Annotated in this window: 105 protein-coding genes and 1 other RNA gene (2 of these 106 only partly in view); 43 read left to right on the plus strand and 63 right to left on the minus strand. The window is 67.6% G+C overall.

Translation table 11 applies throughout. From position 1 onward, the window contains the following. A protein-coding gene (gene recG / locus OP498_RS03495) for an ATP-dependent DNA helicase RecG (protein ID WP_280552561.1) crosses the window boundary here: on the plus strand, window positions 1–1,792 show its 3' portion. It extends 290 nt beyond the left edge of the window; only the last 1,792 of its 2,082 coding nucleotides appear in the window; its start codon lies beyond the left edge, outside the window; its stop codon occupies window positions 1,790–1,792. A 123-nt stretch (window positions 1,793–1,915) separates the two neighbouring features. On the opposite strand, the gene OP498_RS03500 is transcribed toward recG, so the two are convergent. From OP498_RS03500 to OP498_RS03510, 3 genes are all read right to left on the minus strand, one after another. After that, entirely contained in the window at window positions 1,916–2,272 is a 357-nt protein-coding gene (locus tag OP498_RS03500) for a hypothetical protein (protein WP_280552562.1), read from the minus strand. Window positions 2,273–2,332: 60 nt separating this feature from the next. Further along, window positions 2,333–2,608, minus strand: a complete 276-nt coding sequence (locus OP498_RS03505; protein WP_280547271.1) for an HU family DNA-binding protein — start codon at window positions 2,606–2,608, stop codon at window positions 2,333–2,335. A 239-nt stretch (window positions 2,609–2,847) separates the two neighbouring features. Further along, a complete protein-coding gene (locus OP498_RS03510) occupies window positions 2,848–4,008 on the minus strand; it encodes an FAD-dependent oxidoreductase (RefSeq protein WP_280552563.1) in 1,161 nt (386 codons plus the stop codon). Window positions 4,009–4,345: 337 nt separating this feature from the next. Here OP498_RS03510 and OP498_RS03515 point away from each other — a divergent pair, with 337 nt between their 5' ends. The 4 genes from OP498_RS03515 to phoR all read left to right on the plus strand — a co-directional run bounded on the left by OP498_RS03515 (window position 4,346) and on the right by phoR (window position 7,845). After that, window positions 4,346–4,822, plus strand: a complete 477-nt coding sequence (locus OP498_RS03515; RefSeq protein WP_280552723.1) for a chorismate lyase — start codon at window positions 4,346–4,348, stop codon at window positions 4,820–4,822. Between the two features lie 34 nt (window positions 4,823–4,856). Continuing rightward, complete coding sequence (ubiA, locus tag OP498_RS03520; RefSeq protein WP_280547269.1) at window positions 4,857–5,753, plus strand: 4-hydroxybenzoate octaprenyltransferase; 897 nt, start codon at window positions 4,857–4,859, stop codon at window positions 5,751–5,753. Window positions 5,754–5,840: 87 nt separating this feature from the next. Further along, entirely contained in the window at window positions 5,841–6,530 is a 690-nt protein-coding gene (gene phoB / locus OP498_RS03525) for a phosphate regulon transcriptional regulator PhoB (protein ID WP_280547268.1), read from the plus strand. 1 nt (window position 6,531) lies between these two features. Then, the gene (gene phoR, locus OP498_RS03530; RefSeq protein ID WP_280547267.1) at window positions 6,532–7,845 is read left to right on the plus strand and encodes a phosphate regulon sensor histidine kinase PhoR; all 1,314 of its coding nucleotides are present in this window, start codon (window positions 6,532–6,534) and stop codon (window positions 7,843–7,845) included. Here the strand turns inward: phoR and cysZ are convergent. From cysZ to OP498_RS03560, 6 genes are all read right to left on the minus strand, one after another. After that, the gene (cysZ, locus tag OP498_RS03535) at window positions 7,833–8,585 is read right to left on the minus strand and encodes a sulfate transporter CysZ (protein ID WP_280552564.1); all 753 of its coding nucleotides are present in this window, start codon (window positions 8,583–8,585) and stop codon (window positions 7,833–7,835) included. The genes phoR and cysZ overlap by 13 nt on opposite strands. Before the next feature lie 198 nt (window positions 8,586–8,783). Next, on the minus strand, window positions 8,784–9,512 hold the full coding sequence (gene phoU / locus OP498_RS03540; protein WP_280547265.1) for a phosphate signaling complex protein PhoU: 729 nt from the start codon (window positions 9,510–9,512) through the stop codon (window positions 8,784–8,786). Between the two features lie 24 nt (window positions 9,513–9,536). Continuing rightward, complete coding sequence (gene pstB, locus OP498_RS03545) at window positions 9,537–10,355, minus strand: phosphate ABC transporter ATP-binding protein PstB (RefSeq protein ID WP_280552565.1); 819 nt, start codon at window positions 10,353–10,355, stop codon at window positions 9,537–9,539. 32 nt (window positions 10,356–10,387) lie between these two features. Then, entirely contained in the window at window positions 10,388–11,935 is a 1,548-nt protein-coding gene (gene pstA / locus OP498_RS03550) for a phosphate ABC transporter permease PstA (protein WP_280552567.1), read from the minus strand. Further along, a complete protein-coding gene (locus OP498_RS03555; RefSeq protein ID WP_280547260.1) occupies window positions 11,932–13,155 on the minus strand; it encodes an ABC transporter permease subunit in 1,224 nt (407 codons plus the stop codon). Before OP498_RS03555 ends, pstA begins: the two co-directional genes overlap by 4 nt. A gap of 70 nt (window positions 13,156–13,225) precedes the next feature. Beyond that, window positions 13,226–14,176 carry a phosphate ABC transporter substrate-binding protein gene (locus OP498_RS03560; RefSeq protein ID WP_280547259.1) on the minus strand — a complete coding sequence of 317 codons (951 nt, stop codon included), beginning with the start codon at window positions 14,174–14,176 and terminating at the stop codon, window positions 13,226–13,228. A gap of 147 nt (window positions 14,177–14,323) precedes the next feature. On the opposite strand from OP498_RS03560, the gene OP498_RS03565 reads away from it, so the two are divergent. Further along, entirely contained in the window at window positions 14,324–14,731 is a 408-nt protein-coding gene (locus OP498_RS03565) for an acyl-CoA thioesterase (RefSeq protein WP_280547258.1), read from the plus strand. An 85-nt stretch (window positions 14,732–14,816) separates the two neighbouring features. On the opposite strand, the gene OP498_RS03570 is transcribed toward OP498_RS03565, so the two are convergent. From OP498_RS03570 to hexR, 3 genes are all read right to left on the minus strand, one after another. After that, the gene (locus OP498_RS03570; protein WP_280552569.1) at window positions 14,817–15,917 is read right to left on the minus strand and encodes a TRAP transporter substrate-binding protein; all 1,101 of its coding nucleotides are present in this window, start codon (window positions 15,915–15,917) and stop codon (window positions 14,817–14,819) included. 128 nt (window positions 15,918–16,045) lie between these two features. Beyond that, a complete protein-coding gene (gene uvrD, locus OP498_RS03575; protein WP_280552571.1) occupies window positions 16,046–18,250 on the minus strand; it encodes a DNA helicase II in 2,205 nt (734 codons plus the stop codon). Between the two features lie 285 nt (window positions 18,251–18,535). Continuing rightward, the gene (hexR, locus tag OP498_RS03580) at window positions 18,536–19,399 is read right to left on the minus strand and encodes a transcriptional regulator HexR (RefSeq protein WP_280552574.1); all 864 of its coding nucleotides are present in this window, start codon (window positions 19,397–19,399) and stop codon (window positions 18,536–18,538) included. A gap of 253 nt (window positions 19,400–19,652) precedes the next feature. Between hexR and OP498_RS03585 the strand changes: the two genes are divergently transcribed. Next, the gene (locus tag OP498_RS03585; protein WP_280547252.1) at window positions 19,653–19,883 is read left to right on the plus strand and encodes a hypothetical protein; all 231 of its coding nucleotides are present in this window, start codon (window positions 19,653–19,655) and stop codon (window positions 19,881–19,883) included. Window positions 19,884–19,961: 78 nt separating this feature from the next. On the opposite strand, the gene OP498_RS03590 is transcribed toward OP498_RS03585, so the two are convergent. From OP498_RS03590 to argC, 25 genes are all read right to left on the minus strand, one after another. Next, window positions 19,962–21,302, minus strand: a complete 1,341-nt coding sequence (locus tag OP498_RS03590) for a sodium-dependent transporter (protein WP_280552576.1) — start codon at window positions 21,300–21,302, stop codon at window positions 19,962–19,964. A 358-nt stretch (window positions 21,303–21,660) separates the two neighbouring features. Next, window positions 21,661–21,894, minus strand: a complete 234-nt coding sequence (locus tag OP498_RS03595) for a hypothetical protein (RefSeq protein WP_280547250.1) — start codon at window positions 21,892–21,894, stop codon at window positions 21,661–21,663. Window positions 21,895–22,133: 239 nt separating this feature from the next. Next, window positions 22,134–23,969, minus strand: coding sequence for a glutamine--fructose-6-phosphate transaminase (isomerizing) (gene glmS / locus OP498_RS03600; RefSeq protein WP_280552578.1), 1,836 nt, complete (start codon window positions 23,967–23,969; stop codon window positions 22,134–22,136). An 11-nt stretch (window positions 23,970–23,980) separates the two neighbouring features. Next, the gene (gene glmU, locus OP498_RS03605; RefSeq protein ID WP_280552582.1) at window positions 23,981–25,348 is read right to left on the minus strand and encodes a bifunctional UDP-N-acetylglucosamine diphosphorylase/glucosamine-1-phosphate N-acetyltransferase GlmU; all 1,368 of its coding nucleotides are present in this window, start codon (window positions 25,346–25,348) and stop codon (window positions 23,981–23,983) included. A gap of 33 nt (window positions 25,349–25,381) precedes the next feature. Further along, window positions 25,382–26,494 carry an FAD:protein FMN transferase gene (locus OP498_RS03610; protein WP_280552584.1) on the minus strand — a complete coding sequence of 371 codons (1,113 nt, stop codon included), beginning with the start codon at window positions 26,492–26,494 and terminating at the stop codon, window positions 25,382–25,384. Window position 26,495: 1 nt separating this feature from the next. Further along, on the minus strand, window positions 26,496–27,299 hold the full coding sequence (locus OP498_RS03615) for an undecaprenyl-diphosphate phosphatase (RefSeq protein WP_280552586.1): 804 nt from the start codon (window positions 27,297–27,299) through the stop codon (window positions 26,496–26,498). A gap of 87 nt (window positions 27,300–27,386) precedes the next feature. Continuing rightward, the gene (gene mgtE, locus OP498_RS03620) at window positions 27,387–28,763 is read right to left on the minus strand and encodes a magnesium transporter (protein WP_280552588.1); all 1,377 of its coding nucleotides are present in this window, start codon (window positions 28,761–28,763) and stop codon (window positions 27,387–27,389) included. A gap of 127 nt (window positions 28,764–28,890) precedes the next feature. Continuing rightward, on the minus strand, window positions 28,891–29,319 hold the full coding sequence (locus OP498_RS03625; protein ID WP_280547240.1) for a F0F1 ATP synthase subunit epsilon: 429 nt from the start codon (window positions 29,317–29,319) through the stop codon (window positions 28,891–28,893). 24 nt (window positions 29,320–29,343) lie between these two features. Beyond that, window positions 29,344–30,720, minus strand: coding sequence for a F0F1 ATP synthase subunit beta (gene atpD, locus OP498_RS03630; RefSeq protein ID WP_280547238.1), 1,377 nt, complete (start codon window positions 30,718–30,720; stop codon window positions 29,344–29,346). Window positions 30,721–30,785: 65 nt separating this feature from the next. Beyond that, complete coding sequence (gene atpG / locus OP498_RS03635) at window positions 30,786–31,667, minus strand: F0F1 ATP synthase subunit gamma (protein ID WP_280547237.1); 882 nt, start codon at window positions 31,665–31,667, stop codon at window positions 30,786–30,788. Window positions 31,668–31,738: 71 nt separating this feature from the next. Then, window positions 31,739–33,283 (minus strand): F0F1 ATP synthase subunit alpha, encoded by a 1,545-nt coding sequence (gene atpA, locus OP498_RS03640; protein ID WP_280547236.1) that lies wholly within the window; start codon window positions 33,281–33,283, stop codon window positions 31,739–31,741. 16 nt (window positions 33,284–33,299) lie between these two features. After that, window positions 33,300–33,839 carry a F0F1 ATP synthase subunit delta gene (locus OP498_RS03645; RefSeq protein ID WP_280547234.1) on the minus strand — a complete coding sequence of 180 codons (540 nt, stop codon included), beginning with the start codon at window positions 33,837–33,839 and terminating at the stop codon, window positions 33,300–33,302. A gap of 11 nt (window positions 33,840–33,850) precedes the next feature. Next, complete coding sequence (locus tag OP498_RS03650; protein WP_280547233.1) at window positions 33,851–34,321, minus strand: F0F1 ATP synthase subunit B; 471 nt, start codon at window positions 34,319–34,321, stop codon at window positions 33,851–33,853. A gap of 64 nt (window positions 34,322–34,385) precedes the next feature. Further along, entirely contained in the window at window positions 34,386–34,634 is a 249-nt protein-coding gene (atpE, locus tag OP498_RS03655; RefSeq protein WP_071943354.1) for a F0F1 ATP synthase subunit C, read from the minus strand. A 62-nt stretch (window positions 34,635–34,696) separates the two neighbouring features. Next, window positions 34,697–35,560, minus strand: a complete 864-nt coding sequence (gene atpB / locus OP498_RS03660; protein WP_280547232.1) for a F0F1 ATP synthase subunit A — start codon at window positions 35,558–35,560, stop codon at window positions 34,697–34,699. A 14-nt stretch (window positions 35,561–35,574) separates the two neighbouring features. Next, a complete protein-coding gene (locus OP498_RS03665) occupies window positions 35,575–35,961 on the minus strand; it encodes an ATP synthase subunit I (RefSeq protein ID WP_280552590.1) in 387 nt (128 codons plus the stop codon). Between the two features lie 226 nt (window positions 35,962–36,187). After that, window positions 36,188–37,102 (minus strand): ParB/RepB/Spo0J family partition protein, encoded by a 915-nt coding sequence (locus OP498_RS03670; protein ID WP_280547229.1) that lies wholly within the window; start codon window positions 37,100–37,102, stop codon window positions 36,188–36,190. A gap of 41 nt (window positions 37,103–37,143) precedes the next feature. Further along, window positions 37,144–37,914: a ParA family protein gene (locus OP498_RS03675; protein ID WP_280547227.1), complete on the minus strand. Its 771-nt coding sequence runs from the start codon at window positions 37,912–37,914 to the stop codon at window positions 37,144–37,146. Window positions 37,915–37,951: 37 nt separating this feature from the next. Then, on the minus strand, window positions 37,952–38,608 hold the full coding sequence (gene rsmG / locus OP498_RS03680) for a 16S rRNA (guanine(527)-N(7))-methyltransferase RsmG (protein ID WP_280552592.1): 657 nt from the start codon (window positions 38,606–38,608) through the stop codon (window positions 37,952–37,954). After that, entirely contained in the window at window positions 38,605–40,509 is a 1,905-nt protein-coding gene (gene mnmG / locus OP498_RS03685) for a tRNA uridine-5-carboxymethylaminomethyl(34) synthesis enzyme MnmG (protein WP_280552594.1), read from the minus strand. The genes rsmG and mnmG overlap by 4 nt, the downstream gene beginning before the upstream one ends. Window positions 40,510–41,041: 532 nt before the next feature. Next, window positions 41,042–41,815 carry an amino acid ABC transporter ATP-binding protein gene (locus OP498_RS03690; RefSeq protein WP_280547223.1) on the minus strand — a complete coding sequence of 258 codons (774 nt, stop codon included), beginning with the start codon at window positions 41,813–41,815 and terminating at the stop codon, window positions 41,042–41,044. Between the two features lie 12 nt (window positions 41,816–41,827). After that, on the minus strand, window positions 41,828–42,499 hold the full coding sequence (locus OP498_RS03695) for an amino acid ABC transporter permease (RefSeq protein WP_280547222.1): 672 nt from the start codon (window positions 42,497–42,499) through the stop codon (window positions 41,828–41,830). Between the two features lie 118 nt (window positions 42,500–42,617). Then, entirely contained in the window at window positions 42,618–43,385 is a 768-nt protein-coding gene (locus OP498_RS03700) for a transporter substrate-binding domain-containing protein (RefSeq protein ID WP_280547221.1), read from the minus strand. A gap of 114 nt (window positions 43,386–43,499) precedes the next feature. Then, on the minus strand, window positions 43,500–43,853 hold the full coding sequence (erpA, locus tag OP498_RS03705; protein ID WP_280547220.1) for an iron-sulfur cluster insertion protein ErpA: 354 nt from the start codon (window positions 43,851–43,853) through the stop codon (window positions 43,500–43,502). A gap of 130 nt (window positions 43,854–43,983) precedes the next feature. Beyond that, window positions 43,984–45,018, minus strand: a complete 1,035-nt coding sequence (gene argC / locus OP498_RS03710) for an N-acetyl-gamma-glutamyl-phosphate reductase (RefSeq protein WP_280552596.1) — start codon at window positions 45,016–45,018, stop codon at window positions 43,984–43,986. A gap of 128 nt (window positions 45,019–45,146) precedes the next feature. Between argC and OP498_RS03715 the strand changes: the two genes are divergently transcribed. From OP498_RS03715 to OP498_RS03735, 5 genes are all read left to right on the plus strand, one after another. Next, window positions 45,147–46,919 carry a chloride channel protein gene (locus OP498_RS03715; protein ID WP_280552598.1) on the plus strand — a complete coding sequence of 591 codons (1,773 nt, stop codon included), beginning with the start codon at window positions 45,147–45,149 and terminating at the stop codon, window positions 46,917–46,919. Window positions 46,920–46,928: 9 nt separating this feature from the next. Next, on the plus strand, window positions 46,929–47,360 hold the full coding sequence (gene hemJ, locus OP498_RS03720; protein ID WP_280547216.1) for a protoporphyrinogen oxidase HemJ: 432 nt from the start codon (window positions 46,929–46,931) through the stop codon (window positions 47,358–47,360). Then, on the plus strand, window positions 47,360–48,220 hold the full coding sequence (locus OP498_RS03725) for a hydroxymethylpyrimidine/phosphomethylpyrimidine kinase (protein ID WP_280547215.1): 861 nt from the start codon (window positions 47,360–47,362) through the stop codon (window positions 48,218–48,220). Before hemJ ends, OP498_RS03725 begins: the two co-directional genes overlap by 1 nt. A gap of 176 nt (window positions 48,221–48,396) precedes the next feature. Next, window positions 48,397–49,686: a glutamate-1-semialdehyde 2,1-aminomutase gene (gene hemL, locus OP498_RS03730; RefSeq protein WP_280547214.1), complete on the plus strand. Its 1,290-nt coding sequence runs from the start codon at window positions 48,397–48,399 to the stop codon at window positions 49,684–49,686. Between the two features lie 30 nt (window positions 49,687–49,716). Continuing rightward, entirely contained in the window at window positions 49,717–50,964 is a 1,248-nt protein-coding gene (locus OP498_RS03735) for a bifunctional aminoglycoside phosphotransferase/ATP-binding protein (protein ID WP_280547212.1), read from the plus strand. 15 nt (window positions 50,965–50,979) lie between these two features. On the opposite strand, the gene OP498_RS03740 is transcribed toward OP498_RS03735, so the two are convergent. Then, window positions 50,980–51,681, minus strand: coding sequence for a LuxR C-terminal-related transcriptional regulator (locus tag OP498_RS03740; RefSeq protein WP_280547211.1), 702 nt, complete (start codon window positions 51,679–51,681; stop codon window positions 50,980–50,982). Between the two features lie 407 nt (window positions 51,682–52,088). Between OP498_RS03740 and rdgB the strand changes: the two genes are divergently transcribed. The 4 genes from rdgB to rlmJ all read left to right on the plus strand — a co-directional run bounded on the left by rdgB (window position 52,089) and on the right by rlmJ (window position 55,550). Then, window positions 52,089–52,700 carry an RdgB/HAM1 family non-canonical purine NTP pyrophosphatase gene (gene rdgB / locus OP498_RS03745; protein ID WP_280547210.1) on the plus strand — a complete coding sequence of 204 codons (612 nt, stop codon included), beginning with the start codon at window positions 52,089–52,091 and terminating at the stop codon, window positions 52,698–52,700. Then, a complete protein-coding gene (gene hemW / locus OP498_RS03750; protein WP_280552600.1) occupies window positions 52,697–53,884 on the plus strand; it encodes a radical SAM family heme chaperone HemW in 1,188 nt (395 codons plus the stop codon). The genes rdgB and hemW overlap by 4 nt, the downstream gene beginning before the upstream one ends. 45 nt (window positions 53,885–53,929) lie before the next feature. Then, entirely contained in the window at window positions 53,930–54,613 is a 684-nt protein-coding gene (locus OP498_RS03755; RefSeq protein ID WP_280547207.1) for an OmpA family protein, read from the plus strand. 88 nt (window positions 54,614–54,701) lie between these two features. After that, window positions 54,702–55,550, plus strand: coding sequence for a 23S rRNA (adenine(2030)-N(6))-methyltransferase RlmJ (gene rlmJ, locus OP498_RS03760; protein ID WP_280547206.1), 849 nt, complete (start codon window positions 54,702–54,704; stop codon window positions 55,548–55,550). Window positions 55,551–55,730: 180 nt separating this feature from the next. Here rlmJ and mnmE read toward each other — a convergent pair whose 3' ends face one another. The 4 genes from mnmE to rpmH form a co-directional block, all read right to left on the minus strand. Beyond that, window positions 55,731–57,101: a tRNA uridine-5-carboxymethylaminomethyl(34) synthesis GTPase MnmE gene (gene mnmE / locus OP498_RS03765; protein ID WP_280547205.1), complete on the minus strand. Its 1,371-nt coding sequence runs from the start codon at window positions 57,099–57,101 to the stop codon at window positions 55,731–55,733. Window positions 57,102–57,203: 102 nt separating this feature from the next. Beyond that, window positions 57,204–58,901 carry a membrane protein insertase YidC gene (yidC, locus tag OP498_RS03770; RefSeq protein WP_280547204.1) on the minus strand — a complete coding sequence of 566 codons (1,698 nt, stop codon included), beginning with the start codon at window positions 58,899–58,901 and terminating at the stop codon, window positions 57,204–57,206. Between the two features lie 204 nt (window positions 58,902–59,105). Continuing rightward, the gene (gene rnpA, locus OP498_RS03775; RefSeq protein ID WP_280547203.1) at window positions 59,106–59,522 is read right to left on the minus strand and encodes a ribonuclease P protein component; all 417 of its coding nucleotides are present in this window, start codon (window positions 59,520–59,522) and stop codon (window positions 59,106–59,108) included. A 13-nt stretch (window positions 59,523–59,535) separates the two neighbouring features. Next, window positions 59,536–59,670: a 50S ribosomal protein L34 gene (gene rpmH / locus OP498_RS03780; protein WP_010626003.1), complete on the minus strand. Its 135-nt coding sequence runs from the start codon at window positions 59,668–59,670 to the stop codon at window positions 59,536–59,538. 543 nt (window positions 59,671–60,213) lie between these two features. Between rpmH and dnaA the strand changes: the two genes are divergently transcribed. Genes dnaA through gyrB form a run of 4 tightly spaced genes read left to right on the plus strand, consistent with a single transcriptional unit; the run spans window position 60,214 to window position 66,447 of the window. Continuing rightward, on the plus strand, window positions 60,214–61,677 hold the full coding sequence (gene dnaA, locus OP498_RS03785) for a chromosomal replication initiator protein DnaA (protein WP_280547201.1): 1,464 nt from the start codon (window positions 60,214–60,216) through the stop codon (window positions 61,675–61,677). Window positions 61,678–61,737: 60 nt separating this feature from the next. Then, window positions 61,738–62,841 carry a DNA polymerase III subunit beta gene (dnaN, locus tag OP498_RS03790; protein WP_280547200.1) on the plus strand — a complete coding sequence of 368 codons (1,104 nt, stop codon included), beginning with the start codon at window positions 61,738–61,740 and terminating at the stop codon, window positions 62,839–62,841. Between the two features lie 58 nt (window positions 62,842–62,899). Beyond that, window positions 62,900–64,015 carry a DNA replication/repair protein RecF gene (gene recF, locus OP498_RS03795; RefSeq protein WP_280552602.1) on the plus strand — a complete coding sequence of 372 codons (1,116 nt, stop codon included), beginning with the start codon at window positions 62,900–62,902 and terminating at the stop codon, window positions 64,013–64,015. A gap of 11 nt (window positions 64,016–64,026) precedes the next feature. Next, window positions 64,027–66,447: a DNA topoisomerase (ATP-hydrolyzing) subunit B gene (gene gyrB, locus OP498_RS03800; protein ID WP_280547198.1), complete on the plus strand. Its 2,421-nt coding sequence runs from the start codon at window positions 64,027–64,029 to the stop codon at window positions 66,445–66,447. 90 nt (window positions 66,448–66,537) lie between these two features. Here gyrB and gmhB read toward each other — a convergent pair whose 3' ends face one another. From gmhB to glyQ, 3 genes are all read right to left on the minus strand, one after another. Next, window positions 66,538–67,134, minus strand: coding sequence for a D-glycero-beta-D-manno-heptose 1,7-bisphosphate 7-phosphatase (gene gmhB / locus OP498_RS03805; protein ID WP_280552604.1), 597 nt, complete (start codon window positions 67,132–67,134; stop codon window positions 66,538–66,540). A gap of 252 nt (window positions 67,135–67,386) precedes the next feature. After that, window positions 67,387–69,453, minus strand: a complete 2,067-nt coding sequence (gene glyS, locus OP498_RS03810) for a glycine--tRNA ligase subunit beta (RefSeq protein ID WP_280547196.1) — start codon at window positions 69,451–69,453, stop codon at window positions 67,387–67,389. Beyond that, a complete protein-coding gene (gene glyQ / locus OP498_RS03815; RefSeq protein ID WP_280552606.1) occupies window positions 69,453–70,412 on the minus strand; it encodes a glycine--tRNA ligase subunit alpha in 960 nt (319 codons plus the stop codon). Before glyQ ends, glyS begins: the two co-directional genes overlap by 1 nt. Before the next feature lie 94 nt (window positions 70,413–70,506). Here glyQ and rfaD point away from each other — a divergent pair, with 94 nt between their 5' ends. Both rfaD and waaF read left to right on the plus strand, forming a co-directional pair. After that, on the plus strand, window positions 70,507–71,463 hold the full coding sequence (rfaD, locus tag OP498_RS03820) for an ADP-glyceromanno-heptose 6-epimerase (RefSeq protein WP_280547194.1): 957 nt from the start codon (window positions 70,507–70,509) through the stop codon (window positions 71,461–71,463). After that, window positions 71,456–72,490, plus strand: coding sequence for a lipopolysaccharide heptosyltransferase II (waaF, locus tag OP498_RS03825; RefSeq protein ID WP_280552608.1), 1,035 nt, complete (start codon window positions 71,456–71,458; stop codon window positions 72,488–72,490). The genes rfaD and waaF overlap by 8 nt, the downstream gene beginning before the upstream one ends. Here the strand turns inward: waaF and OP498_RS03830 are convergent. The 3 genes from OP498_RS03830 to OP498_RS03840 form a co-directional block, all read right to left on the minus strand. Beyond that, entirely contained in the window at window positions 72,487–74,163 is a 1,677-nt protein-coding gene (locus OP498_RS03830) for a sulfatase-like hydrolase/transferase (RefSeq protein WP_280552610.1), read from the minus strand. The genes waaF and OP498_RS03830 overlap by 4 nt on opposite strands. 66 nt (window positions 74,164–74,229) lie before the next feature. Further along, complete coding sequence (locus OP498_RS03835) at window positions 74,230–74,994, minus strand: glycosyltransferase family 2 protein (protein WP_280547190.1); 765 nt, start codon at window positions 74,992–74,994, stop codon at window positions 74,230–74,232. After that, on the minus strand, window positions 74,991–76,091 hold the full coding sequence (locus OP498_RS03840; RefSeq protein ID WP_280547189.1) for a glycosyltransferase family 9 protein: 1,101 nt from the start codon (window positions 76,089–76,091) through the stop codon (window positions 74,991–74,993). The genes OP498_RS03835 and OP498_RS03840 overlap by 4 nt, the downstream gene beginning before the upstream one ends. 44 nt (window positions 76,092–76,135) lie before the next feature. On the opposite strand from OP498_RS03840, the gene OP498_RS03845 reads away from it, so the two are divergent. Further along, the gene (locus tag OP498_RS03845) at window positions 76,136–77,275 is read left to right on the plus strand and encodes a glycosyltransferase family 4 protein (protein ID WP_280547188.1); all 1,140 of its coding nucleotides are present in this window, start codon (window positions 76,136–76,138) and stop codon (window positions 77,273–77,275) included. Here the strand turns inward: OP498_RS03845 and OP498_RS03850 are convergent. Next, window positions 77,245–77,991, minus strand: coding sequence for a 3-deoxy-D-manno-octulosonic acid kinase (locus tag OP498_RS03850; protein ID WP_280547187.1), 747 nt, complete (start codon window positions 77,989–77,991; stop codon window positions 77,245–77,247). The genes OP498_RS03845 and OP498_RS03850 overlap by 31 nt on opposite strands. Between OP498_RS03850 and OP498_RS03855 the strand changes: the two genes are divergently transcribed. Genes OP498_RS03855 through waaA form a run of 3 tightly spaced genes read left to right on the plus strand, consistent with a single transcriptional unit; the run spans window position 77,990 to window position 81,808 of the window. Continuing rightward, window positions 77,990–79,087: a glycosyltransferase family 9 protein gene (locus tag OP498_RS03855; RefSeq protein WP_280547186.1), complete on the plus strand. Its 1,098-nt coding sequence runs from the start codon at window positions 77,990–77,992 to the stop codon at window positions 79,085–79,087. The genes OP498_RS03850 and OP498_RS03855 overlap by 2 nt on opposite strands. Then, a complete protein-coding gene (gene hldE, locus OP498_RS03860) occupies window positions 79,077–80,507 on the plus strand; it encodes a bifunctional D-glycero-beta-D-manno-heptose-7-phosphate kinase/D-glycero-beta-D-manno-heptose 1-phosphate adenylyltransferase HldE (RefSeq protein WP_280547185.1) in 1,431 nt (476 codons plus the stop codon). Before OP498_RS03855 ends, hldE begins: the two co-directional genes overlap by 11 nt. Further along, entirely contained in the window at window positions 80,507–81,808 is a 1,302-nt protein-coding gene (waaA, locus tag OP498_RS03865) for a lipid IV(A) 3-deoxy-D-manno-octulosonic acid transferase (protein WP_280552612.1), read from the plus strand. The genes hldE and waaA overlap by 1 nt, the downstream gene beginning before the upstream one ends. A gap of 21 nt (window positions 81,809–81,829) precedes the next feature. On the opposite strand, the gene rpiA is transcribed toward waaA, so the two are convergent. After that, window positions 81,830–82,504, minus strand: a complete 675-nt coding sequence (gene rpiA, locus OP498_RS03870) for a ribose-5-phosphate isomerase RpiA (protein WP_280552614.1) — start codon at window positions 82,502–82,504, stop codon at window positions 81,830–81,832. A 153-nt stretch (window positions 82,505–82,657) separates the two neighbouring features. Here rpiA and ilvA point away from each other — a divergent pair, with 153 nt between their 5' ends. Next, window positions 82,658–84,172 (plus strand): threonine ammonia-lyase, biosynthetic, encoded by a 1,515-nt coding sequence (gene ilvA / locus OP498_RS03875; RefSeq protein ID WP_280552617.1) that lies wholly within the window; start codon window positions 82,658–82,660, stop codon window positions 84,170–84,172. Between the two features lie 403 nt (window positions 84,173–84,575). On the opposite strand, the gene OP498_RS03880 is transcribed toward ilvA, so the two are convergent. From OP498_RS03880 to OP498_RS03890, 3 genes are all read right to left on the minus strand, one after another. Further along, a complete protein-coding gene (locus OP498_RS03880; RefSeq protein WP_280552619.1) occupies window positions 84,576–85,208 on the minus strand; it encodes a 5-formyltetrahydrofolate cyclo-ligase in 633 nt (210 codons plus the stop codon). A gap of 9 nt (window positions 85,209–85,217) precedes the next feature. Further along, a non-coding RNA gene (gene ssrS / locus OP498_RS03885) (6S RNA) lies at window positions 85,218–85,402 on the minus strand. 51 nt (window positions 85,403–85,453) lie between these two features. Then, window positions 85,454–85,753 (minus strand): cell division protein ZapA, encoded by a 300-nt coding sequence (locus OP498_RS03890; RefSeq protein WP_280547178.1) that lies wholly within the window; start codon window positions 85,751–85,753, stop codon window positions 85,454–85,456. Window positions 85,754–85,915: 162 nt separating this feature from the next. Between OP498_RS03890 and OP498_RS03895 the strand changes: the two genes are divergently transcribed. The 4 genes from OP498_RS03895 (at window position 85,916) to OP498_RS03910 (ending at window position 90,545) form a co-directional block, all read left to right on the plus strand. Then, window positions 85,916–86,494 carry a YecA family protein gene (locus OP498_RS03895; protein WP_280547177.1) on the plus strand — a complete coding sequence of 193 codons (579 nt, stop codon included), beginning with the start codon at window positions 85,916–85,918 and terminating at the stop codon, window positions 86,492–86,494. 36 nt (window positions 86,495–86,530) lie between these two features. Continuing rightward, a complete protein-coding gene (gene pepP / locus OP498_RS03900; protein ID WP_280552623.1) occupies window positions 86,531–87,868 on the plus strand; it encodes a Xaa-Pro aminopeptidase in 1,338 nt (445 codons plus the stop codon). A gap of 65 nt (window positions 87,869–87,933) precedes the next feature. Beyond that, window positions 87,934–89,145 carry a 2-octaprenyl-6-methoxyphenyl hydroxylase gene (gene ubiH / locus OP498_RS03905; protein ID WP_280552625.1) on the plus strand — a complete coding sequence of 404 codons (1,212 nt, stop codon included), beginning with the start codon at window positions 87,934–87,936 and terminating at the stop codon, window positions 89,143–89,145. Between the two features lie 128 nt (window positions 89,146–89,273). Then, a complete protein-coding gene (locus tag OP498_RS03910; protein WP_280552627.1) occupies window positions 89,274–90,545 on the plus strand; it encodes a UbiH/UbiF/VisC/COQ6 family ubiquinone biosynthesis hydroxylase in 1,272 nt (423 codons plus the stop codon). Here the strand turns inward: OP498_RS03910 and OP498_RS03915 are convergent. From OP498_RS03915 to gpmI, 3 genes are all read right to left on the minus strand, one after another. After that, the gene (locus tag OP498_RS03915) at window positions 90,523–91,827 is read right to left on the minus strand and encodes a S41 family peptidase (protein WP_280547172.1); all 1,305 of its coding nucleotides are present in this window, start codon (window positions 91,825–91,827) and stop codon (window positions 90,523–90,525) included. The two genes, OP498_RS03910 and OP498_RS03915, sit on opposite strands and share 23 nt — an antisense overlap. 71 nt (window positions 91,828–91,898) lie before the next feature. Then, window positions 91,899–93,074: a peptidoglycan DD-metalloendopeptidase family protein gene (locus tag OP498_RS03920; protein ID WP_280552629.1), complete on the minus strand. Its 1,176-nt coding sequence runs from the start codon at window positions 93,072–93,074 to the stop codon at window positions 91,899–91,901. A 20-nt stretch (window positions 93,075–93,094) separates the two neighbouring features. Then, window positions 93,095–94,669 (minus strand): 2,3-bisphosphoglycerate-independent phosphoglycerate mutase, encoded by a 1,575-nt coding sequence (gpmI, locus tag OP498_RS03925; RefSeq protein ID WP_280552631.1) that lies wholly within the window; start codon window positions 94,667–94,669, stop codon window positions 93,095–93,097. Window positions 94,670–94,889: 220 nt separating this feature from the next. Here gpmI and OP498_RS03930 point away from each other — a divergent pair, with 220 nt between their 5' ends. The 8 genes from OP498_RS03930 (at window position 94,890) to ruvX (ending at window position 100,615) form a co-directional block, all read left to right on the plus strand. After that, window positions 94,890–95,312, plus strand: coding sequence for a rhodanese-like domain-containing protein (locus tag OP498_RS03930; protein WP_280547169.1), 423 nt, complete (start codon window positions 94,890–94,892; stop codon window positions 95,310–95,312). A 31-nt stretch (window positions 95,313–95,343) separates the two neighbouring features. Next, window positions 95,344–95,868 carry a protein-export chaperone SecB gene (gene secB, locus OP498_RS03935; RefSeq protein WP_280547168.1) on the plus strand — a complete coding sequence of 175 codons (525 nt, stop codon included), beginning with the start codon at window positions 95,344–95,346 and terminating at the stop codon, window positions 95,866–95,868. Window positions 95,869–95,881: 13 nt separating this feature from the next. Further along, complete coding sequence (locus OP498_RS03940; RefSeq protein ID WP_280547167.1) at window positions 95,882–96,628, plus strand: 16S rRNA (uracil(1498)-N(3))-methyltransferase; 747 nt, start codon at window positions 95,882–95,884, stop codon at window positions 96,626–96,628. Window positions 96,629–96,680: 52 nt separating this feature from the next. Then, window positions 96,681–97,400 (plus strand): S1-like domain-containing RNA-binding protein, encoded by a 720-nt coding sequence (locus OP498_RS03945; RefSeq protein WP_280552633.1) that lies wholly within the window; start codon window positions 96,681–96,683, stop codon window positions 97,398–97,400. Between the two features lie 235 nt (window positions 97,401–97,635). After that, window positions 97,636–98,601, plus strand: a complete 966-nt coding sequence (gene gshB, locus OP498_RS03950; RefSeq protein ID WP_280552635.1) for a glutathione synthase — start codon at window positions 97,636–97,638, stop codon at window positions 98,599–98,601. A 19-nt stretch (window positions 98,602–98,620) separates the two neighbouring features. After that, a complete protein-coding gene (locus tag OP498_RS03955; protein ID WP_280547163.1) occupies window positions 98,621–99,547 on the plus strand; it encodes a TonB family protein in 927 nt (308 codons plus the stop codon). A gap of 17 nt (window positions 99,548–99,564) precedes the next feature. Further along, window positions 99,565–100,137 (plus strand): YqgE/AlgH family protein, encoded by a 573-nt coding sequence (locus OP498_RS03960; protein ID WP_280552637.1) that lies wholly within the window; start codon window positions 99,565–99,567, stop codon window positions 100,135–100,137. 34 nt (window positions 100,138–100,171) lie between these two features. Then, complete coding sequence (ruvX, locus tag OP498_RS03965) at window positions 100,172–100,615, plus strand: Holliday junction resolvase RuvX (RefSeq protein ID WP_280552640.1); 444 nt, start codon at window positions 100,172–100,174, stop codon at window positions 100,613–100,615. A gap of 10 nt (window positions 100,616–100,625) precedes the next feature. Here ruvX and OP498_RS03970 read toward each other — a convergent pair whose 3' ends face one another. The 7 genes from OP498_RS03970 to serA form a co-directional block, all read right to left on the minus strand. Further along, window positions 100,626–101,273 (minus strand): hypothetical protein, encoded by a 648-nt coding sequence (locus tag OP498_RS03970; protein WP_280552642.1) that lies wholly within the window; start codon window positions 101,271–101,273, stop codon window positions 100,626–100,628. A 91-nt stretch (window positions 101,274–101,364) separates the two neighbouring features. Further along, window positions 101,365–102,393, minus strand: a complete 1,029-nt coding sequence (gene pyrB / locus OP498_RS03975; RefSeq protein ID WP_280552644.1) for an aspartate carbamoyltransferase — start codon at window positions 102,391–102,393, stop codon at window positions 101,365–101,367. 129 nt (window positions 102,394–102,522) lie between these two features. After that, window positions 102,523–103,347, minus strand: a complete 825-nt coding sequence (locus OP498_RS03980; protein WP_280547158.1) for an IclR family transcriptional regulator C-terminal domain-containing protein — start codon at window positions 103,345–103,347, stop codon at window positions 102,523–102,525. A gap of 126 nt (window positions 103,348–103,473) precedes the next feature. Further along, window positions 103,474–104,259, minus strand: coding sequence for an enoyl-CoA hydratase (locus OP498_RS03985; RefSeq protein ID WP_280552647.1), 786 nt, complete (start codon window positions 104,257–104,259; stop codon window positions 103,474–103,476). Window positions 104,260–104,333: 74 nt separating this feature from the next. Further along, the gene (locus OP498_RS03990; RefSeq protein ID WP_280552650.1) at window positions 104,334–105,677 is read right to left on the minus strand and encodes a nucleobase:cation symporter-2 family protein; all 1,344 of its coding nucleotides are present in this window, start codon (window positions 105,675–105,677) and stop codon (window positions 104,334–104,336) included. A gap of 59 nt (window positions 105,678–105,736) precedes the next feature. After that, window positions 105,737–107,092 carry an 8-oxoguanine deaminase gene (locus OP498_RS03995; RefSeq protein WP_280552653.1) on the minus strand — a complete coding sequence of 452 codons (1,356 nt, stop codon included), beginning with the start codon at window positions 107,090–107,092 and terminating at the stop codon, window positions 105,737–105,739. A 317-nt stretch (window positions 107,093–107,409) separates the two neighbouring features. Then, complete coding sequence (serA, locus tag OP498_RS04000) at window positions 107,410–108,660, minus strand: phosphoglycerate dehydrogenase (protein ID WP_280547154.1); 1,251 nt, start codon at window positions 108,658–108,660, stop codon at window positions 107,410–107,412. A gap of 271 nt (window positions 108,661–108,931) precedes the next feature. Here serA and OP498_RS04005 point away from each other — a divergent pair, with 271 nt between their 5' ends. The 4 genes in view from OP498_RS04005 to djlA are tightly spaced (at most 28 nt apart) and all read left to right on the plus strand, a layout consistent with a single transcriptional unit that may run on beyond the window. Beyond that, window positions 108,932–109,216 carry an exodeoxyribonuclease VII small subunit gene (locus tag OP498_RS04005; RefSeq protein WP_280547153.1) on the plus strand — a complete coding sequence of 95 codons (285 nt, stop codon included), beginning with the start codon at window positions 108,932–108,934 and terminating at the stop codon, window positions 109,214–109,216. Then, window positions 109,203–110,090: a farnesyl diphosphate synthase gene (locus OP498_RS04010; protein WP_280547152.1), complete on the plus strand. Its 888-nt coding sequence runs from the start codon at window positions 109,203–109,205 to the stop codon at window positions 110,088–110,090. Before OP498_RS04005 ends, OP498_RS04010 begins: the two co-directional genes overlap by 14 nt. A 15-nt stretch (window positions 110,091–110,105) precedes the next feature. Beyond that, entirely contained in the window at window positions 110,106–112,016 is a 1,911-nt protein-coding gene (gene dxs / locus OP498_RS04015) for a 1-deoxy-D-xylulose-5-phosphate synthase (protein WP_280547150.1), read from the plus strand. Window positions 112,017–112,044: 28 nt separating this feature from the next. After that, on the plus strand, window positions 112,045–112,160 hold the start of the coding sequence (gene djlA, locus OP498_RS04020; protein WP_280547149.1) for a co-chaperone DjlA. Its footprint extends 643 nt past the window's final position; the window shows 116 of its 759 coding nt (coding positions 1–116); its start codon is at window positions 112,045–112,047; its stop codon lies beyond the right edge, outside the window.

Genomic DNA, 112,160 nt, shown 5'->3' on the forward strand with positions numbered 1-112,160 from the left:
CCCGGCACAGCAGCAACAGTTCCAGCCCGGGGTGCGCGTGCGCGCCTTCGGCGAGGCCCGCGCCGGCGCCACCGGCCTGGAGCTCTATCACCCGGAGTACCGCCTGCTGGCCGGCGGCGAAGCGCCGGTAGAGGACCACCTGACGCCCATCTACCCGGCGACCGAGGGCCTCCATCAGACCCGCCTGCGGGCGCTGATCGACCAGGCCCTGGCCCGCCTGGATGCCGCCCCGGAGGCCCTCCCCGATGGCATTCCCGCGCCCCTGCGCCAGCGCTTCGGCCTGCCCGAGCTTCACCACTGCCTGGACACCCTGCACCGCCCGCCGCCGGAGGCCGACGCCGAGCAGCTGGCGGCCGGCCGGCACCCGGCGCGTCGCCGCCTGGCCCTGGAGGAGCTGCTCGCCCACCGCCTCAGCCTGCAGGAGGTGCGCCAGCGCATCCAGGAGGACGGCGCCCCGGCGCTGCCCGGCGGGCGCAGCCTGCAGGCGCGCTTCCTGACCCAGCTGCCCTTCTCGCTGACCGGCGCCCAGCGCCGGGTGCTCGACGAGATCGCCGCCGACCTGGTACGCCAGGTGCCGATGCTGCGCCTGGTGCAAGGCGACGTGGGCTCGGGCAAGACGGTGGTCGCCGCCATGGCGGCGCTCTCGGCCATCGCCGCCGACTGCCAGGCGGCGATGATGGCCCCCACCGAGATACTGGCCGAGCAGCACTACCGCACCTTCAGCGCCTGGTTCGAGCCGCTGGGCATCGAGGTGGCCTGGCTGTCCGGCAAGCTCAAGGGCAAGGCGCGCCTGGACACCAAGGCGGCCATCCGGGACGGCCGGGCGCGCATGGTGGTGGGCACCCACGCGCTCTTCCAGGGCGACGTGCACTTCCAGCGCCTGGGGCTAGCGATCATCGACGAGCAGCACCGCTTCGGCGTGCACCAGCGCCTAGCGCTGCGCGAGAAGGGCGAGGCCGGCGGCCTGACGCCCCACCAGCTGGTGATGACCGCCACGCCGATCCCGCGCACCCTGGCGATGAGCGCCTACGCCGACCTGGACGTCTCGGTGATCGACGAGCTGCCCCCCGGTCGGACCCCGGTGAAGACGGTGGTGATGCCCGACGAGCGCCGCCCCGAGGTGATGGCGCGCATCCGCCATGCCTGCGCCGAGGGCCGCCAGGCCTACTGGGTCTGCACGCTGATCGAGGAGTCCGAAGTACTGGAGTGCCAGGCCGCCGAGGCGACCCGCGATGAGCTCGTCGAGAGCCTGCCGGAGCTGGCCATCGGCCTGGTCCACGGCCGCATGAAGGCCACCGAGAAGGCCACGATGATGGCGGCCTTCAAGGCCGGCGAGCTGGACCTGCTGGTCGCCACCACGGTGATCGAGGTGGGGGTCGACGTGCCCAATGCCAGCCTGATGATCATCGAGAACCCGGAGCGCCTGGGCCTCTCCCAGCTCCACCAGCTGCGCGGTCGGGTGGGACGCGGCGCCACCGAAAGCTTCTGCGTGCTGCTCTATCACCCGCCGCTGTCGGCGCACTCCCGGGAGCGCCTGGCGGTGATGCGCGAGACCACCGACGGCTTTCGCATCGCCGAGAAGGACCTCGAGATCCGTGGCCCCGGCGAGGTGCTGGGCACCCGCCAGACGGGACTCGCGCAGATGAGAGTCGCCGACCTGGAGCGCGACGCCGACCTGCTGGACCGCGTGGCTCCCCTGGCCGAGGCGCTGCTCGCCGAGCATCCCCAGACCAGCCGCCCGCTGATCCGGCGCTGGCTGGGAGAGGAAGCGGGGCGCTACGGGCAGGTGTGAAAGCTGGAAGCTGGAAGCTGGAAGCTGGAAGCTGGAAGGCAGCAGATTGCCTCCGCCATCTGAGTCAAGGCTCTTTCTTCCAGCTTCCAGCCGCGAAGCGGCGCTCTTCAAGCTTCAAGCTTTTTACAGGTGTTTGAGGAGCCGCTGCAGCTTCTGCAGGTCGCCGGAGTCGCCGACCAGGCGCACGCTGCCGGCCATCATGCCGTCGAGAAAGGCCTGCTGGGTGGGTTTCTTGAGGACCTTGATGGCCGTGGCCTCGTCCGCGAAGCGCAGTTCCAGGTCGAGATCCACCGGCAGGCCACGGCCCGCATGGATACCGCTGGGCGACATGCGGTAGTGGCGGGCGATGGAGAGATCCTCGGTGGCGATGCCCCAGTCGAGGCCACGCATCTCGCCGAGCAGTTCGCGGAACCGAGCCTTGCGGCGCAGGGCACGCTTGAGCATCAGCCCGAGCAGCCACAGCATCAATCGCAGCTTCATATTGGTTCCGCCCCCGGGAAGAGAGTGTGAGGCGACCCGCACGGGACGGGCCGCAATGCCTTACTTCGCCACGGCGTCCTTGAGGCCCTTGCCCGGCTTGAAGGCGACGGTCTTGCTGGCCGGAATGGTCAGCGGCTGGCCGGTCTGGGGGTTCTTGCCGGTGCGCGCGGCGCGCTCGCGCACGCTGAAGGTACCGAAGCCGATCAGGGAGACATCCTGGCCCTGAGACACACTTCCTGTGATCTCATCGAGAATGACGTTGAGCACCTGGCTCGCCTTGTCCTTGGAAAGATCGGCACGCTCGGCAATCGCCGCGGCGAGTTCTGGCTTGCGCATACAGCCCTCCTGGTATTGGCATCATGATGCCGGCGATCACCACCGGCGGTGTTGTTACGGCACATGAGTCGTTATGGCACATGACCTGTCGGTCCATCACGCGCATGCCGGCTCACTCGATCCCGGGGCCTCGTGGCGCAGACGGGGAGATCTCGGGAAGCGACATGCGGATGATGCCGGTCCTCAACGCCGCTGCCTTGCCGGCTCGCTGTCCGCGGCAGGCCCCGTCGTTGACGCAACTAGCCTAGCAACGGCGGCGCGGCTCGCGCCAGTTCGACTTTCCGACGGACGCAGCGTCCTGTCAACGCAAATCCGATCAAACGTCCGTCCTCCGCCTCGGCCAGGGCGGTCAGGTCACCGCCTTCGCCTTCGAGGCGCCAGCGGAACGGGGGATGGGCCGGCGGAAGGGCCACCACCGGCAGCAGGGGCGTCTTGACCAGCACCGGCCAGGGGCCATAGGTCACCGCGGTGGGGGTGCCGGTCAGGGTCCGGGCCAGGGCCTTGGCACTGGCCAGCAGCGGCTGCACGTACATGGCATTGACGCCGTCGACGCAGGCCGCATCGCCCAGGGCATGGATGCCCGGCGCCGAGGTGGCCAGATGCCGGTCGGTGTGGATGCCCGCCTCGCTGACCGTGATCCCGGCCGACTCGGCCAGGGCGGTACGCGGCCGCAGCCCCGTGGCCACCAGCACCAGGTCGGCCGACAGCGAGTCGCCATCGTCCAGTTCCAGGCCGACACAGGCGACGTCGGCCCCCAGGGCCACCAGCTGCCGTCCGCTGTGCAGCACCATGCCGGCCTCGCGGAAGGCCTCGCCCAGGGCGCGGCCCAGGGGCTCCGGCACCAGGCGCGGCAGGGGGGCCGGCTCCGGGGCGACCAGTTCGACGGCGTGGCCGCCGGCGGCGAGGTCATTGGCGAACTCGCAGCCCACCAGGCCAACGCCGATGATCGCCACACGTGCCGGCCTGCCCAGCGCCTCCAGGGTCGTGTGGAAGGCGCGGTAGTCGTCCAGGTCATTGACGCTGAAGACCCGGTCGGCCACAGCGTCGGGCACCCTGAAGGGGTGCACCGGCGCGGCGCCGGTGGCCAGCACCAGCTCGCTCCAGGGCAGGGTCTCGCTGCCGATGGTCAGGATGCGTTCCACCGGGTCGATGGCCTCCACCCGGGTGTGGGTGCGCACCACGGCGCCGAGCTCGTCGGCGACCTCCAGGGCCGAGCGGGCCGCCAGGCGCTGCGGCGGCAGGCGCTTGGCGAAGCCGGTGGAGAGCAGCGGCTTGGAATAGTCATCGCCGCTGTCGGCGGTGATCAGCGTCATCGGTCGCGCCGGGTCCTGCGCGCGCAGCTGACGCAGCAGGCCCAGGCCCGCCATGCCGGAACCGATGATGGTCAGGGGTGCAGCCATGGCAATCCTTCCTGCAGGGGCCGTGGAGATGGAGGATTATCGCAGTTACCCTCAGCGAGGGGCGCTGGGGACAAGCCGAAGAGGAGGTCCTACGCCAGGGATGGCGTCGGTAGCGCCCAGGGAAGGGTTCACAGCGCCTCCTCGCAGGCTTGTCGCCAGATCAGCCTCGAGCAATAGCAGCTACCTGCGATAGCCCTGCCGTCGCGGCCGGCCACCATAAGTGTTCAAATTCGCCATGGTACACTAGCCGCCCCCTGAATCGACGCGGAGAGAGACGGTGAGCAACGGCCCGGGAAGCGATCCCCGCTGGCGCCCCCTGGCGGCGGCGCGCCCTGCCATGAGTGCTGCCTGGTGGCAGTGGGTCGCCTCCCGCGACTCGCTCACCGCCCGGCTGGTCAGCGCCGGCGGCCAGCGGCCCTTCCGGGTCCGGCTGCTGGACCAGCGCCTCGGACGGCCGCGGCGCGACGAGGCGCTGGTCCTGGGCCTGCCCCCGGCCCGCCATGCCTGGCTGCGCGAGGTGGCACTGTGCCTCGACGAGCGCCCCTGGGTGGTGGCCCGTTCGGTGGTGCCGCTCTCCGGGCTGCACGGCCAGCGGCTCGATCGCCTCGGCGAGCGCTCGCTCGGCAGCTGGCTGTTCCGCCAGCCGGACCTGGCGCGCGGTCCCCTCGAGGTCAGCGCCGACCCGGCCCCCTTCCACGCCGCCTCGGGCCCCTGGGCGCGCCGCTCGCTGTTCCGCCACCGGCGCTTCGCCGTGCTGGTCCAGGAATTCTTCCTCGAGCGCATGGCGGATGACCTCGGGCTGCCTTCGCGCTAGGCTCTGGGCCAACCGCCGACTTCACGAGGTAGAGATGGATCGATCCCTGATGCACCCCAGGGGCCTGGCCCGGGTGCCCGACTTCCTGCACCTGACACGCCTCGACCGCCCCATCGGCACCTGGCTGCTGATGTGGCCCACCCTGTGGGCCCTGTGGGTCGCCGCCGAGGGCCTCCCCGGCCGCAAGGTGCTGCTGATCTTCGTGGCCGGGGTCTACCTGATGCGCGCCGCCGGCTGCGTGGTCAACGACTACGCCGACCGCCACTTCGATGGCCACGTCAAGCGCACCCGGAACCGCCCCCTGGCCACCGGGCGGATCAGCGAGGGCGAGGCCCAGGCGCTGTTCCTGATGCTGGTGATGGCCGCCTTCGTGCTGGTCTGGTTCACCAACCTCTTCACGGTGATGCTTTCGGTGGTGGGGGTGGTCCTGGCCTTCATCTACCCCTTCATGAAGCGCTACACCCACCTGCCCCAGGCCTTCCTCGGCGCGGCTTTCTCCTGGGCGATCCCCATGGCCTTCGGTGCCGTGCTGGGCACGTTGCCGCCGGTCGCCTGGCTGCTGTTCGCCGCCAACGTGGCCTGGACCGTGGCCTACGACACCGAGTACGCCATGGTCGACCGCGACGACGACCTGAAGATCGGCATCAAGTCCACCGCCGTGCTGTTCGGCCGCGCCGACCGGCTGATGATCGGCCTGCTGCAGGGCCTGACTCTGGGGCTGCTGGCCTGGGCCGGATGGCTGCTGGCGCTAGGGGGCTTCTTCTGGCTGGGGCTGGCCGCCATGGCGGCGACCTTCGTGCACCAGCAGTTCCTGATCCGCGAGCGGGACCGGGACCGTTGCTTCCAGGCCTTTCTCAACAACCACTGGTCGGGCCTGCTGGTCTTCGCCGGCCTCGCGCTCTCCCTGTGGCCGACGCTGAACGGCGGCTGAGCGAGCGACAGGCCGGACCTGTCACGCTATTGTCATCATGACGTGCTGTCATCGTCATCGATCTGTCATTGACCACGAGGCTCCGGGATGACCGCCAAGACCGTACTGATCGTCGATGATGAGGCGCCGATCCGCGAGATGATCGCGGTGGCGCTGGAGATGGCCGACTATCGCGTCCTCGAGGCGGATAATGCCCAGGAGGCCCACGCCATGGTGGTCGACCACCAGCCCGACCTGGTGCTGCTCGACTGGATGATGCCCGGGACCAGCGGCATCGAGCTGGCCCGTCGCCTGAAGCGCGAGGAGGCCACCGCCGAGCTGCCGATCATCATGCTCACCGCCAAGGGCGAGGAGGACAACAAGATCCAGGGACTCGAGGCCGGGGCCGACGACTACATCACCAAGCCCTTCTCGCCGCGGGAGCTGGTGGCGCGCCTCAAGGCGGTGCTGCGCCGCACCACGCCGCGGGGCATCGAGGATCCGGTGGAGATCGCCGGGCTGCTGCTCGACCCGGTCAGCCACCGGGTCAGCGTCGATGGCCACTCGCTGGAGATGGGGCCCACCGAATACCGCCTGCTGCAGTTCTTCATGACCCACCAGGAACGCGCCTACACCCGCGGTCAGCTGCTCGACCAGGTGTGGGGCGGCAATGTCTATGTCGAGGAGCGTACCGTGGACGTGCATATCCGCCGCCTGCGCAAGGCGCTGGGCGAACCCCATCACCAGCTGATCCAGACCGTGCGTGGCACCGGCTACCGGTTCTCCGCCAAGGGCTGACATGGGGCGGCTCTGGCGACGTGAGTTCTGGCGCCTGGCGACCCTGGTCGCCGCCGGGGCCCTGGTCGGCTGGCCCTTCTCCATCCCTACGGCCGGCATCGCCGCCGGCCTGCTACTCTGCCTGACTTTCCACCTGCGCCAGCTGCACGCCCTCTACCAGTGGCTCACCCTGCGCCCCCAGGAGGAGCCCCCCGCCAGCAGCGGCCTGTGGGGCGAGCTGTTCGACCGCCTCTACCGCTACCAGAAGAGCCAGCGCCTCACCCAGCAGCGGTTGCGGGCCACCTTGCAGCGCATCCAGGAGTCCTCCGAGGCGATGCGCGACAGCGTGGTGATGCTCGACCGCCACGGCGACCTGGAGTGGTGGAACAGCGCCGCCGAACGCATGCTGGGCCTCAAGCCCCAGCTCGACCGCGGCCAGCACATCACCAACCTGCTGCGTGACCCGCGCTTCGTCGACTACTTCCATGGCCGCGACTATCGCGAGCCGCTGACCCTGCCCTCGCCCATCGACGAGACGCTGATCCTGCAGTTCCAGATCACCCTCTACGGCGACGACGAGCGCCTGGTGATGGCCCGGGACATCACCCGACTGCATCGCCTGGAGCAGATGCGCCGGGACTTCGTGGCCAACGTTTCCCACGAGCTGAGGACCCCGCTGACCGTGCTCGCCGGCTACCTGGAGACCTATGGCGACATGGCCGGCCAGCTGCCGCCGCGACTGGGCCGCGGCCTGTCGCAGATGAAGGCCCAGACCGACCGCATGCAGAACCTGGTCAACGACCTGCTGCTGCTGTCACGGCTGGAGATCGACCAGGGCGGGCGCGATGACACCCCGCTGGCGATGGGCGAGCTGCTTGCGGCCGTGCAGAGCGACGCCGCGGCGCTCTCCGATGCTCGCCAGACCATCGGGGTGGAGGTCGAGGAGTCTCGTGCGCTGCTCGGCAACGAGCAGGAGATCCGCAGTGCGCTCTCCAACCTGGCCTTCAATGCCGTGCGCTATGCCGGGGAGGGGCGCCATATCGTGCTGCGCTGGCGCTCCCATGGCGAGGGCGCCTGCCTGGAGGTGGAGGACGACGGCGAGGGCATCGACCCGGTGCACCTGCCGCGCCTCACCGAGCGCTTCTACCGGGTCGACAAGGGGCGCAGCACCGCCACCGGCGGCACCGGCCTGGGGCTGGCCATCGTCAAGCACGTGCTGCTGCGCCACGACGCCCGGCTGGAGATCGACTCCCGCCCCGGGCGCGGCGCCACCTTCCGCTGCGTGTTCCCCGCCGAGCGCCTGCGCGACACGACCGAGAACGCTCAGCGCGCCTGAGGCGGACCGCCCTGCGCCGTGTCGGCCTCGAGGCCGCGGTAATGGCGCTCCCACATCAGCACCGCGGCGGCCACGGCGCCGGGTAGCAGCAAGAGGTTGGCCAGCGGAATCCAGGTGATCAGGGTCACCCAGCCGCCGTAGGTGAGGGTGGGCCACCAGCGGGCCTTCAGCCGGCGACGCATGTCGCGGAAGCCGACCTTGTTGTTGTCCATGGGGTAGTCGAGGTAGGTGATCGCCATCATCCAGGCCGAGAAGGCCGCCCACAGCAGCGGTGAGACCAGATTGATCACCGGGATCCAGCTGAGCACGAAGAGCAGGGCCATGCGCGGCAGGATGTAGCCCAGCTTGACGAGCTCGCGTCCCAAGGCGTCCACGGCGGTTTTCGCCAGCCCGCGGTCGTCCAGCGGCGGCCGCCCGGTCGCCTCCGCCTCCACCCGGGCGGCCAGGAAGCCGTAGAAGGGCGCGGCGATCAGGTGGGTCACCAGGGTGAAGGTGAAGAACACGATCAGCACCAGGCTGACCACGAAGAGCGGCCAGATCAACCAGGAGAGCCAGTCCAGCCAGCCGGGAACCATGGCCATCCAGCCGTCCAGCCAGCCGCCGAAGTGGCCCAGCACGTACCAGAGCATGCCAGCGTAGACCAGCAGGTTGACGACTATCGGCAGGAACACATAGCGCCGCAGGCCGCGGGAGTAGACCAGGCGGGTCCCGCGGGTCAGCGCCGTCAAGGCATCGAGCATCTCAACGTCTCTTGCTATCGCAGTAACAGGCATCGTTCGGGGCTGATCCGACGACAGCTCTGCGAGGAGGCGCTGTAAACCCTTCCATGGGCGCTACCGACGCCATCCCTGGCGTAGGACCTCCTCTTCGAGCTGTCCCCGGCGCCCCTTACCTAGGGGCGGCGGCCTGGGTCATTGAGGGTCAATCGCGGATTGCGGTCAACCCTTGCCCTCGAGCATATCCTTGTCGAGATCCTCGGGGTCGGTGTGGCGGATATCGAGCCCCTTCACCAGGTAGACCACGTATTCGGCCAGGTTGTTGGCGTGGTCGCCGATGCGCTCCAGGGCGCGCAGGATCCACATCACACTGAGAACCGATGAGATCGAACGGGCATCCTCCATCATGAAGGTCATCAACGAGCGCATGGCACTCTTGTACTCGTTGTCCACCTCCTCGTCCTCGTGGACCAGCTTGAGCGCCAGCTCGGTGTCGAGGCGGGCGAAGGAGGTCAGGGCATCGCGCACCATACGCCGCACGTGCTCGCTGATCATGCGCACCTCGACGAAGCCACGGTTGCCGTTGTCGGCGTCGATCAGATCGATGGCGTTGCGGGCGATCTTGCTCGCCTCGTCGCCGATGCGTTCCAGGTCGGACGCGGCGCGAATCACCGCCAGCACCAGGCGCAGGTCGGAGGCGGTCGGCTGGCGCCGCGCCAGCACCTGGGTGCACTCCTCGTCGATCTTGATCTGCATGTCGTTGACCGCGCGGTCGTTGGCGACCACCCGCTGGCCGAGTTCGGAGTCGCTCTCGAGCAAGGCGGCCACGGCGTCCTGGACCTGCTTCTCGACCAGGCCGCCCATGGCCATCAGGTGAGTCTTGAGTTCCTCGAGCTCCTGGTTGAACTGCCGGGAGATATGCTGGCTGTGGATGTCGCTGGTAATGTCCATGGGACCTCTCCTTGGGGCCGGCCGTCAGGCCATGCGCCCGGTGATGTAGTTCTCGGTACGCCGCAGGCGCGGGTTGGTGAACAGGGTGTCGGTGGGGCCATATTCCACCAGTTCGCCGTCCTGCAGGAAGGCGGTGTAGTCGGAGACCCGCGCCGCCTGCTGCATGTTGTGGGTGACCAGCACCAGAGTCAGGTGCGACTTCAGGTTGCGGATCAGCTCCTCGATCTTCAGCGTGGAGATGGGATCGAGCGCCGAGGCCGGCTCGTCGAGCAGCAGCACCTCGGGGCCCACCGCCAGGGTACGGGCGATCACCAGGCGCTGCTGCTGGCCCCCGGAGAGCGACCAGGCCGAGGCACGCAGGCGGTCCTTCACCTCGTCCCACAGCGCCGCCGAGCGCAGCGCCCACTCGATGATGTCGTCGCGCTTGCGCTTGCTCAGCCCCCCCTGCAGACGCAGGCCGAAGGCCACGTTGTCGTGGATCGACATGGGGAAGGGATTGGGCGCCTGGAACACCATCCCCACCCGCCGACGCAGCTCGGCCACACTCACCTCTGGCGCGTGGATGTCCTGCCCCTCCAGACGGATCTCGCCCTTGCGCACCACCTCGTCATTGAGGTCGTGAAGCCGGTTGAACACCCGCAGCAGGGTCGACTTGCCGCAGCCGGAGGGACCGATAAAGGCCGTCACCCGATGGCGTGGTATGCGCAGCGTCAGGTTGCGCAGCGCCGGCGTGTCCCCGTAGGCAAGACTCAGCCCCCGGATGGCCAGGCTGCTGGCCGCGGGGGAGAAGTCGATGACCGCCGCCGGGTGGGGCGACGGGCGCAGGTCCTGGACGAATGGCATCGAGGCTCCCGGGTGGCGCGACGGTACTGGGCTCATCGACGGCTGAGCGCCCCGTGACGCGTATTGAGATGATGACGCAGAAATATTGCAGTCAGATTAAGCACCAGGATCACCAGCACCAGCAGCAGCGCCGTGGCATAGACCAGCGGCATCGCCGCCTGGACATCGCCGCCGTGGAAGGCCGCATCGAAGATATGGTAACCAAGGTGCATGAACTTCCTGTCAAGATGCAGGAAGGGAAAGTCGCCGTCCACCGGGACCTGGGGCGCCAGCTTGGCCACGCCCACCAGCATCAGCGGCGCCACCTCGCCGGCGGCGCGCGCCACGGCCAGGATCACCCCGGTGAGCATGGCCGGCGTGGCCATGGGCAGCACCACCCGGGTGAGCATCTCCAGCCGGGTGGCCCCCAGCGCCAGGGCGCCCTCACGCTGCTGGTCGGGGACCCGCGCCAGCCCCTCCTCGGTGGCCACGATCACCACCGGCAGGGTCAGCAGGGCCAGGGTCAGCGAGGCCCACAGCAGCCCGCCGGTGCCGAAGGTCGGCGAGGGCAGGGCCGCGTCGAAGAACCATTCGTCCAGGGTGCCGCCGATGCCGTAGACGAACACCCCGAGGCCGAAGACGCCATAGACGATGGACGGCACCCCGGCGAGGTTGCGCACGGCGATCCGCACCAGCCGCGTCAGCCGGCCCTGGTGGGCCACCTCGTTGAGGTAGATGGCGGCCAGCACCCCGAAGGGCGTCACCAGGATCGACATCAGCATCACCATCAGCACGGTGCCGAAGATCGCCGGCCAGACGCCGCCGGCGGTATTGGCCGCCCGCGGGCCCTCCGAGAGGAAGCGCCAGACGCCCTCGCCCCAGGCGGCCAGCTTGTCGAGCGGCGACATGGCGTTGGGCCGCCGCCCCCCCAGTACCTGCGCCAGCGGCACCGCCAGTCGCCCGCCGTCGGCGGTCTCCAGGGTCAGCTGGCCGCCCTCCATGGCCGCCTGCAGTTCGCGCAGCCGGGTATTGGCCATGGCCAGCTCGCGGTCCACGTCGGCCCCGGCCTCAAGGGCGCGGACCCGCGGCAGGATGACCTCGTCGCGCAGGGTGTCTCGGGCCTGGCGCAGCGCGGCCAGCTCGGCCAGACGGGTCTCGAGGGCCGCCCAGGCGGCCTCGCCCTCGACCCGCTGCCCCGTCGCGCTTTCCAGCGTCGCCAGCCGGCCGATCGCTTCCCCCCAGCGGCGACGCTCCAGCACCACCAGGTCGGGCGGATGGCTGACCGCGGCGATGGCCGACACCGCCACCCAGTCCCAGCGGGTGCCATCCAGGTCGCGGTTGCCGGTCCGGTAGAGCCGTTCACGCCCCGTCCCCTCCGGCAGCGGGACCTCGCGGACCCGCTCGCCGGCAAGCTGTCGGCCATCCTCGAGCACCACCAGGGCGATGGGGGCGGGCCAGAAGTGGCCGAAGCCGCGAATCGCCAGCAGCGAAAGCAACGCCAGCAACGCCAGCAGTGAGAGCGCCACGCTGCCCGCCGCCAGCCAGGCGCCAAGGCCCTCGCCGCGGGGCACTCGTGCCCGTGCGCTGTGAGCCGGCCTCATGCCCCGTTCCCCAGCCGCCGGTAGCGCCGGCGCAGGCGGGTCCGCACTAGCTCGGCCAGGGTATTGACCAGGAAGGTGAAGACGAACAGCAGCAGGGCGGCCAGCAGCAGCAGTCGATAGTGCAGGCCGCCGGGTCCCGCCTCCGGCAACTCGATGGCGATGGTGGCCGCCAGGGAACGCAGCCCGTCCAGGGGGTTCCAGGTCATCAGGGCCGCATTGCCACTGGCCATCAGCACGATCATGGTCTCGCCTACGGCCCGCCCGGCGCCGATCATCACCGCCGAGAAGATCCCGGGGGACGCCGCCGGCAGCACCACCCGCCACAGGGTCTGCCAGCGGGTCGCCCCCAGTGCCTGAGCGCCCTCGGCGAGGCTGCGCGGCACCCCCGAGAGGGCGTCCTCGGCCAGCGCATAGATGCTGGGCATCACCGCAAACCCCATGGCCATGCCGACGATCATGGCATTGCGCACGGCGACGTCGAGCCCCAGGCGCACGTCCAGCCAGTGGCGCAGGTCACCGCCGAACGCCCAGGCCTCGAGCCACGGCGAGAGCGCGTGGGCGGCGGCCAGGACCAGCAGCAGCCAAGGCAGCAGCCACAGACCCGCCCAGCCCAGCGGCATCGCCTGCTGCAGGCGCGGGGGCAGGCGCGACCAGAGGCCGCCGGCGAGCAGCAGCCCGGGCACCAGCAGCACCAGCATGGCCAGGACGTCCGCCAGGTGGCGCTCCACCCAGGGGGCGAGCACCAGACCGGCGACGAAGCCGATCACCACCCCGGGCAACGCCTCCATCAGCTCCAACGTCGGCTTCAGGCGGCTGCGCAGGCGCGGCGCCATGAAGAGTGCCGAATGGGCGGCTGCGCCCAGGGCCAGGGGCACGGCGATCAGCAGGGCCCAGGCCGCCGCCTCCAGGGTGCCCCAGGCCAGCGGCACCAGGCTGACCCGGGCCGCCTCGTCTGCCGCCAGGGTGGCGGTGGGGTCCCAGCGATAGCCGGCCGGGACATCCGCCCCCTCCTGGGGCAACCAGAGGGCCTGCTGGCTGACCGTCTGCGTCCCGCCGGTGGGCCAGAACAGCGGCACCACCTCGATCGCCAGGAAGACGCCGATGGCCAGCAGCGCGGCAAGCACGCCGATGCCGCCCGCGGTGACCAGCACGGTGGCCAGACGATCGCGCCCCTGACGCAGGCGGCGTCGAACGGGAGACGGGGGAAAGGAGTCGGACATGACCGGGCCTGCGCGAAACGGGGGTACTAACGGAATCGTACGACAGTGTGATGACAGCGAGATGACAGCATCAGCGGCCGGTCTCGTCCAGCGCCAGCCCGCGTCGCTGGCGCAGCCGCCTCGCCTCGGGCAGGGCCACGAAACCCAGCTCCTCGACGATCGCCTGCCCGGCCGGCGACAGCACCAGGTCGAGGAAGGCGCGCTCGGCGGCCGGCAGGGACTCGCCAGGGGGCAGGTTGAGGTAGAGGTAGAGGTCGCGGGACAGCGCATAGTCGCCGCGCCGCACCGCCTCGGGGTCGGGGAAGTGGCGCGTCCCCGAGGCATCGCGGCGCGCCAGGGCCTTCACGCCCGGCGTGAGGTGGTTGAGCCCGGCGTAGCCGATGGCCCGCGGGTCTTCTGCCACCGCCGCCACCACCGCGGCCGACCCCGGGTACTCGTTGATCTCGGGACGGAAGTGACCGTCGCACAGCGCGATCCGCCGGAACAGCCCCTGGGTGCCGGACGCCGCATTGCGGCCATGCAGGCGGATGCGCCCCTCGGGCCTGTCGAGCCCCAGCTGTCGCCAGCGCTGGATCCCCTCGCGCGCCCCGCAGCGCCGGGAGTCGGAAAAGATGGCATCCAGCTCGCGACGCCCCAGGCTCTCGAGGGGGTTGTGGCGATGGACCACGACCACCAGGGCGTCCCGGGCCACCGCCAGTTCCCGCGGTGGATAGCCGTGGCGTTCGATGAAGGCCCGCCGCTCGGCCTCGTTCATGGGGCGCGACATGGGCCCCAGCCGGGTGGTACCGGCCACCAGGGCCGGCGGCGCGCTGGCCGACCCGCTGGCCTGCAGCTGCAGGCGGATGCCGGGATGCTGGCGGGTCAGCGCCTCGCCCCAGCGCAGCATCAGTCCCGCCATGGTATCGGAGCCTACGGCGCCCAGGGTCCCGGCGATTTCCTCGGCCCTGGCCGGTGCCTGGGGCAGGCAGAGCACGACCAGCAGCAGCCAGGGGACCAGCCAGCGAGAGAGGACGGCAGACATGACGGCTCCTCGATGAGGGGAGATGAAGGAGGTTCTCGACCGGCGACGGGACATCGTGTCGCAGCGGTGGTGGAGACATGGCCTCGACGTATACCATGGAGCACCGATAAACACCCCACAACAACAACCCGAGTTGCTCAGCCTTCCATGACAGACATCGACGATATCCCCGCTCCCCAGGGTCAATTGACCCTCAAGCTGCTGGCCAGTCGCCAGGATACCAACCTGCACGGCGACATCCCCGGCGGCTGGCTGGTCGCCCGCATGGACGAGGCCGCCGAGGTGGCCGCCGGCCGCGAGGCGCTGGGCCGCACGGCCAACGTCGCCATCGAGGCCATGGATTTCCTCTGCCCGGTGCGGGTGGGCTCGATGGTCAACATCTTCACTCGGGTCAGCGAGATCGGTCGCAGCTCGATCAAGATCGACGTGGAAGTGTGGATCCGTGCCCCCCATGAACGCGATCCCGACGAGTTGCACAAGGTCACCGAGGCCCGCTTCGTGATGGTCGCCCTGGACGACAACGGGCGGATCCGTGCCGTCCGCCAGGGCGACTGATGCCGCCGTCGAGCGGCATCTCCCTCCGGAGCGAGAATGGGCGCCGCAGGGGCGCCCATGGCAGGGTGGCGAGTGAGGCCTGGCCTCAGGCGCCAACCTTCTCCCGGGTCTTCAAGTAGGCGAACTCGCCCACGTCGGTGAAGCGCTGCACCTTCTGCTGGAAGGCGGTGTAGGAGTCGTAGACCTTCCGCGACTCCTCGTCGGCTTCCACCTGCTTCTGGAGCACTTCCCGGGAGGAGGCATAAAGCGCTTCCAGCACCTCATCCGGGAAGGTGCGCAGCTCCACGCCGTGCTCGCTGACCAGGGTATCGAGCGCCTCGGCGTTGCGCACCGCGAACTCGCTGATCATCGCCAGGTTGGAGGCCATGGCCGCCTCGCTGACCACCGCCTTGAGGTCGTCGGGCAGGGCGTTCCAGGCCTCCAGGTTGACCGTGCCCTCGATGATGGCGCTGGGCTCGTTCCAGGCCGAGGTGTAGTAGTACTTGGCCACCTGGTGCAGGCCGAAGGCCAGGTCGTTGTAGGGCCCGACCCAGTCGGCGGCATCCAGCACCCCGGTCTGCAGTGAGGTGAAGATCTCAGACCCCGGGATGTTCACGGTGGTCACGCCGATGCCGTTCATGGCCTCGCCGGCCAGCCCCGGCAGGCGCAGCTTGAGCCCCTGCATGTCCTCCAGCGAGTTGATCTCCTTCTTGAACCAGCCGGCCATCTGGGTGCCAGTGTTGCCCACCGGAAAGGGCTTGAGGTTGTGCTTGGCGTACACCTCATCCCACAGCGCCTGACCGCCGCCATGGTAGAGCCAGGCGTTGGTCTCGGTGGTGGTCATGCCAAAGGGCACGGCGGTGAAGAACTGAGAGGCCAGGGTCTTGCCGCGCCAGTAGTAGGAGGCGGAGTGGCCCATCTGGGCGGTGCCCTCGCCCACCGCGTCGAACACCTCCATGGCCGGCACCAGCTCGCCCGCGCCGTGCACGCGGACCTTCATGCGGCCACCGGAGAGGCGCTCGATGCGCGCGGCGAAGTCGTTGGCCCCGGTGCCCAACGCCGGGAAGTTCTTGGGCCAGGAGGTCACCATGTCCCAGGTGATGGTCTGCTGGGCGCTGGCCGTGGAGATGAAGGGGGTGGCGGCGCCAGCGGCGGCACCAGCGCCAAGGGTCTTGAGGCTGTTCTTGAGAAAGAGGCGACGTTGCATGCGAGCGTGACTCCAGGAGGATTATTGTTCCCGCAGTGCCTGCGGGCTGAAGCTTGTCCGCTCACGAGTATGCGTCAAGGCCGAATTGCCCGGCAAGCGACTGCACCTGACGTCAACGTCAACGAAAATCAGAGCGGCGTCAGCTTGGCGAACCCCAGCACCAGCCACTTGTCGCCCTCGCCCTCGAAGCTGACCTGGACCCGGGCACGCTCGCCCTCCCCCTCGGCGTTGAGGATCACCCCCTCGCCGAACACCGGATGGCTGACCCGCTGGCCCAGCGAGAGCGACGGCAGTTCATCGCCCCCGTCGACAGAGGTCTGCCGCGAGAGCCCCACGGCCGGGCGAGCGGTCACCGGCCGCGAGATCTGGCCGCGCAGCCGTACTTCCTCGAGATACTCCTCGGGCAGTTCGCGCAGGAAGCGCGAGGCGCGCTGGAAGGTCTCCTTGCCGTGCAGGCGACGCAGCTCGGCATGGGTCAGGTAGAGCTTGCGCATGGCACGGGTCAGGCCCACGTAGCAGAGTCGCCGCTCCTCCTCCAGGCGCCCCGGCTCCTCCATGGACATCTTGTGCGGAAACAGGCCCTCCTCGACCCCGGCGATGAACACCACCGGGAACTCCAGGCCCTTGGCCGAGTGCAGGGTCATCAGCTGCACGCAGTCCTCGAACTCGTCGGCCTCGTGGTCGCCGGCGTTCAGCGCCGCCTCGGAGAGGAAGGCCTCCAGGGCCGCGGCCCCCTCGCCGGCCTCGGGGGGCTCGAAGCTCTCGCCCTGGGTAAACGCCTTGGCGGCGGTGACCAGCTCCTCGAGGTTCTCGACCCGGGCCTGCCCCTTTTCGCCCTTCTCGCTGCGATGGTGCTCGACCAGGCCGCTGCGCTCGATCACCTGATCGATGATCTCGTGGAGCGCCAGGCCAGCGGTGTCGTTGTCGAGGCGCTCGATCAGGTCGGCGAAGGCGCGCACCGCCGTGGCGGCCCGCCCCTTGAGCGAGGCATCCAGCAGGCTGTCATGCAGCGCCTGCCACAGCGACACCTCGCTCTGCCGGGCGCGGTTGCGCAGCACCTCCACGGTGCGGGTGCCGATGCCCCGGGCCGGGACGTTGATCACCCGCTCCAGGGAGGCGTCGTCGTCACGGTTGAGCAGCAGCCGCAGGTAGGCCAGGGCGTTCTTGATCTCCAGGCGCTCGTAGAAGCGCTGGCCGCCGTAGATGCGGTAGGGCACGCCCTGGCGGATCAGCGTCTCCTCCAGCACCCGGGACTGGGCATTGGAACGGTAGAGGATGGCGATCTCGCGCCGGTTGAAGCCCTCCTCGACCTTCTCGCGGATGGTGTCGACGATGAAGCGCGCCTCGTCCAGATCGTTGAAACCCGAGTAGACGGAGATCGGCTCGCCCCTGGCGCCCTCGGTCCACAGCTCCTTGCCCATGCGTTCGCTGTTGTGGCGGATCAGGGCATTGGCGGCCTCGAGGATGGCGCTGGTGGAGCGGTAGTTCTGCTCCAGTCGCACCGTCTTGGTGCCGGGGAACTCCTGCTCGAAGCGCCGGATGTTCTCGATGCGTGCCCCGCGCCAGCCGTAGATCGACTGGTCGTCGTCGCCCACCACGGTCATCGGGGTCTGCATGCCGGTGAGCAGCTTGAGCCAGGCGTACTGCAGGGTATTGGTGTCCTGGAACTCGTCGACCAGCACATGGCCGAAGCGCGCCTGGTAGTGGGCCAGCAGCGCCGGGTTGTCCCGCAACAGCTCGAGGCTTCGAAGCAAGAGCTCGCCGAAGTCCACCAGACCGCCACGCTCACAGGTCAGCTGATAGCGCTCGTAGAGCTCGACCATCTGGGCCAGGTAGGCATCGCCATGGGCATCGACCTGGTGGGGGCGCAGTCCCTCCTCCTTGCAGCCGGAGATGAACGACTGCACCTGGCGCGGCGGGAAACGCTCGTCATCGACGCGGTGGTCCTTGAGCAGCCGCTTGACCAGCCGTAGCTGGTCGTCGCTGTCGATGATCTGGAAGTGCTGGGGCAGCCGGGCATCCTGCCAGTGGGTGCGCAGCAGGCGATGGGCAATGGAGTGGAAGGTGCCCACCCAGACATTGCGCAACGAGATGCCCAGCAGCGCCTCCAGGCGGGTGCGCATCTCGCGGGCCGCCTTGTTGGTGAAGGTCACGGCGAGCACGGCGTAGGGCGAGAGCCCCTCGGCCTGCATCAGCCAGGCGATGCGATGCACCAGCACCCGGGTCTTGCCGGACCCGGCCCCGGCCAGCACCAGCATGTTGCCCTGGGGCGCACTGACGGCCTCGCGCTGGGCCGGGTTCATGTGATCGAGAATCGCCGTGACGTCGTCCATGGGGAAGGCATCGCTGCTCGGAAAATGGGCCGATAGCTTAGCATAATGGGCCCTGTAGAACCGGATCAGCCACGAGCAGTGGCACCACTCGTGGCTGATCCGGCGACAGGTCTTCGGGGAGGCGCTGTGAACCCCTCCCTGGGCGCTACCGATGCCATCCCTGGCATAGGACCTCCCCTTCGACCTGTCCCCGGCGCCACTCGCTATGCCGTCACCATGAGAACACTCGATATATCAGGTGCTCGCTTACCGCTTGACGCCTGTAACTCGGTGCTGGCCGCAGGCCTAGGGCTTGCCCTCCTGCTCCGGGAAGCGCAGCGGGTTGAGGCTCTTCTTCACTTCGCGAAGCTGCTCGGCGAGTTTCGGGCCGCGGGTCTTGGCCACGCCCACCGCCAGCACATCGACCAGCACCAGGTGGGCGATGCGCGAGCTCATCGGCGTATAGATCTCGGTGTCTTCGTGGACATCGATGTAGAGCGGCAGCGTGACCTCCTCGGCCAGCGGCGAACCGCTGGGGCAGAGCCCGATCACCGTGGCGCCAGACTCGCGGGCCAGGCGCACGCTGGCCACCAGCGCCCGGGTGCGGCCGGTCTGGGAGATCGCCACCACCACATCGCCCTCCTTCAGGGTCACCGCCGACATGTTCTGCATGTGCGGGTCGGTGTAGGCCGCGGTGGATATCTGCAGGCGGAAAAACTTGTGCTGGGCATCGGCGGCCACGGCCCCGGAGGCACCGAAGCCGTAGAACTCCACCCGGTTGGCCATCGCCAGTGCATTGATGGCCTGGCTCAGGGCCTCGTTGTCGAGACGGTCGCGCACCGAGAGCAGAGTACCCACGGTGGAATCGAAGATGCTCTGGGAGAATTCCGCCACCGAGTCGCTGTCGTTCATCGAGAACTGGGCGAACTGGCTACCCGAGGCCAGCATCTGCGCCAGCTGGAGCTTGAAATCCTGGAAACCGTTGCATCCCAGGGCGCGGCAGAAGCGCACCACGGTGGGCTCGCTGACCTTGGCCTCGGTGGCCAGGTCGACGATGCGCATGTGGATCACTTCCTCGGGCTGGCGCAGCACGAAGCGCGCGACCTTCTGCTCGGAGCGGCGGAAGTGCTCCATGCGACGTCTCATCTCATCGAACAGGGCGCGGCTCACGCGGGACTCCTTGCGGACTTGCCTTCCCGCCACGAGGGCGAGGCAGCGGAAAGATGGGCGGATTCATGCTTACAGTATGCCCCAAGCCGGCGGACGATGCGCACTTCCATCCGGTGCCCGCGCGCGGCCGGGCACCATGTCATCCGGCGAGCGTTGGCACAGCGTTGTGCGTTCGCCGCAGGCGCCGTCATCATTCTGTCAAGTGGGGTATAGTAAGAAGTGCAGTATCGCGAGTCTTTTAGGAGAGTCGATCATGCGCAATGTCGAACGGTTATCCTCCCTCAAGAGTGAGCTTCTCGACATCTTCATGAGCATGGAAGTCGTCGAACACGAGCAACGTTCACGCACCGCCGCCCAGCGCAACCTGCGTGCCCGGCGCGGCATCGAACTGCACAAGGAATTCAAGCGACTGACCCGGGACATCGCCCCACTTCCCGACGAGGAACTGGCAGACGAGGAACTGGCGGAAGACGAGATGCACTGACGACGCATCACGCAACGAGCCCCGCCGGGGCGGGGCTCGTCGGGGGCTCGCTGCGCCGGAGCGTCCGGCGCACCCGGCTCAGAGGCTCGAGACGAAGACCAGGATCACGCCGGCCGGGGCCACGAAGCGTGACACCACGGTCCACAGCGTCGCCTGCCCGCCGGAGAGGTTCAGCTCGGCCGCCACGCTGGCGCGGTCGAGCCGCCAGGCCACGAACAGGATGGCTCCCAGGCCGGTCAGCGGCAGCAGGAACTTGCTGGTCAGGGTGTCCAGGAAGTCGAAGATGTTCAGGCCCGCAATCGACAGCTCGCTCCAGACGTTGAACGACATCAGCGCCGCGATGCCCAGCGCCCAGACCGCCACGCCGCCGACCAAGGTGGCGGACACGCGTGAGAGCGGAGTGCGCTCCTCCATCAGTTCCACCACCGGCTCCAGCAGCGAGATCGCCGACGTCAGCGCGGCGAAGGTCAGCAGCAGGAAGAACATCAGGCCGAGAATCATGCCACCGGTCATGTTGCCGAAGGCCAGCGGCAGGGTGACGAATATCAGGCCGGGCCCCTCGCCCGGGCTCAGGCCATTGGCGAAGACAATGGGGAAGATGGCCAGGCCCGCCAGCAGGGCGATGGTGGTATCCAGGATGATCACCGTCCGGGCCGTTCCGATCAAGTTGACGTCCTCGCCCAGGTAGGAGCCGTAGGCCATCATGATGCCCATGCCCAGCGACAGGGTGAAGAAGGCCTGTCCCATGGCCGCCAGCACCACCTCGCCGGTGACCGCGCCCCAGTCGGGGCTGAACATGAAGGCCAGCGCCTCGCCGAAATGGCCGGTGGTCATGCCATAGCCCACCAGCACCAGCATCAGCACCACCAGTGCCGGCATCAGGGTGCGCACGGCGCCCTCAAGGCCCTTGGTAACGCCGCGGGCGACGATGAAGATCACCAGCGCCATGAAGGCGGTATGCCATAGGGTCAGCGCCACCGGATTGCCCAGCAGGCCGGTGAAGATCTCGCTGACGCCATCCGCATCCTGACCGGTGAAAGCGCCGGTCACCGAACCAAGGGTATAGGAGAGCGACCAGCCACCGATGACGCTGTAGAAGGAGAGAATCAGGAAGGCGGCCAGCACCCCGGTGGCCCCGACCAGCGCCCAGGCGGGCAGTCGGCCATTCCTGCGGGCCAGGACGACCATGGAATTGATCGGGTTCTCCTGGCCACGGCGGCCGATCAGCCATTCCGCTACCAGGATCGGCAGGCCCACCAGGGCCACACAGGCCAGGTAGATGAGCACGAAGGCCGCGCCTCCGCTGTCACCCACCATGTAGGAAAACCGCCAGATATTGCCTAGCCCCACCGCCGAACCGGTGGCAGCCAGGATGAAGGCCATCTTCGATGACCACTGTGCGTGGGAGAGTTTCGACATGTTTCACCCTGAGAGTACGTGTCGCCAACGGCCGATCTGGCGCGATGACGGCTTGTGCTTGTCATTGCCACGTCCAGGGCGCCATGGTTCACACGACGCCGTCCAGAGCATGACAGGATCCAGGCAGGATCGCTGCCGTGTCGCACCTCGCGCGTTCCAGGCCGGTGCGGCAAGGAGCGGGAGAGGACCGGGTGCCAGATATTCGCAAGATCCACGCGGATTATGCGCAGGATCCAGTCAATATCCATGATATTGGCACGCCGAACCGTAAAACTATCCGATCAAACGCTCGATGACCAGCCATGGCGGGGAGATTCTCGCCCCGACTTTGGACGTAGGGCGATGGTCTGAAGCTCTGTCAGAAAAGCCTCGCCTGGCGCTCGCCTTCGAAGGCCTCGAGGGGAGAAAGTAAACAGTGTTCACAAAGCCGGGAAGACAGGCGATACGCCAGTTTCAACGCTCCGCGAACGTCCGGGGTATGCACCATCCGGTAAGAGGTTTTCCCCTGATTTATCCACAGGATGAGGCGTTCAATCAAGGGGGTGAAACAGCGCTCGTTGATCTCGTGATTGACATGCTCGATAAAACGCACCAGCGGGCAGCCTCCCGTGGAAAGCACGTGTAATGGGGCTCTCGGCTTTTCGGCCTCGTCATGCAGGAGCCCCGAGAGGGCCTACGGCGAGGTGGCGAAAAGCGGTCTCACGTCGAGCGTCGCGCGGTTCGCGCCGTAAGTTATCAACATTCGGTTGAGGGCCTTTTCGGCTCGTCTCTTGTGGAAGAATTCCCGGGACAGCTGAACCATCATCGGGCCGAGCCGTGCATCCAGCGGCCTCACTCCACGGTGACGGACTTGGCCAGGTTGCGCGGCTGGTCCACGTCGGTGCCCTTGAGCACCGCCACGTGGTAGCTGAGCAGCTGCAGCGGCACGGTAAAGAGGATCGGCGCCAGCGCCTCGTGCACATGGGGCAGGCGCAGCACGTGCACGTGCTCCTCCTCGTTCAGCCCCACCTGCTCGTCGGCGAAGACGAAGAGCTCGCCGCCACGGGCGCGGACCTCCTGGAGGTTGGACTTGAGCTTGTCGAGTAACTCGTCATTGGGCGCCACGGAGATCACCGGCATCTCGCTGTCGACCAGCGCCAGCGGACCGTGCTTGAGCTCGCCCGCCGGGTAGGCCTCGGCATGAATATAGGAGATCTCCTTGAGCTTGAGCGCGCCCTCCAGGGCGATGGGAAAGTGGGCGCCGCGGCCCAGGAAGAGGGCATGGTGCTTCTCGGCGAAGGCCATGGAGAGCCGCTCGATGGCCGGGTCCAGCTCGAGCACCCGGGCCACCAGGCCGGGCAGGCCACGCAGTGCCGTCACCAGGTCGGCCTGGACACGCTCGTCGAGCCCCTTCGCCCGGCCCAGTGCCAGGGTCAGCAGCATCAGGGCGGTGAGCTGGGTGGTGAAGGCCTTGGTGGAGGCCACGCCGATCTCGGGCCCGGCCTGGGTCATCAGGGTCAGGTCCGACTCGCGCACCAGCGAGCTGCCCGGCACGTTGCAGATCGCCAGGCTGGCCAGATAGCCGCGCTCTCGGGCGAAGCGCAGTGCCGCCAGGGTATCGGCGGTCTCGCCGGACTGGGAGAGGGTCACGAAGAGGGTCCCCTCGGGCACCACCACCTGGCGATAGCGATACTCCGAGGCGACCTCCACCTGCACCGGCACCCCGGCATAGCGCTCCAGCCAGTAGCGGGCCACCATGCCCGCATGGTAGCTGGTGCCGCAGGCGACGATGTGGATCTGCTTCGCCTGGTGGAAGAGTGCCTCGGCCTCGGGGCCGAAGCTCTCGATCAGCGCCGAACGCTCGCCCAGGCGCCCCTCCAGGGCGGCCGCGATCACCATCGGCTGCTCGTGGATCTCCTTGAGCATGAAGTGGCGATAGTCGCCCTTGCTGGCCGCCCCGTCACCATGCTCGAAGGTCTGGACCTCACGCTCGACCGGCACGCCCCGGGCATCGAACACCTCGATGCGCCCGCCGGCGGAGAGGCGCACCGCATCGCCCTCCTGGAGGTAGATGAAGCGGTCGGTGACCTGCAGCAGGGCCAGGGGGTCGGAGGCCAGGAAGGCCTCGTCGATGCCCACCCCCACCACCAGCGGGCTGCCCTTGCGGGCGCCGATGACGACGTCGGGTTCCTCGGCATGGATCACCCCCAGCGCATAGGCGCCGTCCAGCCGGGCCAGTACCCGCCGAACGGCGGTGAGCAGGTCCCCGGCCTGGCGGCTCTCCCGCTCCAGCAGGTGGGCGATCACCTCGGTGTCGGTCTCGGAGGTGAAGGCGTAGCCCTCGGCCGCGAGCTCGCGCCGCAGCGCCTCATGGTTCTCGATGATGCCGTTGTGCACCACCGCCAGTCGCTCGCCGGACTGGTGGGGATGGGCATTCGCCTCGCTGGGGCGGCCATGGGTCGCCCAGCGGGTATGGGCGATCCCGCTGCGTCCCGGCAGCGGCTCGGCGACCAGGCGCGCCTCCAGGGCCGCCACCTTGCCCAGGGCGCGCCGCCGCTGCAGGCGGCCCTCCGGGGCGAGCACCGCCATGCCGGCTGAGTCATAGCCGCGGTATTCCAGGCGCTTGAGCCCCTCCAGCAGGATGCCCTGGACGTTGCGTTCGGCAACGGCACCGACGATTCCACACATATGACCTCTCCTCAGGGTTCCTGGCGCTTGGTCGGCCGCGGCCAGTCGGCCTTGCTGACCTGGCGGCCCCGGGAGACGGCCAGGGTGTTGTCGGCGACATCCTTGCTGATGGTCGAGCCGGCACCCACGGTGGCGCCACGGCCGACGCTGACCGGCGCCACCAGCGCCGTGTTGGAGCCGATGAAGGCCTCGTCGCCGATCTCGGTGCGGTGCTTGTTGACGCCGTCGTAGTTGCAGGTGATGGTTCCGGCGCCGACGTTGACATCGTGCCCCAGCCGGGCGTCGCCCACATAGCTCAGGTGGTTGATCTTGCTGCCCTCGCCCACCTCGACGTTCTTGGTCTCGACGAAGTTGCCGACCTTGGCTCCCACCGCCAGCCGCGAGCCGGGCCGCAGCCGGGCGAAGGGGCCGATGCGATTGCGGCCGGCCACCACCGCCCCGTCGAGGACGCTGTGAGGCTCGATCACGCTCTCGGCGCCGACATGGCTGTCGCGGATCACGCAGTGGGGCCCGATGCGCACCCCCTCGCCCAGCTCCACCTCGCCCTCGAAGACGCAGCCCACGTCGATCTCCACGTCATGGCCGCAGGTCAGGCGGCCGCGCACGTCGAGGCGCGACGGGTCGGCGAGGGCCACCCCCTGCTCCATCAGTCGCTCGGCGATGTCGTGCTGGTGGGCGCGCTCCAGGCGGGCCATCTGGGCACGGTTGTTGACGCCTTCGACCTCCAGCGGTCGCGCCGGCTGGGCGGTGGCAATGCTCACGCCCTCGGCGGCGGCCATGGCGATGATGTCGGTCAGGTAGTACTCGCCCTGGGCATTGTCGGCGGAGAGACGCGGCAGCCAGCGCCGCAGCTGGGCGGCGGTCATGGCCATGATGCCGGTATTGCACTCGCGCACGGCCCGCTCGGTCTCGGAGGCATCCTTGTGCTCGACGATGGCCACCACCTCACCGGCGGCGTTGCGCAGGATGCGCCCGTAGCCCGCGGGGTCCTCCAGGGTCACGGTGAGCAGGCCCAGATGATCGTCGTCGACGTGGGCCAGCAGCTCGACCAGGGTCTCGCGACGAATCAGCGGCACGTCGCCGTAGAGCACCAGCACCCGGCCCTCGCCTAGCGCCTCCAGGGTCTGGGCCACGGCATGGCCGGTGCCCTTCTGCTCGGCCTGCAGGGCGAAGTGCACCCGGCAGTCGGCCAGTGCCTCGCGGACCTGCTCGGCCCCGTGGCCCACCACCACATGGGTGCGCTCGGCCTCGAGCCCCCGGGCGGTGTCGATCACGTGACGCACCATCGGCTTGCCGGCCAGCCGATGCAGCACCTTGGGCCGGGTCGAGCGCATGCGGGTTCCCTGCCCCGCTGCCAGTATCACCACGTCGAGCGTCATCATGACTCCTTGTGCTGGTTCGTCTGATCCCGTCTATTCTAGGGGGCGTCCGGCCTCCGCCGCCATGCCGGCCTTCGGGTCATCGACCACGGTGATGCCGAGTTCGTCGACGACCTCGCGGCCGAAATGGTCCGCGAAGGCCGGGCTGGCGAGGCTCGCCCAGCCCTCGCCCTGGCGCACCAGCATCAGCACCGCGAGCGAGCGCTCCCGAGCCAGCGCCATGCCCGCCTCCTCGCCGAGCACCAGCAGGGCGGTGGCCCAGGCATCGGCCCAGGCGTCGGAGGGGTGGACGACGCTCACCGAGGCCAGGCGATGCTCGATGGGGCGACCGGTGCGGGGATCCAGGGTGTGGGAATAGCGCTGACCGTCCTCCTCGAAGTAGTTGCGATAGTCACCGGAGGTCGCCACCGCGATGTCCTCCAACGGCAGCACATGCTGGGCCTCCTGGGGGCCATCCCGGGGGACCTCGACGCCGATGCGCCAGGGCGCGGACTCGGCGTCGCGATGGCCGCGCACCCTGACCTCGCCCCCCAGATTGACCAGGTAGTCCTCGAGACCCTGACCATCGAGATAGGCCGCCACCCGGTCGGTGGCATGGCCCTTGGCGACCCCGGAGAGATCGACGAAGACATCGCGCAGGCGGCGAGCCTGCAAGGCCTGCTCGTCGATCTCCAGGCTGCCGGGGCCTATCTCGGCCAGTCGTTTGGCCAGGGTGGCGTCATCGGGCACCTCCCGGGGCCGGGCCTCGGGGCCGAAGCTCCACAGGTTGACCAGCCCGCCGATGGTCATGTCGAAGGCCCCACCGCTGGCCTCCGACACGGCCTGGCCGATGGCCATCACCTCGATCAGGTTATCGGAGAGGGGTTGCCATTCACCCAGTGGCGCCTGATTGAACAGTACCAGCTCGGAATCCTTGCGCCAGGTCGACATGGCGGCATCCACCGCCTCGAGCTCGGCCAGGATGCCTGTCTCCAGTTCATTGGCCTCCCCCTGGGTCAGGGGGTCGGCGATGGTCACCTGGTAGAAGGTCCCGAAGGTCTCTCCCTCCAGGGTCACCGGCGAGTCCAGCGGCCGATCACGCTCAGAGCAGCCCACCAGCAGCAGGCCCAACAGAAGAGAGAGGAGAATCGGTCGCAGTACCGTCATGTCAGGCGCCTCCGAAGAGCCAGATCAGGGCCACACCCAGCACCAGGCGGTAGACCACGAAGGGCTGCATGCCGATGCGCTTGATGAAGACCAGGAAGAAGTGGATGCAGAGATAGGCACTGACGCCGGAGAGCAGCGCCCCCATGATCAGGGCGCCCCAGTCCACCGGTCCGGGGGCGCCAGCGAGCCCGACGATCTCCAGGCCACCGGCCAGCACGATCACCGGGATCGACAGCAGGAAGGAGAAGCGTGCCGCCCCCTCCCGATTCAGGCCCAGCAGCAGCCCCGCGGTCATGGTGATGCCGGAACGGGAGGTGCCGGGGATCAGCGCCAGGGCCTGGGCCAGACCGATCCAGAGGGCGTCCTGCCAGCTCAGGTGGTACTCGTTTCGCGAGCCGCGGCGTCGCCAGTCGGCATAGGCGAGCAACAGGCCGAAGACGATCAGGCCGCCGGCGATGACCAGCGGCGAGCGCATGACGACCTCGATGGTGTCCTTGAAGGCGAGCCCCGCAAGCCCCACCGGGATGGTGGCCAGGATCACCCACCAGGCCAAACGGGCCTCGTCGTCGGTGCCGCGCCCCGCCACGCTGCGGCACCAGCTGGTGGTCATGCCGACCAGCTCATGGCGGAAGTAGAGCACCACCGCGCTCAGGCTGCCGATGTGCAGGGCGACATCGAAGGCCAGGCCCTGGTCGCTCCAGTCGGTGAAGATCGGCACCAGGATCAGGTGGGCGGAGCTGGAGATCGGCAGGAACTCGGTCAAGCCCTGAACGATCGAGAGGACAACGATCTGTAGCCAGTCCATGAAACGGTCCATGTGGGTGGAAGGCGCCGACATCTCGACGGAAGCAGAGGATACACATCCGCGGCCCGGCTGTCCGCCGTCGCCGGATCAGACGCCCGACAGCATGGCGGTGGCGAAGCCGAAGTAGATCACTACCCCCGAGGCATCGATCACGGTGGTCACCAGCGGCGCCGAGGCGGTGGCCGGGTCCCAGCCCAGGCGGTCGAGCACGAAGGGCAGGCACATGCCCAGCAGGCTGCCGAACAGCACGATGCAGATCATGCTCACCGCCACCACCATTGCCACCGCCTCGCCGCCGCGCATCACCCCGATGGGCGCCACGGCCAGCGCCATGGTCAGCCCCAGTGACCCGGCCACCAACAGCTCGCGGCCCAGCAGCTTGCCCCAGTCCTTGACGCCCACGTCGCCGGTGGCCATGCCGCGCACCATCAGCGTGGCGGCCTGGGCGCCGGCGTTGCCGCCGCTGCCGATCAGCAGCGGCAGGAAGAACACCAGGGCCACCTGGGCGGCGATGGTCTCCTCGAAGTAGGCGATGCCGGCCCCGGAGAAGAGATTGCCGAACACCAGCAGCACCAGCCAGGTGACCCGCTTGCGGTAGAGACTCCACAGCGGCACCCGGCTGACCCCGTCCTCCAGCGCGCCGATGGACATCCCCTTGTGGATATCCTCGGTGGCCTCGGACTCGACCACGTCCATGGCGTCGTCATGGGTGACGATGCCCACCAGGCGTCGTTCGGCGTCGACCACCGGCAGGGCCAGCAGGTCGTAGCGGGCGACGGTCCGCGCCACCTCCTCCTGGGCCTCGTCCACGCTGGCGCTGATCACGTCCTTGATCATCAGGTCGTCGATCAGGGCCCCGGGGCGCGACACCATCAGTTGGCGCAGCGACAGGGTGCCGGCCAGGCGCCCTTCCAGGTCGACGATATAGAGCTGGTAGACCGTCTCGGCATCCGGGGCCGTCTGACGCACCCGCATCAGGGCACGGGAGACGGTCATCCCCGTCGGGATGGCCACGTAGTCCGAGGTCATGATCGCCCCGGCAGTGCCCTCCTCGTAGCTGGCCAGCCGCTTGAGCTCCTCGCGCTCGCGGTGGGCCATGCGTCGCAGCAGCGCCTCGCGACGATCCTCGTCCAGCACCTTGAACAGGTCGGTCCGCTCGTCGGAGCCCATCTCCTCGAGCAGCAGCAGCAGCGCCTTGTCCTCCATCGCCTCGGCGACCGCCCGTTGCTCCTCACCGGGCAGGTAGCCCAGCACATTGGCACGCCGCTCGAGGGACAGGCGGTCGAGCAGGGCCAGCGCCACCGGCAGGCCTTCCTCTTCCTCGCCCAAGGCGTCCTCGACGATCTCACCGATGTCCGCCGCACGCAGCTCGCGCAGCAGCACCCCGAGCCGCTCGGTATTCTCTTCCTCCAGGGCGGTCAACAGCGCCGTGCGATGTGGCTGCAGGGTGTCATCGAGGGACATGGCTATGCTCCTGTGATCGCCGCGTCGTTGGCCGGCCGAAAGCGAGGAAGGGTCAGGCACTGGCCAGGAACGACAACGCCCCCCGGACGCTGGGTGCGGGGGGCGCAGTCGACGGCACGAGGCTGGATCAGCCCTTGCCGGCCTTCTTGCGCAGTTGCTGAATCGTACGCAGCTGCGCCATGGCTTCGGCCAGTTCGGCCGAGGCGCGGCTGTAGTCGAGCTCAGCGGACTTGTCGCTCATGACCTTCAGCGCCTGCTGGCGGGCCTCCTCGGCCGCGGCCTCATCCAGGTCGTCGGCACGCACGGCGGTGTCCGCCAGCACGGTGACCACATCGGGCTGCACCTCGAGGAAGCCACCCGAGACGTAGAAGTGATCTTCCTCACCTCCGCCATGGACGATCCGTACCGGACCCGGCGATAGCTCGGTGAGCAGCGGGGCGTGGCCGGCCAGGATCCCGAGATCCCCCATGCGACCGGCTGCCACGATCTGCTCGGCGGTGCCGGAGTAGATCGATGACTCGGCGCTGACGATCTCGCACTTGAAGCTTTTCGTCATTATGACGTCTCCCAGGTGGAGGGATTACTTCATCTGGTTGGCTTTCTCGACGGCTTCGTCGATAGTCCCCACCATGTAGAAGGCCTGCTCCGGTAGCTCGTCGTACTCGCCGTCGAGGATGCCCTGGAAGCCACGGATGGTGTCTTTCAGGGACACGTACTTGCCGGGCGCCCCGGTGAACACCTCGGCCACGAAGAATGGCTGCGACAGGAAACGCTGGATCTTGCGCGCCCGGTAAACGGACAACTTGTCCTCGTCGGACAATTCATCCATGCCCAGGATCGCGATGATATCCTTGAGCTCCTTGTAGCGCTGCAGCACGTTCTGCACGCCACGGGCGATGTTGTAGTGCTCCTCGCCGACGACCAGCGGGTCGAGCTGACGCGAAGTGGAGTCCAGCGGGTCGATGGCCGGATAGATCCCCAGCTCGGCGATCGAGCGCGCCAGTACCACGGTGGCGTCCAGGTGCGAGAAGGTGGTCGCCGGCGACGGGTCGGTCAGGTCGTCCGCGGGCACGTAGACGGCCTGCACGGAGGTGATCGAGCCGGTCTTGGTGGAGGTGATGCGCTCCTGGAGCACACCCATCTCCTCGGCCAGGGTCGGCTGGTAGCCCACTGCGGAGGGCATCCGGCCCAGCAGGGCAGAGACCTCGGTACCGGCCAGGGTATAGCGGTAGATGTTGTCGATGAACAGCAGCACGTCGCGGCCTTCATCGCGGAACTTTTCGGCGATGGTCAGGCCGGTCAAGGCCACGCGCAGGCGGTTGCCGGGCGGCTCGTTCATCTGACCGTAGACCAGCGACACCTTGTCGATGACGTTGGACTCGGTCATCTCGTGATAGAAGTCGTTACCCTCACGGGTACGCTCGCCGACCCCCGCGAACACCGAATAGCCGCTGTGCTCGGTGGCGATGTTGCGGATCAGCTCCATCATGTTGACGGTCTTGCCCACGCCGGCGCCGCCGAACAGGCCGACCTTGCCGCCCTTGGCGAACGGGCAGACCAGGTCGATGACCTTGATGCCGGTCTCGAGCAGCTCGTTGGAGGCCGCCTGGTCGGCGTAGCCCGGCGCCTTGCGGTGGATCGGCATGCGCTCGTCCTCACCGATCTCGCCCGCCTCGTCGATGGGCTCGCCCAGCACGTTCATGATGCGGCCCAGGGTCGCCTTGCCCACCGGCACGGAGATAGCGGCACCGGTACCGGTGACCTCCAGGCCCCGCTTGAGGCCTTCGGTCGTACCCATGGCGATGGTGCGCACCACGCCGTCACCCAGCTGCTGCTGAGTCTCGAGAACGGTCCCGGTGTCCGAGACCTTCAGCGCGTCGTAGACCTTGGGCACATCGTCCCGCGGAAACTCTACGTCAATCACCGCGCCGATGATTTGTACGATACGTCCGCTCATCTTGGTTCCTCTCAAATACCTGCAAATGAAACCTGCTTGCCGGGAGGGCATTGCCCTCCCCGACGCTAAACGGCGGCGGCGCCACCGACGATCTCGGAGATTTCCTGGGTAATGGCCGCCTGACGGGCCTTGTTGTACACCAGCTCCAGGTCGTCGATCAGATTGCCGGCGTTGTCGGTGGCACTCTTCATGGCGATCATGCGAGCGGCCTGCTCGCAGGCCACGTTCTCGACCACCGCCTGATAGACCTGCGCCTCGACGAAACGCACCAACAGGCTATCCAGCAGCGCCTTGGCATCCGGCTCATACAGGTAGTCCCAGCTACCGGGACGCTTGTTTTCCTCGTTGGACGCTTCCGCCCCCATCTCGGCGGACAGGGGCAGCAGCTGGCGAACCACCGGCTTCTGGGTCATGGTGTTGACGAACTCGTTATACACCACGTACAGGCGGTCCAGCTGGCCCTCGTCATAGGCATCCAGCATGACCTTCGCGCTGCCGATCAGGTCCTCCGCATCGGGCGCCTCGCCCAGGCCACTCTTGGCCGCGACGAGGTTGCCGCCAAACTTGCGAAAGAAGCTGGTGGCCTTGCTGCCCAGGGCACAGAAGTCGAGTTCCGCGCCCTGGTCACGCTGGGCCTTGGCATCCTTCACCACGGACTTGAACAGGTTGACGTTGAGGCCACCGCACAACCCGCGGTCGGAGGAGACCACGATGTAGCCGACCCGCTTGACCTCGCGCTTGTCCATCCACGGATGCTTGTACTCCGGGTTGGCATCGGCGACATGGCCCACGACGTTGCGGATCTGCTTGGCATAGGGCTGGCTGGCCTTCATCCGGTCCTGTGCCTTGCGCATCTTCGACGCAGCCACCATTTCCATGGCGCTGGTGATCTTCTGCGTGTTCTTGATGCTCCCGATCTGGGTGCGTATCTCTTTTGCAGCTGCCATAGCGATCTACCTTATCGTTCGTGGCCCTCAGAAAGCTCCAGGGCCCGCCCCGGAGGAGCAGGCCGTCGGCATTACCAGCTCTGAGTGGCCTTGAACTTCTCGAGACCCTGCTTCAAACCATCCTTGATCTCGTCACTGTAGTCGCCGGACTGGTTGATCGTGTCGAGCAGATCGGCGTGCTCGGACTTCATGAAGTCCTGCAGCGAACGCTCGAAGTCCAGCACCTTGTTGACCTCGACATCCTCCAGGTAGCCCTCGTTGGCGGCGTACAGGGAGAGGGCCATCTCGGCCACGGACATCGGCGAGTACTGATTCTGCTTCATCAACTCGGTGACGCGCTGACCATGCTCGAGCTGCTTGCGGGTAGCCTCGTCCAGGTCGGAGGCGAACTGGGCGAAGGCCGCCAGTTCACGGTACTGGGCCAAGGCCAGACGCACGCTGCCGCCGAGCTTCTTGATGATCTTGGTCTGGGCCGAGCCACCGACACGGGACACCGAGAGGCCGGCGTTGATCGCCGGGCGGATGCCCGAGTTGAACAGGTCGGTCTCGAGGAAGATCTGACCGTCGGTGATGGAGATCACGTTGGTCGGCACGAAGGCCGAAACGTCACCGCCCTGGGTCTCGATGATCGGCAGGGCCGTCAGCGAGCCGGTCTTGCCCTTCACCTCGCCATTGGTGAACTTCTCGACGTAGTCGACGTTGACGCGCGCGGCACGCTCGAGCAGGCGGGAGTGGAGGTAGAAGACGTCACCCGGGAAGGCCTCGCGGCCCGGCGGACGGCGCAGCAGCAGGGAGACCTGGCGATAGGCCACGGCCTGCTTGGACAGATCATCGTAGACGATCATCGCGTCTTCACCGCGGTCGCGGAAGTACTCGCCCATGGTGCAGCCGGAGTAGGCGGCGAGAAACTGCATCGGGGCCGGATCGGCGGCACCGGCGGCGACCACGATGGTGTGTTCCATGGCGCCGTGCTCCTCGAGCTTGCGCACCACGTTGGCAATGGTCGACTGCTTCTGGCCGATGGCCACGTAGACGCAGGTGACGCCCTTGCCTTTCTGGTTGATGATTGCATCGATGGCAATGGCCGACTTGCCGATCTGGCGGTCGCCGATGATCAGCTCACGCTGGCCTCGGCCGATCGGCACCATGGCGTCGATGGACTTGAAGCCGGTCTGAATCGGCTCGTCGACGGACTGACGAGTGATGACACCGGGGGCGACCTTTTCCACTGCGTCGGTCAGCTTGGTATTGAGGTCGCCCTTGCCGTCGATGGGGTTGCCCAGGGCGTCGACCACGCGGCCGGCCAGTTCGGGACCCACCGGCACCTCGAGGATGCGCCCGGTACACTGGGCGGTCATGCCCTCTTCGAGCTGCAGGTAATCGCCAAGGACCACGACGCCGACGTTATCGCGCTCGAGGTTGAGCACCATGCCGAAGATGCTGCCGGGGAACTCGATCATTTCACCGAACATCGCGTCCTCGAGGCCGTGCACTTTCACGATGCCGTCGGAAACGCTGACGATGGTGCCCTGATTGCGGGATTCGGATGCGACATCCAGCTTCTCGATACGCTGCTTGATGATGTCGCTGATCTCGGAAGGATTCAGTTGCTGCATGCCATGTCCCTCAAACTCAGGCGGAAAGGGCCTCGTGGAGGCGGTTCAATCGACCACGTACCGACCCGTCGATGACGGTGTCGCCGGCACGCAGGATGACGCCTCCCAGGAGGGTGGAATCCACCTGAGTGGTAATGGAGATTTCGCGGTTCAGACGCTTGGCCAGTGCACTCGCGAGCTTGTCCTGCTGCGCATCGTCCAGCGGGAAGGCAGAGACGATATTCACGTCCATGCGCTTCTCCTGCTGGGCCTTGAGCAGCGCAAACTGCTCGGCGATGGCCGGCAGGGCCGCCAGGCGGCCCTTTTGGCCGACGAGCCGCAGGAAATTGCGGACGGCGTCGCTCATGGCGTCGCCACAGACATCGACGACCACATCGGCCTTTTGGGTGCTCGACAGGCTCGGGTTGCCGAGCACGCGGCGTTGCATGTCGTCGTCTTCGACGACAAGCGCCGCGGTCTCCAGCATCCCTGCCCAGTCATCCAACGACTTCTGCGCAACAGCGTACTCGAAGGCCGCCTTGGCGTAAGGTCGCGCGACGGTAGACGTTTCCGCCATGGGTCACCTCCTCAAAGCTCTTTGGCGAGTTTGTCGACGAGCTTGCCGTGTTGCTTCTCGTCGATGGAGGATTCCAGGATTCGCTCCGCACCCAAGATGGCGAGTCGCGATACCTGTACACGCAGCTCATCCTTCGCGCGGTTCACTTCCTGCTCAATCTCGGACTTGGCGCTAGTGATCATGCGCTCGCCTTCCTGGCGGGCCTGCTCACGTGCCTCGTCGATCATCTGGTTGGACCGCTTGTGGGCCTGCTCCAGGATTTCGGCCGCCTGTTCCTTGCTCTCACGCAGCGTCTCATTGACCTGTTCTTCGGCCAGTTCGAGATCGCGTGATGCACGGCTGGCAGCATCCAGGCCATCGGCGATCTTCTTCTGGCGTTCCTGCAGAGCCTGCGTGACCGGAGGCCAGACAAACTTCATGCAGAACCAGACGAAGAACGCAAAGGCGATAGCCTGGCCGATCAGGGTTAGGTTCAGGTTCACGCCAGCACCTCTCGCGTCACAGGTTTGGGGTTATCGTCACGACGGGTCTTGCGACCGTCGTGCGTTAACCGACAAACGGGTTGGCGAAGGTGAAGAACAGCGCGATACCCACACCGATCATGGTCACGGCGTCCAGCAGGCCGGCGACGATGAACATCTTGACCTGCAGCATCGGGATCATTTCCGGCTGGCGTGCGGCGCCTTCCAGGAACTTGCCGCCCAGGATACCGAAGCCGATAGCGGTGCCGAGGGCACCCAGGCCGATCAGCAGGGACACGGCGATCGCGGTCAGACCCAAAACTTGTGCTTCCATGGTGGTTCTCCAGTTTCAGTCGAGTGGTTTATGGGTTGATGGTCTAGCAGGTTGAGAGATGGTCAGTGCTTTTCCACCGCCATCGCAAGATAGACGATGGTCAGCATCATGAAGATGAAGGCTTGCAGGGTGATGACCAGGATATGGAACACCGCCCAGGTGAAGTGCAGGGGCAGCTGCCAGAGACCGATCATCGCGATCAGGATGAAGATCAGTTCACCGGCATAGAGATTGCCGAAAAGACGCAGCGCCAGTGAAATCGGCTTGGCGATCAGGGTCACCGTCTCGAGCAGGAAGTTGACCGGCACGAACAGCGCCTGCACCAACTTGTTCGGGGAGTTGAACGGGTGCAGGGTCAGCTCGCCGATGAAGCCCGAGAAACCCTTCTCGCGGATGGTGTAGAAGATGAGCAGGGCGAAGACCGACAGTGCCATGCCCAGGGTGGCGTTGACATCGGTGGTCGGCACCACCTTGAAGTAGACGTGCGCGGGATCAGCCCCGAACATGACCCCCACCTTCTGGGCCAGCATCGGCAGGAAGTCCACCGGCACCAGGTCCATCAGGTTCATCAGGAAGACCCAGCAGAAGATCGTCAGTGCCAGCGGCGCGACCAGCTTGCTGTTGCCGTGGAAGGTGTCCTTCACGGAGTTGTCGACGAACTCGACCATCAGCTCGACAAAGTTCTGCACCCCGCCCGGAATCCCTGTGGTTGCGGCCTTGCCAACTTTTCGAAACAGCCACAGGAACACCAAACCGAGACCGATGGACCAGCCCAGGGTGTCGAGATGCAGGGCCCAGAACCCCATATCGGAGGCCTCCTGGGCGGAATGGGCAATCGACCAACCGTTTTCCGGGTGGTACCCGAAGGTCAGGTTCTGCAGGTGGTGCTGGATATACTCCGTGGGAGTCGGATTGTTGCCTGCCATGAGCTGCCTCGATTTCAGGTGTGTGACGGACGCTGCATCAGCCAGGGACTCAGCCAGTGCGCGAACAGCGTCACCACGTATGCGCCAAAGAAGAAAGCGGGGTTAGAGGGGGGCACTGAGATGAACACCAATATGAACAATGCCGCCGTCAAACCAAACTTTCCAGACTCAGCCTTGTAGAAGCTGTTGACGATCTGTTTCGTGTACCGAGCGCCCTGGTAGCGGAACATGCGCCAGGCAAAATAGGCGTTGGGAAGCAAGGCCACCGCCCCACCAAGCAATGCCGACATGGCAACCGGCACACCACCTAGCCATGCACCGAAACTCGTCATCAGGCTGGCCGTGACCAGCTGGGCCAGAAGCAGGTTCTGGAAGCGTGGAGGCTTGATGCTGGCTGCCATCGGCTTACCCCTGAAGTTGCCACGTCACTGCGCCTTGAAGTACCCCATGACCACCAGGGCAGCGCCATTGGACAGTCCGGCGCGATTATAGGGAAGCCCCCACCAGGCTTCAACCAAGAAAGCCGCCAACGCGCGCGATATCGCATTGGTCTACGACTAAATGTCGATAAATTCGGCCACTATGCTTAGCGTGCGAAGTGACTCGCACTACCGGTCACACCATCGGTCAGCGGATGTGCTCGAGGATGCCATCGAGCTCATCGAGGCTGGCGTAGCGGATGGTCACCCGTCCCTTGCCGCCCCGCCCGTGCTGGATCTTCACCGGCGCCCCAAGCACCTCGGCGAGTCGCGTCTCGAGGCCGGCCACGTCCGCGGACGGCGCCTCGCGCCGCGGCTTGGCGGGCTCCCCGTTGGCCAGGCGCTTGACCAGCGCCTCGGTGTCACGGACCGTGAGATCCTTGTTGACCACCTCATGAGCGGCCTTGCGCTGATGCGCCCCGGAGAGGGCCAGCAGCGCCCGGGCGTGGCCCATGTCCAGGTCACCGCGCTCGAGCAGCGTCTGTACCTCGGGGTCCAGCGTCAGCAGCCGCAGCAGGTTGGCCACCTGGGCACGGGAACGGCCCACGGCATCGGCCACCTGCTGCTGGGTGAGGGCGAACTCCTCGAGCAGCTGCTTGAGGGCCATCGCCTCCTCGACGGGGTTAAGGTCCTCGCGCTGAATGTTCTCGATCAGCGCCAGCGCCAGGGCCACCTCGTCGCTGACCTCGCGGATCACCGCGGGGATCATGTCGAGCTCGGCAAGCTGGGCGGCGCGCCAGCGACGCTCGCCGGCGATGATCTCGTAGCGCGCCTCGCCGACGGGACGGACCACGATGGGCTGCATCACGCCCTGGGCACGAATCGAATCGGCCAGCTCCTCGAGGGCCTCGGGCTGGATGTCACGACGCGGCTGGTACTTGCCGCGGGTGAGCTGCCCCAGTGGCAGCCTTTCGAGGCGCTCCTCGGCGGGGCTCTCCGGCGATTCCGCGACCGGCGTGGCCTCGCTCGTATCGACCTCGGGCAGGTCAAGGCTTTCACGACGGCGGGCATTGGCACCGATCAGGGCATCCAGGCCGCGTCCCAGGGCGCGTTTACGCGTCATCGACATTCCCTCATCACTACCTGCGGTATTCGGCGGCCGGCCTACAGCGACAGGCGCCGGATCAGTTCCTTGGCCAGCACCCGGTGGGCCTGGCTGCCGCGCGAGAAGCGGGCATACTTGGTCACCGGCAACCCGTGGCTCGGGGCCTCGGCGACCCGCACATTGCGCGGGATCGTGGTCTTGAGCAGTGCATCGCCGAAGTAGTCGCGCAGCTGCTTGCTGATGTCGCGGGTCAGGCTGTTGCGAGCATCGAACATGGTGCGCAGGATCCCATAGATCTCGATCTGGGGATTCACGCTATCCTTGATCTGCTCCACGGTGTCGAGCAGCGCCGACAGCCCTTCCAGGGCGTAGAACTCGCACTGCAAGGGGATCAGCACGCCGTCGGCGGCGGTCAGGGCATTGACGGTGAGCATGTTCAGCGACGGCGGACAGTCGATCAGCACCACGTCATATTCGCCGGCCACCTCCTCCAGGGCCTTGACCAGGCAGCGCTCGCGCCCCTCACGGCGGTCGAGCAGCTCGACCTCGGCGGCGGTCAGATCGCCGTTGCCGGGCAGCAGCGCATAGCCCGCCTGCGGACAATCGAGGATCACCTCGGTGGGCCGCTTCTCGCCCAGCACCACGTCGAGCACGCTGCCATCCAGATCATGCTTGTCGGCGCCGCTGCCCATGGTGGCATGTCCCTGGGGGTCCAGGTCGACCAGCAACACGCGGCGATCCAGGGATGCCAGGCTGGCGGCGAGGTTGACGGCGGTGGTGGTCTTGCCCACGCCGCCCTTCTGGTTGGTCAAGGCTATGATCTTGGTCACGGGCAACTCCCTTGCTGGGGAAACAGACGCCTCTGTGTCAGGCCTGGGTCACGTCCCGGTGTCGAAGGACCACGAGCTGTCGGCCGCCGTTCTCGTAGGGCACTGCGAGGTCGTGTCGTGCCGCCACGACGATGTTCTCGGGCAGTTCGGCCAATTCATCATCCACGGCGGGGCCCTTCATGGCCAGCCATTCACCACCCGGGGCCACCAGGCTCGCGGTCAGCGCGATGAAATCGACCAGGCTCGAGAAGGCCCGCGAGATCACCTGGGCATGGCCCCCGGGAACAGGGTCGAAGGCTTCGACCCTGGCCTGTACCGGCGTGACGTTGCCCAGGCCCAGCTCCATCACGGCCTGGCGCTGGAAGCGCACCTTCTTGCCGTTGCTGTCGAGCAGCGTGACGGAAAGACTCGGCTCGAGGATCGCCAGCACCAGGCCCGGCAGGCCCGGTCCCGAGCCCACGTCGAGCAGCTCCGGTCCCCGGATGAAGGGCAGCACCGCGGCACTGTCGAGGAGGTGGCGGGTCACCATCTCCTCCGGCGTGCGTACCGCGGTGAGGTTATAGGCGCGGTTCCACTTGTGCAACAGTCCCACCAGCGCCAGCAGTTGATGGCGCTGCTCCCCCTCCACGGCGATACCCAGCGCCGCAAGCCCGCCGTCCAGGCGAGCCTCGAGGCTCCGCTCGCCTGACGTCATGCGCTGGCCGCCCGGCTGTCGTCGAGCAGCCGGCGTTTCTTGAGGTGGATCAGCAGGATCGAGACCGCCGCCGGGGTCACGCCGGAGATACGCCCGGCCTGGGCTAGGGTCTCGGGGCGCGTTTCCTCGAGCTTCTGGCGAATCTCGTTGGATAGCCCCTCGACGCGCTGGTAGTCGAGATCATCGGGCAACGGCGTGGCCTCGTGGCGCTTGAGCTTGTCGATCTCGTTCTGCTGTCGCTCGATGTAGCCCTGGTACTTGGCCTGGATCTGCACCTGGTCGGCCGCCGCCTCGTCCTCGACCGCCTGCCCCTCGATGCCGGGCAGGTCGGCGAGGTCGCCATAGGCGAGCTCCGGGCGCCGCAGCAGGTCCATCAGGCTGTATTCGCGAGAAAGCGGCGTGCCGGTCCTGGCCTCGACCCGAGCGGCGGCAGGGGACCCCGGCTGCACCCAGCTGGCCCGGAGACGCGCGCTCTCGCGCTCCACCGTCTCGCGCTTGGCCGCAAAGGCCGACCAGCGGGCATCATCGACGAGTCCCAGTTCGCGACCGGTCTCGGTGAGCCGCATGTCGGCGTTGTCCTCGCGCAGCAGCAGGCGGTATTCGGCCCGCGAGGTGAACATGCGGTAGGGCTCCTTGGTCCCCAGGGTGATCAGGTCATCGATCAGCACGCCCAGGTAGGCCTCGTCGCGGCGCGGTGACCAGGCCTCCAACCCACGGGCCCGCCGAGCGGCATTGAGGCCGGCCAGCAGCCCCTGGGCACCCGCCTCCTCGTAGCCGGTGGTGCCATTGATCTGGCCGGCGAAATACAGGTTGTGGATAAACGTCGTTTCCAGCGAGTGGCGCAGGTCCCGGGGATCGAAGAAGTCGTACTCGATGGCGTAGCCCGGCCGGGTGATATGGGCGTTCTCCAGCCCCGTGATGGAGCGAACCACCTGCAACTGCACGTCGAAGGGCAGCGAGGTGGAGATGCCGTTGGGGTAGAGCTCGTGGGTATCGAGCCCTTCCGGCTCGACGAACACCTGGTGGCTGGCCTTGTCAGCGAAGCGATGCACCTTGTCCTCGATGGACGGGCAGTAGCGTGGCCCGACCCCCTCGATCACCCCCGAGTACATCGGCGAACGATCCAGGTTGGCGAGGATGATCTCGTGGGTGCGCTCGTTGGTGTGCGCGATATGACAGCTCGCCTGGCGAGGGTGCATCTCGCGGTTGCCGAGGTAGGACATCACCGGCGTCGGGCTGTCGCCGGGTTGCTCCTCGAGGCGCGAGAAATCGACGCTCTTGCCATCGAGCCGGGGCGGCGTTCCCGTCTTCAGGCGGTCGACCCTGAACGGCAGCGACCGCAGCCGTTCGGCGAGGGCATTGGAGGGTGGATCGCCGGCGCGGCCGCCACGGCTGGTGTCGAGGCCGATATGGATCACCCCGCCGAGGAAGGTTCCGGTGCACAGCACTACGGTCTCGGCCAGGAAGCGGATGCCGGTCTCGGTGACCACGCCACGCACGCTATCGCCCTCGACGATCAGGTCGCCCGCCGCCTGCTGGAACAGGGTCAGGTTGGCCTGGTTCTCCAGCATGCTGCGGATCGCGGCCTTGTAGCGGACTCGGTCGGCCTGGGCCCGCGTGGCCCGAACCGCCGGCCCCTTGCGGGCATTGAGCACGCGAAACTGGATACCTCCCAGGTCGGTTGCCAATCCCATGGCACCGCCCAGCGCATCGATCTCCTTGACCAGGTGGCTCTTGCCGATCCCGCCGATGGCGGGATTGCAGGACATCTGGCCGAGGGTCTCGATGTTGTGGGTCAGCAGCAGGGTCCGGCAGCCCGTCCGGGCCGAGGCCAGGGCGGCTTCGGTTCCGGCATGGCCGCCGCCGATGACGATGACGTCAAAGCGGTCGGGATACTCCAAGGGTCACCTCGTGGCGCATGGCGCCGATATTGCAGTCAGGAGTGGAAATCAGCGGGCCAGTATAAACCTCCTGTGGGTAATCGTCAGGGTTTTCCACACCCGATTGACCATGCCGGCGATCGCTGGCTCTCTTCATAAACAATTAAACAGAATATAAAGAGAAGTTCTGTTGTTGTAGTAACTACTGGTGTGGACATTTTCCGTGGATAACCGAATTAAATCAAATAATTTCAACACGTTGTGGTGTTGACTCCTGGAGGGAAAGAAAGCTAACTGCCTGCGGACGAGGTGTCGGGAGCCTGTGGATGGAAAGCTCGCTTATCCACAGCGGGACTCGGGCACCGCTTATCCACCGTTGCCTACCCGGCTTGTCACCGTGACTGTGAACAAGCTGCGGTGATCCGTCCATTGCCCAGCACGGCGGGGGCTAGAGGCTGATTGGGTCCGGTTTTCCGGAGTTTCTGTCCACAGACAAAAAAAGGCCCTGTCGATAACGACAGGGCCTCTCCAGAACACTGCGAGGAAGGGAGAATCAGTGCTTGAGCACCCTCGAAAGGAACTGCTGGGTCGGTTTGTTGCGGGGGTGATCCAGGACCTCTTCGGGGGGGCCCTCCTCGGCGATCTCGCCCTGGTGGATGAAGATCACCCGGTCGGCGACCTCCCGTGCGAAGCCCATCTCGTGGGTGACGATCATCATGGTCATGCCCTCTCGCGCCAGCTCACGCATGGCATCGAGGACCTCGCCGATCATCTCCGGGTCGAGCGCCGAGGTCGGCTCGTCGAACAGCATCAGGCGCGGCTCCATGGCCAGGGCACGTGCCAGGGCTACACGCTGCTGCTGACCGCCGGAGAGCTGTCCGGGATGTTTGGCCGCCTGGTCGCTGATGCCGACCCGCTCGAGCAGTCGTTCGGCCGTCTCGACGGCATCCGCACGGCTCCAGCCACGCACCTTCATGGGCGCCAGGCTGACGTTGTCGAGCACGCTCAGGTGCGGGAAGAGGTTGAACTGCTGGAAGACCATGCCGACCTCGGTGCGGATCTTCTGCAGCGCCGCCGAGGCCTTGCCGTAGGGCACCAGTTGGCTGCCATCGACCTCCAGATAGCCCTGCTGGAACTCCTCGAGGCCGTTGATGCAGCGGATCAGTGTCGACTTGCCCGAGCCGCTGGCACCGATGATCACCACGACCTCGCCGGGGGAGACCGCCAGGTCGATGTCCTTCAGCACGTGTAGGTCACCGAAGTGCTTGTTGACCTTGTCCATGCGCACGATGGGGTCGGCGCCGGAAGGGGACTTGTCTTGGTTCATGTCGCGCGTTCCTTATTGTCCGACCAGGCCCCTGCGCTCCAGCTGGCGTAGCGCAAACGAGAGGGTCAGGGTGATCGCCAGATAGAGCAGGGCGACCATCAGGTAGACCTCCAGGGCGTTGAAGGTGGTGGCGATATAGACCTGGCCCTGGCGGACCAGCTCGCCGACCCCGATCACCGAGAACAGCGAGGTGTCCTTGATGCTGATGATGCCCTGGTTACCCAGCGACGGGATCATGCGCCGGAAGGCCTGGGGCCAGATGATGTAGCGGAAGGTCTGGCGGCGTGACAGGCCTAGCGACAGGCCTGCCTCGCGCTGGCCGCGCTCGATGGACTGCACGCCGCCGCGCACGATCTCCGAGATGTAGGCGCCGGAGTTGACGGCGATGGCGGCGATACCGGCCACCAGGGCGTTGATCGGGCCGCCCAGCAGCTGCGGCAGGCCATAGAAGATGAACAGCACCTGCACCAGCACCGGGGTGCCGCGGAAGATCTCGATGTAGGCCACGGCCGGGATCTTCAGCCATGCGAGGCGACTGATGCGCAGCAGGCCGAAGAGGATGCCGATCAGGAAACCGATGGCCAGGCCACCGAAGGAGATCAGCAGGGTATAGGGGATACCCTTGAGCAGGAAGGGAATGGAGGCAAAGGCCGCCTGCCAGTCGAATTGGAAGGTGACGTCCACAAGGTTTCTCCGTCAAGACGCAGGGGTGACGACAGGGGGGAGCGTGCCGGATTCGCAACGCAACGGGGCCGGGCACTCGACCCGGCCCCGCGATCACGCGATCAGGAGGCGAAGGGCATCATTCGCCGCTGGCGCTACCGAACCACTTGGCGTGGATCTCGTCGTAGGTGCCGTCTTCCTTCATCTCGGCCAGGGCCTCGTTGACGGGCTCGACCCACTCGCTGCCCTTGACGAAGACGATGCCGTACTGCTGGCCCTCGTAGAGATCCCCCACGACCTTGACGCGACCCTCGCCACGGGTCTTGGAGAAGTAGCCGACGTTGGGAGCATCGTAGAAGACGGCATCGACACTGCCGCCGAGCAGGGCCATGTACATGTCGCTGCTGCCCGGATAGGGGGTGATGTCGGCCTCGTCGCCCAGGTTCTCATCGAGGAAGTCGTAGCTGGTGGAGCCGACCTTGGTGCCGATCTTCTTGCCCTTCAGGTCCTCGATCCCCTGGACGCTGTCGTCGTTGGCACCGATCAGGATCCGCAAGCCGCTGTCGTAGTAGGGGTCGGAGAAGTCGACGATCTCGGCACGCTCCTCGGTGATGGTGATGCCGGCGATGGCGATGTCGACGTTACCGGTCTGCACGGCGGGGATGATGCCGTTGAAGTCCATCGTGCGCAGGTTGTACTCGAAGCCGGCACGCTCGGCCAGCTCGCTGATGATGTCCATATCGAAGCCGACCATCTCGCCGGTCTCCTGGTCCATCATCTCGAAGGGCACGAAACTCGGGTCGGTGACGACTTCGAGGACGTGGTTGTCGGCGTTGGTCATACCGGAAAGCCCTAGCCCGAAAGCGACGCTGGCGGCCAGGGAGGCGGTCTTCAGTTGGCGTTTCATACGATTCCCCATGGAAGAATTTATTGTGGAGTACGCCTTAAACCATGGCGAGTTCCCGGGGAAGCGTCAAGTGGAGGGAAAAGCGTGTTGTCGGCGGTGAGCCAACGCTGGCGGTCAGACCATGAAGGAGGCGCCGCAGCCGCAGGTGGTGGTGGCGTTGGGGTTCTGCACCAGGAAGCGGGCACCAGCCAGCCCTTCCTCGTAGTCGACGGTGGAGCCGACGAGGTACTGGTAAGAAAGCGGGTCGACCACCAGGGCCACCGGGCCGAACTCGACGAGGGTGTCGTCGTCGGCGACCTCATCGGCGAAGTCGAAGCCGTACTGGAAGCCCGAGCAGCCACCACCGGTGACATAGACCCGCAGTTTGAGCCGGGGATTGCCCTGTTCCTCGATGAGCGCCGCGAGACGGGCACGGGCCCCGTCCGAGAGCAACAAGGGGGTGGGAACGAAGGATTCGGCACCGCTCATGGGTGACCTCCCCTGGATCGATGAATGTCTTGCCAGTGGGGATTATCCACAATCCCCAGCAAAAGGGTCAACTTTGTTGGAGAGCGACCTTCTCCCGGCGCCCTTTGGAGTTTAGATTTGACGGCTGCTGTCAGGGCATGATGGCCGGGGCGTCGAGGCCGGCCAACTCGTCGAGGCCGAACATCAGGTTGAGGTTGTGCACGGCCTGCCCCGAGGCGCCCTTGACCAGGTTGTCGATCACCGAGAGCACCACCACGGTGTCGCCGTCACCGGGACGGTGGACCGCCAGGCGGCAGAGGTTGGCCCCCTTCACGCTGCGTGTCTCGGGATGGCTGCCCGCTGGCATCACGTCCACGAAGGGCTCACCGGCGAAGCGCCGCTCGAAGAGCGCCTGCAGGTCGCCGGGGTCGGCGGTCAGGCGGCCGTAGAGGGTGGCGTGGATACCGCGGATCATCGGTGTCAGGTGGGGGACAAAGGTCAGGCCCACCGGGCGCCCGGCAGCCTCGGCCAGCCCCTGGCGGATCTCCGGCAGGTGGCGGTGGCCCGAGGCGCCATAGGCCTTCATGGACTCGCTGGCCTCGGCCAGCAGCGAGGGCACCTTGGCGCCGCGGCCGGCCCCGGTGACGCCGGTCTTGCAGTCGGCGATGACCCGGTCGGCATCGATAACTCCCGCCTCCAGCAGTGGCAGCAGGCCGAGCTGCACGGCGGTGGGATAGCAGCCGGGCACGGCGATCAGGCGTGCCTGGCGGATGCGCTCGCGGTTGACCTCGGGCAGGCCGTAGACCGCCTCGCCGAGCAGCTCGGGTGCGCCGTGGGGCTGGCCGTACCAGCGGGCCCACTCGTCAGTGTCGCGCAGCCGGAAGTCGGCCGAGAGGTCGATGACCCGGGTGCCCCTGTCGAGCAGCTCGCCGGCCAGGGCATGGGCCACGCCGTGGGGGGTGGCGAAGAACACGGCATCGCAGCGTCCCAGGCGGTCGGTATCGGGCTCGCTGAAGGCCAGGTCGTCGTAGTGGCCGCGCAGGTTGGGGTAGAGCTCGCTGACGGCCATGCCGGCCTCGGAGCGCGAAGTGATGGCATCCACCGTCACGTCGGGGTGACGGGCCAGCAGCCTGAGCAGTTCGACACCGGTGTATCCGGTGCCGCCGACGATTCCGACCTTGATCACGATGGTCTCCTGGGGTTGGTGACGTGACGCTGGGACCTGTGTCCCCGGATATGATACACAAGACAGACGCGCCCTACCCAGGCCCAGCCTGGCGGGTCCCCCCCGCAAGGCCGAACAGGATCGTCGCCGTGCCGCGTCTCTCGCTACCCGACTTCAGCCTGGAAGGCTTCCGTCGCCAGCTGGCCAATGTCGATGCCCTGCCGCAGCTCTGCGTGCTGGGTGTGGTGTCGGGCCTGGTGACGGGCGGGCTGATGGTGGTGTTTCGGCTGCTGCTGTCCCTGGGTGGCATGCTGCTGTTTCCCGACGGCGATCCCGAGGCCTTCGAGGCCCTGTCACCGGCCCTACGGGTGCTGATGCCCCTGGCCGCGGCCGTCCTGATCGGCCTGTGGCTCTTTCGCCTGCCGCCGGAGGGGCGACGTATCGGCGTGGTCCACGTCATCGACCGGTTGACCTATCATCAGGGGCGCTTTCCGCTGCGCAACTGGCTGACCCAGTGGTGGGTGGGCGTGGTGTCGGTGATCGGCGGGCTTTCCGCCGGTCGCGAGGGAGCGGCGATCCACCTGGGGGCAGCGGCCTCCACCGGCCTGGGGCAGTTCCTGCGCCTGCCCCATAACAGTCTCAGGGTGCTGGTGGCCTGCGGCACGGCGGCGGGCATCTCGGCCTCGTTCAATACGCCCATCGCCGGGGTCATCTTCGCCATGGAAGTGGTGATGATGGAGTACACCATCATCGGCTTCATGCCGGTGATCCTGGCCTCCTCCATGGGTGCCGTGGTGGCCCAGCTGGTCTATGGGGCCGAACCCGCCATCGGCATCCCCGACCTGCACCTGAAGTCCTTGCTGGATATTCCCTGGATCCTGGCCAGCGCCCTGCTGATCGGCCTGCTGGCGGCACTCTTCGTGCGCGTGGCCCGGGGGCACGAGCGGCTTCAGCGGCTGCCCATGGCGTTGCGCTTCGCCCTGGCGGCGCTGGCGGTGGCAGGCGTGGCCTGGTGGTACCCCGAGGTGCAGGGGATGGGCTACGACACGCTGCAGCTGGCGCTGGGCGGGGCAGCCGTGGTGGATGTGCTGTTGGCGGTGGCGATCGGCAAGCTGCTGCTCACGGCCTTCACCGTGGCATGCGGCATCCCGGTCAGCATCATCGGCCCCATTCTGGTCGCCGGCGGTGCGGCCGGTGCTTTGTGCGGCCTGGCGGGCCAGGCCTTGCTACCGATGGGGGCCTCGGCACCCGAGGTCTATGCCCTGCTGGGCATGGCCGCGATGATGGGGGCCGTACTGCAGGCACCCCTGGCGGCCCTGATGGCGCTGCTCGAGCTCACCCATACTCCCGGCATCATCATGCCGGGGATGCTGGCGGTGGTGGTGGCCAGCCTCACGGCGCGGCAGCTGAGCCGCAGCCAGGGGTTCTTCCTTTCCCTGACTCGCCAGGGGCTGCATCCGCTGCAGCAGCCCCTGATGCAGGCGCTGTCCCGGGTCTCGGTGCCGGCGGTGATGGAGCGTAGCCTGGTGCGCACCTCGCGCATGGTGACCCATGATCAGGCCAGTGCTCTTCTCGAGTCCAATCCCGCTTGGGTGCTGATCGAGCGTTCCACGGACGACAAACCTCCCCTGGCGCTCAAGGCGGCCGACCTGGCCCGCTGGCTGCTGGAGCACGACACGCCCGAGTCGGAGGATGATAGCGCCCTGCTGGACCTGCTGGAGATCCCCGGCCAGCGCCTCGACATGGCACCGATCCACCTGCAGGCGACGCTCTCCGAGGCCTTCGAGCGGCTCAACGACAAGGCGCTGGATGCCCTCTACGTGGAGCACGGTCACCGGCCGAAGCAGAAGCGGATTTCCGGTATCATCACCCGTGACGCCATCGAGCGCTATTACCGCTTTTCCGATTCGACCCACGGCTGAGGAGTCGTCATGTATCTGTGGATGAAGGCCCTGCACCTGGTGGCCATGGTGACCTGGTTCGCTGCCCTGTTCTATCTGCCGCGCCTGTACGTCTACCACGCCATGGCCCGGGACAGGGGAGAGCAGCAGGCCATCGATCACTTCCTGGTCATGGAGCGCAAGCTCTACCGCGGGATCATGACCCCGTCGATGATCGCCGTACTGCTGTTCGGGGGGGGCCTGCTGGTGCTCAATCCCGGCTGGCTCACCCAGGGCTGGATCCATGCCAAGCTACTGCTGGTGGTGCTGCTGGTGGGCTATCACCATCTTTGTCTGATCTACCTGAAGCAGTTCGCCGAAGTGCGCTGTCGACGCGGTCATGTGTTCTTCCGTTGGTTCAACGAGCTGCCGGTGATCGCCCTGCTGCTGATCATCTTCCTGGCCGTGCTGAAGCCGTTCTGATGGCCGGGCCCCCTGAACTGACGCCCCACCTGCCGACGGTGTTGGTGCTGTCCGGTCACGACCCCACCGGTGGCGCCGGCCTGGTCGCCGATAGCGAGGCGGTGGCTGCCTGCGGCGGCTGGGCGCTGACCGTGCCCACGGCGCTGACGGTGCAGAACTGCCGGGACGTGAGCGCGGTGAGGCCCGTGTCCGCCGCTGACCTGGGCGCCATGGTGGCGGCGCTGGATGAATTCGAGATCGCCGCGATCAAGATCGGCCTGGTGCCGGATGGCGCCGTGCTGGATGCCGTGGTGGATATCCTGCGGCGTCGACCCGGGGTGCCGGTGGTGATGGATCCGGTCCTCAGGGCCGGCGGTGGCAGTGACTTGTCCACAGCCGAGCTCATCGATGCCATGCGTCGCCATCTGCTGCCGCGAGTGGATGTCCTGACCCCCAACCGGCAGGAGCTGGCCCGGCTGGCGGGGACCGAATTCGGCGATGACACCGAGCGGGCGGTGACGCTGATGTCCCTCGGTTGCCAGGCCCTGCTGGTCACCGGCACCGACCACCCCGCGCGACGGGTTCCGGCCGATCGGGTGGAGCATACCCTGCATGCGCCGGAGCTCAGCCGGCAGTGGACCTGGCCGCGACTCGCGGGGCGCTTCCACGGTTCGGGCTGTACCCTGGCGAGTGCGCTGGCGGCGCGCCTGGCGGCGGGCGAGTCACTGGTCACGGCCTGCGAGCAGGCGCAGGCCTTCACTTGGCAGGCGCTGGCCCGCGGCTGGCAGCCGGGACATGACCAGTGGCTGCCACGGCGCCTCTGGCAGTTGCCGACGAGGCCCTCCTTTCTCGCCATCGACGCTACGCCGCCGCCGGGATGACGGGACGGGCTGGTCATCGCCCCCCTGGCAGACGAGAATGGGACGAAGCCGGCAGAGGAGCGGGCAAGCGTCATTCGACGACATTCACCGACACTTCACCGCCCGCCACAAGGTTATACACAGAACTATCCACAGCCCGCCTGGTCGGGCACGCATCAACAGGGCAAGAGGTTGACATGACCACATCCGCACAGCTCTTCGAGCAGGCCTGCCGCCACATTCCTGGCGGGGTTAACTCGCCGGTTCGCGCTTTCAAGGGAATGGATCGTCCTCCGGTGTTCATGGAGCGTGCCCGGGGCGCCTATCTCTTCGATGTGGAAGGCAAACGCTATGTCGACTACGTCGGCTCCTGGGGGCCCATGATCACCGGCCATGCCGACCCTGAGGTGCTGGGCGCGGTGCGCGAACGGCTCGACAACGGCCTCTCCTTCGGCACCCCCACGGCCATCGAGACCACCATGGCCGACCTGATCTGCGAGATGATCCCCACCATCGAGATGGTGCGCATGGTCAATTCCGGCACCGAGGCCACCATGTCGGCGATCCGCCTGGCACGGGGCTATACCGGCCGCGACAAGATCGTCAAGTTCGAGGGCAACTACCACGGCCACTCCGACTCGTTGCTGGTCAAGGCCGGCTCGGGTGCCCTGACCCACGGCGAACCCAGTTCCCCCGGGGTGCCGGCCTCCTTGGCCGAGCACACCGTGACCCTCTCCTATAACGATCCCGATGCCGTCGAAGAGTGCTTCGAGGAGATCGGCAGCGAGGTGGCCTGCATCATCGTCGAGCCGGTGGCCGGCAACATGAACTGCATCCCCCCGCAGCCGGGCTTTCTGGAGACCCTGCGCCGCGTCTGTGACCAGTACGGCAGCGTGCTGATCTTCGACGAGGTGATGACTGGCTTCCGCGTGGCGATGGGAGGGGCCCAGGCCCACTATGGCATCGAGCCTGACCTCACCTGCCTGGGCAAGATCGTCGGCGGCGGCATGCCGGTGGGCGCCTTCGGCGGTCGTCGCGAGATCATGGAGATGATCTCGCCGCTCGGCCCCGTCTACCAAGCGGGCACCCTCTCCGGCAACCCGCTGGCCATGGCGGCCGGCATCGCGCTGCTCGGGAAGCTACGCCAGCCGGGCTTCCACGACGCCCTGGCGCAGCGGGTCGAGACCCTTTGCCACGGGCTCCAGCAGAGGGCCGATGCCGCGGGTATCGACATGATCACCCAGCGTGCCGGCGGCATGTTCGGAGTCTTCTTCACCGGCCAGAGCCGGGTCGACAACTTCGCCCAGGCCACCGCCTGCGACGGCGATGCTTTCCGTCGCTTCTTCTCCTTGATGCTCGACCAGGGGGTCTACCTGGCGCCATCGGCCTTTGAGGCCGGCTTCATGTCCAGTGCTCATGCTCCGGAGGACATCCAGTTGACCCTGGACGGTGCCGAGAAGGCATTTGCGGCGATGCAGCGGGCCTGAGATTCCACCCTCCATAGCGGGAGACCCCAGATGCGCCAGACACATGCCGAACATGCGGCCTTCTGCGAGGAGGCGCTGCAGCTGGAGGAGTTGGTCGACCGGCTGGTGGCCTTCCATCGCCACTCGTCCGGAGCGGCCCACCCCGAAGATGCCGGGCTGGTTGCCTTCCGCGAACGACTCGACGGGGAAGTGGCGGCCATCGAGCCACTGCTTGCTGGGGAGGAGGATCGCCAGCGTCTGGCCTGTCTTCGGCAGTGGCTCGAGCAGGATCTCGCGCGGCTGGCACCGGTCTTCCTGGCCCGCCGGGAGCACATGCTGGCGGCCAGCTGGGCCGTCGCGCATCCTGACAGTCGGCTCTGCGACCAGGGTCGGGTGCTGCTGGCCAATGCCATCGGCCGGGACCTCCAAGGCACCGGGGGCGATGGCATCGTCGACCCGGGCAGCGACCTGGCCGCGCTGCTGGTGGGGCTGGAATCCCATGGCGAGGCCGGCCTGGCTCGCCAGGCCCTCGATGGCTACCTGCGCCGCTCCGGGGACTACGAGCTGGCTCGCCTGCTCTCGGTGTTTCGTGTCGTCGAGGCTCTTTCCGGTGCGCGGCGCGCCCTGCAGCGCCATCAGGCGGCCGGTGAGGATGGCGAACGCCCTGCCCTGCTGGCTGAGACCATGCGGGAGTGCCGGGGCTACCTGGACCTGGCGGAGGCCTATGCCGAGTTCCGTTTCCCGCCGCTGATCATCGGCATCGGTGTCTCGGGCAGCGGCAAGAGCCGTTTCACCCGGACCCTGGTCGGTCGCCTGGGCGCCGTTCGCCTTTGCTCGGATGTGGAGCGGCGACGGCTTCATGGCATCGATCGACAGGCGGTCGTGATGGAACCGCCTGTGGACATCTTTTCCCGGGAGGCTTCCGAGCGCACCTACCGCAGTCTGGCCGAATGTGCCGGCGCGCTGCTGGAGGCGGGATTCCCGACCTGCGTCGATGGCACCTTCCTGAAGCGCGAGCAGCGCGATCTCCTGCGCCAGCAAGCCGAGGCCCGGGGCCTGCCGGTGTTGCTGGTTAGCTTCGAGGCCGATGAGGCCACCCTGCGCCGGCGCATCGACAAGCGCGCCCGGCGCCACGGCGTCCCGGTCGAGCAGAGCCTCGCCATACTGGCGCGTCAGCGGGCCGATATCGAGGCCTTCGGCGACGAGGAACGCCTGCACCTGCTGCACCTCGATACCACGGCGGACAACGCCGCCGAGACCCTGGCGGGCTTGATCCAGGATCACGTGCGGTTGACCTGAGGACCGCTCAGGAGGTCAGGAGGGGTGAGGCGAGCCCTGGCGGGAAGCGTCGCGCTGGCGGCGCCCCACCAGAGGTGGCGGGGCACCGAGGTTCTGGCGGGCCCAGTTCACCGCTTGGAGGCGGTTGTGCACCTTGATCTTGCGGAAGATGTTGTAGAGATGGGACTTGACGGTGTGCTCGCTGACGAACAGCTGGTCGGCGATCTCGATGTTCGAGGCCCCCGTCCCCAGCATGGCGATGATCTCCAGCTCCCGGTGGGTCAGGCCGCAGACCGGCCGATAGGAGTTAAGCTGCTGGCGGCGAAAGAACTGAATCATTCGCGTCATCAACGAGCGTGACATCCACAGGTTGCCTTCCAGCAGGATCGAGAGCCCCTTGCAGATCATGTCCAGCGAATCGCTGCGGTAGAAGACGCCCTGCAGGTTCATGGCCGAGAGGACCTCGACGGCATGCTCCTCGTCTCTAAGGTTGAAGGCGGCCAGTGACATGTCACTGGCCTCGGCCGCCCTGACATGCCACTGCTGCATGGTGGCCTCGTCGATATGATCCGCATCGAGCAGCACCACGGTCGGTGCGGTGTCCTTGCCCTTCCACTCCGTTCCCGGCGCGACGACCGAGACCGGGCAGTCGAGCTGATCGTGGAGATAGTTGATGAAGAGTTGTGACTGAGGGTTGTTGGCGGTGACCAGCAATACCAGGCTCTTCCCCTGTTCCATGGTCCTAACCCCTTCGCAAGGCGCGGTTAAGTTTCTGATGAGGCAATCAGCCATTCGTGGCACAAGCGCCACACTGGCTATTAGTCTCGGACAGAATGTAATTTTTCGTTACGAACGTTTGGTTATAATTAAATATACTTATGCGCCCTTTTGCTTCTATGTGGACCGATAAGTTGGCCGATCAAGCACTTGCCCCCTGAAAAGGGTTAGGCCACTCCTCTCTCCGAGACCGTTTGTCAAGGAAATTAAGCTTGGTGCTCGGGGTTTCGCGGTTCGATATCTCATGATTTGGCATGAAAAAAGACATCTAAATGGATGACATGCTTCCATACTCCCTGGCCCGACCGTTTCCCCTGCCGGTCTCGGCTCGTAGAATGGGTTATCCCTGACCGTTTGGAGAACCGACCATGACCCCAGCTCTGCTGGTCCTGGCCAGTGGCAATGTCGGCAAGCTGCGCGAGTTCCACCAGCTGCTCGCCCCGCTGGGCGTCGACGTGCGCCCCCAGGCCGACTATGGCGTGGCCGACGTCGCGGAGACCGGCCTGACCTTCGTCGAGAACGCGCTGCTCAAGGCCCGGGAAGCCAGTCGCCTCAGCGGGTTGCCTGCCCTGGCCGATGATTCCGGCCTGGAGGTCGATGCGCTGAACGGGGCGCCCGGCATCTACTCCGCGCGCTATGCGGGCGAGCCGAAGAGCGATCAGCGCAACAACGCCCGGCTGCAGGCGTCCCTCGCGGAGATGTCGGAGGGGTGTCGCCGGGCCCGTTACTGGTGCGTGCTGGTGCTGCTGCGTCATGCCGAGGACCCGGTGCCGCTGATCGTGCAGCGTAGCTGGGAAGGCGAGATCCTGCAGGCTCCCCGCGGTGAGGGGGGCTTCGGCTATGACCCATTGTTCTGGCTCCCCGACCAGGGAGCGAGTGCCGCCGAGCTCAGCGCCGAACAGAAGAACCGGCTCAGCCATCGCGGGCGGGCCCTGCAGGCGCTGGTGGCGGCGATGGGCGCTGGGCAAGACCAGCCATGAGTCCTTCTTCTTCGCCATTGGCCGGCGTGCCGCCGCTGTCGCTCTATCTTCACGTGCCCTGGTGTGTGCGCAAGTGCCCCTACTGCGACTTCAACTCCCATGGGGTCGGACGCAGCGCCGAGCTGCCCGAGGCGAGCTACCTCGAGGCGCTGATCGCGGATCTCGAGGCTGACCTGCCGCTGGTCGCGGGGCGCGAGCTGGTCAGTATCTTCATCGGCGGCGGTACTCCAAGCCTGATGTCGGCCGGTTTCTACGAGCGGCTGCTACAGGCCGTGGCGAGCCGGCTTCCGCTGGCAGCCGACATCGAGATCACCCTGGAAGCGAATCCCGGTACCCTGGAGCGGGGACGTTTCGCCGGCTACCGGGCGGCGGGGATCAACCGCCTGTCGCTGGGCGTGCAGAGCTTCCAGGACGCGCAACTGGCGGCGCTTGGGCGTATCCATGGCGGTGACGATGCCGTGGCGGCCGTCGAGGAGGCGCGTCAGGCGGGCTTCGACAACCTTAACCTCGACCTGATGCACGGCCTTCCGCAACAGACGCCGACGCTGGCGCTGGCCGATCTCGACCAGGCCCTGTCGCTCTCTCCTGAGCATCTGTCCTGGTACCAGCTGACCCTGGAGCCCAATACCGAATTCCACGCCTTTCCGCCTGAGCTGCCCGTGGAGGAGGTCCTGTGGGACATCCAGGACCTGGGGCACGAGCGCCTGGAGGCCGCCGGCCTCGAGCGCTATGAGATTTCCGCCTATGCCCGTGCTGGTCGGAGCTCGCGACACAACCTCAATTACTGGCGCTTCGGCGACTATCTGGGGATCGGGGCCGGTGCCCATGGCAAGCTCAGTGTCCCGGGAGCCGAGGGCCTGCAGATCCAGCGCCGCTGGAAATCGCGGCTGCCCGAGGCCTATCTGCGCCGGGTCAACGACCCGCGGGGTTTCGTGGCAGGCCGCGCCGATATCGACGAACACGAGCTGCCGCTGGAATTTGCCATGAATGCCCTGCGCTTGGTGGAGGGAGTGCCCCTGTCGACCTGGAGGGCCCATACCGGACGCGGGTCGCGTGCGTTGCTTTCCAGGCTGGTCACGGCCCGTAAAAAAGGACTTCTTGTGGAAGATGCCGACTGGCTTAGGGCATCACCTCAGGGTCTACTATTCTTGAACGAGATGCTGGCTCTGATCGATGATAAGTGAGCCAGTGAAGGATGACACGCGCCAACCCAAGGAGAAGAGGACACCATGATCAGATCCATCCGACTGATGGCACCGCTGGCCGCCGCCGCGCTGCTGGTAGGTTGTACCACCACCGATCCCTATACCGGACAGACTCAGCGTAGCCAGACCGGAACGGGTGCGGCCATCGGCGCCGCCGTGGGCGCCGCTGCCGGTGCCCTCAGTGGTGACGGCAGCACCAGCCGCCGCGATCGTGCCCTGATCGGCGCCGCCGTGGGAGCCGCCGCCGGCGGTGGCATCGGCGCCTACATGGATCGTCAGGAGCAGCAGCTGCGTCAGAGCACCCAGGGCACCGGTATCGGGGTCGATCGTCGCGGTGACGACATCGTGCTCAACATGCCGAGCGAGGTGACCTTCGCCTTCGACTCCAGCGACCTGACCCCCAATGCGCGCAACGCCCTCAATGACGTGGCCTCGGTGCTGCAGCAGTACCCCGATACGCGGGTCAACATCGCCGGCCATACTGACAGCACCGGCGACGCCGGCTACAACCAGCGACTCTCGGAGCGCCGTGCCGACTCGGTGGGCAACTACCTGGCCCAGTCCGGCGTATCGCGCAACCGCTTGAACATGCGCGGCTATGGCGAGAACCAGCCGGTGGCCAGCAACGACTCCGATCAGGGCCGGGCCCAGAACCGTCGGGTGGAGGTCACCCTGTCGCCCATCGAGGACCGCTTCCAGCAGCAGTAACTCGGCTTACTGAAGCCGTACCACCCGGGCCCGTCACTGCCGTGCAGTGGCGGGCCTTCTCGTCCTGCCGACTCACGGATCTCCTTTCATGCTTTCCTATCAGCATGCCTATCATGCGGGCAATTTCGCCGACGTTCACAAGCATCTGATGCTGTTCGCGGTCATCGACCACTTGTTACGTAAGAAATCACCCATTACGTACATGGATACCCATGCTGGTCGCGGCCTCTACCCGCTGGCGGCCGAGGAGACCGCGCGGCTCGGTGAGTATCGTGAAGGCATTGCCCGGCTATGGCAGGCGAGGGCGCGCCTGGGTGACGACCCGCTGCTCGGCGACTGGCTCGCCGCTGTCGGGCGGGTCCAGGCGCGGGACGGCCGGCTGGACCACTATCCTGGCTCGCCCTGGTGGCTCTCGGACCGCTTGCGTGCCAGTGACCGGCTGATGCTCTTCGAACTGCACCCCGGTGAGCATGGTCACCTGGCTCGCCAGACACTGCCCGACAATGTGCAGCGCATCCATGGCGACGGCCTCGAGGGGCTGGTGAAGCGCCTGCCGGTGGCCACCCCGCGGCTGTGCGTGTTGGTCGACCCCAGCTACGAGCGCAAGGCGGAGTATGGCGAGGTGGTTGATGCGGTGCTCGAGGCCATGCGCCGGGCCCGACATGCCATCGTGCTGGTGTGGTACCCCCTGCTGCCGCTCGGCCGCCATCGTGAACTGCTGGAAGGGCTGCGCGAGGGCGGCCTGCGCAAGATCTGGCGCAGCGAGCTGAGGCTGCGCGAGGCGGAGGAGGGCGAGCGGGGCATGGTCGGCAGCGGCATGCTGGTGATCAATCCGCCCTGGGGGCTGGATACGCGGCTGGAAGCCGCCATGCGCCAGGTCACGCCGCTGCTGGGGGCGACCTGCCGCCATACTGGTGACTGGTGGGTGGAGGAATAGCAGGGCAATCGTAGTTGGGTCTAGCGAGGGGCGCCGGGGACAGGTCGAAGAGGGGGTCCTACGCCAGGGATGGCGTCGGTAGCGCCCAGGGATGGGTTCACAGCGCCCCCTTGCAGACCTGCCGACGGATCAGCCCCAAGCCACAACGCTAACTGCAAAAGCCCTAGGGGGAGTAGGGGGCTACTTGCCGATGCAGAAACTGCCGAAAATCTCGCCCAGCAGATCATCCGCGCTGAACTCCCCGGTGATCTCCCCCAGGGCCTGCTGAGCGTCGCGCAGGTCCTCGGCAAGCAGCTCACCGGCCCCGTAGCCGGCGAGCTGTGCCTCGCCGTTGCCGAGGGCCTGGCGGGCCCGGTCCAGGGCCTCGATGTGCCGGCGCCGGGCCGAGAAACGCCCTTCGGTGGTGGCGGCATAGCCCATCACCGACTTGAGGTGCTCCTTGAGGCTATCCACTCCCGCGCCGCTCCTGGCCGACAGCCGGATCACCGGAGTGGCGGTGTCAGCATCGATGCCGGGGGCTTCGTGGCTGGCGTCGATCTTGTTGCGCACGAGCGTCAGCCGCGAGGGGTCCCGAAGGCGTGCGACGAATTCGGGCCAGATGGCCATGGGGTCGATGGCCTCGGTGGTGGCGGCATCCACCAGCAGCAGCACCCGATCGGCCTTCTCGATCTCTTCCCAGGCCCGGGCCACTCCGATCTTCTCCACCGCGTCCGGGGTATCGCGCAGCCCGGCCGTGTCGATGACGTGCAGGGGCATGCCATCCAGGTGGATATGCTCACGCAGCACGTCGCGGGTCGTGCCCTCGATGTCGGTGACGATGGCAGTGTCCTGCTCGGTTAGCGCATTGAGCAGGCTCGACTTGCCGGCATTGGGACGTCCGGCGATCACCACGCTCATGCCTTCCCGCATCAGGGCCCCCTGACCGGCCGCGGTCCGCACTTCGGCCAGGGCCGACTGGACCGCGGCCAGCCGGCTGGCGACATGCCCGTCGGCGAGGAAGTCGATCTCCTCCTCGGGGAAGTCGATGGCCGCCTCGACATACATGCGCAGCTCGATCAGCCGCTGGACAAGTGATGCCACGCGACGCGAGAACTCGCCCTGCAGGGAGCGCAGGGCGTTCTCGGCCGCCCCCCGGGAACTGGCTTCGATCAGGTCGGCGATGGCCTCGGCCTGGGCCAGATCCAGCTTGTCGTTGAGAAAGGCGCGCTCCGAGAACTCCCCGGGGCGGGCGAGCCGTGCCCCCAGCTGTACGCAGCGCTCGAGCAGCAGGTCCATGATCATCGGGCCGCCGTGACCCTGCAGTTCCAGGACGTCCTCGCCGGTGAAGGAGTGGGGACCGGGGAAGAACAGCGCGATGCCCTCGTCGATCACCGCGGATTCGCCGCGAAAGGGACCATAGTGGGCGTATCGTGGGGCGGGACAGTGACCGATCATGGCTTCGGCGAGCGTCGTGCAGGCGGGGCCGGAGACGCGGATGATGCCCACGCCGCCGCGTCCCGGTGGCGTGGCCAGGGCGGTGATGGTGTCCTGATCATGGAGACTGGCGGTCATCGGAGGCACCTCTGCTAGAAGGGAGATATTGTCCGGGGCGGGCCCCGTAAACGCCAGACCCCCGCCGGGGCGGGGGTCTGGAGGTGGCAGAGGAGCACCGCGCTACTTGGTCTTCATGCCCTTGCCGATACTCGGGTCGGCCTCGATCTTGCGGGTGATCGTGTACTGCTGAACGATGGAGATGCAGTTGTTGACTACCCAGTAGATGACCAGGCCCGCCGGGAACCACAGGAAGAAGAAGGTGAAGACGATCGGCAGCATCTTCATGATCTTCGCCTGCATGGGATCCGGAGGCGTCGGGTTGAGCATCTGCTGGACGAACATCGAGGCGCCCATCAGGATCGGCAGGATGAAGAACGGATCCTTCACCGACAGGTCCTGGATCCAGAACATGAAGGGTGCGTGACGCAGCTCCACGGATTCCAGCAGCATCCAGTAGAGGGCGATGAACACCGGCATCTGCACCAGGATCGGCAGGCAACCGCCCAGGGGATTGATCTTCTCCTTCTGGTAGAACTTCATCATCTCCTGGGACATCTTCTGGCGGTCGTCGCCGAACTGCTCCTTGAGGCGCTGCATTTCCGGGCCCAGCTTGCGCATGCGGGCCATGGACTTGTAGGCCTTGGCGGAGAGCGGCCACAGCGCTGTCTTCACCAGCATGGTCAGCAGGATGATGGACCAGCCCCAGTTGCCGATCAGGTCGTGGATATGGTCCAGCAGCCAGAACAACGGGTTGGCGATGAACCACAGCCAGCCGAAGTCCACCGTCAGCTCCAGGTGGGGGGCCACGGCTTCCAGCCGCTCCTGCACCTTGGGCCCCATGTAGAGGGTTGCCCCCAGTATCCCCTCCCCGTTGCCTGCCACGCTGCTGGTGGGGCCGGCGAAGGCGGCCACATTGCGGCTGCGGGCGTCGGTGGTGGCGTAATAGAGGTTCTGCTGGTTCTGAGGGGGGACCCAGGCCGAGGTGAAGTAGTGCTGGATGATGGCGACCCAGCCGCCTTCGACGTCGCGGTTGTTGAAGGCGCCTTCCTGAATCTCCTCGAAGCTGACTTTCAGATAGCGATCCTCCGGGGTGGAGTAGGCGGCGCCGAGATAGGAGCGCATGCCCATCTTGGGACCGCTGGAGGGGTCGCTGCTGTTGTCGCGGGCCAGCTGGCCGATGAAGCGAGCCGTGACCGGCTCCGCGGTGTTGTTGGCCAGGAAGTAGTTCACGTCCACCGCGTAGCTGTCACGCTCGAAGGTGAAGCGCTTGATCACCTCCACGCCATTCACCTCGGCGGCCAGGTCGACCTCGAGGCGCTCGTCGTTCTTGCCCAGCCGATATTCGGTCGCCTCGGGGGTGAAGGTGATGCGGCCTTCGTGGCCCTCGAGCTGAAGGCCGGAGCGCGCCACATAGCTGCGACTCTCGCTGTCGGATAGCAGCACATAGGGCCGTTCGGAATCGAGGCTGAAGCGATGTTGGGGCAGCGCGGCATAGACGATGTCCCCGCCCTGGGGGTCGATGCGTACATCGAGCACGTCGGTGACGACGGCGACCAGATCACGGCTGCCCGACGCAGAGGCGGGCTCGCCGGGAATCTCTCCGGTCATGTCGTCCGCCGAGCCGTTGGTCGCGGGTACCGAGAGATCATCGCTACCCGAGGAGGCCGGGTCCTGGCGAGCCCCTTCCGGGGCACTGCTCGTGACGGCGGGAGCTTGCGGCTCAGGGGCCACCTGTCCGTAGTCCTGATTCCACTGGACGATCAGCAGGTAGGCGAGTATCGCCAGGGGAATTACGAGGAGAAGTCGTTTTACGTCCATGAGGGGTCTGCCCGATGGGTAGTGAACATTCCGATGGCGCAACGCAGGTCGCACACCCGAGATACACGAAAGCCTGCCGGAGGCAGGCTGGATAACGCGTGCAGGCTGGCGGCATTCGATACGTCAGCGTGGAGGGTCGCAGCGCAGATGGCAGTGGTGATGCTCATGCGGGCTCCGGGATGCACTGGCACGCTGGGGTGCCGGTCATCGTTCGCGACCCGCGTCACCGCTCTCCTGGATGAGCAAGTCCTTCCCGTGGGACGACTTGCGCGCCTCTCGCTCCAGGCGACGCCACATCCCGTGGAGCTGGCGATGCACAGTGGCATTGTCCAGTTCATGGACTCCTCGTCTTGCCAGCACCACGATATCCACCGAGGGCAGGCGATGCTGCTGAAGCCGGATGGAGTCACGCACGATGCGCTTGAGGCGGTTTCGGTCGACGGCTCTGCGGACGTTCTTCTTGCTGAAGATCAAACCGAGTCGCGGATGACCTCGCTCATTGGGAGAGGCCAGGGCCATCAGCCCCTTGCCGTGGACCTTGAATGCAGCCGTTTCGAAGACACGTCGATAATCCCCGGCTGTCAGCAGTCGCAACTGCTGGGGATAGCCCTGAGTGGACACGCGAGGGCCGCGGTCAGGCGCTCAGACGCTTGCGGCCCTTGGCACGGCGACGGGCCAGTACGGCACGACCATTCTTGGTGGCCATGCGCGCACGGAAGCCATGCACGCGCTTGCGCTTGAGGACGCTGGGCTGAAAAGTACGTTTCATAACTCGTTATTCCCACGTGGTTTTCGGTACGAATCGATCATTCGGAGGCATCCGGATGCCGCTGGCGGCTCCGGGGGTATTCGGTTCAAGACCGGAAATTGTAGTGATTTCAGCCTCGGGGTGCAATTCTTCCGTGCGTCTCGACAGAGCTATCGCAGATAGCAGCACTGCTCGGGGCCGATCCGTCGGCAGGATGTGGTGCCTGGCTGTCCGGTCGTTGAGGCCCCAGGCGATCATCGCCGGGGATCTGGCCCTGTTATCACTATTGGGGATATGTATTGTGAGTAATCCTTTATAGTCTATTAATATCAATATTTTGCTGATAATGTTTTGCTGTGGACAAGGTGGGGATGCCGCGGGGACGGCCTGTCCCGGCCGTCGGCCGGGCAGGCCGAATTCGTGGGTTCCGACATCGGCAGCACGCGGTTTCTCGGTGGGTTGCAGAGGGTTTTCCACAGATCACGTCACGGCGAGGGGCGTGTGGATAACCCGCCGCCTGGGCGATACAATAGGCGGTCGTTTTCAATGCAATGGTGAGGTCGCGTGTCACTGGCTCTTTGGCAACAATGTCTGGATACCCTGCAGGCCGAACTGAGTTCTCAGCAGTTCAATACCTGGATCCGTCCGCTTCAGGCGGAGGAAGGGGAGTCCAACCAGTTGCGCCTGCTGGCGCCGAATCGCTTCGTGCGTGACTGGGTCAGCGACAAGTATGCCAAGCGGATCAGCGAGCTGATGCGCGAGCTCTCGCCCGCCAAGCCGCCGAAGGTGGTGCTGACCGTCGGCAGTCGCCGCGCGGCGCCGAACCCTCAGCCTCGTGAGCTGGGCAATCCCGTCTCGGCGGCTCGTGTCCCCGTCGCCCCGGCGGTTCAAGTGACGCCGCGGGGGGATGTGGGGGACGAGCGCGAGATCGATCAGCTGCGCGAGGAAAGAAGCGGCCAGCGACGTGGCGGCGAGCGCCAGGTGCAGGTGGAAGGGAGCCTCAAGCACAATAGTGGCCTCAATCCCAATTTCACCTTCGAGACCTTCGTCGAGGGCAAGTCCAACCAGCTGGCCAGGGCCGCCTCCCGTCAGGTGTCCGAAAATCCCGGCGGCGCCTACAATCCGTTGTTCCTCTATGGGGGGGTCGGCCTCGGCAAGACCCACCTGATGCATGCCGTGGGCAACGCCCTGGCGACGCGACGCCAGAATGCGCAAGTGATCTACCTGCATTCCGAGCGCTTCGTGGCCGACATGGTCAAGGCGCTTCAGCTCAACGCCATCAACGACTTCAAGCGCTTCTATCGCAGCGTCGATGCCCTGCTGATCGATGACATCCAGTTCTTCGCCGGCAAGGAGCGCTCGCAGGAAGAGTTCTTCCACACCTTCAATGCGCTGCTCGAGGGCGGCCAGCAGATGATCCTGACATCTGATCGATATCCCAAGGAAATCAGTGGGGTAGAGGAGCGCCTGAAGTCGCGCTTCGGCTGGGGGTTGACGGTGGCCATCGAGCCGCCGGAGCTGGAGACCCGGGTGGCGATCCTGATGAAAAAGGCCGATCAGGCCAAGGTCGACTTGCCCCACGACGCCGCCTTCTTCATTGCCCAGAAGATCCGCTCCAACGTGCGTGAGCTGGAGGGTGCCCTGAAGAAAGTGATCGCCGACTCTCACTTCATGGGCAAGACGATCACCCAGGACTTCATCCGCGAATCCCTCAAGGACCTGCTGGCCCTTCAGGACAAGCAGGTCGGTGTGGACAATATCCAGCGCACCGTGGCCGAGTACTACAAGATCAAACTTGCCGACCTGCTCTCCAAGCGCCGTTCGCGCTCGGTGGCCCGGCCCCGCCAGGTCGCCATGGCCCTGGCCAAGGAGCTGACCAACCATAGCCTCCCGGAGATCGGAGATGCCTTCGGTGGCCGCGATCACACCACGGTGCTGCATGCCTGCCGCAAGGTGAAGGCATTGCAGGAGGAGAGCGCGGATATCCGCGAGGACTACAAGAATCTGCTGCGGCTGTTGACCAGCTGAACGGAACACCAGCGGTCGGTCGCCGGCCTCAATTCCTCCAGGACAAGTAGTGGAGCCGACATGAAATTTTCCATCTCCCGAGAAGCGCTGCTGCGCCCGTTGACGCTGGTTGCCGGCGTGGTGGAGCGACGCCAGACCCTTCCGGTACTCTCCAACGTGCTGATTCAGGTCGACCAGGATCAGGTGTCCCTTACCGGCACCGATCTCGAGGTAGAGCTGATCGGTCGCACCGCCGCCAGCCTGGTGGAGGAGCCGGGATCGGCGACGGTGCCTGCCCGCAAGCTCATGGATATCTGCAAGTCACTGCCGGACCAGTCGGAGATCCAGCTATCCCTCGAGGAGGGCAGGGCGGTACTGCGCAGCGGTCGCTCGCGCTTCACCCTCTCGACCCTGCCGGTGGCCGAGTTTCCCAATATCGAGGATGACCCGGGCAACGTCGAGCTCAGTCTGCCGCGGGGCACCCTGAAACATCTGATCGATGCGACCTCCTTCGCCATGGCCCAGCAGGACGTCCGTTATTACCTCAATGGCATGCTGCTCGAGCTGGGCCACAATCTGGTGCGCACCGTGGCCACCGACGGCCATCGCCTGGCCGTCTGCTCGCGTCCGGCAGAGATCCAGGTGGAGCCCGCCCAGAAGTTGATCGTGCCGCGCAAGGGGGTCCTGGAGCTGGTGCGCCTGCTCGATGATGGCGAGGAGCCGGTGAGTCTGACCCTCGGTGCCAGCCATGTGCGGGCCCATACCGGTGACTTCACCTTCACGTCCAAGCTGGTGGATGGCAAGTTCCCCGACTACGAACGGGTCGTGCCACGCGGTGGTGACAAGGTCATCATCGCCGACCGTGCCGAGCTGCGTCAGGTGCTGTCGCGTACGGCCATCCTCTCCAACGAGAAGTACCGCGGCGTGCGCCTGAATCTCGAGGAGGGCAACCTACGGGTGATGGCCAACAACCCCGAGCAGGAGGAGGCCGAGGAGAACGTCGCCATCGAGTACAGCGGGCCGGCCATGGAGATCGGCTTCAATGTCGGCTATCTCGTCGACGTGCTCGGCGTGCTGGACGAGGATCGGGTACAGATGACCCTGGCCGACCCCAACAGCAGTGCGCTGATGGAAGAACCCGGCGGCGGCGATGCCATGTACGTCGTCATGCCGATGCGTCTTTGAGGCGCCGGCTGGTGGTGCCCGTGCCGGGTGCCACCACCGCCATAGTCGATCCTGCCTGATGCCTCTCGAACGCCTCGCCTTCCACGGCCTGCGCAACCTGCAGGCCGTGGACATGACCCCGGGCCCACGCATCAATCTGTTCACCGGGGCCAACGGCAGCGGCAAGACCAGCCTGCTGGAAGGGATTCATGTCCTCGGCATGGGGCGTTCCTTTCGCGCCCGCCAGCTGCGTCATGCCGTCACTCACGATGCCGACGCCATGACGTTGCATGGCCGCCTGGCCGGCGATCCGGCGGTGACCATCGGCATACGCCGGCATCGCGAGGGTGGCGAGCGGGAGATGCGCCTGGCGGGTGAGCGTCTGGAACGCGTCTCGCGCCTGGTGGAGACCCTGCCGCTGCAGCTGATCAATCCCGATGCCTTCCGTCTCCTGGAGGGGCCGCCGGTCGGCCGCCGCGAGTTTCTCGACTGGGGCGTGTTTCACGTGAAACATGACTTCCTCGATGTCTGGCGACGCTTTCGGCGCGCGCTGAAACATCGGAATGCCCTTCTCAGGCATGGTAGAATGACAGATGCTTCCCTGGATGCCTGGGAACAGGAGCTGGTGCACTGGAGCGACCGCTTGGACGGCATGCGTCGCGAATGGGTCGGGATGTTCCTGCCGGTGTTCGAGGACACGCTGGCCGAGCTGGTCGCGCTACCCGGGCTGACGCTGCGCTATTCGCGCGGCTGGGACCGCAAGCGTGAGCTCGCGGACATCCTTGGCCACGGACGCGACACCGATCGTCATATGGGCTTTACCCAGCAGGGGCCGCAGCGAGCAGAGCTGGGTATCCGTCTCGGCAAGCGTCCGGCGGTGGAAGTGCTCTCCCGCGGTCAGCAGAAGCTGGTGGTGAGTGCCCTGAAGCTGGCCCAGGGGCGCCTGCTCGAGCAGGTCACCGGCCGCACCTGCATCTACCTGATCGACGACCTGCCTGCCGAGCTGGACCTCGAGCATCGCCGAGTATTCTGCGGCTGGCTGGAGCGCATGCGCTGCCAGGTGTTCATCACCAGCGTCGACCCCGATGCCTTGGCGGGCCTCTGGCAGCCGGACACCCAGGTGGCGATGTTCCACGTGAAACATTCCGAATCGGGGCAGGGACAGCTGCTGCCAATGGACAGACAGACTTCATGACGGAGTAGTCAATGAGCGAACAGGCTTACGACTCATCGAGCATCAAGGTCCTCAAGGGGCTGGATGCCGTACGCAAGCGGCCGGGCATGTACATCGGCGACACCGACGACGGCACGGGCCTGCACCACATGGTGTTCGAACTGGTGGACAACTCCATCGATGAAGCCCTGGCCGGGCATTGCAGCGAGATCCGGGCCATCATCCATCCCGACGAGTCGGTGACCGTGACCGACAATGGCCGCGGCGTCCCGACCGATCTCCACGAGGGAGAAGGCGTGTCGGCGGCTGAGGTGATCATGACGGTGCTGCATGCTGGCGGCAAGTTTGACGACAACTCCTACAAGGTCTCCGGCGGCCTGCACGGCGTGGGGGTCTCGGTCGTCAATGCCCTGTCCGAGGAGCTGAAGCTGACCATCTGGCGTGCGGGCCAGGTACACGAACAGATCTATCATCATGGTGTGCCCGATGCCCCGCTGGCGGTGGTGGGCAAGACGGAGAAGAGCGGAACCCGCGTGCACTTCCGCCCCTCGACCGAAACCTTCCACAACATCGAGTTCCACTACGATATCCTGGCAAAGCGGCTCAGGGAGCTCTCCTTCCTCAACTCGGGTGTGGCCATCCGCCTGATGGATGAGCGCAGCGGAAAGGAGGAGTTGTTCCACTATGAGGGTGGCCTCAAGGCCTTCGTCAATTACCTGAACACCAACAAGACGGTGCTCAATCCGGTGTTCCACTTCAATGCCGAACGCGACGACGGCGTCGGGGTGGAAGTGGCGATGCAGTGGAATGATACCTTCTCCGAGAATATCTTCTGCTACACGAACAATATCCCTCAGCGGGATGGCGGCACCCACTTGGCCGGCTTCCGCGCGGCACTGACCCGCTCGCTGAACCACTATATCGAGGCCGAGGGGCTGCTCAAGAAGTCCAAGGTCAACACCTCCGGTGACGATGCCCGCGAGGGTCTGACCGCGATCATCTCCGTGAAGGTGCCGGATCCGAAGTTCTCCGCCCAGACCAAAGACAAGCTGGTCTCCTCCGAGGTCAAGACCGCGGTGGAGCAGGAGATGGGCCGGCTGTTTTCGGAATATCTGGTCGAGAAGCCCAATGAGGCCAAGGCCATCGTCAACAAGATGCTGGATGCGGCCCGGGCCCGCGAGGCGGCGCGCAAGGCGCGTGACATGACGCGCCGCAAGGGAGCCCTGGACATCGCGGGCCTGCCCGGCAAGCTGGCCGACTGCCAGGAGAAGGACCCCAGCCTCTCTGAGCTCTTCCTCGTCGAGGGTGACTCGGCTGGCGGCAGCGCCAAGCAGGGGCGGGATCGTCGCACCCAAGCGATCCTGCCCCTCAAGGGCAAGATCCTCAACGTCGAGAAGGCGCGCTTCGACAAGATGCTCTCCTCGGCCGAGGTCGGCACTCTGATCACGGCCCTGGGCTGCGGTATCGGCCGCGAGGAGTTCGATCCCGACAAGCTGCGCTATCACTCCATCATCATCATGACCGATGCTGACGTGGACGGGTCACACATCCGGACCCTGCTGCTGACCTTCTTCTTCCGCCAGATGTCGCAGCTCATCGAGCGGGGGCATGTGTTCATCGCCCAGCCGCCGCTCTACAAGATCAAGCGCGGCAAGCAGGAGCTCTATCTCAAGGACGAGCAGGCGATGGTCGACTACCTGACGACGACCGCACTCGACGGGGCCCGGCTGCATGTCAACGCGGATGCGCCCGGCATCGGCGGCTCCCAGCTGGAGGCCCTCGTCAACCAGTATCGTGACGTGATGAAGCGCATCGATCGTCTGTCGCGCGTCTACCCCAATGTGGTACTGCGCAAGATCGTCCATGCGGCGCATCTCGACGGCGAGCAGAGCCTGCGCGACCGCGTCACCATGCAGAACTGGATCGAGTACCTGCAGGGCGAGATGGATGCGCTGGTCTCCTACGAAGGAGGGCCGCGTTATACCTTCCGCCTCGAGGAGGAGGACGAGCGTGGCGTCTTCCTCCCGGCGGTGACGCTGACGGCCCATGGCGTCACTACCGACTATGTCTGGGGTATCGATTTCTTCACCAGTGCCGATTATTCCGCCATGGCAGGCCTGGGTGGGACACTGGATGGCCTGATGGAGGAGGGCAGCTATGTGGCTCGCGGGGAGCGACAGAAGCCCGTCGCGACCTTTTATGATGCCCTGGCATGGCTGATGGCCGAGGCCCAGCGTGGCCTCTCCATCCAGCGCTACAAGGGGCTGGGCGAGATGAACCCGGATCAGCTCTGGGAAACGACCATGAACCCGGATACCCGTCGCATGCTGCGGGTCTCCATCGAGGATGCGGTTGCCGCTGACATGATGTTCAATACGCTGATGGGTGACGAGGTCGAACCCCGGCGCGACTTCATCGAACGCTATGCGCTTGTGGCCAACCTGGATATCTGATATCCGAGGCAACATGTTCCACGTGAAACATCACACCGCCTGAGTGCAACACAACGACAAGGCCGGCCATGAGGGCCGGCCTTGTCGCATTCAGCGTGCTGTCTTCCTGGCTGGACGGTTTTGCTCGTCGCTGTCTCCCCGGGCCAGAAGCCAATCCACGAAGGCGGCCAGGTCATCGAAGACCATCGCGCCGTCGAGCCCTTCCCCCTTTTCCTCCGTCCGGCGCCCCTTGCCGGTTCGGACCAGTACCGGCCGGCAACCCAATGGCTCGCCGGCCTGCAGGTCGCGCAGGCTATCGCCGACCATCCAGCTGCCGCTAAGATCCTCCATCGATAATGCCTCCCGGACTTCTTCCAGCAGGCCAGGCAAGGGTTTGCGGCACCCACAGCCGTCATCCGGCCCATGAGGACAGTGGGCGATATGGGCAATCTCCCCGCCGGCCTCGCGAACCAGTTCGCGGAGCCGGTCATGGATGGCCTCTAGCATCTCCACGTCATAGTAGCCGCGGGCAATGCCGGACTGGTTGGTAGCGACGGCCACCGTCCATCCGGCACGGCTGAGCCTGGCGATGGCCTCGATGGCGGCAGGGTAGGGGATCCATTCCTCCAGGGACTTCACGTACTCGTCGGAGTCCTGGTTGATGACGCCATCGCGGTCGAGGATCACGAGCCGGTCGGCTGCGGGCATGGTGGCAGTTTCCTAGGGTGGATTGTCTTTGCAGCAGGAGTGTTTCACGTGGAACATCGTCTGCCAAGAGGCCAAGAGGCCAAGAGGCCAAGAGGCCAAGAGGCCAAGAGGCCAAGAGGCCAAGAGGGCAGAGCATCGTCTGCTTGAGCCAGCCCCTAGCTCCGTCTTGGGTGTTTCACGTGAAACAGCGCCATCCGGCCATGAAAAAGGCCGGCGATTGCTCGCCGGCCTCGGTGTCACCTGGAGCTCTTGTTACTGCTGGAGCAGGGCGATATCCGCCACCTCCAGGAAGAGGGCCTGGAGGCCGGCGAGCAGGGCCAGGCGGTTGCGGCGCACGGCAGGCTCCTCGGCCATGACCATGACCTGGTCGAAGAAGGTGTCCACCGGCTCCCGCAGGCCAGCCAGGGAGTCCAGTGCCTCGCTGTAGCGAGCCTCGGCGAAGAGTGGCATCACCGCCTGACGATGCGACGCCAGGGCGTCGTAGAGGGCCTTCTCGGCGGTCTCCTGGAGCAGGCCGGCTTCGACCTCGGTGGTGCCGTCGTGCTGCTGCTTGGTGAGGATGTTGGAGACCCGCTTGTTGGCGGCGGCCAGGGCCGCGGCCTCCTCGCGGCGAGAGAAGCCCTGGACGGCGCGCAGGCGACGCGCGAAGTCGAGGGGCTGGGTCACCGGACGGGCACGCACGGCGAGGTAGACCTCGGTATCGATACCCTCGTCGCGTGCCCAGGCGCGGAAGCGGTCGAGCATGTAGGTGAGCACTTCGTCCACTAGCCCCTCGGCGTAGGGCAGTTCCTGGTGCTGCGCCGCGGCAAGCTCCAGCAACTCCCGCAGGTCGAGGGCCAGCTTGCCCTTGACCAGGATGTTGATCACGCCGATGGCGGCGCGACGCAGGGCGAAGGGGTCCTTGGTACCGCTGGGGCGCTGGCCGATACCGAAGATGCCGGTCAGGGTATCAAGACGATCGGCCAGCGCCAGGGCCAGGCCGGTGCGGGTCCGGGGGATCGCATCGCTGGCGAAGCGGGGCAGGTACTGCTCTTCGAGGGCCTGGGCCACCTCGGTGGCCTCCCCGTCGTTGACCGCATAGTAGTGGCCCATGATGCCCTGGAGCTCAGGAAATTCGAGGACCATCTCGGTGACCAGATCGCACTTTCCGAGCTCCGCAGCGCGTCGTGCCTTGGCTACGTCACCGTCGATGCGACCGGCGATGAAGGCCGCAACGGCGGCGCTGCGATGCGCCTTGTCGGCCAGAGTGCCGAGCCGCTTCTGGAAGACCACGCCGGCCAGCTCCGGGGCCCGGTCCGCCAGCGGGCGGCGGCGATCGGTGTCGTAGAAGAAGGCGGCATCGGCCAGGCGCGGACGGATCACCTTCTCGTTGCCCTGAATGACCTGCTCCGGCTGGTGGCTGTCGATGTTGGCGATGGTGATGAACAGTGGCTTGAGGCAACCCTCGTGGTCGAGCAGGTGGAAGTATTTCTGGTTGGCCTTCATGGATGAGATCAGGCATTCGGCGGGCACCTCGAGGAAGCGCTCGTCGAAGCTGCCGGTCAGCGCCACGGGCCACTCCACCAGGCCGCTGACCTCGACGAGAAGTGCCTCGTCGATCACGGCCGTGGCGTCCTGGACCTCGGCCTCGGCCAGCACCTGTTCGCGGATGCGCTCGCGGCGCTTGTCGCGGTCGGCCAGCACCCAGGCGTGTTCCAGGGCGCCGAGGTAGTCCTCGGCGTGGGCCAGCTCGATGGGCGCCGGCGCGTGAAAGCGGTGGCCGCGGGTGGTGCGTCCTGCCTGCAGGCCCAGGGCGCTCGCCTTGACGACCTCGCTACCGTAGAGCATGACCAGCCAGTGGACGGGGCGGGAGAACTCCACCCGGGAGGCCCCCCAGCGCATGTTCTTGGGCACCGGCAGGGCGCCGATGGCCTTCTCGACGATGGCGGGGAGCAGGGCCGTGGTGGTCTCGCCCTGTTGCTGCTCGCGGTAACCGAGCCAGGTGCCCTTGTCGGTCTCCAGATGGATCAGTGCCTCGACACCGACGCCGCAGGAGCGGGCGAAGCCCTCGGCGGCTCGTGTCGGCTGGCCCTCCTTGAAGGCGGCAGCCAGGGCCGGGCCACGACGCTCGACCTCGCGGTCGGGTTGCTTGTCGGCCAGTTCGCGCACCTGGACGGCCAGGCGTCGCGGGCCGCCATGGGCGAGGACCTCGCCGAAGTCGATGTCGGCCTCGACGAGACCCCGGCGGATGCCCTCGGCAAGGGCGTCGGAAAGCTCATCGATGGCGGCCGGTGGCAGCTCCTCGACGCCCAGTTCGACCAGTAGGGTATTGGCAGCCATCAAACGTCTCCCTGTTCGGCAAGCAGTTCGCGGCGCAAGGCCTCGGGGGCCAGCGGGAAGCCGGCGGCCTTGCGCGAGTCAAAGTAGGCCTGGGCCACGTCACGGGCCATGGTGCGCACGCGCAGGATGTAGCGCTGGCGTTCGGTCACCGAGATGGCGTGACGGGCATCCAGCAGGTTGAAGGTGTGCGATGCCTTGAGCACCTGTTCGTAGGCGGGCAGCGGCAGGCTGGCATCCAGCAGCTTGGTGCACTCGCGCTCCTGGTGGTCGAAGGAGGCGAAGAGGAAGTCGACGTCAGCGTGCTCGAAGTTGTAGGCCGACTGCTCGCGCTCGTTCTGCAGGTAGACGTCGCCGTAGGTGACGCGGCTGCCATCCGGTGCCACCGCCCATACCAGGTCGTAGACGCTGTCGACATCCTGCAGGTACATGGCGATCCGCTCCAGGCCGTAGGTGAGCTCGCCGGTGACCGGGTAGCACTCCAGGCCGCCGGCCTGCTGGAAGTAGGTGAACTGGGTCACCTCCATGCCGTTGAGCCACACCTCCCAGCCCAGGCCCCAGGCACCGAGGGTGGGGGACTCCCAGTTGTCCTCGACGAAGCGGATGTCATGGACCAGCGGGTCGAGCCCCAGGTGCTTGAGAGACCCCAGGTAGAGTTCCTGCAGGTCGGAGGGGGAGGGCTTCATGACGACCTGGAACTGGTAGTAATGCTGCAGGCGGTTGGGATTCTCGCCGTAGCGGCCATCGGTGGGGCGGCGGGAAGGCTGCACGTAGGCCGCGTTCCAGGTCTCGGGGCCGATGGAGCGCAGGAAGGTGGCGGTGTGGAAGGTGCCGGCGCCCACCTCCATGTCCAGGGGCTGGAGGATCACGCAGCCCTGCTCGGCCCAGTACTGCTGCAGGGCGAGGATCAGGCCCTGGAAGGTTGTCACGTCTGGCGTCGACGGGGGTGTCGAGAGAGTCATTGGGAGCACCGTTGGCCATGAATTCACGAGCCGTCAAGTATACAATCACCGGAAGATCGGTTATAGGCGCAGGCCCGGAGACGAGAGGATTCCCATGATCGTAGTAACAGGCGGGGCCGGCTTCATCGGCTCGAATCTGGTCAAGGCACTCAATGCCCGCGGCCGCGACGATGTGCTGGTGGTCGATGACCTCAGCGATGGTACCAAGTTCGTGAACCTCGCCGACTGCACCCTCGGCGACTATCTGGACAAGGATGACTTCCTCACCCGGGTGAAGGCGGCGCTGAATGGCGAGGAGTCGCACCTGCCGCCCATCGAGGCCATCTTCCACGAAGGCGCCTGCTCGGATACCACCGAGTGGGACGGTCGCTTCATGCTCGAGAACAACTTCGAGTACTCCAAGGTGCTGCTGCACTTCTGCCAGCGCGAGGGCATACCCTTCCTCTACGCCTCCTCGGCGGCCACCTACGGGGGCAGCGAGGTGTTCTTCGAGGCCCCGGAGCACGAGAAGCCGCTCAACGTCTACGGCTACTCCAAGCTGCTGTTCGACCAGTACGTGCGTGCCCGCCACGACGACTTCACCAGCCAGGTGGTGGGCTTCCGCTACTTCAATGTCTACGGCCCTCGGGAACAGCACAAGGGCAAGATGGCCAGCGTCGCCTACCATCACCATACCCAGATCAGCGCCGGCCAGAACGTGAAGCTGTTCGGTGCCTGGGAGGGCTATGAGGCCGGCATGCAGAGCCGCGACTTCGTCTATGTGGGCGACGTGGTGGACGTCAACCTCTGGTTCCTGGACCACCCCGAGGCCTCCGGCATCTTCAACCTGGGCACCGGCCGCGCCGAGCCCTTCAAGGCCATCGGCGAGACCGTGGTCGACTACTATGGCCGCGGCAGGATCGAGTACATCGACTTCCCCGAGGAACTCAAGGGTCGCTACCAGAGCTATACGCGCGCCGACATCAGCCGCCTGCGCGAGGCCGGCTACGATGGCGAGTTCCGTACCGTGGCCCAGGGGGTGCGCGAGTACCTGGAGTGGCTGAATGGCTGAGGCCCTGCAGGTGCCGGCCCCTCGAGAGCCTCGCATCCTGGTGGTCGGGCCTTCCTGGGTCGGCGACATGGTCATGGCGCAGAGCCTCTTCAAGACCCTGAAGGCGAGGCAGCCGGGCAGCCGGATCACCGTGGTGGCCCCCGCCTGGTCGCGGCCGATCCTCGAGCGGATGGACGAGGTCGACGAGGTGGCCAGCCTCGAGGTGGGGCATGGCCAGTTCGGCCTGGCCACCCGGCGGCATCTCGCCCGCTCCCTGCAGGGGCGCTTCGACCATGCCATCGTGCTGCCGCGCTCCTGGAAGTCGGCGCTGGTGCCCTTCCTGGCGCGTATCCCGCGGCGGACCGGCTTCACCGGCGAGCAGCGGCTGTGGCTGCTCAATGACCGCAGGCGGCTCGACAAGGCGGTACTGGACCAGACCGTCAAGCGCTTCGTGGCCCTGGGGCTTCCCGTGGAGGAGGCCGACCGGGGCGACTTTCTGATACCCCGGCCCCGGCTGCGCCTGGACACCGAGAACCTGGTCGAGCGCCGTGTCGAACTGGGGCTCTCGTCGCGCCCGGCCATCGGCATGATGCCGGGGGCCGAATATGGTCCCGCCAAGCAGTGGCCGCTCGCCTATTTCCGGGAGCTGGCGAGATCGCTGGTGGTGGAGGGGTTCGAGGTCCGCGTGCTGGGAGGTCCCAAGGACGTGGAGGCCGGCGAGGTGATCGCCGATGCGCTTCCCCACACCCACAACCTGTGCGGCAGGACGCGGCTGGCGGATGCCGTCGACCTGCTCGGTGACTGCCAGCAGGTGGTGACCAACGACTCCGGGCTGATGCACGTGGCGGCCGCGGTAGGGGCCCGGGTACAGGCCATCTACGGCTCCTCATCGCCGGCCTATACGCCACCCTTGACCGAGAATGCCGAGGTGCACTATCTCGGCCTCGACTGCTCGCCCTGTTACCAGCGCACCTGCCCGCTGGGCCATACCAACTGCCTGAAGCAGCTCATGCCCGAGCGAATCCTGCAGGCGATGCTGGCGAGCTAGGGCAACTCCTCGGGTGCCTCCGGCGCCTGGTCCTCGGGGGTCTCGACGACCTGTTCGACGACCGGCTCCGGGGGCGGCGGTGGGCCCTGCGGCGGCGCCAGGCCTTCCCACAGGCGCTCCTGGAGGGCCGTCTCCTCCCTCAGGCGGGCATTGAAGGTATCCAGCCCGTGTTCCTCGACCAGGGTCGGCTCGGCGGAGAGCAGCGACACCCCCAGCCCCGCGCGATGCCAGTCGATGACGAAGCCCATGGCCTCGAGCATCGTGGGCAGGAGATCCATGGTCGAAGCCTCGACCTCGAGCCGGCGCGGCTCGAGCTGTTCCCCCAGCAGCATGAAGGTATTGTCCCGCTCCCCGGCGACCAGCTGTTCCCAGGCGGAGACGCGCATGGTCAGGTGGTCGCTGGCGACCACCACCAAGGTGTTCTCCAGCAGGCCTTCATCCTCGAGCCGCTCGACCAGCCGACGGGCCAGCCAGGCCGAGCACTCCACCGAATAGAGGATGTCCACGCCGTCGAACTCGCCCTGGCGCTCCCGGCAGTCGCGCGCCGGGTAGCCATGGGGGGCATGGCCGGTGATGCTCAGGTTGACCAGTCCCCAGGGGCCGTCCTGGCGTTCCAGCCGGCGGATTTCCTCGACGGTGAGCTCGTAGAGCGTATCGTCGTACAGCCCCCAGCTATTCACATAATCGGGCTTCTCGAGCCGTGGTTCCAGCTCCTCCCGCCCCAGGACCCTGTCGAAGCCGTGGTCCCGGTAGAAGACCCCCTTGCCGGCGAAACGGGTGCTGGCCCCGCCCATGTAGGAGAGGGCGTAGCCCTTGTCGGCGAGCAGGTCGCCCAGGCAGTCGACGCCCGGCACCACCTTGCCGAGGGGTTCGAACTGGCTGTCATGCAGCAGGCCGGCTGGCATCAGTGGCGTGCCGCACTGGCTGGCGATCATGCCGGCCATGGTCCAGCCGGTGTTGTCGACCTGGCGGACCCCCTCGAAGACCACGGCCTTCTCGCCCAGGGCCTCCAGGTGGGCATAGGCCTCCCCGAAGCGCTCCCGGTCGGTGTAGGTGCGCTCGAGGCTCTCCAGGTAGAGCAGCAGCAGGTTGGGCGGGTCGCGAGGGGCGTCGAGGATGACCGGCTCGACATACTGACGGTCCAGCCAGGCGCCATCGTCGGTGACGATGGCTACGCCGCGTTGACCGATGCCATAGAGCATGGGGTTGCCTGCCAGCAGGGCCAGGGCCAGCAGGCGTTCCGTCAGCCGCCAGCGATGGTCGACCCGCACCAGCCAGGTGAAGGAGGCCAGCAGCAGGACCATGCTCAGGGTGTAGAGGATGGCGGCAATGATGCGCTCACTGCCGCCATGCTCTTCCATGCCGGCCTGGAGGTGGAAGAATACCGCCCCGAGATCGACCTTGCCGAAGCTGTTGGCCAGGAAGACGTAGAGCCCCCAGAGGGCGATCGGGAACAGCGACCAGGGCCAGACCCTGCGCACGGGCCGGGAAGTCCGTGGCGCGCCCCAGCGCCAGCAGCGGGCCAGCAACAGCCATCCGCCGGTGATTGGCACCATGCTCCAAAGCGGAATGCGGGGCAGCGCGGCTACGGCAAACCCCAGCCACAAACCGATGACGAGCAGGGCCCACCAGCGGGGATGGCGGAGGTGGGTGAGGGTATTGGGAGGCTTCATGACCTGACCGGCGTTTGGCTATTCGACCAGCTTACCAACTCATGTTGATTGATAGGAGGGCAACCATCATGACTTGTCTGTATGGCCTTCCTCTTCATACAGTTCGTTGAGCTTCGCGTATTTCATGTAAGCATGAAATGCCGTGGTCATGGCAACGGTTAAGCCATCGGCGCCCTGGAAGATACCACCTTTCATTATTAGTTTGCGAAAGGCTGCGCTTGCGGCGTGTAGAGCCGGCCGTGAGACGGAGGGGCTGAGGCCACGATCTTTCATGGCCCAGGCATCCCGGGTGGATAGCTGGTTTATGCGTTGAATCCAGTGGGTGAGGTTTTCATAAGTGAAGTGACGGATATGGGCATCCGTATGTTTCACTTTTGGAGTCTGAACCGCGGAGTGAGCCTTCTTGGGAAGGTAACCTGAGGTCTTGCGGTTATAAAGTCTGACGACCTTGTCAGGGTAGAAACCGGCTGCCTTGATCCAGTGTTTGCCGCAGAAGTTGCGGCGGTTGAAACTGTATGCCACCGAAGCATCATCTAGAGACAAGCCGTGAATAGCCGTGATTGCATCATCTTCGAGTCGTTCATCGGCATCCAGGGCGAGGATCCAGTCGTTGCGCGCCCGGGGCACGGCGAAGGCCTTCTGAGGGCCGTCGCCGAGGTAGGGCTGATGGATGACGGCGGCCCCCTTGCGCTCGGCGATCGCCACGGTGTCGTCGCGGCTGCCCGAGTCCACGATGATGATCTCGTCACAGACGGGCGTCAGCGAGGCGATGCAGTCGGTAATGTTCTCCGCCTCATCGAGGGTAATGATGATTCCGGTGATCGGCGTCATTGGCTCGTCTCGCGGGTCGGGAAGTAGCGAAGGTGGTCGGCGATGTGGTTCGCTGCCGCCTTCAGGTCGATGCTGTCCATGTCGCGCTCACCGGCCCCGGGTGGCGGGCAGAAGGCCAGCCGGTGGGCCTCGGCATTGCAGGTCTGCCAGCGCAGCGGGGTGGCCGAGCGACGGGACGGATAGAAGCCCACGGTGGGGCGGTCCAGGCAGCCGGCGATGTGCAGGGGGCCGGTGGAGCCGGCGATGAACAGGTCGGCGGCCGACAGGCTGAGGGCGAAGTCATCGAGCCCGCGGCGGGGCGGCAGCAGGCCTGCCGTGACTCCTTCGCCGACCAGGCGCTCGCGGAGTCTGTCGGCCGCGGCCTCCTCGCCCGGGCCGGCGGTGAGCACCCAGGCCGGGGCGGGGCGACTCGCCTCAGCCAGTCGCGCTTCCACGCCCTGTACCAGGGTCGCATAGCGCTCGAGGGTGAGGTTCACGGCCGAGCCGCCGCTGCCGGGATGCAGGAAGAGCCAGGGTCGCGAGCCGTCCAGCCCCAGCTCATCGGCAATACGCTCCCGCTGCGCCGCGCGAGTCCCCTCGGGAAGTGGCCAGTAGGGCGGCTCGGGGCGTGCCGGCACAGCGAGCCCGAGTTCCGCCAGCAGGGTCTCGGCCAGCTCCATGTTGTAGAGGTACTCCGGCTTCTCGGAGCGCGACCTGCGCTGGGTGACTCGGCGGTTGTAGAATAGCTGCGCCCACTTGGTGGCCGGGGCGAGGCGCAGGGGAATGCCGGCCCGCCAGCCCAGCCAGCCGATGCGCGGGGTGGAGAAGAGCGTCAGCAGGGCGTCGAATCGCGCCTCGCGCAGGCGCTGCAGCAGCGTCCGGCGCCCCGCTCGGCCGCCGGCGTCACCGGGGTCGATCAGCACCTCGTCGATCCAGGGGCACTGCCTGGCCAGCGGCGCGGTGTAGGCGGGAACCAGCACGCTGACATGGGGCGCTGCATCGACGGCCTTGAGGCAGGCCAGGGCCGGCCAGGCGAGCATGAAGTCCCCGAGCTTGTCGTTGCGAACCACCAGCAGGTGAGGGCGGTCGCCGTCACCGCCGGCAGGGCGAAGTGTCATCATCCGGGCTCCCGAGCCCCGCAACCGCAATGAAGGAGACCTTCGTGTCCCGAAAGGTCATGCATATCTGCCTCTCGAACGGCTGGGGCGGACTGGAAATGTATCCGTCGCGCATTATACCCGAGCTGAGGCGACAGGGGTGGGAGGCCCATGGCCTGGTGCTGGCCGGTTCCCGGGTGGCGGCCAGCATCGAGGAGTCGGGCGTCACGCCCTTGACGGTGCCCTCCCGGGGCCGGGCCCTCCTGGCGGCGCCCAGAATCCTGCGTTATCTGAAGCACCATGATATCCGCATGGTGCATTGTCACAAGTCCAGCGATCTGCGCCTGGCAGCCCTGCTGGTGACCCTGCGTCCCTCGCTGCGACTCTTCTTCACCGACCACATGGGGGTCACGCGTCCCAAGAAGGATCCCTACCACCGCTGGGCCTACGGCAAGGTAACGCGCCTCTTTTCCATCAGCGAGACGACGCGGCAACGCAACCTGGCGGCCTTCCCGTTGCCGCCTGGGCGCATCCGCCGGCTCTACCTGGGCATCGACCCGGCACCCTATGTGCCGCACCTCACCGAGACCGAGCGACAGGCGCTGCGCGACGCGCTCGGTATCCCGCCGGGGGCGGTGGCGATAGGCCTGGCAGGCCGGCTGACGCCGGGCAAGGGTCAGGGCATCTGGATCGAGGCGCTGGGCGGGCTCTCCGAGCGCTATCCGGCGCTGGCCTGGCACGGGGTGCTCATCGGCGGGCTGACCGCCGCAGAGGGCAGCAGCGAGGCCTTCGTGGCCGAGCTGCGCGACCGCGTAGCCGAGCTCGGCGTGGGCGAGCGGCTGACCTTCGCCGGCTTCCGGGCGGACCTGCCGAGGCTGTTCGAGGCCCTGGACATCGTCTGCGTGCCGTCGCGCAACGAGGCCTTCGGCCTGACGGTGATCGAGGCGATGGCCGCCGGCAAGGCCGTGGTCGGTGCCGACAGCGGGGCCATTCCCGAGCTCATCGACGGCGCGACGGGTCGCCTTGCCGCCCCCGATGATCCCCTGGCCTGGCGTGACGCCATGGGGGAGCTGGCCGGGGACGCCGCGCTGAGGCATCGCCTGGGGGAGGGGGCTCGAGAGAAAGTGAATGCTCACTTCACCCTGGCGACCCACGTGCAGGGCCTGGTGGAGGCTTATGCCGACGCCTTGGCGGATGTGCCATAGGCTTCGCGGATGGACGCCATGGCTCCGGGGGCACCGAACTTCACCAGCGAGCGTTCGAGACGCGCCAGGTTGCCCGCCTGCCAGGTGCCCTTGGGGCGCAGCCGGCAGCGGTCGAGGTCGATCAGCCATACCTTGCCCTGCGGGTCGACCAACAGGTTGCGGGCGTTGAGGTCGACGTGATCGAGGCCGGCATCATGGAAGCGCCGGATGGTGGTGCCGACGCGCGCCAGCAACGTGGTGTCGGCATCGCCCCGCTGCAGGAGGTCTGCCAGGGCGCGGGCGCCGGGGATGCGCTCGGTGATCAGGGCGGCGTCGTAGGTGAGGCCATGGCGGGTCACCCGAGCGGCGACCGGCCGAGGGACGGGCAGGCCGCGCGCATGCAGGTCGGCAGTCAGGCGACACTCGCGAAAGGCGCGAGTCCGCTCCAGGCCGGTCCACAGGTAGCGGTCGTCGCTGAACCGGGCGATGAGGCCGCCGCGACGATAGGGCCTGAGCACCCACTGGGCTCCCGCCGCGAAGGGGCTGGCATCCAGGAAGAGGCTGGCCCCGCGCCCCGGGGCCTCGCCGATGACCCAGCCGGCGTCGCGCCAGTAGGCGGGATCGAAGCCGCGTGGGGGGATGGGCGGCGCCGTTTGTGACGCCCGGTCGGCGTCACATAAACTGTCCGCATCATATAGAATGAAAATCTTTCCCGCTCGATACGTTGCCAACCGCATGAAGCATCCTCTGCCCGCCCGACCCCAGCATATCTGTGTACTGCGGCTCTCCGCCCTGGGCGATGTCTGTAACCTGGTGCCGACGGTGCGCGCCCTGCAGCGCCAGTGGCCCGAGGCGAGGCTCACCTGGATCATCGGCAAGGGCGAGCACAGTCTACTGGCGGGCCTCTCCGGGGTCGAGTTCGTCGTCTATGACAAGGCGACGGGGCTCGCCGGCATGCGCGCCCTGTGGCGCGAGCTGGCCGATACCCGCTTCGACGTGCTGCTGCACATGCAGCAGGCGCTGCGGGCCAGCGTGCTCTCCCTGGGGCTCAAGGTTGGTGTACGGGTGGGCTATGACAAGGCCCGTGCCAAGGATGCCCAGCACTGGTTCACCCAGCGCCACCTGGCGCCGCATCCCCGAGCCCATGTGCTGGAGTCCTTTCTGGACTTCGCCCGCTTGCTGGGCGTCGAGGACCTCTCGCTGGCCTGGGACCTGCCGGTACCCGAGGCTGCTGTCGAGGAGGCCTCAGACATCACCGGCGAGACACCCTATGTGATGATCAATCCCTGCAGCAGCATACGTCTGCGCAATTTTCGCAACTGGTCCGCCGAGGGCTATGCGGCGGTGATCGAGCATGCCTGGCGCCAGCAGGGCTTGAAGACGGTGCTCACCGGTGGTGGCAGCACCCAGGAGCGCCAGCTCGGAGAGCGCATCCAGGCCCTCTGTCCCCCGGAGGTAGTGACTGATGCTATTGGCCAGACTTCGCTCAAGGGCCTGCTGGCATTGATTCGCAGCGCTCGGTTGGTGATCGCTCCCGACACGGGGCCCGTGCACATGGCCAATGCCCTCGGAACCCCCGTCGTCGGGCTTTATGCTACATCGAATGTGGATAGGACGGGGCCCTACCTATGGCGGGAATTTGCTGTGAATCGCTACGCGGAGGCCGTTCGCACCTTCCTGCACAAGGAGCCTGCGGAACTCCCCTGGGGCCAGCGGGTCCGTCACCCCGACGCCATGTCGCTGATTCGTGCCGAGGACGTGATCGACCGCCTCGAGGCAGTGCTGGCCCAATCCGAGACCCCACAGGACACGGAGTCCCCCGATGAAGCTTGACCTGACCGCCCTGGAGCGCTCCCGCCTGCTGGTGGTGGGCGATGTCATGCTCGACCGCTACTGGCATGGCGGCACCTCGCGCATCTCCCCGGAGGCACCGGTGCCGGTGGTGCGGGTCGACGAGGCCGAGGACCGCCCGGGGGGTGCCGCCAACGTGGCTCTCAACATCGCCTCCCTGGGCGCCCATGCCGCCCTGGCCGGCCTGGTGGGCGACGACGACAATGCCGATCGGCTGGCCTCCCGGCTGGAGGATGCCGGAGTGAGCACTCACTTCGACCGTAGCCCCGGCATTCCCACCATCACCAAGCTGCGGGTGATGAGCCGCAACCAGCAGCTGATCCGCCTGGACTTCGAGGAGGGCCTCGGCGACGTCGACACCTCCGGGCTGCTGGCACGGGTCGAGGCGGCCCTGCCCGACTGCGACCTGGTGATCCTCTCCGACTACGGCAAGGGGACCCTCAACCGGGTCGAGGCGCTGATCCGGCTGGTCAAGGCCACCGGCAAGCGGGTGCTGGTGGATCCCAAGGGCAGCGACTTTCGCCGCTACCGCGGAGCCAGCGTGATCACCCCCAACCTGGGCGAGTTCGAGGCCGTGGTGGGACACTGCCGGGACGACGGCGAGCTCGCCACCAGGGGCGAGGCGCTGCGCGCCGAGCTGGAACTCGAGGCGCTGCTGATCACCCGCAGCGAGAAAGGGATGACGCTGATTCGTGAGGGGCACGAGCCACTGAACCTGCCCACCCGGGCCCGCGAGGTCTTCGACGTCACCGGGGCGGGCGACACCGTGATCGGCGTGCTGGGCCTGGCGCTGGCGGCCGGGCACGGCTTCGCCGAGGCGATGACCCTGGCCAACCTGGCCGCCGGCCTGGTGGTGGCCAAGCCCGGCACCGCAACCCTGTCCATTGCCGAGCTCTATACCGCCCTGCATGGCGACAAGCTGGCCGAGTTCGGGGTGATCGAGGAGCCGGCGCTGATCGAGGCGGTGCGTGCCGCCCAGGCTCGCGGCGAGCGGGTGGTGATGACCAACGGCTGCTTCGACATCCTGCATGCCGGCCACGTCGCCTACCTGGAGCAGGCGCGCCGGCTCGGTGACCGGCTGGTGGTAGCGATCAACGACGATGCCTCCATCGGCCGCCTCAAGGGTCCCAAGCGGCCCATCAATCCCCTGGCGCGGCGCATGCAGGTGCTGGCCGGCCTGGGCGCCGTCGATTGGGTGGTGCCCTTTGGCGAGGACACCCCCCAGCGGCTGATCGAGGCGGTGCTGCCAGACGTGCTGGTCAAGGGCGGTGACTATCGCCCCGAGGAGATCGCCGGCGGTGCGGCCGTCCGCGAGGCGGGTGGCGAGGTCAGGGTACTGGGCTTCGAGGATGGCGTCTCCACCACGGCAATGATCTCCACCATCCTCGATCGCGAGACCTGATGTCGGCGCCACGCCCCTGGGTCCGTCGGGGCTATGCGGCGGCCCTCTACCTCCTCGCGCCGCTGATCTGGCGACGCGTCTGGCGCGAGCAGCTGCCCGGACGGGCGCGTCGCGAGCGGCTGGGCCTGATCCCGCCCGCCGGCGAGGGCGAGCGCACCCTCTGGCTGCACTGCGCCTCGGTGGGCGAGGTGCAGGCCGCCCGGCCCTTGATCGAGGCGCTCGGGCAGCGCTGGCCCGGTCACCGCCTGGTCGTCACCACCATGACCGCCACCGGGGCGGAACGGGTGCTGGCGCTGGCAGGGAATCGCCAGGCTTCAGGGGCCGGAGCCGAAGTGAGCCATCACTTCGTGCCGCTGGACTTCCCCGGGGCGGCCCGTCGCTTCGTCGCCCGCTTACGCCCCGAGCTTGCCATCTTCTTCGAGACCGAACTCTGGCCCAACCTGCTGGCCGCCTGCGACCGGGCCGACGTGCCGGTGGCGATGGTCAATGGCCGCCTCTCGTCCCGTGCTTTCCGGGGTTATCGCCGCCTGCGCCCCCTGATGGAGGAGGCCCTGAGCCATGTGGCCTGGCTGGCGGCCAAGTCCGAGGCCGATGCCCGGCGCTTCATTGAGCTGGGCATGGCGCCGGCACGCACCACGGTGGTGGGCTCGCTGAAGTTCGATATCGGCAACGGCGACGAGGCTCGGGAGGTGAGTGAGCGCTTGCGCACTCGGCTGGGCAGTCGGCCGGTCTGGGTGGCCGGCTCTACCCACCCCGGCGAGGACGAGCAGCTGCTGGCCGCCCATGCTCGCCTGCGCGAGCGGCTGCCGGCTGCGTTGCTGGTCCTGGTGCCCCGCCATCCCCGGCGTTTCGACGCCGTCGCCGCGCTGTGCCGCCAGGCGGGCCTGACGCTGGCGCGCCGCTCACGCGACGAGTGGCCCCGGGACGACACGGCGGTCTACCTGGGGGATACCATGGGCGAACTGCTGGCGCTCTATGGCGCGGCCGACCTGGCTTTCGTCGGCGGCAGCCTGGTGCCGATCGGCGGCCATAACCTGCTGGAGCCGGCTGCCGTGGGCACCCCCGTGCTCACCGGGCCGGCGTTGGCCAACTTCGAGGACGTGGCCGAGGCGATGCGCGGGGCCGGCGCCCTGGTGGAAGTCGAGGATGCCGAGACGCTGGCCGCCGAGCTGCTGCGCCTGTTCGGTGACCAGGAGGCGCGACAGCGCCTCGCCGAGGCCGGCCGCGACGTGGTCGCGGCCAATCGGGGCGCCCTGGCGCGCACCCTGGCCGGCCTGGAAAGGCTCATGCGGTCGGAGTGAGTGCTCACTTCGTCATGCGCGTCAGGCGGGCAGCAGGCGCTCCACACCCTGTGCGGTGCCCAGCAGCAGCACATCGGCACCGCGGGCCGCGAACAGGCCGTTGGTGACCACGCCGACGATGGCATTGAGCCGTGCCTCCATGGCCTCCGGGTCGTCGATCATGAACTCGAAGCAGTCGATGATCTGGTTGCCGTTGTCGGTGACCACCCCCTGGCGATAGACCGGATCAGCACCCAGCTTGACCAGCTCCCGGGCCACGTAGGAGCGGGCCATGGGGATCACCTCCACCGGTAGCGGGTAGTGGCCTAGCCGCTCGACCCTCTTGGAGGCGTCGGCGATGCAGATGAAGCGCTCGGCGCAGGCGGCGACGACCTTTTCCCGGGTCAGGGCCGCACCGCCCCCCTTGATCATGTGCAGGTGAGCGTTCACTTCGTCGGCGCCGTCGATGTAGAAGGGCACGCTGCCGGCCTCGTTGAGCTCGAAGACCTCGATGCCGTGGCCGCGAAGGCGCTCGGCGCTGGCCTCGGAGCTGGCCACGGCACCGCGGAAGTCATGGCGCAGGGCCGCCAGCCGGTCGATGAAGCGGTTCGTGGTGGAGCCGGTGCCGATGCCGAGGAGGGTGTCGCCTGCGAGGCGGGGGCGGATCTCTTCGATGGCGGCGGCGGCCACGGCGTCCTTGAGTTCGTCCTGGGTCATGTCGTGCTCGCTGTCGGGTGGATGGCGAATGCCGCGCCATTATAGGCGATGCCGGCGGCGGGTGCTGGACGCCATGGCCGCCGCAATGCTACCAATAAGGGCTCCTCGCGGCACCAGTCACGGTGCCCCTCGCGTCACTTCTGGGATATCAGGATGCTCGAAGCTACCGTCAAGAAGATTCTCCAGGCCCGGGTCTACGAGGCCGCTCGGGAAACTCCCATCTCCCCGGCCCTCTTCCTCTCCCGCCGTTTCAACAATCAGATCCTGATCAAGCGCGAGGACCTTCAGCCGGTCTACTCCTTCAAGATCCGTGGCGCCTACAACAAGATGGCCCAGCTCAGCGAGGCGCAGAAGGCCCAGGGCGTGATTGCCGCCTCGGCGGGCAACCATGCCCAGGGGCTGGCGATGGCGGCCAAGCTGATGGGCGTCAAGGCGGTGATCGTGATGCCCCGCATCACGCCGGAGATCAAGGTCCAGGCAGTGCGGGCGCGGGGCGCCAAGGTGGTGCTCAAGGGCGATGCCTTCGCCGAGGCGGCGGCGCATGCCCAGGAGCTGCTCGCCGAGCACGGCTACACCTATATCCCGCCCTTCGACGATATCGATGTCATCGCCGGCCAGGGCACCATCGCCGTGGAGATCCTGCGCCAGCATGGCGGGCCGATCGACGCCATCTTCGTGCCGGTGGGGGGCGGCGGCCTGATCGCCGGCATGGCCGCCTACATCAAGTACCTGCGGCCCGAGATCAAGGTGATCGGGGTGGAGTCCGAGGACAGCGCCTGCCTCAAGGCGGCGCTGGCCGCCGGAGAGCGCGTGGTGCTGGACCAGGTCGGGGTCTTCGCCGAGGGCGTGGCCGTGGCGCAGGTCGGCGAGGTGCCCTTCTCGATCATTCGTGACCTGATCGACGACGTCATCACCGTCAATACCGACGAGATGTGTGCCGCGGTGAAGGACATCTTCGAGGATACCCGGGCGGTCTCCGAGACCTCCGGGGCGCTCTCGCTGGCGGGCCTCAAGAAGTACATCCAGCAGACCGGGGCCGAGCACCAGACGCTGGTCTGTATCAACTCCGGGGCCAACACCAACTTCGACCGCCTGCAGCACATCGCCGAGCGCACCGAACTGGGCGAGCAGCGCGAGGCGATCCTCGCCGTGACCATCCCCGAGAAGCCTGGCAGCTTCAAGAAGTTCTGTCGCACCATCGGCAAGCGGATGGTCACCGAGTTCAACTACCGCTACGCGGACCCCGAAAAGGCCCACATCTTCGTTGGCGTCCAGGTGAAGCCCGGTGGCGAGGACCGCCAGGCCGTGATCGACAAGCTGCGCGGCGCCGGCTATCCCGTGGAGGACCTCACCGACAACGAACTGGCCAAGCTGCATATCCGCCACCTGGGGGGCGGCCGGCCGAAGGAGCATTTCGACGAGGAGGTCTACCGCTTCGAGTTCCCGGAGCGCCCCGGGGCGCTGATGAACTTCCTCACCCACCTGCCCCACGACTGGAACATCTCGCTGTTCCACTACCGCAACCATGGGGCCGCCTATGGCCGGGTGCTGGTGGGCATGCAGGTGCCCAACGGCGACCGCACCCACGTCGAGGAGTACTTCGACGATATCGGCTATCGCTACTGGAAGGAGAGCGACAACCCGGCCTATCGGCTCTTCATGGCCTGACGACGGGCAATCCTCGATATGCCGAGTGAGCGCTGACTCACCGTGCAGCCTGGCGCTCTCGAGTGTTTAGAAATGTAAAACCCTAAGTGTGGCGGTTGTCATACGCAGGCATCAGGCCCTATAGTTTCGGCGTCACCGCACCCTTGCGGTGACCCGATAACAACATTCACAACGACCCTCGCGGTCCTGTCTCCCACGGAGTCAACAATGAAGCGCAAGCCCGATCTGGTCATGGCCCTGGTGCTGGTCTTCGGCATCGGGGTCGTGGCGACCGGCTATGCCCAGGCGCTGGCGGGCGGTTGACGCCCCCGCAAGCCGGGTGGAGAGCACCACGACCGGAACCGCCTGATGACGACGGCCGATGCAGATGCATCGGCCGTCGTCGTTCGTGCAGGAGGGACCCTCAGGGGCGTATCACCCGGGCATCGCTGACGATGGCGTCTAGCGGCACGTCCCAGGGGGCGGCGGGGAGGCGCTCGACCCGCTGGCAGTCGTGGGCCAGGCCGATCAGGCGCGGGCGTGGCCCCGGGCGGCGGGTGAAGGCCAGGGTGCGGTCATAGAAGCCGCCGCCCATGCCCATGCGCTGACCTCGGTCGTCGAAGCCCACCAGCGGTAGCAGGATCACATCGAGGGCCCAGGCCGGGGTGCGCCGCGCGCGATGCGCCCCGTGGCGGGCCTCGGGCTCTGGAATGCCGAAGCGGTTGGCCACCATGGGCGTTCCCGAATGGTAGTGCACGAACCATAGCTGGTTGCGGGAGAGCGGCTTGAGGACCGGCAAGTGGACGCGGGTGCCGCGGCGCTCGAACCAGGGAATCAGCGGGGTGGGGTCGATCTCGCCGTCATTGGGCAGGTAGAGGGCCACGCGACGGGCACGCTGGATGTCGGGCAGCGCTCGCAGCTGTCGGCAGAGGCGTTCGGTGGCGTCACGGCGGGCCTCGGCGCTCAGTTCGCGTCGACGGAGGCGCAATTCACGTCTTAGCCGGCGACGGGGGTCGTCGGTCAGGGGGGCGGCGGCGGTATCCTGCATGTGGGTCATGTCGGATGAGGGTTCCCCAGAGTGCCGCTGTCGTTCTGGCCCTTGAACCCAGTGGTTCAAGGTGGGTGGCCGCAGCCGAACCGTCAGGCTTTCCGACGCACGGACATGCACACGGGTCCGGCTAGCATTTGGCCCCCTGGGTACTGCGCATAGGCTCGAGGGACGATAACGACTGGCAAACACCCCAGGGAACACCGTCATCCTACCAGAGGCACGGGCGGGGCCAAAGGGATGATTGCGCCGTCTCAGCGCTCGGGCATGGCGTCCAGCGCCTTCTCGAGGCGGGCATTGAGCTCGTTGAGGCTCTGCTCGCCGGCCCGATGGTCATCCAGGGCCTCGAGCAGCTCATGGGCGATGTTGAGGGCCGCCATGATGGCGATCTTCTCGCGGTCGATCACTCGCCCCCGGGAGTGGATGCCCTGCATGGCGCGGTCGAGGTAGCGGGCAGCCCGCTCGAGCTTGTCCTGCTCCTCCGGCGGGCAGGCGATGGCATAGCTGCGCTCCAGGAGGGTGATCTCGGTGGTGGGCCGCTTGGGCTCGGTCATGGCAGGCTCCGGAAAGGGCCAGGGGAAGGGATCGCACACCGGGTGCGCGTCTTGGGGAGCCGATGCGTTAACATCGAGGCCACAGTTTGAATGCCAGTCACTATAAGAGAGCCGTTTGCGGGCGGTCAACGCGCCCGGCGGCCCCCACCAGCGGATCTTGCCATGTCACTGATCAACGAACGCCAGGACTTCTCGACCATTGCCGACACCTTCCTGCTCCACGGGAGCATGCAGTCGCCGGCCTTCCTCGACGGACGCCTCTGCGCCGAGCTTGCGCTGCATGACCTGACCCCCGAGGCCTGGCTGGAAGAGGTCTGCCTGAGCCTCGGGGTCGACCAGCCCCGCGACGAGCCCAGTGCCGAGCGGCTGCTGGGCTGGCGCCGCCAGACCCTCGAGGCCCTCTCCGCCGCCGAGCTCAACTTCGAGCCCCTGCTCCCGGACGAGCTCTTCTCCCTGGCCGAGCGCGCCCTGGGCCTGCAGGAGTGGACGCTGGGCTTCCTCGAGGTGGTGGCCGATGCCGGCGAGGCGCCGCGCGGAGCCTGGTCGCCGGCCCTGCGCGAGGCCCTGGAGGACCTCGAGGGCCTGACGGGCATCGAGACCGATATCGAGGACAGCCCGGAGAACGAGAACGACCTCTTCGCCCTCACCGAGCACGCGCGCATGGCCGCGATGTTGCTCTACACCGAGCAGCATCCCGGCAAGCCCCAGGTCGAGCAGGTCGACGCGCCCACCCACCACTGAGGCCGGCCACAGAACCCCACCCATCCAGGAGCCGTGATGCACCCCGAGATCCTGCCCCGCCCCGCCCCGATCACCCATGACGAGTACCGTGCCCGCCGCCGGGCGCTGATGGATCGGCTGCCCGCCGACAGCGCCGTGTTGCTGCCCGGTGCGGCGCTGGTCACCCGCTCGCGGGACAGCGAGTTCCCCTTCCGCCAGGACAGCGACTTCCACTACCTGACCGGGTTTCCCGAACCGGAGGCCCTGCTGCTGCTGCTGCCGGGCCGCGAGGCCGGCGAGAGCGTGCTGTTCTGCCAGGACCGCGACCCGACGCTGGAGGCCTGGACGGGCATCCGCCTGGGCGCCGAGGGCGCCGTGCGCGAACATGGCATCGACCAGGCCTTCGAGAATGCCGAGCGCGAGGCGCGGCTGGCCGAGCTGCTCGACGGGCGTCATGCCCTCTACCTGCCGCTGGGCGATGCCGAGGCCCTGGCGCTCGCCGAGGAGGTGCGCGGTGAGCTGGCCGGCCGCGCTCGCCGCGGGGCGGTGGCGCCCTCGGCCTTCGCCGACGTCAGCGAACGGATCCACGAGCAGCGCCTGTGCAAGAGCGAGGCGGAGCTGGCGCTGATGCGCCATGCCGGGGCGATCTCCGCCCGGGCCCATGTGCGGGCCATGCGCACCGCTCGCCCGGGACTCATGGAGCGACAGCTGCAGGCCGAGCTCGAGCACGAGTTCCGCTGGCAGGGCGGCAGCGGCCCGGCCTACGCCAGCATCGTCGGTGGCGGCCTCAATGCCTGTGTGCTGCACTACATCGAGAACCATGATCCCCTGGAGGATGGCGCGCTGGTGCTGATCGATGCCGGCGCCGAGTTCGACCTCTATGCCGGCGACATCACCCGAACTTTCCCGGTCAACGGCCGCTTCTCCGAGGCCCAGCGGGCCCTCTACGAGGTGGTGCTGGCCGCCCAGGAGCGCGCCGTCGCCGCGGTCTGCCCCGGCGTCACCTTGGCGACGATCCACGAGGGCGTGGTGCACGACCTCACCGCCGGTCTCATCGAGCTCGGGCTGCTGGAGGGCGACGTCGAGGCGCGCATCGACGATGGCAGCTACAAGCGCTTCTACCTGCACTCGACCTCCCACTGGCTGGGGCTCGACGTGCATGACGTGGGGGCCTACCGCCTCGAGGGCCAGCCCCGCACCCTGCGGCCCGGCATGGTGCTCACCGTGGAACCCGGCCTCTACGTGCCCGCCGCCGCCGACCTGCCGGTGGCCTTCCGTGGTATCGGCATCCGCATCGAGGATGACGTGGCGGTGACTCCCGACGGCCACGAGGTGCTGACCGCGGAGGTACCCAAGCGGGTGGCGGATATCGAAGCCCTGATGGACAGGAATTGACCAGCCGAGGAGCGCTCGGAAATGCCTTTATGTAATGTACGTTATGAAATAAAAGAGGGCGCACCATGAGAGCGACATCGCGGCCGCGGGTGGATATCGCCATCATCGGCGGCGGCCTGGTGGGCGCCAGCCTGGGCTGCGCCCTGGCCCCGCTGGTCGAGCGGGCGGGGCTCAGGGTGGCGGTGATCGAGGCGGCACCACTGCAGCCGCAGCGGGCCGAGCCCTGGCAGCCCAGCTTCGATGCCCGGGCCAGCGCCATCGCCGGTGGTTCCGCCCAGCACTTCGCGAGCCTGGGGGTCTGGGAGCACATGGCCGAGATGGCCGCTCCGATCCGCACCATCCATGTCAGCGAGCGGGGACGGTTTGGCGCGACGCGGCTGCGCGCCGCGGAGCTCGGCGTCGAGGCGCTGGGTCATGTGATCCCCAATGCCTGGATGGGGCGAGTGCTGCATGGACGGCTGAGCGAGTTGCCACTGGCCTGGCACTGTCCGGCCAGGGTCGAGGCGATCCACCCCGTTGCCGAGGGGCATCGGCTGCAGCTGTCGGATGGCAGCGAGCTGGAGGCCGGGCTGACGGTGCTGGCCGATGGCGGTCGCTCGGGGCTCAAGGAGCGGCTGGGAATCGAGAGCCGCGAGTGGCCCTACGACCAGCTGGCGCTGATCGCCAGCGTCGAGGTCAGCCGGCCCCACGGGGGCGTCGCCTACGAGCGCTTCACCTCGGCGGGGCCCATCGCCCTGCTGCCGCTCCGGGGCCAGGCCATGGAACTGGTGTGGACTCACGAGCGCGGCCAGGAAGGACGCCGCTTGGCCCTGTCCGACGGGGACTTCCTGGCCGAGCTGCAGCAGGCCTTCGGCGACCGGGCCGGGCACTTCCGGCGGGTGGGGCGCCGCCATGCCTACCCGCTGTCGCTGATCACCGCTCGCGAGACCGCTCGCCCGGGACTGGCGGTGCTGGGCAACGCCGCCCATGCCCTGCACCCGGTGGCCGGCCAGGGCTTCAACCTGGCGCTGCGCGGGGTCATGGATCTGGTGGCCGCCATCGAGGCCGGCAGCGAGCGGGGGGAGGCCGCGGGGAGTACGGTGGTCCTGCAGGACTTCGAGGCGCGTCGAGATGCTGACCGTGACAACGTCATCCGCTTCAGCGACGGCCTGATTCGCCTGTTCGGGCTCGACATGCCCCTGCTCTCCCATGCCCGCGGCGCCGGCCTGGTGGGGCTGAACCTGGTGGGACCGCTGCGTCGCGGACTGGCCCGCCGGGCCATGGGGCTGGAAAGATAGGAGCAGGAAAGATAGCGGCTGGAACGACAGGGAACGACAAGGGCCGGAACGATAGGAGCGCGAAGGTGGGGCATCGATACGCTGAACAGACAGCATGGCCATCGCGGCCATCACGAGGAGCAGACGCCATGAGCGCAGAACAGGGACGCGCGTCGGCGCCGTTCGAGGTGATCATCATTGGTGGTGGCATGGTGGGCATGGCCCTGGCCTGCCTGCTGGGCCGGGCCGGGCTGGAGGTAGCGTTGCTGGATGCCCGCGAGGCGCCGCTCGACCGCGAGGCCGTGGGCAAGGGGCCGCCCTCCATGCGGGTCAGTGCCCTGACCCCGGTATCCCAGCAGCTGCTGGCGGGGCTGGGCGCCTGGGCATGGATGGCCTCGCGCCGGGTGAGTCCCTATCGCTTCATGCAGGTCTGGGATGGCGAGGGCAGCGGCGCGGTGAACTTCTCAGCGGACCAGGCCGGGGTGCCAGTGCTGGGCCATATCGTCGAGAACGACGTTACCCTGGCGGCGCTGGAGGCGTGCCTGGCCGAGCTGCCGAGCGTCCAGGCGCGCTTCGGTGCCCAGGTGGCCGGGCTCGAGGCGGATGCCGACGGGCGGACGGTGCTGCTGGAGGATGGCCGCCGGCTGACGGCGCCCCTGGTAGTGGCCGCCGACGGGGCCCGGTCACCGCTGCGGGCGATGGCTGGCATCGGCGTCAGTTCCCGCGACACCGGCCAGGTGGCCGTGGTCACCACGGTGCGCACGCACCGCCCCCATGGCGGCGTGGCGCGCCAGGTCTTTCTCCCGACGGGACCGCTGGCCTTCCTGCCGCTGCATGTCGAGGGTGGCGACCGCCACTGCTCCATCGTCTGGTCCACCACCCCGCAGGAGGCCGAGCGATGGGTGGCCCTGCCCGGGGAGGCGCTGGGCGTGGCGCTGGCGGCGGCCATCGACCACCGGCTGGGCAAGGTGACGGTGACCGACCGGGCGCTGGCGGTACCGCTTACCCAGCGCCATGCCCAGCGCTACGTGCTGCCAGGCTTCGCCCTGGTGGGGGACGCGGCGCACAGCATCCATCCGCTGGCGGGCCAGGGGGTGAACCTGGGGCTGATGGATGCGGCGGTGCTCGCCGAGGAGCTGGTCACGGGCCGGCGACGGGGGCTGTCCCCGGGCGATGTTGCGCTGTTGGGCCGCTACGCCCGGCGGCGGCGCGGCGACAATGCCGCCATGCTGGCGCTGATGGACGGTTTCCGGTTGCTGTTCGGGGCGCGCCACCCGGCGCTCACTCTGGCGCGTAACCTGGGGCTCTCGGGCGTCGACCGGCTGGGGCCGCTCAAGCGCCTGCTGATGCAGCAGGCGACGGGACATCGCGGCCGCTTGCCTCGCGCCTGTCGCGCCCTCAGCCGCCGCGACGCTGGCTGAGCACATTGAGGGCCTTGAGCAGGTTGAGGGCCTCGCCGAGCTGGTAGTCCTCGCGTAGGCGCTCGCTCATCTCGCTGCGGGTGCGCTGCTCGTCCGGGGAGCGCAGGTGGCCCTCCAGGTCCGCCTCGCGCACGTTCAGGCCACTGCCCTCGGCCACCTCCAGGCGGCCGCGGATCACCTCCACGTCGGGCTCGATGCCTTGGGCCTGGATCGAGCGGCCGTCGGGAGTGAAGTAGAGCGCCGTGGTCAGCTTTAGCCCCTCGCCGTTGCCCAGCGGCATGATCTGCTGCACCGAGCCCTTGCCGAAGCTCTCGGTGCCCATCACCACGCCGCGCCGCTGGTCCTGCAGGGCGCCGGCGACGATCTCCGCCGCCGAGGCGCTGCCGCCGTTGATGAGTATCACCAGCGGCACCTCGGCCGCCGCCGTCTCGCGACCGGCCGAGAAGCGCATCGCGCTGTCCGGCAGGCGGCCCTCGGTATAGACGATCAGCCCCTCATCGAGGAAGGCGTCGGCCACGTCCACCGCGGCCTGCAGCACCCCGCCGGGGTTGTTGCGCAGGTCGAGCACCAGGCCCTTGAGCGGCCCGTCGCGCTCCAGGCGGCGGATGGCGCTGCCGACCTGTGCACCGGTGCGGGTCTGGAACTGGCTGACCCGCAGGTAGCCGTAGCTCGCCTCCAGCAGCTCGCTCTTGACGCTCTCGGTGCGGATGACCTCGCGGGTCAGGGTGACCTCCAGCGGGGCGCTCTCGCCCTGGCGCAGGATGGTCAGGCGGATCTCGGTACCCGGATCGCCGCGCATCAGGTTGACCGCCTCCTGCAGGGAGAGCCGGTCGGTGGGCGTGTCGTCGATGCGCAGGATCTTGTCGCGCGACTGCAGGCCGGCCCGGGAGGCCGGCGTGTCGTCGATGGGGGTGATCACCGTCAGCTGGCCATCCTCCATGCCCACCTCGATGCCCACGCCGCCGAACTCCCCCTGGGTGGACTCGCGCAGGCTCTCGAACTCCTCGCTGTCCAGGTAGGTGGAGTGGGGGTCGAGCTCGCTGAGCATGCCGCGCATGGCGTTGCGCAGCAGCTCGGCATCCTCGACCTCTTCCACGTAGCCCCGCTTGATGCGCTCGAACACCTCGGCGAAGGCCTGGATCTCGGCGACCGGCAGGTCATCCTCCGGGCTCTGGCCCTGGGCGGCGGCAGGCAGCGGGGCGAGCGCCAGCAGGGTGGCCGGCAGCAGGGCCGACACCAGGCGGCGCATCACGGTGGGCAGAGCGGCAGGACATAGGGACATGCAGATTCTCGCGGTTCCGGTGATGGCCGCCCAGCATAGCCCGTGGCCGGGCGTCTATGGAATAGCCGGCCTCACGGCTGGCGGGCGATCCAGCGCCGCGGGTCGATGGGGTCGCCGCTGCGGCGTACCTCGAAGTAGAGCCCCGGCCGCTGTTGACCGCCGCTGTTGCCCACCGCGCCCAGGGTGTCGCCGCGGGAGACGGCGGCGCCCACCCCGGCGCTGAAGCGCTGCAGATGGGCATGCAGGGTCATGACCCGATCGCCGTGGTCGACGATCAGCAGGTTGCCGAAGCCACGCATCCAGTCGGCGAACACCACCCGGCCGGCGTGCACGGCCTGGACCGGGGTGCCTGCGGCGGCCTGGATCAGCAGGCCGTTGCGATGCACGCCCGTCCCCTCGTGGAAGGTGGAGGCGATGCTGCCCTGCACCGGCCAGGGCAGCTCGCCGCGGGTCTGCTCGATGGCCGTGGAGGGCGGCGGTTGTTCCAGGCGAGCCAGCTGCTCCTGCACCTCGCGCAGGGTGCGTTCGGCATGGGCGCGATCCTGGGCGAGTGTGGCCAGGCGGGCCTGTTCGCTGGCGAAGCGCTCGTCCAGCCTGGCCACCAAGGCGGCCCGATCCGAGATCTGCTCGGCCAGGGTGGCGCTGCGCGCGGCAAGCTCCGTGGCCACGGCCTCGAGGCGTTGGCCGCGCTGCGCCAGCGCCCGGCGATTGTCGGCCAGCTCGGCATCGAGCCTCGCCAGCGCGTCGAGGCGCTTGTTGCGCGCCCGGGCCAGGCGGTTGAGATAGTGCTGCAGGCGGTCGAGCCGCGCCGGATCGTCCTGATTGAGCAGCAGCTTGAGCTGGGGGGTGCGGCCGAGGCGATAGAGGGCGTCGAGCTGGGCCGACAGGGCCTCGACCTGCTCGGCGCGCTCGGCGGCCAGCGGCTCGCGGCGCGCCTCGAGGCTGGCGATCTCGTCGCCGAGGGCGCGTCGCTCGGCCTGCAGGGCATCGAGACGGCGGTGGGTCTCGGCCAGCGCCGTTTCCACCTCGCGCAGGGCCTCACTGGCTTCGTCCCGGGCCTCCCGGGTGGTGGAGAGCCGCGCGGAGACTTCGCGGAGCTCCTCGCCAAGGGCATCGAGACGCGCCTGCGCCTCGCGCTCGGAGGGCTGGGCGGCCAGCGAGGGCGCCAGGCCCATCACCAGACACAGGCCCATTAACAGAGCTAGCCCGGGCCGCCATGCGCCGAGTGTCGCATCGCCTCTCGCCATGCCCTGGCCTCCCAACCGGCTCAGCCGCGCTCGATCAGCACCCGGCCGGTCATCTCCTCGGGGATCGGCTGGTCCATCATCGTCAGCAGGGTCGGGGCGATGTCGCACAGGCTGCCGTCGTCCGCGAGCCGCGCCGGGCGCTCGCCGACATAGATCAGCGGCACCTCGAAGGTGGTGTGGGCGGTCTGGGGCGCCCCGGTCTCGGGGTGGACCATCTGCTCGGCGTTGCCGTGGTCGGCGGTGACCAGGCAGGCGCCGCCGACGCGCTGGATCGCCTCCACCACCCGGCCGACGCAGGCATCCACGGCCTCGATGGCCTGGATGGCGGCCTCGAAGTCGCCGGTGTGGCCGACCATGTCGCCGTTGGCGTAGTTGCAGACGATCAGGTCGAAGCGTCCGGCATCGATCGCCTCCACCAGCCGGTCGGTGACTTCCGCGGCGCTCATCTCGGGCTTCTCGTCGTAGGTCTTGACCTCCTGAGGGGAGGGCACCAGCACGCGGGTCTCGCCTCGGTACTCGTCCTCGCGGCCGCCGGAGAAGAAGAAGGTGACGTGGGCATACTTCTCGGTCTCGGCGATGCGCAGCTGGGTGAGGCCGCGCTGTTCCATCACCTCGCCCAGGGTGTTGACGAGTTCCGCCGGCGGGAAGGCCGCCGGCGCCGGGATATCGGCGGCATACTGGGTCAGCATCACCAGGCCGTCGGCGGCGAGTCTGGGTCGCGCGCGGCGCTCGAAGCCGCCGAAGCCGTCCTCGACGAAGGCGCGGGTCAGCTCCCGGGCGCGGTCGGCACGGAAGTTCATGAAGATGGCGGCATCGCCGTCGGCCATGGCCACCGGCGCGCCGCTCGGGCGGATGCTGGTGGCGGTGACGAACTCGTCGGTCTCGCCGCGTTCGTAGGCCTGGCGCAGCCCCTCCTCGGCACCGATCGCCTCGAACTCGCCCTCGCCCTCGGTGATCAGGCGATAGGCCTTCTCGACGCGATTCCAGCGGTTGTCGCGGTCCATGGCGTAGTAGCGGCCGATGATCGAGGCCACGAAGCCGTTCTCGGGGCCCACCAGCTCGGCGAGGCGCGCATTAGTACGCTCCAGCGATGCCATGGCGCTCTTGGGCGGCATGTCGCGGCCGTCGAGGAAGGCGTGGACGACGATCCGCCGCGCCCCGCGGCGGGCGGCCAGCTCGGCCATCGCCAGGAAGTGCTCCTCGTGGCTGTGCACGCCACCCGGCGAGAGCAGGCCCAGCAGGTGCACCGCCTTGCCGTCTGCCACGGCGGCATCGATCGGCGCGGTCAGGGCCGCGATGGCGTCCAGGTCGCCGTCCTCGACGGCCTTGGTGATGCGCGTGAAGTCCTGGTAGACGATGCGTCCGGCCCCCAGGTTCATGTGGCCGACCTCGGAATTGCCCATCTGGCCATCCGGCAGGCCCACGTGGCGACCGTCGGTATGGATCAGGGTGTGCGGCTGCTCCTGCCACAGGCGATCCATCACCGGGGTACGGGCGGCGAGCACGGCGTTGTCCCTGGCGTCCTCGTTGTAGCCATAGCCGTCGAGGATGATCAGTGCCACCGGACGCGGGGTAGGGGTGCGAGTATCGGTCATGGGGGAGGGCCTCTATTGTCGTTGTCAGCCCCGGCAGGCACGCGGGTGGTCACCGGGGTCGCGACTTGCATCTGCTTGCGGCATCATATCGCACGGCACCGCCGGACGTCATTTGACTGGCCCGCGGGCCGCGGCCTGCCGTGGCTTCGTGTATACTGGGTGCCGCCGCGATTGGCCGGCCCCGTTCACCGTGCACCCGAGAAAAGAGTTAGCCGAACCCATGATCGATCAGCTGTTCGAATTCGTGCAGAATCACCCGCTGCTGGTGGGGGCCTTCCTGCTGGTGTTGACCGCCTGGCTCGCCTACGAGGTCCGCAACAGCAGCAGCGGAGGCGTGACCTCCGGCGAGGCGACCCAGCTGATCAATCGAGAGGACGCCGTGGTGCTGGACCTCCGCGAGACCGGCGAGTTCAAGGCGGGTCATATCGCCGGCGCGCGCAACATCCCCCAGAGCAAGCTCGACGAGCGCATACGCGAACTCGAGAAGGTCAAGAGCAAGCCGATCATCGTGGCCTGTAAGCAAGGCCAGAGCGCCGGCGTCGCCCAGGCCAAGCTGACCAAGGCCGGCTTCGAGCGGGTGCTCAAGCTCAAGGGCGGCATGGCCCAGTGGCAGGCGGATGGCCTGCCGGTCGTCAAGAAGTAAATTTCGTTCATCGAATCAAAGGACCTTTCCCATGGCGGAAGACAACAACCAGAACGCCGGCGCCAACGGCCAGGCGGCCGGCGAGCAGGACAAGCCCCAGCTGCAGTTCGCCCTGCAGCGCATCTACGTCAAGGACCTCTCCTTCGAGGCACCCAACTCGCCGACGGTCTTCCAGCAGCCGTTCAAGCCCAAGGTCGGCCTGGACCTGAACACCACCACCCGCCAGGTCGGGGAAGGCCAGTACGAGGTGGTCATCAAGGTTACCGCCCAGGTCACCCACAGCGAGGAGGGCACCACCTCCTTCCTGGCCGAGGTCGAGCAGGCCGGCCTGTTCCGCATCAGCGGCATCGAGGGGCAGCAGCTCGAGCACACCCTGGGCGCCTTCTGCCCCAACATGCTCTTCCCCTATGCCCGCGAGTGCATCGACAATCTGGTCAATCGGGGCGGCTTCCCGCCGCTGATGCTGGCACCGGTCAACTTCGAGGCGATCTACGCCCAGAAGAAGAAGCGCGAGGCCGAACAGGCCCAGCAGCCGGGCGAGCAGGCGACTCAGTAAGCGTGAGCGGCCCGTGTCAGTGTACGCCCTGCGCGTGAAGGCCCCGCGCATCCACGTCGCCGCCGACTTTATCGTCGGCGGCGACGTCGTTCTGCCCGAGGGGCCGGCCCGCCACGTGGCCCGAGTGCTGCGCCTGGCCGAAGGGGCGCCGCTGCGGCTCTTCGACGGCGCCGGCCGGGAGGCCCGGGCGGTGATCGCCGAGGCCTCCCGCAAGCGGGTGGTGGCGCGCATCGAGGCCGTGGCCCCGGGCACCGGCGAATCGCCGCTCGCGGTGCATCTGGGGCAGGCGATCTCCAAGGGCGACCGCATGGACTACGCCATCCAGAAGGCGGTCGAGCTCGGCGTGGCGGCGATCACCCCGCTCTACACCGAGCACGGCGACGTGCGCCTCAGGGGCGAGCGCGAGGCCAAGAAGCTCGCTCACTGGCAGGCCGTGGCGGCCAGCGCCTGCGAGCAGTGCGGTCGCGCGACCCTGCCGCCCGTGCATCCCCCGGCCGGCCTGGTCGACTGGCTGGCGGGCCGCGACGAGGCGCTGCGTCTGGTGCTGCATCCCGGCACCGCCGGGGCCCTGGCGCAAGAAGAGGCGCCGGCCACCGCCGCCTTGCTGATCGGCCCCGAGGGCGGGCTTTCCGAGGCCGAGGTCGAGGCGGCCCTGGCCGGCGGCTTCGCCCCCCTGTCCCTCGGTCCGCGCATCCTGCGCACCGAGACCGCGCCGGTGGTGGCGCTATCGCTGCTGCAATCCCGCTTCGGGGATCTGTGAGCGCTGACGCATCCCCGACGCCTCGCGCCTGTTTCCTTACCGGAGGTCATCCATGCCCGATTCCCGAGACCGTCGCCCACCGCCGTCCCCCGCGTCTCGCCCTGCCGGCGCGCGGAGCACCCGAGCGCCCCGGGCATCAATCGGAGACGTGGCCTACCTCGAGGTGGTGACCGTCAACGACACCGGTGCCTTCCTCGACTGGGGCCACCCCCGCGACCTGCTGCTGCCCTACGGCGAGCAGCGTTTCCGTCCCAGCGTGGGCCGGCGGGTGCTGGTGATCATCTACGAAGACCAGCAGGGCCGGCCGGTCGCCTCCCAGCGCCTCGACCGCATCCTGGCCGACGAGGCCGAGGGCCTGGCGGCGGGCGACGAGGTGGCGCTGGTGATCGCCGAGGCGACCGACCTGGGCTACAAGGTGGTGGTCGATCAGCGCTTCTGGGGACTGCTCTACCGCGACGACGTGAACCGGCCGCTACGCCGCGGCCAGCGGCTCACCGGCTACGTGAAGCGCCTGCGTGACGACCGCCGCCTGGACCTCTCGCTGCTGCCGCCGGGGCCGGCGCGCCTCGACGTGGTCGGCGAGCAGGTGCTCAAGGCGCTGCGCGAGAGCGGCGGCTACCTGCCGTTGGGCGACAAGAGCGACGCGGGGGAGATCAAGGCGCGCCTGGGGGTGAGCAAGAACGCCTTCAAGCAGGCCATCGGGCGACTCTACAAGCACCAGCGGATCCTCCTGGAGCCGGGCGGCATCCGGCTTGCGCCGAGCACGGAGTAGGCCGTTGGGGCAGCGCGGATAGCGAGAGGCGCCGGGGACAGGCTGAAGGGGAGGTCCGAGGACCAAGGAGGGCCGAGGTAGCGTCCAGGGAGGGATTCATAGCGCCTCCCCGCAAGCCGTCGCCGGGTTAGCCTCGAGCTGCACCGCACACACCGCACCGCATCGCCAGCTTGGTGCGCCGCTGGCCGCTGCGGCATACTGACCGCACTCACTCCCCGACCGGAAACACGACGCCATGAGCGAACGCGCGCTGAAGATCGGCGTGGTGATGGATCCCATCGCCGATCTCACCTACAAGAAGGACACCAGCCTGGCCATGCTGTGGGCCGCCCGGGACCGTGGCGCCTCGCTGCACTACCTGGAGCAGGAGGATCTCTTCCTGCGCGAGGGGCGCGCCTTCGGCCGGATGCGCGCGCTCGAGGTGCATCGCGACCCCGGCCACTGGTATGACCTGGGCGAGCCCGAGGTGGCGCTCCTGGCCGAACTCGACGTGATCCTGATGCGCAAGGACCCGCCGGTCGACGGCTACTACCTCAACGCCGTCTACCTGCTGGGCTTCGCCGAGCGCGAGGGCGTGCTGGTGGTCAACCCCACCCAGGCGCTGCTGGAGTGCAACGAGAAGCTCTTCGCCCAGCAGTTCCCCCAGTGCTGCACCCCGACCCTGGTCTCCTGCAACGAGGCCGTGCTGCGCGCCTTCCACGCCGAGCACGGCGACGTGATCTTCAAGCCGCTGGACGGCATGGGCGGCACCGGGATCTTCCATGTGCGCCCCGACGGCCGCAACCTGGGCGCCATCATCGAAATGCTGAGCGAGCGCGGCAGGCGCCAGATCATGGCCCAGCGCTACATCCCCGAGATCAGCGAGGGCGATACCCGCATCCTGCTGGTGGACGGCGAGCCGGTTCCCTTCGGCCTGGCCCGCGTGCCCATGGCCGGCGAGACCCGCGGCAACCTGGCCGCCGGTGGCACCGGGATCAGTCGCGAGCTCACCGCCCGCGACCACTGGCTGATCGAGCAGGTCCAGCCGATGATCCGCGAGAAGGGACTGATGTTCGTCGGCCTCGACGTGATCGGCGACTACATCACCGAGATCAACGTCACGAGCCCCACCTGTGTGCGCGAGATCGACGACCAGCGCGGCACCGATATCGCCGGCCAGCTGATGGACGCCATCCAGCGCCGTCTCGGCGATCAGCGCTGATCCGGGAGGCCTGTGGCCCATGACGAGCAGCCCCGTCAGCGACCCCATCCAGTATGCCCCGGTCACCCGGCCGTATCGGCACTGGCTGGCCTGGTCGCTGGCGCTGCTGCTCCACCTGGTGGTCATCGGGGTGGTGGCGAGCCGCCAGTTCGCGCCGGCACCCGTCGAGCGCTCCAGCATCGACGTGGTGCTGGTGAGCCGGCCGTCGCCGCAGGCCGTGGAGGCCGCGGCCATCGCCGAGGCCGACCAGCGCGCCGCCGGCACGCCCCAGGACCAGGCGCCGGCGGAGGCCCGGGCCGCACCCATGGATGAGCTGCCCGAGCGGCAGGCGGCCGAACCCGAGGTGGACCCGGCCACTCCGGCCGAACCGGAGCGTACCGCCCGCCCCGATCCCGACCGTCCCAGCGAGGCACCCGAGCCCCCGGCGGCCGAGCGCCCCCGCGAGGCCCAGGCGACCCCCGAGCCCCGCGACAGTGCCCCCCAGTCGGCCGAGACCTCGGCGCCGCCCACCGCTTCGGCCCCCTCCGCCTCGGGACGCGACCTGCTCGCCCAGGCCACCTCCAGCATCCGCGAGCAGGGCCTCTCGTCGGAGTTCGCCGGCGAGCAGCCGGGCGAGGGGCGCCAGGCCGCCCAGCAGGCCGCCGAGGCGCGCTACATCGATGACTGGACCCGCCGGGTCGAGGATTACGGCAACCGGGTGCACCCAGCGCCGCGTCACCTCGAGGGACAGCTGCGCATCCGGGTGGTGATCGGCCGTGACGGTCAGGTTCGCCGGGCAGAGGTGATACAATCCTCGGGACATGCCGAACTCGACCAGGCGGCCCTGGACACGGTGCACGGTGCCGCGCCCTATCGGCCCTTCGACCGGGGCATGGGCAACCTCGACAGCCTGTCCATCACCCGAGTCTGGCGGTTCGGCCAAGGCAATCATTACGGCGTGCAATAGGTCCGCCGGGGAGTCTCATGCAATCCGTGCAACACTTCGGCTTGAAAAACCACTTCCTGCTGGCGATGCCGCACCTGGAAGACCCCAATTTCGCCGGCAGCCTCAGCTACCTCTGTGACCATGACGAGAACGGCACCATGGGCGTGATCATCAACCGGCCCCTGGAGCTGACCCTGGACGCCCTGTTCGAGCAGCTCGAGCTGGGCGGCGACGAGAGCCCCCATCGCGATGCGCTGGTCTACTATGGCGGCCCGACCCACAAGGATCGCGGCTTCATCCTGCATCGCGGGTCCAGCGATGCCTGGGATTCCAGCATCCAGGTCGCCGATGACATCGCCCTGACCACCTCCATGGATATCCTCCAGGCGCTGGCGGACGGCAAGGGGCCCGAGCAGTTCCTGATCTGCCTGGGCTGTGCCGGCTGGGAGTCGGGGCAGTTGGAGGCCGAACTCAAGGAGAATGCCTGGCTCACGGTGGAGGGTCGCGCCGACATCCTCTTCACGGTGCCGCCCGAGCAGCGCCTGGGCGCCGCCGCGGGCATCCTGGGCATCGACCTGAATCTGATGACCCGCGAGGCGGGCCACTCCTGATGAGGGGCCTGCACGCGATGACGGAGCCGGCCTGATGGCCGATGCCGGCTCGCGACTGATCCTGGCCTTCGACTTCGGCACACGACGCATCGGCGTGGCGGTGGGCAACGAGCTGCTCGCCAGTGCCCGGGAGCTCGCGCCCTTGCCGGCCCGGGACGGCATCCCCGACTGGGCGCAGGTGGCGCGGCGGGTGGACGAGTGGCGCCCGGACCTCTTCGTGGTGGGGCTGCCGCTCAACATGGACGGCAGCGAGTCGGTCATGAGCACCCGCGCGCGCAAGTTCGGCAAGCGCCTCTATGGCCGCTATGGCATTCCCTGCGAGATGGTCGACGAGCGCGGCTCCACTCGCGAGGCCAAGTCCATCGCCCGGGAGGCCGGCCACCGCGGCAACTACCGTGAACAAAGCGTCGACGGCATCGCCGCGGTACTGATCCTGGAGGGCTGGTTCGCCCGGCGCGAGGGGCTGCCGCCGCGCTGACGCCGGTCGATCAGGCCGGGCGGGTGCCGCCGTTGCGGTACTTCCTGGCGACGTCGCCCACCGAGATGCAGGTGAACTTCTCGATGAAGAACGCCAGGGTCGCCGGGCAGCGGAAGCGCTCCTCGAAGGCCTCCACCTGCCCTTCCCGCTCTCGCTCGACACTGGCCAGGTAGGCGTCGCCGGCCCTGCGGACCCTGACGGTCGCCTGGCTGTCCTGGTCCTGTTTCTCGACCATCAGCTCGCGCTGCCCCTCGAGCAACTCCCCCAGCACCTTGCCCCCCTCGAGCTCCTCGGGCGAGGCCCAGAGGGGCTGGTCACGGTCGCCGTAGCGATACAGGAAGATCATCGGCAGCACCGAGAAGATGGCCGTCGTCAGCGTCCAGGTCATCGCCGTGCCGGAGAGTTCCGCCGTGAACACCGCGACCAGCTGCACGACGATGGCGACGGCCAGCAGCCCCGCCAGGGGGCGCCACATCCGCGGGTTCATGAATCCCCTGTCCAGGAAATAGCCCCACAGCCCGATCACGACCACCGCCCCCACGCCCAGCTGGATCATGGCGAGCAGCGATCCTCCGCCCATCAGCAGGGCGATGATGCCGATCAGGATCAGCACGGTGTAGAAGCCACACAGCAACAGATACGCACGCTTCAGGTTCATCGGTGTTGCGCCTCCAGGCCTGGTCGCCATGCGGCGACGCGGGTTGTCGTTCCCCACCAGCATAGGCGATCGGTCGTCACTTGTAGGCCGCTTAGAAGGCGGCGTCGTCAACGCCCAGGCGCTCGGGGACGAACCAGGGCACGTCGCGCAGCTCCTTGTCGATGCGCTCCTCGACCCCGAGCAGGGTGGCGAAGATCGCCATGCGCACCGGGATGCCGTTGTCGGTCTGGCGGAAGATCGCCAGGCGCGAGTCGCCGTTGAGGTCCACGTCCAGGTCGTTGGCCTCGGGGCGGCTGTCGCGGGGCAGCGGGTGCATGACGATGGTGGCGGGGCTGCAGCGGCTGTCCAGGAAGGCGCGATCCACGGTGAAGTCCCGGGAGAGGTTGAAGCCCTCGCTCATCTCGGCGGTGAAGCGCTCCTTCTGGATGCGGGTGGTGTAGACCACGTCCACGTCGGAGAAGTCGCCGGCCAGGCTCTCGCGGACCTCCACGCTGAGCCCCTGGCGGCTGACCCGCTCGATCAGGTGGCTCGGCATCTCGAGGCCGGGCGGCGCCACCAGGGTGACGCGCATCGGGGCGTAGCGTGACAGAAGCTTGATCAACGAGTGCACGGTGCGGCCGTACTTCAGGTCGCCGGTCATCAGCACGTGGGCGTCCCTGAGCGTCTTGCCCTGCAGGGCGAACTCCTTGTCGATGGTGTAGAAGTCCAGCAGCGCCTGGCTGGGATGCTCGCCGGGGCCGTCACCGGCGTTGATCACCGGCACATTCGTCGCGGCGGCGAACTCCGCCACCGAGCCCTGGTCCGGATGGCGCATGACGATGGCATCGCAGTAGCCGCTCATCACCCGGCTGGTGTCGTAGAGCGACTCGCCCTTGGCCATGGACGAGAAAGTGAAGCCGGTGGTGTCGCAGACGCTGCCGCCGAGCCGGCAGAAGGCGGCATGGAAGCTGACCCGGGTGCGGGTGCTGGCCTCGAAGAAGAGGTTGCCGAGCACGGCTCCTTCCAGCACCCGGGTGATCTTGCGGCGCTGGGCGATGGGCTCCATCCGCGCGGCGACGCGCATCAGGTGGTCGATGTCGTCGCGGGACAGGGAGTCGATGGAGAGCAGGTGGGAACGCATCACAGGCCTCGGCGGGTGGCTGGGGGACGGGCGCTAGTGTAACCCTCCGGGGGGATGGCTTCACGGGCATACCGGTATGCCGTCTCACTTGGAGCCATCGCGGGCCGGCAGTGCCGCCGGGGGCGACGGTCAGGCCGCCGGGACCTTGCCGCCCAGCCGCGCGGTGATCTCGGCGGCGGTGTCGCGTACCAGTGCGCCCAGCTCGGCCAGTCGCTCCTCGGGGATGCGCGCCTTGGGCCCGGAAACCGAGATGGCGGCCAGCGGAATGCCGTGTTCGTCGTGGATGCAGGCGGCCACGCAGTGCAGGCCGATGGCGTGCTCCTCCCGGTCGCAGGCGAAGCCCTGTCGGCGGATCTCGGCCAGCCCCTCACGCAGCGCTATGGGACTGTGCAGCGTGTTCTCGGTGACGCGCGCCAGGCCCCGGGCGTCGAGGATGCGCTCGAACTCGTCGTCTGGCAGCCAGGCCATCAGCGCCTTGCCGACGCCCGAGGCGTGCAGCGGCGCCCGGGAGCCGAGCCGTGTGATCATGCGCATCATCTGCGGCGACTCGCTCTGGGCCAGGAAGACCGCCGTGCCGTCGTCGCGCACGCCGAGGTTGGCCGTCTCGCCGGTCTGGGCGGTGAGGCGGCGCAGGAAGGGGCGGGTGGTGCCGACGAAGTCGCGGGCCTCGAGGAAGCTGTTGCCGATGCGGAAGGTCTTGACGTCAATCTTCCACCCCCCGAGCTCGCTGTCCTGGGTGACGAATCCCTGGCTCTGCAGGGCCTGCAGCAGCCGGTGGGTGGTGGAGGGGGCGAGCTCCGCCTGCTCGGCCACCTCGGAGAGGGCCAGACCGCCGGGGTTGGCCGCCAGGCGCTCGAGCAGGTTGAGCCCGCGCACCAGCGATTGGCTGTGGCCGCTGGTGCTCTTGCCCGACCCGGCGGGCCGTCCCGCTGTCCTGCGCTTGCCTTCGCTCACCCCGATTGTCCTCCTGCGGCATTCTCTCGAGGCCACAGGATACCGTGTCGGCCGGGCGCTGTCGCGGTTGCGGAAATGGCTTCCACCCAGCGCTGACGCCGCGAGCTCAGCGGTTTCGCCGCGGTTTCAGCGATGTCGCCACTGGGGCGGGCGCTTCTCGATGAAGGCGTCGATCCCCTCGCCTGCATCCTCGGCCATCATGTTCCGTGCCATCGCCTCGCCGGCATAGGCGTACGCCTCGTCCAGCGGCATGGCGAGCTGGCGGTGGAACATCGCCTTGCCGGTGCGCACCGCGACGGCGCTCTTGGTGCAGATGCTGGCGGTGAGTGAACCCAGTGCCTCGTCGAGGGCCTCGTCGTCGGCAACTCGATTGACCAGCCCCCAGTCGTGGGCCTGGTCGGCGTCGATGAACTCGCCGGTGAAGAGCATCTCCATGGCCCGCTTGCACCCGACATTGCGCGACAGCGCCACTGCCGGCGTGGAGCAGAACAGCCCGGCATTGATGCCCGAGACGGCGAAGCGCGCTGAGCGGGCGGCCACGGCCAGGTCGCAGCTGGCCACCAGCTGGCAGCCCGCCGCCGTGGCGATGCCCTGGACTCGGGCGATCACCGGCACTGGCAGGGCGACGATGGCCTGCATCACCGCTCCGCAGCGCGCGAAGAGCCGCTGGTAGTAGGCCTCGTCGGGGTTGGCACGCATCTGCTTGAGGTCGTGGCCGGCACAGAAGGCGCGGCCCTCGGCGGCGATCACCACGCAGCGCACGTCCTCGTCGGCGACCACGCGGTCGAGTTCGCCGCCGAGGGCCGCGAGCATTGCCTCGGAGAGCGCATTGAAGTGCTTCGGCCGGTTCAGCGTCAGGGTGGTCACACCATCGAGATCATGGCGCCGGACCAGGGGGCTGTCATCCTGCATGCTGGGGTCTCCGATGAAAGGGAACAGCCCCCAGGCTAGCACCTCGGAGGCCTTCTTCGCCGGGGCAGGTGACGTCAGACGTCGCTGCGGAAGGCACGATCCTCGCGGGGCAGGATCAGGTTGAGAACGATGGCGCACAGGGCGCCGGGAATCAGCCCCGACTCGATGATCGCCTGGAGGTTGTCGGAAAGCTCGGCGTAGAGCCCCTCCTGGGCCGGCAGGCCGATGGCCGCCGACAGCGAGACGCCGATGATCACCATGTTGCGCCTGTTGAAGCTGATGTGGGAGAGCATCTTGATGCCGGCGCTGGCGATCATGCCGAACATGATCACCACCGCGCCGCCGAGCACGGCATTGGGGATGCTGGAGACGATGGCGCCGAGCTTGGGCAGCAGGCCGGCGATGACCAGGAAGGCACCGCCGATGGCCACCACGAAGCGGCTGACCACGCCGGTCAGCGCCACCATGCCGACGTTCTGGCTGAAGCTGATCTGGGGGAAGGCGTTGAAGATGGCGGCGAAGACGCTGGCCAGGCCGTCGGCCATCACCCCGCCGGAGAGTTCCTTCGGAGTGGGCGGGCGATCCAGCCCCCCGGCGGTGGTCCCGGCGATGTCGCCGATCGACTCGGCGCAGGTCACCACGGCCAGTAGCACCACCGGCAGCACGGCGGCCCAGTGGAACTCCAGGCCGATGGCCAGCGGTGTGGGCAGCGAGAGCCAGGCGGCGCCGCCGATGGCGGAGACGTCCACCAGGCCGAAGGCGGTGGCCGTGGCATAGCCGGCGAGCAGGCCGATCAGCGGGGCCGCCTCCGACCAGATGCCGCGACCGAACTGGTGCAGCCCCAGGGTGATGACCAGCACCAGCCCCGCCAGCAGCAGGTGGTGCGAGGCCCCGAAGTCCTCGGCCCCGAAGCCGCCGCCGACATAGGCCAGGCCCACCGGCATCAGCAGGGTGCCGAGCATGATCACGAAGGTGCCGGTGACCACCGGCGGGAAGAGGAAGCGGAACCAGGGCAGGAAGAGCCCCACCAGGGCCATGGCGACCCCGCCGCAGAGCGCCGCGCCCAGGGCCGCCGGCAGCCCCATGCCCACGGCGATGGGGATCAGCACCGGCACGAAGCCGAAGCTGGTGCCCATGACGATGGGCAGGCGGGCCCCGATGGGGCCGAGCCCCAGGGACTGCACCAGGGTGGCCACCCCGGCCACGAACATGGCGGCCTGGATCATGAAGGTGGTCTGCTCGGCGGAGAGGTCCGCGGCACCGGCGATGATGATGGGCACGGTGACGTTGCCGACGAACATCGCCAGCACGTGCTGCAGCCCCAGGGGGATGGCGCGCCCCAGGGGCGGCATGGCATCGACGTCCTGGGTGCTGCGCACCCGGCGCGCCGTCGCGTCGGCGGGGGACTCGGTGGTCATGGGGTGTCTCCTGTTGTCGTTGTTGGACGTGGTGAGAACAGAGGGAAACGGGATGGGAATCAGACTGATCCGCGCAGCTCGCGGGCGGCCTGGTCATGCCGGGCCAGCAGGGCGTCGAGGTCGAGGTCCCGTGGCCAGCCGTCGATCAGGCGCCAGCGCCCGGCGACCATCACCCGGTCGGCGCGGTGGGCCCCGCACAGCAGCAGGGCCGCGACCGGGTTCTCGGCGCCGGAGAAGCGGGCCTCGTCCAGCCGGAACAGCGCCAGGTCGGCCTGCTGGCCGGGCGCCACCCCGCCGATGTCGGTGCGTCCCAGGCAGGCCGCCGAGCCGCGGGTGGCCCAGCGGATCACGTCGTCGTGGGTCACCCGGCTCGGCGAGTAGCGCAGCCGTCCCAGCAGCAGGGCCTGGCGCATCTCCTCGGCCAGGTTGGAGTGATCGTTGGAGGCCGAGCCGTCCACCGCCAGCCCTACCGGGCAGCCGGCGGCCTCGAGTTCCAGGGTGCGGCACATGCCGGAGCCCAGCACCATGTTCGACGACGGGCAGTGGGCGATGCCGGTGCCGGCCAGGCCCAGGCGGGCGATTTCGGGGTCGGTGAAGTGAATGCCATGGGCCAGCCAGGTGCGCGGCCCCAGCCAGCCGGTGGCCTCCAGGTAGTCCAGCGGGCGCATGCCGAAGAGCCGCTGGCAGTAGGCCGTCTCGTCCTCGGTCTCGGCCAGGTGGGTGTGCAGGCGCACGTCCTTCTCCTCGGCCAGGCGGGCGCTCTCCTGCATCAGTTCGCGGCTCACCGAGAAGGGCGAGCAGGGCGCCAGGGCGATGGTGGTCATGGCGCCGTCGCCGCGCTGGTGGTGAGCGTCGATGAGTCGGCTGCTCTCGTCGAGGATGGTGGCCTCGTCCTGCACCACCGACTGGGGCGGCAGGCCCCCGTCGTCGCGGCCCACGCTCATCGAGCCCCGGGTGAGGGCGGCCCGCACGCCGAGGCGGCGGGCGGTCTCCACCTGGACGTCGATGGCGCTCTCCAGCGCGCCGGAGAAGACGTAGTGATGGTCGGCCACGGTGGTGCAGCCGGACATCAGCAGCTCGACCATGGCGAGCTCGCTGGCGAGTGCCAGCTGACGCTCGGTGAGGCGAGCCCAGACGTCATAGAGGGTCGTCAGCCAGGGGAAGAGTTCCTTGTTCAGGGCCGGCGAGTAGGCCCGGGTCAGGGTCTGGTAGAAGTGATGGTGGGTATTCACCAGCCCGGGCAGCAGCACATGTGCCGAGGCGTCGAAGACCTCATCCACCGGCGTTGTCGGTGTGGCGCCGGAAGGCACGGCCTCGACGATACGTCCGTCCTGAATCACCACACCGCCGGCGGCACGCGCATCGCTGCAGGCGAGCGGCCGGCGGATCCACAGGGTCGGGTTGGGCTGGGGCATGTTGTCCTCCCGGTGGGCCGTCAAGCGGCCGCTGAATGGACAAAGGGTTACCCAAGCCTCGTGTCGGACCGGAGCCTTGGTTCAGGTGCCTTCGACATCATGTGTGTACTGTCGGTATTGCCCAATGCGTGGCATGGATTGTGTACAAAATGGGAGGCTTTAGGGCAACTGTCAAGAGCGTGATGCTCAACGCTCGTTTGCTCTCGCCGTGCCGCTTACGCGCCGGTCGGGCAGGCCGGCTGCACGGATCCTTATCCATTAAAAGAGCCGCCGCGTCGATGACGCGGCGGCTCCGGTCTGCCGGGAGGGAACGGGGCTCAGTCGGCGTAGTTGCTCTCGGAGTAGAGCACCCGTACGCGCAGGGTGTGCTTCACCTGGCGCAGGGCCTCCAGTGCCCGCGAGCCGTAGGCCTTGTCCACGTCGATGACCACGTAGCCAATGTGCTCGTTGGTCTGCAGGTACTGGCCGAGGATGTTGATGTCGTTCTCGGAGAGCACGCGGTTGATCTCGGAGAGAACCCCGGGCACGTTCTCGTGGATGTGCAGCAGGCGGTGCTTGCCCGGGTGGGCCGGCAGGGCCACCTCGGGGAAGTTGACCGAGCTGACGGTGGTGCCGTTGTCGGAGTAGGTGACCAGCTTCTCGGAGACCTCGATGCCGATGTTCTCCTGGGCCTCGAGGGTGGAACCGCCGATGTGCGGGGTGAGGATGACGTTGGCCAGGCCACGCAGCGGACTCTCGAACTCTTCTTCGTTACCCTTGGGCTCCACCGGGAAGACGTCGATGGCGGTGCCGTTGAGGCGGCCGGCCTTCAGCGCCTCGGCCAGGGCCTCGATCACCACCACGCTGCCGCGGGAGGCATTGATCAGGATGCCACCCGGCTTCATCAGGGCGATCTCGGCCTCGCCGATCATCCAGCGGGTGGAGGGCAGGTCCGGCACGTGCAGGCTGACCACATCGGCGCGGGCCAGCAGCTCCTCGAGGCTGGCCACCTGGCGGGCATTGCCCATCGCCAGCTTGGTCACCACGTCGTAGTAGATGACGTCGAAGCCCAGCGACTCGGCGAGCACCGAGAGCTGTGAGCCGATGCTGCCGTAGCCGATGATGCCCAGCGTCTTGCCGCGCGCCTCATGGGCGTTCTTCGCCGACTTCAGCCAGCCACCCTGGTGGGCGCGGGCGCTCTTCTCGGGGATGCCGCGCAGCAACATGATCGCCTCGGCCAGCACCAGCTCGGCCACCGAGCGGGTGTTGGAGAAGGGCGCGTTGAAGACAGGGATGCCGCGTACCAGAGCGGCATCGAGGTCTACCTGGTTGGTCCCGATGCAGAAGCAGCCCACCGCCACCAGCTTTTCGGCCGCGCTGAAGACGCGCTCGTTGAGCTGGGTACGCGAGCGGATGCCGACGAAGTGGACGTCGCGGATCTTCTCGATCAGCGTCGCCTCGTCCAGCGAGGTCGGCAGGTGCTCGATATTGGTGTAACCGGCATTGAGTAGGTTGTCCACCGCGCTCTGGTGGACGCCCTCGAGCAGCAGGATCTTGATCTTGCTCTTGTCCAGGGACGTTTTGGCCATGGTCGATTCAACCCCTTCGTCGGCGCGCGCCGCATGCATGTGTCATGAAGATGCTGAAGAGCCTGGGGCCCGCCGGAGACGCTTCGCCCGGGGCAAGGGCAGGCTCGAAACAGGGCCGATAGCTTATCACAGCCGGCATGAGCGAGGATGAAAATGCTGAGCGCCATGGATGAATGGCATGCAAGTTGCCCGGAGCCGGCCGGGGCAGACGACCCCCCCGGGGGAGCGTGTATACTGTCCGCCCATGAACCAGCCACCAGCGAGAGAGGCGATGGCGGAACAGCACAGCCAAGGCAGCGGCGACGAGCCGGCACCGGCCGACTTCGCCGCCACCGTCGAGCGCCTCGAGCAGCTCGTCGAGCGACTGGAGTCCGGCGAGCTGTCCCTGGAGGGGTCGCTGGCCGCCTTCGAACAGGGCGTGCGCCTGACCCGCGACGCCCAGCGTCGGCTCGACGAGGCGGAGCTGAGGGTGCGCACCCTGACCGAGGGCGAGGCCGGCGGCGTTGACCTGCAACCCTTCGATGCGCCTGCCGCGGAGGACGATGGTGAGCGCTGATCCCCTGGCCGGCCGCCTGGCCGCGGATCGTGCCCGGGTCGACGCCCGTCTCGAGGCGCTCTTCACGGCGCGCACGCCCCCCTCGCCGCGCCTCGAGGCAGCCATGCGCCACGGACTGCTGGTGGGCGGCAAGCGGCTGAGGCCGGTGCTGGTCTATGCGGCCGGTCGCTCCCTGGGCGCCGCGGACGACGACCTGGATGCCCCGGCCATGGCGTTGGAGCTGGTCCACGCCTATTCGCTGGTCCACGACGACCTGCCGGCCATGGACGACGATGACCTGCGCCGTGGCCAGCCCACGGTGCATCGGGCCTATGACGAGGCCACGGCGATACTCGCCGGTGACGCCCTCCAGGCCCTGGCTTTCGAGGTGCTGGCGCGGGCCGCTCACCCCCGGCTACCGGCACTGGTCACCGGCCTGGCCGGAGCCGCCGGGCGCGACGGCATGGTGGCCGGCCAGGCGCTGGACCTCGCCGCCGTCGGCGGGCACCCGGATACCGCGGCGCTGGCGGCCATGCATGGCCACAAGACCGGTGCGCTGATCCGCGCCGCGGTGCGCCTCGGCGGGCTGGTCGCCGTCGACGAGGCCGACCCGCGGCTGGCTGCCTTGCACGCCTATGCCGAGGCCATCGGCCTGGCCTTCCAGATCCACGACGATATTCTCGACGTGACCGGCGACACCGCCACCCTGGGTAAGACCTCCGGGGCCGATGCCGCCCGGGCCAAGCCCACCTACCCGAGCCTGCTGGGGATCGCGGGCGCCCGCCGCCGGGCCGATGCGCTGGTCGAGACGGCCGTGGCGGCCCTGGCGCCGCTGGGCGAGGCCGCCACCCCCCTGGCCGACCTGGCCCGCTACATGATCGAGCGTGACCATTGACACTACAGGGCCCTCATGAAGCTGTTCGATGACATCCCCGTCGAGCGTCCGGCCACGCCGCTGCTCGATACCCTGGATACCCCGGCCGGGCTGCGCGCCATGAATGCCGGTCAGCTGGCCCAGGTGGCCGACGAGCTGCGCGCCTACCTGCTCTACAGCGTGGGCGTCTCCGGCGGCCATTTCGGCGCCGGCCTGGGCGTGGTGGAACTCACCGTGGCCCTGCATCAGGCGCTGGAGACCCCCTATGATCGCCTGGTCTGGGACGTGGGCCACCAGGCCTATCCCCACAAGATCCTCACCGGGCGCCGCGAGGCGATGACCGGCATCCGCCAGTACGGCGGCCTTGCCGCCTTCCCGCGGCGGGCCGAGTCGGAGTACGACACCTTCGGCGTGGGCCATTCGAGCACCTCGCTCTCGGCGGCCCTGGGCATGGCCCTGGCCGCCCGCACCCGCGGCGAGAAGCGCCGGGTCTGCGCGGTGATCGGCGATGGCGCCCTGACCGCCGGGATGGCCTTCGAGGCCCTGGCCCATGCCGGCCATGTGGACGCCAACCTGCTGGTGGTGCTCAACGACAACGAGATGTCGATCTCCGAGAACGTCGGCGGCATGGCCAGCTACCTGGCACGCATCCTCACCAGCAAGCCCTACACCAGCATGCGCGAGGGCGGCAAGCGGGTGCTCTCCCATCTGCCCGGGGCCCTGGAGCTGGCGCGGCGCACCGAGGAGCATATGAAGGGCATGATCAGCCCGGCTACGCTCTTCGAGGAACTGGGCTTCAACTACATCGGGCCCATCGACGGCCACGACCTGCCGCTGCTGGTGCAGACCCTGCGCAACATGCGCGACCTGGAGGGACCCCAGTTCCTCCATGTGAAGACCTGCAAGGGCAAGGGCTTCCTGCCCGCCGAAGCCGACCCCATCGGCTACCATGCCATCACCAAGCTGGAGAAGAACGGCGACACGCCGCCACCGCTCAAGCCGGCCCGTCCGCCAGTCAGCCGCAAGCAGAAGTACTGCCGTGTGTTCGGCGACTGGCTGTGCGACATGGCCGCGGTGGACGAGCGGCTGGTCGGCATCACCCCCGCCATGCGCGAGGGTTCCGACCTGGTGCGCTTCTCGAAGGAGTACCCGGAGCGCTACTTCGATGTGGCCATCGCAGAGCAGCATGCGGTGACCCTGGCCGCGGGCCTGGCCTGCGAGGCCATGAAGCCGGTGGTGGCGATCTATTCCACCTTCCTGCAGCGCGGCTATGACCAGCTGATCCACGACGTGGCGGTGCAGGCGCTTGATGTCACCTTCGCCATCGATCGCGCCGGCCTGGTGGGCGAGGACGGCCCCACCCACCACGGCAGCCTGGATCTCTCCTACCTGCGCTGCGTGCCGGGGCTGGTGGTGCTGGCCCCCGCCGACGAGGCCGAATGCCGGGCGATGCTCAGTGCCGCCTACCACCATCCCGGTCCAGCCGCAGTGCGCTACCCGCGCGGCACCGGCTCGGGCGTCGCGACGCCCGACCATCTCGAGCCTCTCGAGATTGGCCGAGCCGAGTGGCGGCGGCGCGGCAGTGGGGACGCGGTGCGGGTGGCCCTGCTGGCCTTCGGCAGCCTCAACGGCCCGGCGGCGGAGGTGGCCGAGCGCCTCGACGCCAGCCATCTCAACATGCGCTCGATCAAGCCGCTGGACCGTGACGCCGTGCTGGCCGCGGCCGACGAGCACGACCTGCTGGTGACCCTGGAGGAGAACGTGGTCGCCGGCGGTGCCGGCAGTGCGGTCAACGAGCTGTTGGTGGCCGAGGGGGTGCAGGTGGAAGTGCTCAACCTTGGGCTGCCCGACGCCTTCGTCGAACACGGCAAGCCCGCCGAACTACTCGCCGAGTGCGGCCTGGACGCAGACGGCATCGAGGCCTCGATCCGCGCCCGGCTGCCCTGACCCTTCACGTTTCTCTCACGAGGTTGCGATGCTGTTCCTGATACTGATCGGTGCCCTGCTGGGGCTGGCCATCGGCGGCCCCATCGGCCTGTTGGTGGGCGGCGCCCTGGGCTATTGGCTGGGCAGACGCCTGCGTCATCGCCT

The organism is Halomonas sp. 25-S5, assembly GCF_029889845.1.
Lineage (GTDB): Bacteria > Pseudomonadota > Gammaproteobacteria > Pseudomonadales > Halomonadaceae > Halomonas.

What these genes read in the sequence shown, in the direction of transcription:
- OP498_RS03500 (WP_280552562.1), bottom strand. Translation starts at nt 2,272, where the DNA reads ATGAAGCTGCGATTGATGCTGTGGCTGCTCGGGCTGATGCTCAAGCGT.
- OP498_RS03505 (WP_280547271.1), bottom strand. Translation starts at nt 2,608, where the DNA reads ATGCGCAAGCCAGAACTCGCCGCGGCGATTGCCGAGCGTGCCGATCTT.
- OP498_RS03510 (WP_280552563.1), bottom strand. Translation starts at nt 4,008, where the DNA reads ATGGCTGCACCCCTGACCATCATCGGTTCCGGCATGGCGGGCCTGGGC.
- OP498_RS03515 (WP_280552723.1), top strand. Translation starts at nt 4,346, where the DNA reads ATGAGTGCTGCCTGGTGGCAGTGGGTCGCCTCCCGCGACTCGCTCACC.
- ubiA (WP_280547269.1), top strand. Translation starts at nt 4,857, where the DNA reads ATGGATCGATCCCTGATGCACCCCAGGGGCCTGGCCCGGGTGCCCGAC.
- phoB (WP_280547268.1), top strand. Translation starts at nt 5,841, where the DNA reads ATGACCGCCAAGACCGTACTGATCGTCGATGATGAGGCGCCGATCCGC.
- phoR (WP_280547267.1), top strand. Translation starts at nt 6,532, where the DNA reads ATGGGGCGGCTCTGGCGACGTGAGTTCTGGCGCCTGGCGACCCTGGTC.
- cysZ (WP_280552564.1), bottom strand. Translation starts at nt 8,585, where the DNA reads ATGCTCGATGCCTTGACGGCGCTGACCCGCGGGACCCGCCTGGTCTAC.
- phoU (WP_280547265.1), bottom strand. Translation starts at nt 9,512, where the DNA reads ATGGACATTACCAGCGACATCCACAGCCAGCATATCTCCCGGCAGTTC.
- pstB (WP_280552565.1), bottom strand. Translation starts at nt 10,355, where the DNA reads ATGCCATTCGTCCAGGACCTGCGCCCGTCGCCCCACCCGGCGGCGGTC.
- pstA (WP_280552567.1), bottom strand. Translation starts at nt 11,935, where the DNA reads ATGAGGCCGGCTCACAGCGCACGGGCACGAGTGCCCCGCGGCGAGGGC.
- OP498_RS03555 (WP_280547260.1), bottom strand. Translation starts at nt 13,155, where the DNA reads ATGTCCGACTCCTTTCCCCCGTCTCCCGTTCGACGCCGCCTGCGTCAG.
- OP498_RS03560 (WP_280547259.1), bottom strand. Translation starts at nt 14,176, where the DNA reads ATGTCTGCCGTCCTCTCTCGCTGGCTGGTCCCCTGGCTGCTGCTGGTC.
- OP498_RS03565 (WP_280547258.1), top strand. Translation starts at nt 14,324, where the DNA reads ATGACAGACATCGACGATATCCCCGCTCCCCAGGGTCAATTGACCCTC.
- OP498_RS03570 (WP_280552569.1), bottom strand. Translation starts at nt 15,917, where the DNA reads ATGCAACGTCGCCTCTTTCTCAAGAACAGCCTCAAGACCCTTGGCGCT.
- uvrD (WP_280552571.1), bottom strand. Translation starts at nt 18,250, where the DNA reads ATGGACGACGTCACGGCGATTCTCGATCACATGAACCCGGCCCAGCGC.
- OP498_RS03585 (WP_280547252.1), top strand. Translation starts at nt 19,653, where the DNA reads ATGCGCAATGTCGAACGGTTATCCTCCCTCAAGAGTGAGCTTCTCGAC.
- OP498_RS03590 (WP_280552576.1), bottom strand. Translation starts at nt 21,302, where the DNA reads ATGTCGAAACTCTCCCACGCACAGTGGTCATCGAAGATGGCCTTCATC.
- glmS (WP_280552578.1), bottom strand. Translation starts at nt 23,969, where the DNA reads ATGTGTGGAATCGTCGGTGCCGTTGCCGAACGCAACGTCCAGGGCATC.
- glmU (WP_280552582.1), bottom strand. Translation starts at nt 25,348, where the DNA reads ATGACGCTCGACGTGGTGATACTGGCAGCGGGGCAGGGAACCCGCATG.
- OP498_RS03610 (WP_280552584.1), bottom strand. Translation starts at nt 26,494, where the DNA reads ATGACGGTACTGCGACCGATTCTCCTCTCTCTTCTGTTGGGCCTGCTG.
- OP498_RS03615 (WP_280552586.1), bottom strand. Translation starts at nt 27,299, where the DNA reads ATGGACTGGCTACAGATCGTTGTCCTCTCGATCGTTCAGGGCTTGACC.
- mgtE (WP_280552588.1), bottom strand. Translation starts at nt 28,763, where the DNA reads ATGTCCCTCGATGACACCCTGCAGCCACATCGCACGGCGCTGTTGACC.
- OP498_RS03625 (WP_280547240.1), bottom strand. Translation starts at nt 29,319, where the DNA reads ATGACGAAAAGCTTCAAGTGCGAGATCGTCAGCGCCGAGTCATCGATC.
- atpD (WP_280547238.1), bottom strand. Translation starts at nt 30,720, where the DNA reads ATGAGCGGACGTATCGTACAAATCATCGGCGCGGTGATTGACGTAGAG.
- atpG (WP_280547237.1), bottom strand. Translation starts at nt 31,667, where the DNA reads ATGGCAGCTGCAAAAGAGATACGCACCCAGATCGGGAGCATCAAGAAC.
- atpA (WP_280547236.1), bottom strand. Translation starts at nt 33,283, where the DNA reads ATGCAGCAACTGAATCCTTCCGAGATCAGCGACATCATCAAGCAGCGT.
- OP498_RS03645 (WP_280547234.1), bottom strand. Translation starts at nt 33,839, where the DNA reads ATGGCGGAAACGTCTACCGTCGCGCGACCTTACGCCAAGGCGGCCTTC.
- atpE (WP_071943354.1), bottom strand. Translation starts at nt 34,634, where the DNA reads ATGGAAGCACAAGTTTTGGGTCTGACCGCGATCGCCGTGTCCCTGCTG.
- atpB (WP_280547232.1), bottom strand. Translation starts at nt 35,560, where the DNA reads ATGGCAGGCAACAATCCGACTCCCACGGAGTATATCCAGCACCACCTG.
- OP498_RS03665 (WP_280552590.1), bottom strand. Translation starts at nt 35,961, where the DNA reads ATGGCAGCCAGCATCAAGCCTCCACGCTTCCAGAACCTGCTTCTGGCC.
- OP498_RS03670 (WP_280547229.1), bottom strand. Translation starts at nt 37,102, where the DNA reads ATGACGCGTAAACGCGCCCTGGGACGCGGCCTGGATGCCCTGATCGGT.
- rsmG (WP_280552592.1), bottom strand. Translation starts at nt 38,608, where the DNA reads ATGACGTCAGGCGAGCGGAGCCTCGAGGCTCGCCTGGACGGCGGGCTT.
- OP498_RS03690 (WP_280547223.1), bottom strand. Translation starts at nt 41,815, where the DNA reads ATGAACCAAGACAAGTCCCCTTCCGGCGCCGACCCCATCGTGCGCATG.
- OP498_RS03700 (WP_280547221.1), bottom strand. Translation starts at nt 43,385, where the DNA reads ATGAAACGCCAACTGAAGACCGCCTCCCTGGCCGCCAGCGTCGCTTTC.
- erpA (WP_280547220.1), bottom strand. Translation starts at nt 43,853, where the DNA reads ATGAGCGGTGCCGAATCCTTCGTTCCCACCCCCTTGTTGCTCTCGGAC.
- hemJ (WP_280547216.1), top strand. Translation starts at nt 46,929, where the DNA reads ATGTATCTGTGGATGAAGGCCCTGCACCTGGTGGCCATGGTGACCTGG.
- OP498_RS03725 (WP_280547215.1), top strand. Translation starts at nt 47,360, where the DNA reads ATGGCCGGGCCCCCTGAACTGACGCCCCACCTGCCGACGGTGTTGGTG.
- hemL (WP_280547214.1), top strand. Translation starts at nt 48,397, where the DNA reads ATGACCACATCCGCACAGCTCTTCGAGCAGGCCTGCCGCCACATTCCT.
- OP498_RS03735 (WP_280547212.1), top strand. Translation starts at nt 49,717, where the DNA reads ATGCGCCAGACACATGCCGAACATGCGGCCTTCTGCGAGGAGGCGCTG.
- OP498_RS03740 (WP_280547211.1), bottom strand. Translation starts at nt 51,681, where the DNA reads ATGGAACAGGGGAAGAGCCTGGTATTGCTGGTCACCGCCAACAACCCT.
- rdgB (WP_280547210.1), top strand. Translation starts at nt 52,089, where the DNA reads ATGACCCCAGCTCTGCTGGTCCTGGCCAGTGGCAATGTCGGCAAGCTG.
- hemW (WP_280552600.1), top strand. Translation starts at nt 52,697, where the DNA reads ATGAGTCCTTCTTCTTCGCCATTGGCCGGCGTGCCGCCGCTGTCGCTC.
- OP498_RS03755 (WP_280547207.1), top strand. Translation starts at nt 53,930, where the DNA reads ATGATCAGATCCATCCGACTGATGGCACCGCTGGCCGCCGCCGCGCTG.
- rlmJ (WP_280547206.1), top strand. Translation starts at nt 54,702, where the DNA reads ATGCTTTCCTATCAGCATGCCTATCATGCGGGCAATTTCGCCGACGTT.
- mnmE (WP_280547205.1), bottom strand. Translation starts at nt 57,101, where the DNA reads ATGACCGCCAGTCTCCATGATCAGGACACCATCACCGCCCTGGCCACG.
- yidC (WP_280547204.1), bottom strand. Translation starts at nt 58,901, where the DNA reads ATGGACGTAAAACGACTTCTCCTCGTAATTCCCCTGGCGATACTCGCC.
- rpmH (WP_010626003.1), bottom strand. Translation starts at nt 59,670, where the DNA reads ATGAAACGTACTTTTCAGCCCAGCGTCCTCAAGCGCAAGCGCGTGCAT.
- dnaN (WP_280547200.1), top strand. Translation starts at nt 61,738, where the DNA reads ATGAAATTTTCCATCTCCCGAGAAGCGCTGCTGCGCCCGTTGACGCTG.
- recF (WP_280552602.1), top strand. Translation starts at nt 62,900, where the DNA reads ATGCCTCTCGAACGCCTCGCCTTCCACGGCCTGCGCAACCTGCAGGCC.
- gyrB (WP_280547198.1), top strand. Translation starts at nt 64,027, where the DNA reads ATGAGCGAACAGGCTTACGACTCATCGAGCATCAAGGTCCTCAAGGGG.
- gmhB (WP_280552604.1), bottom strand. Translation starts at nt 67,134, where the DNA reads ATGCCCGCAGCCGACCGGCTCGTGATCCTCGACCGCGATGGCGTCATC.
- glyS (WP_280547196.1), bottom strand. Translation starts at nt 69,453, where the DNA reads ATGGCTGCCAATACCCTACTGGTCGAACTGGGCGTCGAGGAGCTGCCA.
- glyQ (WP_280552606.1), bottom strand. Translation starts at nt 70,412, where the DNA reads ATGACTCTCTCGACACCCCCGTCGACGCCAGACGTGACAACCTTCCAG.
- rfaD (WP_280547194.1), top strand. Translation starts at nt 70,507, where the DNA reads ATGATCGTAGTAACAGGCGGGGCCGGCTTCATCGGCTCGAATCTGGTC.
- waaF (WP_280552608.1), top strand. Translation starts at nt 71,456, where the DNA reads ATGGCTGAGGCCCTGCAGGTGCCGGCCCCTCGAGAGCCTCGCATCCTG.
- OP498_RS03830 (WP_280552610.1), bottom strand. Translation starts at nt 74,163, where the DNA reads ATGAAGCCTCCCAATACCCTCACCCACCTCCGCCATCCCCGCTGGTGG.
- OP498_RS03835 (WP_280547190.1), bottom strand. Translation starts at nt 74,994, where the DNA reads ATGACGCCGATCACCGGAATCATCATTACCCTCGATGAGGCGGAGAAC.
- OP498_RS03840 (WP_280547189.1), bottom strand. Translation starts at nt 76,091, where the DNA reads ATGACACTTCGCCCTGCCGGCGGTGACGGCGACCGCCCTCACCTGCTG.
- OP498_RS03855 (WP_280547186.1), top strand. Translation starts at nt 77,990, where the DNA reads ATGAAGCATCCTCTGCCCGCCCGACCCCAGCATATCTGTGTACTGCGG.
- OP498_RS03850 (WP_280547187.1), bottom strand. Translation starts at nt 77,991, where the DNA reads ATGCGGTTGGCAACGTATCGAGCGGGAAAGATTTTCATTCTATATGAT.
- hldE (WP_280547185.1), top strand. Translation starts at nt 79,077, where the DNA reads ATGAAGCTTGACCTGACCGCCCTGGAGCGCTCCCGCCTGCTGGTGGTG.
- waaA (WP_280552612.1), top strand. Translation starts at nt 80,507, where the DNA reads ATGTCGGCGCCACGCCCCTGGGTCCGTCGGGGCTATGCGGCGGCCCTC.
- rpiA (WP_280552614.1), bottom strand. Translation starts at nt 82,504, where the DNA reads ATGACCCAGGACGAACTCAAGGACGCCGTGGCCGCCGCCGCCATCGAA.
- ilvA (WP_280552617.1), top strand. Translation starts at nt 82,658, where the DNA reads ATGCTCGAAGCTACCGTCAAGAAGATTCTCCAGGCCCGGGTCTACGAG.
- OP498_RS03880 (WP_280552619.1), bottom strand. Translation starts at nt 85,208, where the DNA reads ATGACCCACATGCAGGATACCGCCGCCGCCCCCCTGACCGACGACCCC.
- OP498_RS03890 (WP_280547178.1), bottom strand. Translation starts at nt 85,753, where the DNA reads ATGACCGAGCCCAAGCGGCCCACCACCGAGATCACCCTCCTGGAGCGC.
- OP498_RS03895 (WP_280547177.1), top strand. Translation starts at nt 85,916, where the DNA reads ATGTCACTGATCAACGAACGCCAGGACTTCTCGACCATTGCCGACACC.
- pepP (WP_280552623.1), top strand. Translation starts at nt 86,531, where the DNA reads ATGCACCCCGAGATCCTGCCCCGCCCCGCCCCGATCACCCATGACGAG.
- ubiH (WP_280552625.1), top strand. Translation starts at nt 87,934, where the DNA reads ATGAGAGCGACATCGCGGCCGCGGGTGGATATCGCCATCATCGGCGGC.
- OP498_RS03910 (WP_280552627.1), top strand. Translation starts at nt 89,274, where the DNA reads ATGAGCGCAGAACAGGGACGCGCGTCGGCGCCGTTCGAGGTGATCATC.
- OP498_RS03915 (WP_280547172.1), bottom strand. Translation starts at nt 91,827, where the DNA reads ATGTCCCTATGTCCTGCCGCTCTGCCCACCGTGATGCGCCGCCTGGTG.
- OP498_RS03920 (WP_280552629.1), bottom strand. Translation starts at nt 93,074, where the DNA reads ATGGCGAGAGGCGATGCGACACTCGGCGCATGGCGGCCCGGGCTAGCT.
- gpmI (WP_280552631.1), bottom strand. Translation starts at nt 94,669, where the DNA reads ATGACCGATACTCGCACCCCTACCCCGCGTCCGGTGGCACTGATCATC.
- OP498_RS03930 (WP_280547169.1), top strand. Translation starts at nt 94,890, where the DNA reads ATGATCGATCAGCTGTTCGAATTCGTGCAGAATCACCCGCTGCTGGTG.
- secB (WP_280547168.1), top strand. Translation starts at nt 95,344, where the DNA reads ATGGCGGAAGACAACAACCAGAACGCCGGCGCCAACGGCCAGGCGGCC.
- OP498_RS03945 (WP_280552633.1), top strand. Translation starts at nt 96,681, where the DNA reads ATGCCCGATTCCCGAGACCGTCGCCCACCGCCGTCCCCCGCGTCTCGC.
- gshB (WP_280552635.1), top strand. Translation starts at nt 97,636, where the DNA reads ATGAGCGAACGCGCGCTGAAGATCGGCGTGGTGATGGATCCCATCGCC.
- OP498_RS03955 (WP_280547163.1), top strand. Translation starts at nt 98,621, where the DNA reads ATGACGAGCAGCCCCGTCAGCGACCCCATCCAGTATGCCCCGGTCACC.
- OP498_RS03960 (WP_280552637.1), top strand. Translation starts at nt 99,565, where the DNA reads ATGCAATCCGTGCAACACTTCGGCTTGAAAAACCACTTCCTGCTGGCG.
- ruvX (WP_280552640.1), top strand. Translation starts at nt 100,172, where the DNA reads ATGGCCGATGCCGGCTCGCGACTGATCCTGGCCTTCGACTTCGGCACA.
- OP498_RS03970 (WP_280552642.1), bottom strand. Translation starts at nt 101,273, where the DNA reads ATGAACCTGAAGCGTGCGTATCTGTTGCTGTGTGGCTTCTACACCGTG.
- pyrB (WP_280552644.1), bottom strand. Translation starts at nt 102,393, where the DNA reads ATGCGTTCCCACCTGCTCTCCATCGACTCCCTGTCCCGCGACGACATC.
- OP498_RS03985 (WP_280552647.1), bottom strand. Translation starts at nt 104,259, where the DNA reads ATGCAGGATGACAGCCCCCTGGTCCGGCGCCATGATCTCGATGGTGTG.
- OP498_RS03990 (WP_280552650.1), bottom strand. Translation starts at nt 105,677, where the DNA reads ATGACCACCGAGTCCCCCGCCGACGCGACGGCGCGCCGGGTGCGCAGC.
- OP498_RS03995 (WP_280552653.1), bottom strand. Translation starts at nt 107,092, where the DNA reads ATGCCCCAGCCCAACCCGACCCTGTGGATCCGCCGGCCGCTCGCCTGC.
- serA (WP_280547154.1), bottom strand. Translation starts at nt 108,660, where the DNA reads ATGGCCAAAACGTCCCTGGACAAGAGCAAGATCAAGATCCTGCTGCTC.
- OP498_RS04005 (WP_280547153.1), top strand. Translation starts at nt 108,932, where the DNA reads ATGGCGGAACAGCACAGCCAAGGCAGCGGCGACGAGCCGGCACCGGCC.
- OP498_RS04010 (WP_280547152.1), top strand. Translation starts at nt 109,203, where the DNA reads ATGGTGAGCGCTGATCCCCTGGCCGGCCGCCTGGCCGCGGATCGTGCC.
- dxs (WP_280547150.1), top strand. Translation starts at nt 110,106, where the DNA reads ATGAAGCTGTTCGATGACATCCCCGTCGAGCGTCCGGCCACGCCGCTG.